The sequence below is a fragment of the Spirilliplanes yamanashiensis genome, from assembly GCF_016863475.1.
Taxonomy (GTDB): domain Bacteria; phylum Actinomycetota; class Actinomycetes; order Mycobacteriales; family Micromonosporaceae; genus Spirilliplanes; species Spirilliplanes yamanashiensis.
Genome location: NZ_BOOY01000008.1, coordinates 57,014 through 170,104 on the forward strand (window position 1 = coordinate 57,014; position 113,091 = coordinate 170,104).

At 74.3% G+C, this 113,091-nt stretch carries 107 protein-coding genes, 1 tRNA gene, 1 pseudogene and 1 riboswitch (2 of these 110 only partly in view); of the genes and pseudogenes, 42 read left to right on the plus strand and 67 right to left on the minus strand.

Features of this window, described 5'->3' with window-relative positions; all coding sequences use genetic code 11:
* Positions 1-248, plus strand: the 3' end of a protein-coding gene (locus Sya03_RS07185; RefSeq protein ID WP_203937399.1) for a LacI family DNA-binding transcriptional regulator. Its footprint begins 769 nt before the window's first position; the window shows 248 of its 1,017 coding nt (coding positions 770-1,017); its start codon lies beyond the left edge, outside the window; its stop codon occupies positions 246-248.
* Positions 249-252: 4 nt separating this feature from the next.
* Here the strand turns inward: Sya03_RS07185 and Sya03_RS07190 are convergent, their stop codons facing one another.
* Positions 253-1,170, minus strand: coding sequence for an aldo/keto reductase (locus Sya03_RS07190; protein WP_203937400.1), 918 nt, complete (start codon positions 1,168-1,170; stop codon positions 253-255).
* 53 nt (positions 1,171-1,223) lie between these two features.
* On the opposite strand from Sya03_RS07190, the gene Sya03_RS07195 reads away from it, so the two are divergent.
* Positions 1,224-1,598, plus strand: a complete 375-nt coding sequence (locus tag Sya03_RS07195; RefSeq protein WP_203937401.1) for a MerR family transcriptional regulator — start codon at positions 1,224-1,226, stop codon at positions 1,596-1,598.
* Here the strand turns inward: Sya03_RS07195 and Sya03_RS07200 are convergent.
* The 7 genes from Sya03_RS07200 to Sya03_RS07230 all read right to left on the minus strand — a co-directional run bounded on the left by Sya03_RS07200 (position 1,562) and on the right by Sya03_RS07230 (position 6,378).
* A complete protein-coding gene (locus Sya03_RS07200) occupies positions 1,562-2,068 on the minus strand; it encodes an O-acetyl-ADP-ribose deacetylase (protein WP_203937402.1) in 507 nt (168 codons plus the stop codon). The genes Sya03_RS07195 and Sya03_RS07200 overlap by 37 nt on opposite strands.
* A complete protein-coding gene (locus Sya03_RS07205) occupies positions 2,065-2,844 on the minus strand; it encodes an EI24 domain-containing protein (RefSeq protein ID WP_203937403.1) in 780 nt (259 codons plus the stop codon). The genes Sya03_RS07200 and Sya03_RS07205 overlap by 4 nt, the downstream gene beginning before the upstream one ends.
* A gap of 473 nt (positions 2,845-3,317) precedes the next feature.
* Positions 3,318-4,052: an alanyl-tRNA editing protein gene (locus Sya03_RS07210; protein WP_203937404.1), complete on the minus strand. Its 735-nt coding sequence runs from the start codon at positions 4,050-4,052 to the stop codon at positions 3,318-3,320.
* Positions 4,053-4,067: 15 nt separating this feature from the next.
* A complete protein-coding gene (locus Sya03_RS07215) occupies positions 4,068-4,862 on the minus strand; it encodes an alpha/beta fold hydrolase (RefSeq protein WP_239107183.1) in 795 nt (264 codons plus the stop codon).
* On the minus strand, positions 4,859-5,182 hold the full coding sequence (locus Sya03_RS07220) for a DUF2516 family protein (protein ID WP_203937405.1): 324 nt from the start codon (positions 5,180-5,182) through the stop codon (positions 4,859-4,861). The genes Sya03_RS07215 and Sya03_RS07220 overlap by 4 nt, the downstream gene beginning before the upstream one ends.
* A 63-nt stretch (positions 5,183-5,245) precedes the next feature.
* Positions 5,246-5,824 (minus strand): hypothetical protein, encoded by a 579-nt coding sequence (locus Sya03_RS07225; protein WP_203937406.1) that lies wholly within the window; start codon positions 5,822-5,824, stop codon positions 5,246-5,248.
* Positions 5,821-6,378, minus strand: coding sequence for a helix-turn-helix domain-containing protein (locus Sya03_RS07230; RefSeq protein WP_203937407.1), 558 nt, complete (start codon positions 6,376-6,378; stop codon positions 5,821-5,823). Before Sya03_RS07230 ends, Sya03_RS07225 begins: the two co-directional genes overlap by 4 nt.
* 86 nt (positions 6,379-6,464) lie before the next feature.
* Between Sya03_RS07230 and Sya03_RS07235 the strand changes: the two genes are divergently transcribed.
* Positions 6,465-7,226 (plus strand): alpha/beta fold hydrolase, encoded by a 762-nt coding sequence (locus Sya03_RS07235; protein WP_203937408.1) that lies wholly within the window; start codon positions 6,465-6,467, stop codon positions 7,224-7,226.
* 19 nt (positions 7,227-7,245) lie between these two features.
* On the opposite strand, the gene Sya03_RS07240 is transcribed toward Sya03_RS07235, so the two are convergent.
* The 4 genes from Sya03_RS07240 to Sya03_RS07255 are packed head-to-tail and all read right to left on the minus strand — an operon-like array spanning position 7,246 to position 10,494.
* Positions 7,246-8,166, minus strand: a complete 921-nt coding sequence (locus Sya03_RS07240; protein ID WP_203937409.1) for an asparaginase — start codon at positions 8,164-8,166, stop codon at positions 7,246-7,248.
* Positions 8,163-8,996 (minus strand): beta-keto acid cleavage family enzyme, encoded by an 834-nt coding sequence (locus Sya03_RS07245; protein ID WP_203937410.1) that lies wholly within the window; start codon positions 8,994-8,996, stop codon positions 8,163-8,165. The genes Sya03_RS07240 and Sya03_RS07245 overlap by 4 nt, the downstream gene beginning before the upstream one ends.
* 26 nt (positions 8,997-9,022) lie before the next feature.
* On the minus strand, positions 9,023-10,075 hold the full coding sequence (ygfZ, locus tag Sya03_RS07250; RefSeq protein WP_203937411.1) for a CAF17-like 4Fe-4S cluster assembly/insertion protein YgfZ: 1,053 nt from the start codon (positions 10,073-10,075) through the stop codon (positions 9,023-9,025).
* Positions 10,072-10,494 (minus strand): Fur family transcriptional regulator, encoded by a 423-nt coding sequence (locus Sya03_RS07255; protein ID WP_203937412.1) that lies wholly within the window; start codon positions 10,492-10,494, stop codon positions 10,072-10,074. The genes ygfZ and Sya03_RS07255 overlap by 4 nt, the downstream gene beginning before the upstream one ends.
* 24 nt (positions 10,495-10,518) lie before the next feature.
* On the opposite strand from Sya03_RS07255, the gene Sya03_RS07260 reads away from it, so the two are divergent.
* Positions 10,519-11,313, plus strand: a complete 795-nt coding sequence (locus Sya03_RS07260) for an aminotransferase class IV (RefSeq protein ID WP_203937413.1) — start codon at positions 10,519-10,521, stop codon at positions 11,311-11,313.
* A gap of 3 nt (positions 11,314-11,316) precedes the next feature.
* On the opposite strand, the gene Sya03_RS07265 is transcribed toward Sya03_RS07260, so the two are convergent.
* Complete coding sequence (locus Sya03_RS07265; RefSeq protein WP_275411434.1) at positions 11,317-11,913, minus strand: heme-binding beta-barrel domain-containing protein; 597 nt, start codon at positions 11,911-11,913, stop codon at positions 11,317-11,319.
* 17 nt (positions 11,914-11,930) lie between these two features.
* Positions 11,931-12,035 carry a small membrane protein MtfM gene (mtfM, locus tag Sya03_RS31490; RefSeq protein ID WP_275411435.1) on the minus strand — a complete coding sequence of 35 codons (105 nt, stop codon included), beginning with the start codon at positions 12,033-12,035 and terminating at the stop codon, positions 11,931-11,933.
* A gap of 14 nt (positions 12,036-12,049) precedes the next feature.
* On the opposite strand from mtfM, the gene Sya03_RS07270 reads away from it, so the two are divergent.
* Both Sya03_RS07270 and Sya03_RS07275 read left to right on the plus strand, forming a co-directional pair.
* Complete coding sequence (locus Sya03_RS07270) at positions 12,050-12,424, plus strand: DsrE family protein (RefSeq protein ID WP_203937414.1); 375 nt, start codon at positions 12,050-12,052, stop codon at positions 12,422-12,424.
* A gap of 47 nt (positions 12,425-12,471) precedes the next feature.
* Positions 12,472-14,091 (plus strand): DUF4832 domain-containing protein, encoded by a 1,620-nt coding sequence (locus Sya03_RS07275; RefSeq protein WP_203937415.1) that lies wholly within the window; start codon positions 12,472-12,474, stop codon positions 14,089-14,091.
* A gap of 10 nt (positions 14,092-14,101) precedes the next feature.
* Here Sya03_RS07275 and Sya03_RS07280 read toward each other — a convergent pair whose 3' ends face one another.
* The 6 genes from Sya03_RS07280 to Sya03_RS07300 form a co-directional block, all read right to left on the minus strand.
* The gene (locus Sya03_RS07280; protein WP_203937416.1) at positions 14,102-14,920 is read right to left on the minus strand and encodes a hypothetical protein; all 819 of its coding nucleotides are present in this window, start codon (positions 14,918-14,920) and stop codon (positions 14,102-14,104) included.
* 81 nt (positions 14,921-15,001) lie between these two features.
* Entirely contained in the window at positions 15,002-15,325 is a 324-nt protein-coding gene (locus Sya03_RS07285) for a DUF1416 domain-containing protein (RefSeq protein ID WP_203937417.1), read from the minus strand.
* Between the two features lie 5 nt (positions 15,326-15,330).
* The gene (locus Sya03_RS07290) at positions 15,331-16,179 is read right to left on the minus strand and encodes a sulfurtransferase (RefSeq protein ID WP_203937418.1); all 849 of its coding nucleotides are present in this window, start codon (positions 16,177-16,179) and stop codon (positions 15,331-15,333) included.
* A gap of 166 nt (positions 16,180-16,345) precedes the next feature.
* Entirely contained in the window at positions 16,346-16,423 is a 78-nt protein-coding gene (locus tag Sya03_RS31830) for an Ms5788A family Cys-rich leader peptide (protein WP_343950968.1), read from the minus strand.
* A gap of 64 nt (positions 16,424-16,487) precedes the next feature.
* A complete protein-coding gene (locus tag Sya03_RS07295; protein WP_239107184.1) occupies positions 16,488-17,273 on the minus strand; it encodes an LmeA family phospholipid-binding protein in 786 nt (261 codons plus the stop codon).
* Positions 17,274-17,331: 58 nt separating this feature from the next.
* Positions 17,332-18,423: a hypothetical protein gene (locus Sya03_RS07300; protein WP_203937419.1), complete on the minus strand. Its 1,092-nt coding sequence runs from the start codon at positions 18,421-18,423 to the stop codon at positions 17,332-17,334.
* 191 nt (positions 18,424-18,614) lie between these two features.
* Between Sya03_RS07300 and Sya03_RS07305 the strand changes: the two genes are divergently transcribed.
* The 6 genes from Sya03_RS07305 to pstB all read left to right on the plus strand — a co-directional run bounded on the left by Sya03_RS07305 (position 18,615) and on the right by pstB (position 24,481).
* Positions 18,615-19,340 (plus strand): winged helix-turn-helix transcriptional regulator, encoded by a 726-nt coding sequence (locus tag Sya03_RS07305; RefSeq protein WP_203937420.1) that lies wholly within the window; start codon positions 18,615-18,617, stop codon positions 19,338-19,340.
* 20 nt (positions 19,341-19,360) lie between these two features.
* Entirely contained in the window at positions 19,361-20,233 is an 873-nt protein-coding gene (mshD, locus tag Sya03_RS07310; RefSeq protein WP_203937421.1) for a mycothiol synthase, read from the plus strand.
* Between the two features lie 169 nt (positions 20,234-20,402).
* Positions 20,403-21,500, plus strand: coding sequence for a phosphate ABC transporter substrate-binding protein PstS (pstS, locus tag Sya03_RS07315; protein ID WP_203937648.1), 1,098 nt, complete (start codon positions 20,403-20,405; stop codon positions 21,498-21,500).
* Between the two features lie 42 nt (positions 21,501-21,542).
* On the plus strand, positions 21,543-22,616 hold the full coding sequence (gene pstC, locus Sya03_RS07320; protein ID WP_203937422.1) for a phosphate ABC transporter permease subunit PstC: 1,074 nt from the start codon (positions 21,543-21,545) through the stop codon (positions 22,614-22,616).
* 26 nt (positions 22,617-22,642) lie between these two features.
* Positions 22,643-23,692 carry a phosphate ABC transporter permease PstA gene (gene pstA, locus Sya03_RS07325; RefSeq protein ID WP_239107218.1) on the plus strand — a complete coding sequence of 350 codons (1,050 nt, stop codon included), beginning with the start codon at positions 22,643-22,645 and terminating at the stop codon, positions 23,690-23,692.
* 12 nt (positions 23,693-23,704) lie between these two features.
* Positions 23,705-24,481, plus strand: a complete 777-nt coding sequence (gene pstB / locus Sya03_RS07330) for a phosphate ABC transporter ATP-binding protein PstB (protein ID WP_203937424.1) — start codon at positions 23,705-23,707, stop codon at positions 24,479-24,481.
* Positions 24,482-24,487: 6 nt separating this feature from the next.
* On the opposite strand, the gene Sya03_RS07335 is transcribed toward pstB, so the two are convergent.
* On the minus strand, positions 24,488-25,201 hold the full coding sequence (locus Sya03_RS07335; RefSeq protein ID WP_203937649.1) for an NUDIX hydrolase: 714 nt from the start codon (positions 25,199-25,201) through the stop codon (positions 24,488-24,490).
* Positions 25,202-25,250: 49 nt separating this feature from the next.
* Between Sya03_RS07335 and Sya03_RS07340 the strand changes: the two genes are divergently transcribed.
* A complete protein-coding gene (locus tag Sya03_RS07340; RefSeq protein WP_203937425.1) occupies positions 25,251-26,234 on the plus strand; it encodes a Gfo/Idh/MocA family protein in 984 nt (327 codons plus the stop codon).
* Positions 26,235-26,238: 4 nt separating this feature from the next.
* On the opposite strand, the gene Sya03_RS07345 is transcribed toward Sya03_RS07340, so the two are convergent.
* The 6 genes from Sya03_RS07345 to Sya03_RS07370 all read right to left on the minus strand — a co-directional run bounded on the left by Sya03_RS07345 (position 26,239) and on the right by Sya03_RS07370 (position 31,634).
* Positions 26,239-27,237, minus strand: a complete 999-nt coding sequence (locus Sya03_RS07345; RefSeq protein ID WP_203937426.1) for a Gfo/Idh/MocA family protein — start codon at positions 27,235-27,237, stop codon at positions 26,239-26,241.
* The gene (locus tag Sya03_RS07350) at positions 27,234-28,319 is read right to left on the minus strand and encodes a DegT/DnrJ/EryC1/StrS family aminotransferase (RefSeq protein ID WP_203937427.1); all 1,086 of its coding nucleotides are present in this window, start codon (positions 28,317-28,319) and stop codon (positions 27,234-27,236) included. The genes Sya03_RS07345 and Sya03_RS07350 overlap by 4 nt, the downstream gene beginning before the upstream one ends.
* Positions 28,316-28,939, minus strand: coding sequence for an acyltransferase (locus tag Sya03_RS07355; RefSeq protein WP_239107185.1), 624 nt, complete (start codon positions 28,937-28,939; stop codon positions 28,316-28,318). The genes Sya03_RS07350 and Sya03_RS07355 overlap by 4 nt, the downstream gene beginning before the upstream one ends.
* A gap of 72 nt (positions 28,940-29,011) precedes the next feature.
* Positions 29,012-30,016, minus strand: coding sequence for an inorganic phosphate transporter (locus tag Sya03_RS07360; RefSeq protein WP_203937428.1), 1,005 nt, complete (start codon positions 30,014-30,016; stop codon positions 29,012-29,014).
* Between the two features lie 5 nt (positions 30,017-30,021).
* Positions 30,022-30,648, minus strand: coding sequence for a DUF47 domain-containing protein (locus Sya03_RS07365; protein WP_203937429.1), 627 nt, complete (start codon positions 30,646-30,648; stop codon positions 30,022-30,024).
* A gap of 116 nt (positions 30,649-30,764) precedes the next feature.
* A complete protein-coding gene (locus Sya03_RS07370) occupies positions 30,765-31,634 on the minus strand; it encodes a PI-PLC domain-containing protein (RefSeq protein ID WP_203937430.1) in 870 nt (289 codons plus the stop codon).
* A gap of 107 nt (positions 31,635-31,741) precedes the next feature.
* Here Sya03_RS07370 and sigJ point away from each other — a divergent pair, with 107 nt between their 5' ends.
* On the plus strand, positions 31,742-32,644 hold the full coding sequence (gene sigJ, locus Sya03_RS07375; RefSeq protein ID WP_203937431.1) for an RNA polymerase sigma factor SigJ: 903 nt from the start codon (positions 31,742-31,744) through the stop codon (positions 32,642-32,644).
* On the opposite strand, the gene Sya03_RS07380 is transcribed toward sigJ, so the two are convergent.
* Positions 32,630-33,136, minus strand: a complete 507-nt coding sequence (locus tag Sya03_RS07380; protein ID WP_203937432.1) for a DUF402 domain-containing protein — start codon at positions 33,134-33,136, stop codon at positions 32,630-32,632. The two genes, sigJ and Sya03_RS07380, sit on opposite strands and share 15 nt — an antisense overlap.
* A 110-nt stretch (positions 33,137-33,246) precedes the next feature.
* Here Sya03_RS07380 and Sya03_RS07385 point away from each other — a divergent pair, with 110 nt between their 5' ends.
* Complete coding sequence (locus tag Sya03_RS07385) at positions 33,247-35,250, plus strand: ATP-dependent DNA helicase (protein WP_239107220.1); 2,004 nt, start codon at positions 33,247-33,249, stop codon at positions 35,248-35,250.
* Here the strand turns inward: Sya03_RS07385 and Sya03_RS07390 are convergent.
* Positions 35,234-35,944, minus strand: a complete 711-nt coding sequence (locus Sya03_RS07390; protein WP_203937434.1) for a carbonic anhydrase — start codon at positions 35,942-35,944, stop codon at positions 35,234-35,236. The genes Sya03_RS07385 and Sya03_RS07390 overlap by 17 nt on opposite strands.
* A gap of 52 nt (positions 35,945-35,996) precedes the next feature.
* Entirely contained in the window at positions 35,997-36,335 is a 339-nt protein-coding gene (locus Sya03_RS07395) for a GroES family chaperonin (protein ID WP_203937435.1), read from the minus strand.
* Between the two features lie 164 nt (positions 36,336-36,499).
* Here Sya03_RS07395 and Sya03_RS07400 point away from each other — a divergent pair, with 164 nt between their 5' ends.
* A complete protein-coding gene (locus Sya03_RS07400) occupies positions 36,500-37,774 on the plus strand; it encodes an AI-2E family transporter (protein WP_203937436.1) in 1,275 nt (424 codons plus the stop codon).
* Between the two features lie 419 nt (positions 37,775-38,193).
* On the opposite strand, the gene Sya03_RS07405 is transcribed toward Sya03_RS07400, so the two are convergent.
* Complete coding sequence (locus Sya03_RS07405) at positions 38,194-40,191, minus strand: PrsW family intramembrane metalloprotease (RefSeq protein ID WP_203937437.1); 1,998 nt, start codon at positions 40,189-40,191, stop codon at positions 38,194-38,196.
* 57 nt (positions 40,192-40,248) lie between these two features.
* Complete coding sequence (locus Sya03_RS07410; RefSeq protein ID WP_239107186.1) at positions 40,249-41,379, minus strand: FUSC family protein; 1,131 nt, start codon at positions 41,377-41,379, stop codon at positions 40,249-40,251.
* A gap of 62 nt (positions 41,380-41,441) precedes the next feature.
* On the opposite strand from Sya03_RS07410, the gene Sya03_RS07415 reads away from it, so the two are divergent.
* Positions 41,442-42,062: an HD domain-containing protein gene (locus Sya03_RS07415; RefSeq protein ID WP_203937438.1), complete on the plus strand. Its 621-nt coding sequence runs from the start codon at positions 41,442-41,444 to the stop codon at positions 42,060-42,062.
* Here the strand turns inward: Sya03_RS07415 and Sya03_RS07420 are convergent.
* Positions 42,034-42,315 carry a DUF4031 domain-containing protein gene (locus tag Sya03_RS07420; RefSeq protein WP_203937439.1) on the minus strand — a complete coding sequence of 94 codons (282 nt, stop codon included), beginning with the start codon at positions 42,313-42,315 and terminating at the stop codon, positions 42,034-42,036. The two genes, Sya03_RS07415 and Sya03_RS07420, sit on opposite strands and share 29 nt — an antisense overlap.
* Positions 42,312-44,114, minus strand: coding sequence for a glycerol-3-phosphate dehydrogenase/oxidase (locus Sya03_RS07425; RefSeq protein WP_203937440.1), 1,803 nt, complete (start codon positions 44,112-44,114; stop codon positions 42,312-42,314). The genes Sya03_RS07420 and Sya03_RS07425 overlap by 4 nt, the downstream gene beginning before the upstream one ends.
* 53 nt (positions 44,115-44,167) lie before the next feature.
* Here Sya03_RS07425 and Sya03_RS07430 point away from each other — a divergent pair, with 53 nt between their 5' ends.
* The 3 genes from Sya03_RS07430 to Sya03_RS07440 all read left to right on the plus strand — a co-directional run bounded on the left by Sya03_RS07430 (position 44,168) and on the right by Sya03_RS07440 (position 53,253).
* Positions 44,168-46,444 (plus strand): S8 family serine peptidase, encoded by a 2,277-nt coding sequence (locus Sya03_RS07430; protein WP_203937441.1) that lies wholly within the window; start codon positions 44,168-44,170, stop codon positions 46,442-46,444.
* Between the two features lie 10 nt (positions 46,445-46,454).
* Positions 46,455-47,402 carry a GNAT family N-acetyltransferase gene (locus tag Sya03_RS07435; protein ID WP_203937442.1) on the plus strand — a complete coding sequence of 316 codons (948 nt, stop codon included), beginning with the start codon at positions 46,455-46,457 and terminating at the stop codon, positions 47,400-47,402.
* Between the two features lie 109 nt (positions 47,403-47,511).
* On the plus strand, positions 47,512-53,253 hold the full coding sequence (locus Sya03_RS07440; RefSeq protein WP_203937443.1) for an Ig-like domain-containing protein: 5,742 nt from the start codon (positions 47,512-47,514) through the stop codon (positions 53,251-53,253).
* 70 nt (positions 53,254-53,323) lie between these two features.
* On the opposite strand, the gene groL is transcribed toward Sya03_RS07440, so the two are convergent.
* The gene (gene groL, locus Sya03_RS07445) at positions 53,324-54,946 is read right to left on the minus strand and encodes a chaperonin GroEL (RefSeq protein ID WP_203937444.1); all 1,623 of its coding nucleotides are present in this window, start codon (positions 54,944-54,946) and stop codon (positions 53,324-53,326) included.
* Positions 54,947-55,264: 318 nt separating this feature from the next.
* Between groL and Sya03_RS07450 the strand changes: the two genes are divergently transcribed.
* A complete protein-coding gene (locus Sya03_RS07450) occupies positions 55,265-55,807 on the plus strand; it encodes a GNAT family N-acetyltransferase (protein WP_203937445.1) in 543 nt (180 codons plus the stop codon).
* Here the strand turns inward: Sya03_RS07450 and paaN are convergent.
* Positions 55,804-57,462, minus strand: a complete 1,659-nt coding sequence (gene paaN, locus Sya03_RS07455; RefSeq protein WP_203937446.1) for a phenylacetic acid degradation protein PaaN — start codon at positions 57,460-57,462, stop codon at positions 55,804-55,806. The genes Sya03_RS07450 and paaN overlap by 4 nt on opposite strands.
* Before the next feature lie 45 nt (positions 57,463-57,507).
* On the opposite strand from paaN, the gene Sya03_RS07460 reads away from it, so the two are divergent.
* On the plus strand, positions 57,508-57,966 hold the full coding sequence (locus tag Sya03_RS07460; protein WP_203937447.1) for a hypothetical protein: 459 nt from the start codon (positions 57,508-57,510) through the stop codon (positions 57,964-57,966).
* Here Sya03_RS07460 and Sya03_RS07465 read toward each other — a convergent pair.
* The 3 genes from Sya03_RS07465 to Sya03_RS07475 form a co-directional block, all read right to left on the minus strand.
* On the minus strand, positions 57,902-59,110 hold the full coding sequence (locus Sya03_RS07465; RefSeq protein ID WP_370871913.1) for a GNAT family N-acetyltransferase: 1,209 nt from the start codon (positions 59,108-59,110) through the stop codon (positions 57,902-57,904). The genes Sya03_RS07460 and Sya03_RS07465 overlap by 65 nt on opposite strands.
* Positions 59,111-59,245: 135 nt before the next feature.
* Positions 59,246-60,523 carry a threonine synthase gene (gene thrC, locus Sya03_RS07470; RefSeq protein WP_203937449.1) on the minus strand — a complete coding sequence of 426 codons (1,278 nt, stop codon included), beginning with the start codon at positions 60,521-60,523 and terminating at the stop codon, positions 59,246-59,248.
* Positions 60,524-60,535: 12 nt separating this feature from the next.
* Positions 60,536-60,671: riboswitch (SAM riboswitch) on the minus strand.
* 42 nt (positions 60,672-60,713) lie between these two features.
* Positions 60,714-61,727, minus strand: a complete 1,014-nt coding sequence (locus Sya03_RS07475; RefSeq protein ID WP_203937450.1) for a DMT family transporter — start codon at positions 61,725-61,727, stop codon at positions 60,714-60,716.
* A 107-nt stretch (positions 61,728-61,834) separates the two neighbouring features.
* Between Sya03_RS07475 and Sya03_RS07480 the strand changes: the two genes are divergently transcribed.
* Positions 61,835-62,146 (plus strand): ArsR/SmtB family transcription factor, encoded by a 312-nt coding sequence (locus Sya03_RS07480; RefSeq protein ID WP_203937451.1) that lies wholly within the window; start codon positions 61,835-61,837, stop codon positions 62,144-62,146.
* Here Sya03_RS07480 and Sya03_RS07485 read toward each other — a convergent pair.
* Together Sya03_RS07485 and Sya03_RS07490 are read right to left on the minus strand one after the other, a co-directional pair.
* Positions 62,136-62,990, minus strand: a complete 855-nt coding sequence (locus Sya03_RS07485; RefSeq protein ID WP_203937452.1) for an ABC transporter permease — start codon at positions 62,988-62,990, stop codon at positions 62,136-62,138. The genes Sya03_RS07480 and Sya03_RS07485 overlap by 11 nt on opposite strands.
* Positions 62,987-65,887: an alpha/beta fold hydrolase gene (locus Sya03_RS07490; RefSeq protein WP_203937453.1), complete on the minus strand. Its 2,901-nt coding sequence runs from the start codon at positions 65,885-65,887 to the stop codon at positions 62,987-62,989. The genes Sya03_RS07485 and Sya03_RS07490 overlap by 4 nt, the downstream gene beginning before the upstream one ends.
* Before the next feature lie 118 nt (positions 65,888-66,005).
* On the opposite strand from Sya03_RS07490, the gene Sya03_RS07495 reads away from it, so the two are divergent.
* Together Sya03_RS07495 and Sya03_RS07500 are read left to right on the plus strand one after the other, a co-directional pair.
* Positions 66,006-68,309 (plus strand): AAA family ATPase, encoded by a 2,304-nt coding sequence (locus Sya03_RS07495; RefSeq protein WP_203937454.1) that lies wholly within the window; start codon positions 66,006-66,008, stop codon positions 68,307-68,309.
* A gap of 2 nt (positions 68,310-68,311) precedes the next feature.
* On the plus strand, positions 68,312-68,974 hold the full coding sequence (locus Sya03_RS07500; RefSeq protein ID WP_239107187.1) for a VOC family protein: 663 nt from the start codon (positions 68,312-68,314) through the stop codon (positions 68,972-68,974).
* A 17-nt stretch (positions 68,975-68,991) separates the two neighbouring features.
* Here the strand turns inward: Sya03_RS07500 and Sya03_RS07505 are convergent, their stop codons facing one another.
* Genes Sya03_RS07505 through Sya03_RS07520 form a run of 4 tightly spaced genes read right to left on the minus strand, consistent with a single transcriptional unit; the run spans position 68,992 to position 72,155 of the window.
* Positions 68,992-69,339, minus strand: a complete 348-nt coding sequence (locus tag Sya03_RS07505) for a DUF3263 domain-containing protein (RefSeq protein ID WP_203937455.1) — start codon at positions 69,337-69,339, stop codon at positions 68,992-68,994.
* Between the two features lie 14 nt (positions 69,340-69,353).
* Positions 69,354-70,364: an ABC transporter permease subunit gene (locus Sya03_RS07510; protein ID WP_203937456.1), complete on the minus strand. Its 1,011-nt coding sequence runs from the start codon at positions 70,362-70,364 to the stop codon at positions 69,354-69,356.
* Complete coding sequence (locus Sya03_RS07515; protein WP_203937457.1) at positions 70,361-71,356, minus strand: ABC transporter ATP-binding protein; 996 nt, start codon at positions 71,354-71,356, stop codon at positions 70,361-70,363. The genes Sya03_RS07510 and Sya03_RS07515 overlap by 4 nt, the downstream gene beginning before the upstream one ends.
* Positions 71,357-71,369: 13 nt before the next feature.
* The gene (locus Sya03_RS07520; RefSeq protein WP_203937458.1) at positions 71,370-72,155 is read right to left on the minus strand and encodes a DeoR/GlpR family DNA-binding transcription regulator; all 786 of its coding nucleotides are present in this window, start codon (positions 72,153-72,155) and stop codon (positions 71,370-71,372) included.
* A gap of 193 nt (positions 72,156-72,348) precedes the next feature.
* On the opposite strand from Sya03_RS07520, the gene Sya03_RS07525 reads away from it, so the two are divergent.
* The 3 genes from Sya03_RS07525 to nagA are packed head-to-tail and all read left to right on the plus strand — an operon-like array spanning position 72,349 to position 75,276.
* Positions 72,349-73,269: an SIS domain-containing protein gene (locus Sya03_RS07525; RefSeq protein WP_203937459.1), complete on the plus strand. Its 921-nt coding sequence runs from the start codon at positions 72,349-72,351 to the stop codon at positions 73,267-73,269.
* Positions 73,266-74,183, plus strand: a complete 918-nt coding sequence (locus tag Sya03_RS07530; protein WP_203937460.1) for an ROK family protein — start codon at positions 73,266-73,268, stop codon at positions 74,181-74,183. The genes Sya03_RS07525 and Sya03_RS07530 overlap by 4 nt, the downstream gene beginning before the upstream one ends.
* A 4-nt stretch (positions 74,184-74,187) precedes the next feature.
* Positions 74,188-75,276 (plus strand): N-acetylglucosamine-6-phosphate deacetylase, encoded by a 1,089-nt coding sequence (gene nagA, locus Sya03_RS07535; protein WP_203937461.1) that lies wholly within the window; start codon positions 74,188-74,190, stop codon positions 75,274-75,276.
* On the opposite strand, the gene Sya03_RS07540 is transcribed toward nagA, so the two are convergent.
* The gene (locus Sya03_RS07540; protein WP_239107188.1) at positions 75,269-76,012 is read right to left on the minus strand and encodes a phosphatase PAP2 family protein; all 744 of its coding nucleotides are present in this window, start codon (positions 76,010-76,012) and stop codon (positions 75,269-75,271) included. The two genes, nagA and Sya03_RS07540, sit on opposite strands and share 8 nt — an antisense overlap.
* 35 nt (positions 76,013-76,047) lie before the next feature.
* Positions 76,048-77,427 (minus strand): trypsin-like serine peptidase, encoded by a 1,380-nt coding sequence (locus Sya03_RS07545; RefSeq protein WP_203937462.1) that lies wholly within the window; start codon positions 77,425-77,427, stop codon positions 76,048-76,050.
* Positions 77,428-77,546: 119 nt separating this feature from the next.
* On the opposite strand from Sya03_RS07545, the gene Sya03_RS07550 reads away from it, so the two are divergent.
* The gene (locus Sya03_RS07550; protein ID WP_203937463.1) at positions 77,547-78,764 is read left to right on the plus strand and encodes a DUF4032 domain-containing protein; all 1,218 of its coding nucleotides are present in this window, start codon (positions 77,547-77,549) and stop codon (positions 78,762-78,764) included.
* Here the strand turns inward: Sya03_RS07550 and Sya03_RS31495 are convergent.
* On the minus strand, positions 78,761-80,302 hold the full coding sequence (locus tag Sya03_RS31495; protein ID WP_203937464.1) for a GAF domain-containing protein: 1,542 nt from the start codon (positions 80,300-80,302) through the stop codon (positions 78,761-78,763). The two genes, Sya03_RS07550 and Sya03_RS31495, sit on opposite strands and share 4 nt — an antisense overlap.
* 84 nt (positions 80,303-80,386) lie before the next feature.
* Positions 80,387-82,150 carry an NAD-binding protein gene (locus Sya03_RS07560; RefSeq protein ID WP_203937465.1) on the minus strand — a complete coding sequence of 588 codons (1,764 nt, stop codon included), beginning with the start codon at positions 82,148-82,150 and terminating at the stop codon, positions 80,387-80,389.
* A 122-nt stretch (positions 82,151-82,272) separates the two neighbouring features.
* Between Sya03_RS07560 and Sya03_RS07565 the strand changes: the two genes are divergently transcribed.
* Together Sya03_RS07565 and Sya03_RS07570 are read left to right on the plus strand one after the other, a co-directional pair.
* Positions 82,273-83,034 (plus strand): hypothetical protein, encoded by a 762-nt coding sequence (locus tag Sya03_RS07565; protein WP_203937466.1) that lies wholly within the window; start codon positions 82,273-82,275, stop codon positions 83,032-83,034.
* 22 nt (positions 83,035-83,056) lie between these two features.
* Positions 83,057-83,551, plus strand: coding sequence for an MSMEG_6728 family protein (locus Sya03_RS07570; RefSeq protein ID WP_203937467.1), 495 nt, complete (start codon positions 83,057-83,059; stop codon positions 83,549-83,551).
* On the opposite strand, the gene Sya03_RS07575 is transcribed toward Sya03_RS07570, so the two are convergent.
* The 3 genes from Sya03_RS07575 to Sya03_RS07585 form a co-directional block, all read right to left on the minus strand.
* The gene (locus tag Sya03_RS07575; RefSeq protein WP_239107189.1) at positions 83,548-84,657 is read right to left on the minus strand and encodes a family 16 glycosylhydrolase; all 1,110 of its coding nucleotides are present in this window, start codon (positions 84,655-84,657) and stop codon (positions 83,548-83,550) included. The two genes, Sya03_RS07570 and Sya03_RS07575, sit on opposite strands and share 4 nt — an antisense overlap.
* Positions 84,658-84,784: 127 nt before the next feature.
* On the minus strand, positions 84,785-85,066 hold the full coding sequence (locus Sya03_RS07580) for a hypothetical protein (protein ID WP_203937468.1): 282 nt from the start codon (positions 85,064-85,066) through the stop codon (positions 84,785-84,787).
* Between the two features lie 51 nt (positions 85,067-85,117).
* Positions 85,118-85,966, minus strand: coding sequence for an SDR family oxidoreductase (locus tag Sya03_RS07585; RefSeq protein WP_203937469.1), 849 nt, complete (start codon positions 85,964-85,966; stop codon positions 85,118-85,120).
* 131 nt (positions 85,967-86,097) lie between these two features.
* On the opposite strand from Sya03_RS07585, the gene Sya03_RS07590 reads away from it, so the two are divergent.
* Positions 86,098-86,439, plus strand: coding sequence for a winged helix-turn-helix transcriptional regulator (locus tag Sya03_RS07590; protein WP_203937654.1), 342 nt, complete (start codon positions 86,098-86,100; stop codon positions 86,437-86,439).
* On the opposite strand, the gene Sya03_RS07595 is transcribed toward Sya03_RS07590, so the two are convergent.
* From Sya03_RS07595 to Sya03_RS07605, 3 genes are all read right to left on the minus strand, one after another.
* Positions 86,424-86,882, minus strand: coding sequence for an SRPBCC family protein (locus tag Sya03_RS07595; RefSeq protein WP_203937470.1), 459 nt, complete (start codon positions 86,880-86,882; stop codon positions 86,424-86,426). The two genes, Sya03_RS07590 and Sya03_RS07595, sit on opposite strands and share 16 nt — an antisense overlap.
* 27 nt (positions 86,883-86,909) lie before the next feature.
* Positions 86,910-88,046: an outer membrane protein assembly factor BamB family protein gene (locus Sya03_RS07600; protein WP_203937471.1), complete on the minus strand. Its 1,137-nt coding sequence runs from the start codon at positions 88,044-88,046 to the stop codon at positions 86,910-86,912.
* A gap of 136 nt (positions 88,047-88,182) precedes the next feature.
* The gene (locus Sya03_RS07605; protein WP_203937472.1) at positions 88,183-88,602 is read right to left on the minus strand and encodes an RDD family protein; all 420 of its coding nucleotides are present in this window, start codon (positions 88,600-88,602) and stop codon (positions 88,183-88,185) included.
* A gap of 346 nt (positions 88,603-88,948) precedes the next feature.
* Between Sya03_RS07605 and Sya03_RS07610 the strand changes: the two genes are divergently transcribed.
* A complete protein-coding gene (locus tag Sya03_RS07610; RefSeq protein WP_203937473.1) occupies positions 88,949-90,337 on the plus strand; it encodes an RNA/DNA-binding domain-containing protein in 1,389 nt (462 codons plus the stop codon).
* Between the two features lie 856 nt (positions 90,338-91,193).
* On the opposite strand, the gene Sya03_RS07615 is transcribed toward Sya03_RS07610, so the two are convergent.
* Positions 91,194-91,267: transfer RNA gene (locus tag Sya03_RS07615), tRNA-Thr, on the minus strand.
* Between the two features lie 233 nt (positions 91,268-91,500).
* Between Sya03_RS07615 and Sya03_RS07620 the strand changes: the two genes are divergently transcribed.
* Positions 91,501-92,586: an ABC transporter ATP-binding protein gene (locus Sya03_RS07620; protein WP_203937474.1), complete on the plus strand. Its 1,086-nt coding sequence runs from the start codon at positions 91,501-91,503 to the stop codon at positions 92,584-92,586.
* Between the two features lie 129 nt (positions 92,587-92,715).
* On the opposite strand, the gene Sya03_RS07625 is transcribed toward Sya03_RS07620, so the two are convergent.
* The 3 genes from Sya03_RS07625 to cysS are packed head-to-tail and all read right to left on the minus strand — an operon-like array spanning position 92,716 to position 98,416.
* A complete protein-coding gene (locus Sya03_RS07625) occupies positions 92,716-95,874 on the minus strand; it encodes an Hsp70 family protein (protein WP_203937475.1) in 3,159 nt (1,052 codons plus the stop codon).
* A gap of 14 nt (positions 95,875-95,888) precedes the next feature.
* On the minus strand, positions 95,889-97,004 hold the full coding sequence (gene rlmB / locus Sya03_RS07630) for a 23S rRNA (guanosine(2251)-2'-O)-methyltransferase RlmB (protein WP_203937476.1): 1,116 nt from the start codon (positions 97,002-97,004) through the stop codon (positions 95,889-95,891).
* Positions 97,004-98,416, minus strand: coding sequence for a cysteine--tRNA ligase (cysS, locus tag Sya03_RS07635; protein ID WP_203937477.1), 1,413 nt, complete (start codon positions 98,414-98,416; stop codon positions 97,004-97,006). The genes rlmB and cysS overlap by 1 nt, the downstream gene beginning before the upstream one ends.
* A 154-nt stretch (positions 98,417-98,570) precedes the next feature.
* On the opposite strand from cysS, the gene Sya03_RS07640 reads away from it, so the two are divergent.
* Positions 98,571-99,452: a hypothetical protein gene (locus Sya03_RS07640; RefSeq protein ID WP_203937478.1), complete on the plus strand. Its 882-nt coding sequence runs from the start codon at positions 98,571-98,573 to the stop codon at positions 99,450-99,452.
* Between the two features lie 332 nt (positions 99,453-99,784).
* Here Sya03_RS07640 and Sya03_RS07645 read toward each other — a convergent pair whose 3' ends face one another.
* Complete coding sequence (locus Sya03_RS07645) at positions 99,785-100,462, minus strand: HAD family hydrolase (RefSeq protein WP_203937479.1); 678 nt, start codon at positions 100,460-100,462, stop codon at positions 99,785-99,787.
* Between the two features lie 45 nt (positions 100,463-100,507).
* Positions 100,508-101,914: a class II fumarate hydratase gene (locus Sya03_RS07650; protein WP_203937480.1), complete on the minus strand. Its 1,407-nt coding sequence runs from the start codon at positions 101,912-101,914 to the stop codon at positions 100,508-100,510.
* A gap of 267 nt (positions 101,915-102,181) precedes the next feature.
* Between Sya03_RS07650 and Sya03_RS07655 the strand changes: the two genes are divergently transcribed.
* A complete protein-coding gene (locus tag Sya03_RS07655; RefSeq protein WP_203937481.1) occupies positions 102,182-102,697 on the plus strand; it encodes a hypothetical protein in 516 nt (171 codons plus the stop codon).
* Positions 102,698-102,918: 221 nt separating this feature from the next.
* Here the strand turns inward: Sya03_RS07655 and Sya03_RS07660 are convergent, their stop codons facing one another.
* From Sya03_RS07660 to Sya03_RS07670, 3 genes are read right to left on the minus strand one after another with little or no spacing between them, the layout of a single operon-like run.
* A complete protein-coding gene (locus Sya03_RS07660; RefSeq protein WP_203937482.1) occupies positions 102,919-104,583 on the minus strand; it encodes a fumarate hydratase in 1,665 nt (554 codons plus the stop codon).
* A 52-nt stretch (positions 104,584-104,635) separates the two neighbouring features.
* Entirely contained in the window at positions 104,636-105,946 is a 1,311-nt protein-coding gene (locus Sya03_RS07665) for an outer membrane protein assembly factor BamB family protein (RefSeq protein WP_203937483.1), read from the minus strand.
* A gap of 35 nt (positions 105,947-105,981) precedes the next feature.
* On the minus strand, positions 105,982-106,497 hold the full coding sequence (locus tag Sya03_RS07670) for an Lrp/AsnC family transcriptional regulator (protein ID WP_203937484.1): 516 nt from the start codon (positions 106,495-106,497) through the stop codon (positions 105,982-105,984).
* Positions 106,498-106,608: 111 nt separating this feature from the next.
* On the opposite strand from Sya03_RS07670, the gene hppD reads away from it, so the two are divergent.
* From hppD to Sya03_RS07700, 6 genes and pseudogenes are all read left to right on the plus strand, one after another.
* A complete protein-coding gene (hppD, locus tag Sya03_RS07675; protein ID WP_203937485.1) occupies positions 106,609-107,766 on the plus strand; it encodes a 4-hydroxyphenylpyruvate dioxygenase in 1,158 nt (385 codons plus the stop codon).
* A gap of 10 nt (positions 107,767-107,776) precedes the next feature.
* On the plus strand, positions 107,777-108,346 hold the full coding sequence (locus tag Sya03_RS07680) for an RDD family protein (RefSeq protein WP_203937486.1): 570 nt from the start codon (positions 107,777-107,779) through the stop codon (positions 108,344-108,346).
* 25 nt (positions 108,347-108,371) lie between these two features.
* Complete coding sequence (locus tag Sya03_RS07685) at positions 108,372-109,328, plus strand: RDD family protein (protein ID WP_203937487.1); 957 nt, start codon at positions 108,372-108,374, stop codon at positions 109,326-109,328.
* Positions 109,325-110,401, plus strand: a complete 1,077-nt coding sequence (hisC, locus tag Sya03_RS07690) for a histidinol-phosphate transaminase (RefSeq protein WP_203937488.1) — start codon at positions 109,325-109,327, stop codon at positions 110,399-110,401. Before Sya03_RS07685 ends, hisC begins: the two co-directional genes overlap by 4 nt.
* A gap of 1 nt (position 110,402) precedes the next feature.
* Positions 110,403-110,798: pseudogene (locus Sya03_RS07695) on the plus strand (YybH family protein); the annotation flags it as partial.
* Positions 110,799-110,815: 17 nt separating this feature from the next.
* Positions 110,816-111,388, plus strand: a complete 573-nt coding sequence (locus Sya03_RS07700; RefSeq protein WP_203937490.1) for a hypothetical protein — start codon at positions 110,816-110,818, stop codon at positions 111,386-111,388.
* A 2-nt stretch (positions 111,389-111,390) separates the two neighbouring features.
* On the opposite strand, the gene Sya03_RS07705 is transcribed toward Sya03_RS07700, so the two are convergent.
* The 3 genes in view from Sya03_RS07705 to fahA are tightly spaced (at most 42 nt apart) and all read right to left on the minus strand, a layout consistent with a single transcriptional unit that may run on beyond the window.
* Positions 111,391-112,530 carry an outer membrane protein assembly factor BamB family protein gene (locus Sya03_RS07705; RefSeq protein WP_203937491.1) on the minus strand — a complete coding sequence of 380 codons (1,140 nt, stop codon included), beginning with the start codon at positions 112,528-112,530 and terminating at the stop codon, positions 111,391-111,393.
* A 24-nt stretch (positions 112,531-112,554) separates the two neighbouring features.
* Positions 112,555-113,034, minus strand: coding sequence for an SRPBCC family protein (locus Sya03_RS07710; protein WP_203937492.1), 480 nt, complete (start codon positions 113,032-113,034; stop codon positions 112,555-112,557).
* Positions 113,035-113,076: 42 nt separating this feature from the next.
* A protein-coding gene (gene fahA / locus Sya03_RS07715) for a fumarylacetoacetase (protein ID WP_203937493.1) crosses the window boundary here: on the minus strand, positions 113,077-113,091 show its end. The gene runs 1,137 nt beyond the window's last position; 15 of the gene's 1,152 nt are visible here — the last part of the coding sequence; its start codon lies off the right edge, out of view; its stop codon occupies positions 113,077-113,079.

Genomic DNA, 113,091 nt, shown 5'->3' on the forward strand with positions numbered 1-113,091 from the left:
TGATGGCGCACGGCGCGATCGCGGTGCTCAAGCAGCACGGGCGCCGGGTGCCGGACGACGTCTCGATCGTCGGGTTCGACGACATCGAGATCTCGAAGTACAGCGACCCGGCCCTGACGACGGTGCGTCAGCCCAGCGCCGACATCGGCAAGGCCATGGCCCGCCAGATGCTGCACCTGATCAAGGGCGAGGTCGTGTCCTCGTCCCTCGTGCTGCCGACCGAGCTGATCGTCCGGGCCTCGGCCTGACGGATCAGAGCTGGACGTCGAGGCGCCGCCACGCCTCGGCGTCCAGCTTCAGTTCCGCGGCGTCCATCGCCTCGTCGATCCACTCCAGCCGGCTCGCCCCGACGATCGGCCACGCCGCCGGGTCGCCGCCGAGCAGCCACGCCAGCACCACCTGGTTGGCGTTGACGCCCAGGTCGCGGGCCACCTCGGACAGCGCGGCCCGCTTGCGGGCGGTGCCGGGGTGGTCGAAGGCGTCGGCCAGCCGGTCGTCGCGCACGTAGGCGCCGTTCATCAGCGGCGTGTACGCCCACAGGTCCAGGCCGGGTTCCGTGCGCACGTAGTCGAGCGTCTCGGGCCAGGCGAACCGGTGCGCCGTCTCGGGGATCGCCGCCCCGACGCGCGGCTGCAGGTAAGAGTGCCGCAGCTGCAGCGCCGTGTACGGCTCGACGCCCAGCCGCCGGGCGGTGTCCCGGGCCTGCGCCACCCGCCAGGCCGGGTGGTTGGACACGCCGAGCCGGCCGACGACGCCGGCCGCGTGCAGCTCGCCGAGCGCGCCGACGGTCTCCTCCAGCGGCACCGACCGGTCCTCGACGTGCGTCCAGTACAGGTCGATGTGCTCGACGCCCAGCCGCCGCAGGCTCTGCTCGGCGGCCGACCGGACGGCCGCCGCCGACAGCCCCTCCGGCTGCCCGTTCACCTGGCCGTGGCCCGCCTTGGTGGCGATCCGCACCCGGTCGCGCAGGCCCGGCCGGGCCTTCAGCCAGCGGCCCAGCACCTCTTCGCTCTGCCCGTCCTGGCCCGCCGGGTCCAGCCAGTAGGAGTAGCAGTTCGCGGTGTCGATCCATGTGCCGCCGCGCTCGACGAACCGGTCGAGGACGGCGAACGATTCCTGCTCCGTCAGTCGGGTGCCGAACAGCATCGCACCCAGAACGATCTCACTCATGTGCACAGCCAACAGCCTGGAGTGCGCTCCAGGTCAAGGTCTACGATCGGCCGATGTCGCGCTTCTCCCCCGCCCAGGTCGTCGAACGCACCGGCTTCAGCCTCGACACGCTGCGCTACTACGAGCGCATCGGCCTGCTCGACGGCATCGCCCGCACCCCCGGCGGCCAGCGCGTCTTCAGCGACGACGACATCGCCTGGCTCGGCATCCTGCGCTGCCTGCGCGACACCGGCATGCCCATCGCCCAGATGCAGCGCTACGCCGACCTGTGCCGCGACGACACCACGATGGCCGAACGCCTGGCGCTGCTGGAGGAGCACGACCGCGAGGTGCAGCGCCGCATCGACGAGCTCCAGGCGCAGCGGGTGCACCTGGCCGGGAAGATGGACTACTACCGCTCGCTCGACACGCGCTCGGCGACGGCGTAGGTGTCCGCGCCGAACAGCACGAGCCGCACGTCCGGGACCGTCGCCGCGCGCAGCACCGTGAGGGCCTGGCGCACCGCGTCGTCCACCGGCCAGCGGTAGACGCCCGCCGAGATCAGCGGGAACGCGACCGACGTGGCGCCCAGCTCCGCCGCGACGGCCAGCGACGTGGTGTAGCAGGAGCGCAGCAGCGCCGAGCGGTCCTCGGTGGCCGACCAGACCGGCCCGACCGTGTGGATCACCCAGCGGGCGTCCAGCAGGCCGGCCGTGGTGGCGACGGCCTCGCCGGTGGGCAGGCCGCGGCCGTAGTGCCCGGCCCGCAGGCGGCGGCACTCGGCCAGGATCTCCGGCCCGCCGCGGCGGTGGATCGCGCCGTCCACACCGCCCCCGCCGAGCAGCGACGAGTTCGCCGCGTTGACGATCGCGTCCACGCTCTGCGCGGTGATGTCGCCCTGGACGAGGCGCACGCTCATACCGCGACCACCTCCTCCTCGCTCGTCGGCAGACCCAGCACGCGCCGGGACAGCAGGGTCGCCCCCGCGACCGCGGCCGGCGTCAGCAGCACCGCCCCGAGCGGCACCAGGAAGCACAGGAAGACGGCCACCCCGAAGCCCAGCGCCACCGGCCGCTGCGTCCGCAGCGCGCGGCGCCGGTCGGCCAGCCGCTTGCCGCGGCGCTGGAACGGCACGCCCGACAGCTCGACCGCCAGGAACCAGCCCGCGACGCACGCCGCCAGCACCGGCACGACGGTCTGGCCGACCAGCGGCACGAAGCCCGCCGCGAACAGCGGCAGGCCGACCAGCGCCGACAGCGCCACCAGGCGCAGCGCGTCCAGGACGCTGCGGCCCAGGGAGCGGTGCCACGACACCTCGACCTCGTCGGGCACGCCGCCGAAGCGGGCCTCGACCCGCTCGGAGATCTTCTCGTAGAACGGGTCGCCGATGATCAGCGTGAGCGCCGTGAACGTGACGACGCCCAGGACGCCGCCCAGGCCCAGCAGCGCCGCGCCCGCCACGAACCGGGTCGCCGAGCGCAGCCAGCCGGTCCAGTCGTCGGCGAACCACGTCACCGCGGACGCCAGGTCGGGCAGGAAGTAGACCAGGGTGACGATGCCGGCCGCGTACAGCACGCCCGAGATGAGCGCCGGCACGATGCCCAGCGCGATCAGCGACGGGTTGCGCAGGTAGAGGGCGAGGCCGCGGCCGAGCAGCCCGACGCCGGCGAAGAATTGACGGACCGTGTCTCCCACGACCGGGGAGCCTACCGAGCGCGCCGCTTCTCCGTGGAGGGCGTCGGGGTGGGCGAAGGGGTGCCGGTCGGTGTCGGCGAGGGCGTCGCGGTGCCGCCCGTCGGGGTCGGCACGGGCGGTGGCTCGAACGTCCCGGTCGGCTGGGGCGGGCGCGGCGACGGCGTCCGCGTGCCCGCCGGCGCCCCGCCGGGGCGCGACGACGGGCTGCTCACGGGCACGGCCACGCCGGTCCGCGCGGGCGCGCCGCGGGTGCCGGGCGAGGGCGGGGGTACGACGGCCGAGGGCGCGGACGCGACCGGGGCCACCCCGAGGCCCCCGGCGCCGGCCGGGGTCACGGGCGGGGCCAGCTGTGCCGGCACGCCCAGCGCCCAGCCGGTGGTGAGCGCGATGGGCAGGCCGAACGCGATGATTCCCAGGAAGACGGATTTGGGCGACAGCCTCACACGGGGTTCAATGCCTCAGGCCGCCAAAAGTTACGCCAACCGGACGCGCACCCGCCGGTTCGCCCGGCCCTTGCTCTCCACCTTAACCACCTGGACCCGGCCGATCTGGGCGGTCGACGCCACGTGCGTCCCGCCGTCGGCCTGCACGTCCAGGCCGACGATGTCGACGATGCGGATCTCCTGCTCGTCCGGCGGGATCAGGTTCGACTGGGTGCGGATGATGTCCGGCAGCGCGAGCGCGTCCGCGCGCGGCAGCACCCGCACGTCGACCGCGCGGTCGGCGGTCACCTCGTCGTTGACGAGCGCCTCCAGCCGCGCCTTGAAGTCGGCCGGCACCTCGGGCAGGTTGAAGTCCATCCGCGCCTCGCCGGGCTCCATGTTGCCGCCGGTGACCAGCGCGCCGAAGTCGCGGAACACCACCCCGCACAGCACGTGCAGCCCGGAGTGGGTGCGCATGAGCAGGGTGCGGCGCTCGTCCTCGACGGCGCCCGTGACGGCCGTGCCGACCGGCGGCAGCGGGTCGCCCTCCACCGGGATCAGGTACAGCTCGTCGCCCTTGCGGGTGCCGGCGATGCGGGTCTGCACGCCCTGCCACAGCAGCACCCCGTGGTCCGGCGGCTGGCCCCCGCCGCCCGGGTAGAACGCCGAGCGGTCCAGCACGATGCCGGTCTCCGGGTCGGCGGCGAGGACGGTGCACTCCCACTCGCGCAGGGTGGGGTCGGCGAGGTCGAGGCGGCTGGTGCGGCCGTGCGTGGTGACGCCCATGGGCAGCGACGTTACTCAGGCTGCGAGGAAAGTCGAGATGCGCGCCCGCAGGTCCGCCCGGTCGTGCCAGAGCGGGTACGGCGTCGGGTAGAGGTGCAGCTCGGCGTTCGGCAGCACCGCCGCCAGCCGCTCGGCGACCGCTGCCGGGTGGATCGGGTCGCCGTGGCAGCCCAGCACCAGCACGGGCGCGGTGACGGCGGCCAGCGCGGCCGGCTGCACGGCCGGTTCGGCGGGCATGGTGGCGAGCTGCGGGGCGAGGCGCAGGGTCCGGGCGCGGCGCCGCACGTACGCCTCGGCGGCCGGGGTGTGCCGCAGCTCGGCCGGCACCGCCCGGCCCAGCGCGGCGGCCAGGCCCTCGGCGTCGCCCGCGGCGAGCAGGGCGAGCAGCCGCTCGACGACCGTGGTCGCCGCGCGCGGGCGGGGCCCCTCCAGGTGCGCGGGCAGGAACAGCACCAGCCGGTCGAAGCGGTCCGGGCGGGCCGCGGCCAACCGGCACAGCGCCGCCGCGCCCAGGCTCACGCCGACCGCCCGGGTGGCGCCGGACGCGTCGGCGGCGGCGAGCAGGTCGTCGGCGATGTCGCCGATGGTCCACGGGCCGGGCGGCGCGTCGGAGCCGCCGTGGCCGCGCAGGTGCACGAACACCCGGCGGCCGGGCACGCCGCTGCCCAGCGGGCGGGTGCTGTCGATGTCGCCGGCCGCGCCGTGCGCGAACAGTGTGACCGGCTCACCGGAGCCGGTCACGAGTCGTTCGAGATGGACGCCGGACCCGGTGGTGACGACGTCGGTCCGCGGGGCGGGCCCGACGGTCACCAGAAGCCCTTGCCGTCCCCCAGCTCCTTCAACCCGACGCGGACGTCGAGCAGGTAGATGGCGGCGGCCGCGATGCCGATCATGCTGAAGATGTTGATCAGGTCGCGGGGCCGGTTGAACAGCAGGGTGAGCAGCAGCGCCACGCCGATGATGCCCAGCCAGGCGCCTTTCGGCAGGGAGCCGATCGCGGGAAAGCCCTCCGACCGCTGCGTCAGGCAGTGCACGAATGCCACGCCCTGCAGGGTGAGGGCGAAGACGAAGACGACGACGTTGAGTACGAGACGAACGTCGTCGACGAAGATCGGCGCGGTCGTGGTCATGGCGGCCAGTCTATGCCGCGGGCCCCGGTGACGTCCGGGACCCGCGACACGAGATCGACACCGTCACTCGGCGGCCGGGGTGGCCTTCTTGGCGCGGGCGGTCTTGGCGGCCTTGGTGGCGGGGGCGGTCTTCGCGCCCGGCGCCTTCGCGGCCTGCTGCGCCGGGGTGGCGGCGACCGCCTTGGCGGGCTCGCCGGCGTCCACACCGTCGGGCTCGGTGGCCTCGATGTCGGCGTTGACGACCTCGGCGGCCTCGATGACCCCGGAGCCGACGACCCGCTCGCCGTGCGCCACGAGCGCGGTGTACAGCTCGGCGGCCTTCACGACGGCGGTCTGCGCGAGCGTGGTGGTGGTGCGCAGGGCCTGCTCGCGCAGGGCCTCCAGGTCGGCGGCGCGCAGCTGGGTGGCGGTCGCGGTGGCGCGGTCGCGCAGCAGGGTGGCGGTGCCGTCGGCCTTGCTGCCGGCCGTCCGCGAGAACGCCACGGCCTTCTCGCGCAGCTCGAAGCCGCCGGCCAGGGCCTTGCCGCTGAGCTCGCCGACCACGGTCGGCAGCTTGCGCAGCTCCTGGTACGCGAGGTCGCCGGCGCCGGCGGCCGCGTACAGGGGGGCGGGGATCTTGGTGTTCTTCGTCTGCTCGGTCATGACGTCTCCTCGTCGGCGGCCTTGTCGGCCTTGCTGCTGGCGGTGTTCGGGGTGGCGGTGTGCGGGGTGGGCGTCGCGCCGTTCTCCAGGGCGGCGACGGCCTCCATGACGGCCTTGGTCTGGCGGTCGTTCTCGTTGTCCGCCTCGGGCTCGTCGGGTGTGGTGTCCGGTGCGTCCTGCACGGTGTCCTCCGCGGCGGTCTCGGCGTGGCGGGCGTTCTCGCCCCGGAACGTCTCGTAGATCTGGGTCAGCGACTGCTTCTGCGCCATGGTCAGCTCGGGGTCGACGGCGATGGCCGCCAGCACCCCCTGCTGCCCCTCGGCGTCGAGCAGGCCGGCCCGCAGGTACATCGCCGGGGTCGAGACGCGCAGCGCGCTCGCGATCTGCTGGAGCACCTCGGCGCTCGGCTTGCGCAGACCCCGCTCGATCTGGCTCAGGTACGGGTTGCTGACCCCCGCCTGCTCCGCGAGCTGGCGCAGCGAGATGCGGGCGTTGTGCCGCAGGTCGCGGATGAAACCGCCGATGTCGCGGGGCAGATCCTTGGGGGCTTCCATGCCTCCGACGGTAGTGCCGGGTGCTAGCTCCTGCAAGCACTTCGCTAACTGTTGTTAGCGTGTTCCGCGCCACGTAGGGTGTCCGCATGCTCCTGGCGGCGGACGACGTGGGCTCCGGCCCGGCCGTCGTCCTGCTCCACGCCGGCATCGCCGACCGCCGCATGTGGCGCGCCCAGGTCCCGGCCCTGGCCGCCGCCGGCCACCGCGTCATCGCCCTCGACCTGCCCGGCTGCGGCGACACCCCGGCACCCGGCCACGGCTACGTCCGGCACGACCCGGTCGCCGACGCCCTGGCCGCCCGCGACATCGGCGCCGCCACCCTGGTCGGCTGCTCCTTCGGCGGCCTCGTCGCCGTCGACCTCGCGCTGGCCCACCCGCACCTGGTGCGCTCGCTGATCCTGTTCGGCCCCGCCATCGGCGGCGCCCCCGCCGACGTGCCCGACGCGGGCGCCGGCCTGCCCGAAGACGACCTCGAGGCCCTGGCGGCCGCCGAAGCGGAGATGTGGCTGGTGGGCGAGGGCCGGCCGGTGTCCGCGGTCGACCCGGAGCTGCTGCGGCTCGTCACGGAGATGAACCTGCGCGACCTGCGCGGCGAGGCCGAGCTCGACAAGCTGGACATCACGGCGCTCGACCCGCCGGCCGCCACCCGCCTGGCCGACCTGACCGCCCCGGTCACCGTCACCACCGGCGCCCACGACTGGCCCGCCTTCCGCCACAACTGCGACCTGATCGCCGCCGCCGCCCCGGCCGCGACCCGGCTCCCCGACATCCCGGGCACGGCCCACCTGCCGCCGCTGGAGGTCCCCGCGGCGGCAACGGAGATCATCCTGGCGGCCCTGGCCCGCTGACCTCGCAGGCTGCGGACCGCTACCAGGCCGGGACGACCTCGCCGACCGGGTGGCCGCCGCCCAGCACCACCGTCGTGCCGTCCACCTCGATGCCGAGGCGGCGCAGGGCCGCGGCGGCGATCACCCGGCGGGGCCGCATGGCGCCGTCCTCGATCTTGAACGCGACCGCGCCCGTGCCCGGCACCGCGAAGGCCCAGACCCCCTCGGCGCCGCCCTTCGACAACAGGCCGGGGACCGCCGCCATGAGCCAGGCGTCGTCGGTGCCCGTGCCGGAGGTGAGGGTGGGGTGGGCGCGCATGGCGTCGGCGACGCGGCGGGACGGGCCGTCGGGGGCGTCGACGAGGTGCTGGAAGGCGCGGGCCAGCGACGTCAGCGAGGTGGCGAGGACGGGGGCGCCGCAGCCGTCCACGCCGATCGCCGGTGGGGGCGCGCCGGTCAGGTCGGCGAACGTGGCCGTGATGGCCCGCTGGAGCGGGTGGCCGGGATGGCGGTAGTCGTCGGCGGGCCAGCCGTGCAGGGCGCAGGTGGCGAGCATCGCGGCGTGCTTGCCGGAGCAGTTCATGTGGATCGGGGTCGCCGTGCCGCCCGCGCGGAGCAGGTCGGCGCGGGCGGTGTCGTGCAGGGGCAGGTCGGGCGGGCAGCGCAGGGCGGACTCTCCGACGCCCGCGCGGGCCAGGATCGACCGGACGCGGTCGAGGTGCATGGGTTCGCCCCAGTGGCTGGCGCAGGCGATCGCCAGGTCGTCCGGGGGCAGGTCGAGGCCGGCGCGGAGCATGCCGACGGCCTGCAGCGGCTTGTTCGAGGAGCGGGGGAAGACGGGGGCGTCGGCGTCGCCGGCGGCGGCCACGACGCGGCCGGTGGCGTCCAGCACCACGACCGCGCCGCGGTGGGCGCTCTCGACGAAGCCCGAGCGCACCACGTGCGCCAGGACGGGGGTCACCGCTGCGGGACGCCGAGCAGGGCGCGGGTCTCGCCGGTGGTCAGCGGCGGCCGCTGGGCGAGCTGGGCGAAGCCGACCGCGCGCGCCACGAGCTGCATGTTGGACTCGACGGGGCGGCCCTTCGCGTACGTGAGGGTGTCCTCCATGCCGACGCGCAGGTGCCCGCCGGTGGCCAGGGACGCCAGCATCACGGGGATCGTGGAGCGGCCGATGCCGGTGGCGGAGAACGTGGTGCCCTCGGGCAGGTCGCGGATGGCGTCGACGCACGCGACGAGCGCCTGGGCGGTGCCGGGCATGCCGCCGGGGACGCCCATCACCAGGTCGACGTGGACGTGGCCGCCGGCGGGCAGGCCGTGCTTGCCGAGCAGGCGCTGCAGGGTGGTGAGCTGGCCGAGGTCGAAGATCTCGTACTCGGGGACGATGTTCCGTTCCTGCATGCGGGTGTGCAGGTCGACGACGAACGCCCAGCGGTTGAGGAACACGTCGTCGCCGAAGTTGACGGTGCCCATCGTGCAGGACGCCATGTCGGGGCCGGCGTCGAGCACGGCGAGCCGGGCGTCCTCCGGGTCGGTGACGGCGCCGCCGGACGACAGCTGCACGATCAGCGAGGTGCCGGAGCGGACGGCGGCGACGGCCTCGCGCAGGCGGCCCGGGTCGAGGGTGGGGCGGGCGTCGTCGTCACGGATGTGCAGGTGGATGATCGAGGCGCCGAGGGCCTCGCACTCCTTGGCGGTCACGGTCAGCTCGTCCAGGGTCACCGGAAGGGCGGGCACGTCACTCTTGCGGGATTCCGCGCCGGTGGGCGCGACGGTGATCACGGTGCCGGTCATGCCCCGATCCTCGCACGGGGCGCGGGTCACTCCGGATCGATCGCCGCCGCGGACTCGGCCACCAGCAGGCGGGCGTCGTCGGGCACGTTGCGCTTCAGCACGGCCAGCGCCACGAGGCCCAGTTCGTGGTGGCGGACGGCGGTGCCGACGAAGCCGACCGCCCGGCCGTCGAGGGTGACCGGGGTGCCGGGGGCGGGCGGGACGTCGGTGGCGACCCCGTCCAGGTGCAGCAGGGCGAGGCGGCGCGGCGGGCGGCCCAGGTTGTGCACCCGGGCGACCGTCTCCTGGCCGCGGTAGCAGCCCTTGTCGAGGTGCACGGCGGGGCCGATGAGGTCGACCTCGGCGGGGATGGTGCGGTGGTCGGTCTCCAGGCCGAGGCGCGGGACGCGGGCGGCGACGCGGATCGCCTCGTACGCCCACAGGCCGGCCAGCGGCACGCCGAGGCGTTCGATCACCTCGGGCACGGACGCGCGCGGCACGAGCAGGTCGACGCCGAGCCGGGTGCGCCGGGCCAGCCCGACGCCGTCGATCGCGCGGACGTCGTACCCGCTGGACGGGCGCGCGGCGACGGACCCGGAGGGGAACTTCGGGCCGGGCACCGGGTCGATCCGGGGTTCGGCGAGGCCGGCGCCGAGGGCGTCGGCGGCGCCGGGCCCGACGAGCGACAGCACGGCCGTCTCGGCGGTGGCGTCGCGCGGCTCGACCCGGGCGAAGAAGCGCATCTTCTCGAGGAAGACCAGCAGGTCGGCGGCGGCGCCGGGCTCGGTGTCGAGCCAGGTGGTGACGCCGTCGTCGGCGACGAGGGCGTGGTGTTCGACGTGGCCGTTGGGCGACAGGACGAGCAGCTCGGTGCCGCCGGTCAGGTCGCTGAGGTGCTGCGAGGTGATGCTGTGCAGCCAGGACAGCCGTTCGTCGCCCGGGACGGCGACGACGCCGCGGTTCGAGCGGTCGACCAGGCCGACGGCGGTCTCGAGCGTGCGCTGCTCGCGCATCGGGTCGCCGTAGTGGGCGGCCACCCCGGCGTCGCGCGAGTCGGGGTCGAGCGCCTCGACGGCGACGACCCCCGCAATGTTGATCATGACTGCTCCCGGCATTCCGCGCAGAGGCCGAAGAAGGACACGTGGCCGATGTCGACCTGGAAGCCGCGGGTGTCCAGCAGCCGGTCGGCCACCGGCTGGACGACCGCGGGGTCGACGCCCGTGCTGGTGCCGCACGACCGGCACACGAGGTGGACGTGCTCGTGCTCGCCGACCCGGTGGTACGTGGGTGAGCCGTGCGACAGGTGCGTGTGGGTGACCAGCCCCAGCTCCTCGAGCAGTTCGAGGGTCCGGTAGACCGTCGTGATGTTGACGCCGGCGGCCCGCTCGCGCACCTGGTGGTGCACCTGCTCGGGCGTGGAGTGGCCCAGGTCGTGCACCGCCTCCAGGATCAGCTGGCGCTGCGGGGTGAGCCGCAGCCCGCGCTCGCGCAGCAGCTCGGCCAACGACGTGTCACTCACCCTGCGAAGTCTATGCTCCGCGCCATGACCGACCGCATCGTCGTCGTGCCCGGCCGCGGCGCGCTGCCGCCCGGCACGCCGCTGGTGGCGGGCGACGACCCGGCGGTGCTGCACGGCGACGGCGTGTTCGAGACCGTGCACGTCCGGTCGGGCGTGCCGTGGCTGCTCGGCGAGCACCTGACGCGGCTGGCGCGCTCCGCGGACCTGCTGGCCCTGGACCCGCCCGACCTGCGGGACCTGGCCGCCCAGGCGTGCGCGCTGGCCCCGGCCCCGGAGAGCGCGCTGCGGCTCGTCGTCACCCGGTCCGCGCACTGGGCGACGATCTCCGCCGTGCCGCCCGCCACCCTGGCCGAGCGCCGCGCCGGGGTGCGGGTGGTCACCGCGTCGCTCGGCGTCGCCGCGCACGGCCGCCCGCCGTGGTCACTGTCCGCCGCCAAGTCGCTGTCCTACGCGGCGAACCTGGCCGCGCGGCGCTGGGCCGCCACGCAGGGCGCCGACGACGTGCTGTGGACCTCGATCGAGGGGTACGCGCTGGAGGCGCCGACGGCGAACGTCGTGTGGCTGGCCGAGGGCGAGCTGCGCACGACGCCCGCCGACACGGGCATCCTGCCGGGCGTGACCGCAGCGCACCTGCTCGCCGTCGCCGGCCTGCCCGCCGGGGAACGCCTGGCGACCGTGCCGGAACTCGCCGCCGCCGACGGGATCTGGCTGACGTCGTCGCTGCGCGGGCTCGCCGAGGTGCGCGCCCTCGACGGGACGGCCCGCCCGGCGTCGCCGTGGACCGCCCGGCTGCTGGGCGCGCTCGGCTTCCCGGCGTAGCGGTCAGCCCCCGACGCGGATCAGCCGGGCCGACAGGTGCGGGAACAGCCCGTGCCCCTCGGCGGCCATCTCCTGGGCGTACAGCAGGGCGCCCTCGACGATGCCGAACAGCCGGTGCCCCGCCGTGACCTCCGTGGCCGTCGGCGAGCGCAGCACCGCGTCCGTCGCCATCTCCAGCTGGGTGCCCTTGGCCTGGCCCAGGTACAGCTCCATGACGCCGGTCGGGCTGGCCATCAGCGCCTCCAGCTCGTCCGTCGCGTTGCCGTTGCGGGTGATCGGCCGCCACCAGCCGATCTCCCGCGACAGCAGGCCGGACGGCTCGGAGTCGTCGCCGAGCTTCCACGAGCGCGACTCGTAGTGCAGGAACGGACGGCCGTCGTGGCTGATCCGGATCTCCTGCGCGAAGTTGAAGTCGTCCACGCCCGGGTAGCCGCCCTGCCCGCGGCCGCGCCACAGCCCGATGAACGGCAGCAGCCCGAGCAGCGCCGGGTGCAGGTCCGGGCCCTGCCGCAGGTCGTGGGTGTCCTCGTACGGGTACGGGTCGACCGGCGGCGCGTTCAGCCACGGCGGCGGCCCGAGGGGATTGTCGGTCGTACTCACGTCAATGCCTGTCCGTTTCACCAGCGCCCGCGGGCGATCTTCACCGCGAGGTACGCGACGCCGCCCGCCAGGGCGCCGAACCCGGCGACCAGGAGGCTGACGAACCCGATCTCGGTAACCATGTCCGGCTCATCCTATGCTGACGCGCATGGCTCGCTCGCTCGTCGTCAAGGCCACCGCCGGCGCGGACGCCCCGGAGCGCTGCTCGCAGGCGTTCACGGTGGCCACGACCGCGCTCGCCGCCGGCGCGGAGGTGTCGTTCTGGCTGACCGGCGAGTCGACCTGGTTCGCGCTGCCCGGGCGCGCCGCCGAGTTCGTCCTGCCACACGCCGCCCCGCTGCCGGACCTGCTCGGCATGCTGGTCGAGGGCGCGCAGGTGACGGCGTGCACCCAGTGCGCGGCGCGGCGCAGCATCACCCCGGACGACGTGCTGCCGGGCATCCGGATCGCGGGCGCGGCCGTGTTCGTCGAGGAGATCCTCGCCGACGGGGCACAGGCGCTCGTCTATTGAGGCGGACTTAATACTATTGGCAGGCGCCGTCTCATAGGCTCCTGTCCATGTCTTCGCGCTCCCTCCGCCGCTGGACCGCCGTCGCCGCCGCCCTCCTCCTCGGAGCCGGCGCCGTCGTCCTGGCCCGGCCCGGCGAAGCCGCCGTCACCCTCGCCACGGTCGCCTACCCGGCCGCGTCCGCCGACGTGACGAACCCCGAGCGGGGTCCCGCGCGCTACTACCTGTGCGGGCAGAAGGATCAGCGCCTGTCCGTGGACCTGCTCACGACGCGCCGCACCGACGAGGGCACCACGCTCGCCTGGTGCATGGTGTACCTGAACGAGTACAGGGCGAGCCCGCTGACCGGCACCTGGCTGGCGGGGCTGGAGGCGGACTTCGCGGCCCTCCGCAATTCCGGCGTGAAGACGGTGATCCGGTTCGCGTACACGGACAAGGAGGCCGGCGACGACGCGACGAAAGATCGGGTACTGGGTCACATCGGCCAGCTCGGTCCGGTGCTGCGGGCCAACGCCGACGTGATCGCGGCCGTCCAGGCGGGCTTCATCGGCGCGTGGGGCGAGTGGTACTACACCCAGAACTTCGGCAACGAGGGCCAGGTCAGCGACACCGACCTGGCCGCCCGTAAGGCCGTGCTGGAAGCGCTGCTCGCCGCACTGCCGGCCGACCGGATGGTGCAGCTGCGCGTCCCCAAGGACAAGCGCACGTTCTACGGCACCGCGCCGCTGCCGGCCAGCCGCGCGTACGACGGCAGCAACCAGGCCCGGGTCGGCATCCACAACGACTGCTTCCTCGCCAGTGACACGGACATGGGCACCTACTTCAGCGACGCCGAGCGGACGTGGCACGAGGCGGAGAGCGTCTTCACGGTGATGGGCGGCGAGACGTGCGCGGAGTCGCCGCGCAGCACGTGCCCGACCGCGCGGGCCGAGCTGGCGCAGTTCCACTGGAGTTACCTCAATCTCGACTACCGCAAGGAGGTCCTCGACACCTGGGGCGCCTGCCTGCCGGAGATCAGGCAGCGGCTCGGGTACCGGTTCGCGCTGACCGAGGGCACGTTCCCCGAATCCGCCGCGCCGGGCGGCACGCTGCCGGTCCGGCTCGGCGTGCGCAATGAGGGCTACGCGGCCCCGTACAACCCGCGGGCCGCGCAGCTGGTGCTGCGCCGCACCTCCGACGGGCAGGTCGTCCGGCTGCCGCTGGCCGCGGACCCGCGGCGCTGGGCGCCCGGCGCGACCACCACCGTCGCGGAGACGCTGCGGCTGCCGGCGAACCTGCCGGCCGGGCAGTACCAGCTCGGCCTGGCTCTGCCCGACCCGGCGCCGTCGCTGTCGGGCCGACCGGAGTACGCCGTCCGGGTGGCGAACGCCGGACTGTGGCGCGAGGACGACGGCGGCTGGAACGACCTGCTCCACACGGTGACGATCGCCGGTACCGCCGCGCCCACCACTGCGGCTCCGACCACCGCCGCACCGACCACGGCAGCTCCCACCACGGCCGCGCCCACGACGGCCGCGCCGGGGGTCGCCGCATGGACGCCGTTCACCGCCTATCGGGTCGGTGACCGCGTCTCCCACGGCGGCGTGACCTACCGCGCGCTGCAGGCGCACACCTCGCTGCCGGGCTGGGAGCCGTCGATCGTCCCCGCGCTGTGGACCCCGGCCGGCTGACCCGGCGCGGTCAGCAGGTGGTGGCGGTGGTGACGCGGGCGATGCCGTCGGCCGCCGTCACCACCACGGAGGTGCCGCCCGCGCGGTAGGCCACCGCGCCCGGCTCCAGCTGGACCGGGTCCGTGGCGAGGTCGCGCAGGGCGGCGGCCAGGTCGGCGGGCGCGGGGCGGACCTCCACGACGGTGGCGCGGGCGCCGCAGTCGAGGGCGTACGCGGCCGGGCCTGCGGGGGTGCCGCCCAGGGCGGCGAGCACGTCGCCCGGGGCCGGGTCCGCGGCGGTCCAGCCCGGCCAGTCCAGCGGGTCGCCCTCGGGGCGGCAGCCGGTGGCCACCCGCAGCCGCACGACCGAGCCGCCGTCCTCGACGCGGCCGTCGACGGCGAGGAAGTCGCCCGCGTCGGCGTCGAGGCGGTGCTCGTCGCGGTCGGGGCGGTGCCGCACGGCGGTGTCCCAGGACGGGGGCAGCCGGTCGGCGATGCCGTCGAGGATGCCGGGGCCGCTGCCCGGGCGCACCCGCAGCACCACCTCCTGCGTCGCGGACGCGCCCGCGCGCACCGGCGTCAGCGAGCAGTCGCGCTCGACCTGGGCCGGGCCGAACGCCACCACGCCGGCCGGGGCGGCCGCGCGCAGCAGCTCGCCCGCCGCCCGGTGCACCGGGTCGTACGCCTGCCGCAGGGTGCGCTGCTCGGGCACCGTCGGGTCGTCGCGGCGGATCGCCCACACCGACAGCGCCACCAGCAGGACCGCCCAGGCGGCGGACAGCAGCACCAGCCACCAGCGGATCCGCCGGGGCGGCGCCGGGGCCGGGGGGTACGGCGCGGGGGCGGTCACCGGACCATCCTCACACGGCCAAGATCGGTGGACGACGAAGGCCGGGCCCCCAGCGGGGACCCGGCCGTCGGCGGAGGTGGATCAGGCGGCGACCGTCAGGCCGACCTCGTTGATGCCGCGGTCGGCGCTGATCTTCAGCTCGCCGTTGCCGTGGCGGGACAGGGCGCGCAGCGTCCAGGTGCCGGGCGCGGCGAAGAACCGGAACACACCCTGCGGCGAGGTGACGACCTCGGCGGTGAACTCGCCGGTGGCGTCGAGCAGGCGCACGTACGCGCCGGCCACGGCCTCGTTGTCGGCGTTGACCACCGCGCCGGTGATCACCGTCTCCTTCTCGAGGTCGACGGACGCCGGGATCGGGGCGGACTGGTCGGGGGCGGCGCAACCGGCCGCGGTCGGGGCAGTCATCAGGGTCACGCCTTCCCGGGCTCGTCGCCGAGGGCCACCGGCACGCCGATCAGCGAGCCGTACTCGGTCCAGGAGCCGTCGTAGTTCTTGACGTTCTGGTGGCCGAGGATCTCCTTCAGCACGAACCAGCTGTGCGAGGAGCGCTCGCCGATGCGGCAGTAGGCGATGGTGTCCTTGGAGTCGTCGATGCCGGCCTCGGCGTACAGCTTGGCCAGCTCCTCGTCCGACTTGAAGGTGCCGTCCTCGTTGGCCGCCTTGCTCCACGGCACGCTGATCGCGGTCGGGATGTGCCCGGCGCGCTGCGCCTGCTCCTGCGGGAGGTGGGCGGGGGCCAGCAGCCGGCCGGCGTACTCGTCGGGGCTGCGCACGTCGACCAGGTTCTTGACGCCGATGGCCTCGACGACCTCGTCGCGGAAGGCGCGGATCGACAGGTCGGGGGCCTGCGCGGTGTAGCTGGTCTTCTCGCGGACCGGCACGTCCTTGGTGTACGGGCGGGCGTCCAGCTCCCACTTCTTGCGGCCGCCGTCGAGCAGCTTGACGTCGCCGTGGCCGTAGAGCTTGAAGTACCAGTACGCGTACGCGGCGAACCAGTTGTTGTTGCCGCCGTAGAGGATCACGGTGTCGTCGTTCGAGACGCCCCGGTCCGACAGCAGGGCCTCGAACTGCTCCTGGTTGACGAAGTCCCGGCGCACCGGGTCCTGCAGGTCGGTCTTCCAGTCGAGCTTGATGGCGCCGGGGATGTGGCCGCCGTCGTAGGCGGTGGTGTCCTCGTCGACCTCGACGAAGACGAGGCCCGGGGTGTTGAGGTTCTGCTCGGCCCAGTCGGCCGAGACGAGTGCGGTGTCGCGACTCATCAATGACTCCCAAATGGTCGGGTGAGAGAGGTGGTGAGCCAACGCGTGGGAAAGGATGCGCACGCGCAGGACCCATGGAGGAACGGATCACGGGTTCATTGCGACGGCGCCGCTGCCGGGCGTGAAGAGGAAGATCAGATGGAACGCAGCACGAGCAGCCCCGCCGTCAGATGACGGGGCGACACAGGCAGGTGGCCACGCGGCACAGGTCGACCGCGCGCCGTTTCGTGAGCATCCAACCCATGGTTGGCGACAGTACCAGCGGTCCCACAGAGGTGGACAGAGCCGACCACCCTTCGGGATCACCGTCACGCCGTGGTGTTGAGCGGCACCTCCGACGCCTGCGCCGTCACCACGAGCCCCTCGGGCCGCGGCGTCACCTTCTGCAGCTTCAGGTCGAGCGGCAGCGGGGGCAGCTGCAGGTCGATGGAGATCTGCCGGGCGTACGCGTTGACCAGGTTCTGCGCGAACGGCACGGACTCCAGCCCCTCGGCGGTCAGCTCCTGGAACCGGATGCGCACCAGCTCGCCCTCGATGGTGACGTCGGCGGTGCCGGTGACGTTGAGCGTCTGCCCGGCCGCGGACAGCGGGGCGCGCACCGCGAGCTTGCCGTCCTTCTCGGCGAGCACGACGCCGTCCCGGCCGATGAGCGCGGCGACGCTCGCGTACTCGAGGGTGGCCTCGCCGGCGACGGAGCCGGCCACGATGTCGCCCTGGCCGTTCATCAGGGTCGACAGCGGGGCGCGCACGTCGCGGGCGGTGATGTCGACCAGCGGCATCCGCACCGCCTTGCCGTCCTGCTGGCCGCTGAGGTCGCGCACCACGATGCCGATGTCCTCGTAGTTGCCGGCGGCGACCTGGGTGAGGAACGGGACGCCGGCGACGTCGACCTCGGGGCGCGACGCGGTGGCGCCCTGGTTCTCGATCTGCGCGGCGACCCGGTTCGCGATCTCCCGTTCGGCGTAGTTCGCCCCGACCCGGTCGGCCACCACGGCCACGATGAGCAGCAGCACCACGAGCACCAGCAGGCCGGTGAGCAGCTTGCGGCCGGTGCGCCGGCGCGGCCGGGAGTCCACCGTGGAGTCGTACGTCACGTCGCCATCCTGTCGTCGGGGGTGCCTGTAGTTTCCCGGGCGGGCGCGACCCCAACCGTCACGCCACGAACACGACCGCCAGCACGTACGCGACGGGCGCGGCCAGCGCGAACGCCCCGAGCGGGCCCTGCATGTGCCGGGCCACCCACAGGTTGGGGGCGCGGCCGACCATGTTGCGCCCGGCCTCGGCGTAGTTGACCCCGAGGTCGACCAGCCCGGCCAGGCCGGCGGCGACGAACCCGATGACGGCGCCGACGCCGGGGGTGAACGGCACGGTGAGCAGGCTGCCGAGGATCGACGCCACCAGGGTGCCGAGCATGGCGCCCGCCACGATGCCGGTGGCGCCGCGCGGCACCTGCCGGGCGATGCGCGGCCGGGCGAACACCGCGTCGAGCAGCCGGGCGGCCACGAGCGCCACGGCCGTCGCCGTGAGGCACACCAGCACCGTCTGCGTGCCGCCCGGGCGGCGGGTCAGCACGATGAGCGAGGCGAGCGCCACGACGCCGCCGACGGTGAGGGCGGTGCCGCCGAGCGCGTCCTTGGCCCGCTGCCAGCTGATCCGGTGGGCCAGCTGTGCCACGGTGATGAGCGCGACGCCGCCGGCGAACACGTAGAGCAGCCGGTGCCAGCCGGCCTCCGCGGGCAGCATCGCGACGGCGTCGGCCGCCACCGCCACCCCGACCGCGACGACCGCCACGGTGCGCAGGGCGGGCGGGCGCTGGGCCATCGTCCAGGCGAGTACGAACAGCAGCTGCACCCCGAACACCACGACGGCGTACGGCAGCCGGGAACCGGGCCCGGCGGTCTGCGCGCCGAGGATCAGGCCGAGCCCGAGCAGCCCCGCAAAACCGGCGATGGCGACGGACAGCCGCGGCCGGACCGGGACGAACGGGACCTCGATCTCCTCCTCGGGCTCGTCCGCGGCCTCCTCGACGAGGGCGGCGGTGAGCTCGTCGGCGCGCCGCTCGGTGCCGCTGCGGTCCACTCCCGAGCGGCGCTCGGCGGTGCGGCCGGGGCGGATGACGCCGCTGACGTCGTCGTCCCACGGGTCGCCCTGCACGGCGCCGCGCACGGTGGCCCGCCCGGGTCGCGGGGGCTCGCCGGGACCCCAGGGGTCGCGGTCGCCGTCGTCGCCGGTGGTGGGAAGCACCCTGCGATGGTGCCAGACGCCCGCGTTGGTTACATCACGTGGCGACGCGACCAGGGGCTTCGGGGCTCAGGATCGGTTAAGGTGAACCCTTGCACCCCGTCAGCGACGCCGGGACCGGCTGGGGGTGGCGCCGGCACGATCCAGCGCACCGCCGGCCACGGAACGCGGCGCGTGCGCCGCGACAGACGGAGGTGAGCGTGGAGATTCTGCTGCTGGTGACGGCGCGCGCCGGGGAGCCCTCGGCCGTTCTGCCCGCACTCGATCTGCTGCCCCACTCGGTGCGCACCGCGCCCCGGGACGTGCGCACCCTCGTGGCCGGGCCGAGCCCGGACGCCGTGCTGGTGGACGCCCGCTCCGAGCTTTCGGAGGCCCGCGCGACCTGCCGCATGCTGCACGCCACCGGCCAGGGCGTCCCGCTGATCGCGGTCGTGCACGAGGCCGGCCTCATCGCCCTGAACGCGGACTGGGGCGTCGACGACGTCATCCTCGCCTCCGCCGGCCCGGCCGAGGTCGAGGCCCGGCTGCGCCTGGCGGTCGGCCGGCTGTCCAACGCCACCGCGGGCGCCGGCGGCGCGATCCGCGCCGGCGAGCTCAGCATCGACCCCGACACCTACGCGGCCAAGCTCAAGGGCCGCCCGCTCGACCTCACCTACAAGGAGTTCGAGCTGCTGAAGTTCCTCGCCCAGCACCCGGGCCGGGTCTTCACCCGCGACCAGCTGCTGCGCGAGGTCTGGGGCTACGACTACTTCGGCGGCACCCGCACGGTCGACGTGCACGTGCGGCGCCTGCGCGCCAAGCTCGGCTCGGAGTACGAGTCGATGATCGGCACGGTCCGCCAGGTGGGCTACAAGTTCGTGGTGCCGCCGTCGTCGCGGCAGCTGCCCGACTCCCAGCCCGCCCCGCTGCCGGTCGGCTGACCGGCCGCCGCGAGCCCACGATGACGACGGCACCGGTGGTGCACCGCGCCACCGTGCTGTCGCCGGGCGACGCGGCCGAGGTGCTGGCCCTGGCCGCCGCGGCGGCCGAGACCGACGGCGTCTTCCCGCTCGACGAGCACACGGTGTTCGGCGTGCGCTCGAACGTCCCGGCGGCGGCCGTGCACCTGACGGTCGTCACGGACTTCCTGGCCGGCTACGGGCAGGCCGACCTGTCGGCGGGCACCGGCGAGCTGGTGGTGCACCCGGCGGCGCGCGGCCGCGGGCTGGGCCGGGCCCTGCTCGACGCCGCGCTCGACGCGGGCGCCCGCCGGTTCTGGGCGCACGGCGACCACCCGGCGGCCGCGGCGCTGGCCGCCGCCGCGGGGCTGACCCGCGACCGGGTGCTGTGGCAGTTCCGCCGCCCGCTGACCGACCCGCTGCCGGACCGGCCGCTGCCGGCGGGGCTGACGCTGCGCGCGTTCCGGCCGGGCCAGGACGACGCGGCGTGGCTCGACCTGAACGCCCGGGCGTTCGCCGGCCACCCGGAGCAGGGCCGCTGGACGGCCGCCGACCTGGCCGCCCGGATGGCGGAGCCGTGGTTCGACCCGGCGGGCTTCCTGCTGGCGGTCGACGCGGGCGGCAAGCTGGCGGGTTTCCACTGGACGAAGGTGCACCCGGACGGCCTGGGCGAGGTCTACGTGCTGGGCGTCGACCCGGCCGGGCACCGCGCGGGCCTGGGCTCGGCGCTGACCGTGGCGGGCCTGCGGCACCTGGCCGGGCTGGGCCTGCACACCGCGCTGCTGTACGTCGACGAGTCGAACCCCGCCGCGGTCACGCTGTACCGCCGCCTGGGCTTCACCACCCACGCCACGGACGTGATGTACACCCGCTGACCCGTCGGACGTGACGTGGTTCACCAAACGGACAACTCACCCTCAGTCCTCGGACACCGCGGGGGCTGGACCTGTTCACCTCTCGTTCATTTCGGCCGGGGACGGCGGCTACCTGGGGCTCCTAGCTTTCGGACGTAAGCGAGTCACGTCCATGAAGGGAACACCTCAGGTGAAGCTCCAGCGGCCCGGCTACGCGGCCGGCATTGCTCTGACCGCCGCGCTCGCGCTGGCTGCGTGCGGCTCGGACAACAACGAGTCGCCCGCCGCCGGCGGCAGTGCCGCTCCGGCGAACTGCGCCAGTGGCACGATCAACGCCCAGGGCTCGTCCGCGCAGAAGAACGCGATGGACGAGTGGATCAAGGCGTACCAGCAGCAGTGCCCCGACGTGAAGATCAACTACGAGCCGAGCGGCTCGGGCGCCGGCATCCAGGCGTTCATCGCCGGCACGGCGGACTTCGCGGGCTCCGACTCGGCGCTGAAGGAGGAGGAGCAGCCGCAGGCGGACGCCAAGTGCCCCGGCGGCGCCGCCATCCACCTGCCGATGGTCACCGGCCCGATCGCGGTCGTCTACAACGTGAGCGGCGTCGACAGCCTCCAGCTCAAGCCCGCCACCATCGCCGGCATCTTCGCGGGCACGATCACCAAGTGGGACGCGGCCGAGATCAAGGCCGACAACCCGGGCGCGACCCTGCCGTCGAGCACCATCCAGACGGTGCACCGCTCGGACTCGTCCGGCACCACCGACAACTTCACCAACTTCCTGAGCAAGACCGCCGAGGCCCAGTGGACCTTCGGCAAGGCCAAGGAGTGGGCGGCCCCCGGCGGCACCGGCGCCAAGGGCTCGGACGGCGTGGCCAGCGCGGTCAAGGGCGCCGACGGCGCCATCGGCTACGTCGAGCTGTCGTTCGCCGAGAACGCGCAGCTGAAGATGGCCAAGGTCGGCAACGGCGCGGGCGAGTTCGCCGAGCTCACCGCCGAGAACGCCGCCAAGACCGTCGCGAGCGCGGAGATCACCGGCAAGGACGCCGACCTCAAGCTGGCGATCGACTACAACACCAAGGAGGCCGGCGCCTACCCGCTGGTGCTGGTGACCTACGAGATCGCCTGCAGCAAGGGCACCCCGGCCGACAAGCTCGCCGCCGTCAAGGGCTTCCTGAGCTACGCGGCCAGCACCGCCGGCCAGGCCGAGCTGGCCGAGCTGGGCTACGCCCCGCTGGCCGAGGAGGTCCGGGCGAAGGTCGAGGCCTCCGTCCAGACGATGTCCTGACCTTCCGCACACCCCCCTTCGAGAAGGACAGCGAGCGAGCAGATGGGTGACACCTCTCCCCGCTCGGCGGAGACCGGCACCGGCGGGACCCTGACGACCGATGGTCGTCGCGGTTCCGCCGGTGGCGGCGTTCCGCCGGCACACACCCCCGACAGCCCCGGGCTCGGTGGCGGCGGCGGCCTCCCCCGCCGGACGCGGTTCGGCATGGAGTCCGGCTTCCGCGTGCTGACACTGGCCGCCGGCGCGATGGTGCTCGTCATCATCGTCGCCATCGCGGTCTTCCTGATCAGCAAGGCCGTGCCCGCGCTGCGCGCCAACACGGAGAACTTCTTCACCTTCAACGGCTGGTCGCCCAACGGCACCGAGCCGCGCTTCGGCATCGCCGCCCTGGCGTTCGGCACCGTGCTGTCCGCCGTGCTCGCCCTGCTCGTCGCGGTGCCGGTCGCGCTCGGCATCGCGCTGTTCCTGTCGCACTACGCCCCGCGGCGCATCGCGACGCCGCTCGGCTTCGTCATCGACCTGCTCGCCGCGGTGCCCTCGGTGGTGTTCGGCCTGTGGGGACGCGACGTGTTCATCAACCCGGTCCGGGACTTCTCGGTCTGGCTCAACGAGTACTTCGGCTGGCTGCCGATCTTCGGCGGCGACGGCCCGTTCGGCCGCTCGATCATGCTCGGCGCCCTGGTGCTGGCCATCATGGTGCTGCCGATCATCACCTCGCTCTCGCGCGAGGTGTTCCTGCAGACCCCCGCCATGAACGAGGAGGCCGCCCTCGCGCTCGGCGCCACCAAGTGGGAGATGATCCGCACCGCGGTGCTGCCGTACGGCAAGCCCGGCATCATCGCCGCGGTCATGCTCGGCCTGGGCCGCGCGCTCGGCGAGACCATCGCGCTGGCGATGACCCTGGGCATCACGTTCGACATCTCGGCCAACCTGATCGAGAACGGCGGCAACACGATCGCCGCCAACATCGCCAACGCCTTCGGCGAGGCGAACGACACCGGCCGCGGCGCCCTCATCGCCTCCGGCCTCGTGCTCTTCGCCATCACGCTGGTGGTCAACATGACGGCGCGCGCGATCATCTACCGCCGCCGCGAGTTCCGGGACAGTGCCGCATGAGTCTGTTGGAGCGCACCGGCGTCGCCATGACGCCCGGCAACATCCGTACCCGCAAGCTGTCGACCGCCGTCGTGCTCGGCATCGCCGTCGCCGCCGTGGCGCTGGCCGCCGTCGTCGTGTTCGGCCTGGGCATCGGCAACTGGGTGCTCGTCGTCGCCCTCGGCGGCGTGTTCTACCTGGCCGGCGTCTACGTCGCCGCGAGCCGGGTCGAGGGCCGGCGGGCCGCGCGCAACCGCACCTGGAGCGCGCTCATCCACTCCGCCTGCGTGCTGGCGATCCTGCCGCTCGCCTCGGTGGTGTGGACGCTGGTCTCCAAGGGCATGGAACGCCTCGACGGCGACTTCTTCGGCAGCTCGATGAACAACATCGGCGCGCGCGACCCCGAGGGCGGCGCGTACCACGCGATCGTCGGCACGCTGGAGCAGGTCGGCATCGCCACCGTCATCACGGTGCCGCTGGGCGTGCTCGGCGCGATCTACCTGGTCGAGTACGGCCGGGGCCGGTTCGCCGCGGCGATCCGGTTCTTCGTCGACGTCATGACCGGCATCCCGTCGATCGTCGCCGGCCTGTTCGTCCTGTCCTTCTACGTGCTGATCGTGACGCCGTGGTTCAACGACGGCCGGCCGGGCTTCTCCGGCTTCGCGGCGGCGCTGGCGCTGAGCGTGCTGATGCTGCCGACGATCGTGCGCTCCACGGAGGAGATGCTGCGGCTCGTGCCCGGGCCGCTGCGCGAGGGCGCGTACGCGCTGGGCGTGCCCAAGTGGAAGACGATCCTGCGGATCGTGCTGCCGACCGCGCTGTCCGGCATCGTCACCGGCATCATGCTCGCCATCGCCCGCGCGGCCGGCGAGACGGCGCCGGTGCTGCTGGTGGCCGGCGGCGGCGCCGCGATCAACTTCAACGCCTTCGAGAACAACCAGTCCTCGCTGGCCCTGTTCGTCTACCAGCAGGCGGGTGACGCGTCCCGGTACGCGCCCGCCCGCGCCTGGACGGCCGCACTGACGCTGGTCGCCCTCGTCCTGATCCTGACGATCGCGGCGAAGCTGCTCGCCCGACGCAACCAGCTGACCCGATAAGAGGTGTCCCCCATGGCCAAGCGCATCGAGGCGTACAACGTCTCTTCGTACTACGGGTCGTTCAAGGCGATCGACAACATCTCCATGACCGTCGAGCCGAAGACGATCACCGCCCTCATCGGCCCGTCGGGCTGCGGCAAGTCGACGTTCCTGCGGTCCATCAACCGCATGCACGAGGTGCTGCCGGGCGCCCGCATCGAGGGCCGGCTCACCATCGACGACCAGAACATCTACGACTCCGACGTGGACGTGACGGCGGTGCGCCGGATGATCGGCATGGTGTTCCAGCGGCCGAACCCGTTCCCGACGATGTCGATCTACGAGAACGTGGTCGCGGGTCTGCGCCTCAACGGCGTGCGCAAGAAGTCGCTGCTCGACGAGGCGTGCGAGAAGTCGCTGGTGGCGGCGAACCTGTGGAACGAGGTCAAGGACCGCCTCGACCGGCCGGGCGCCGGCCTGTCCGGCGGCCAGCAGCAGCGCCTGTGCATCGCCCGCACCATCGCGGTCGAGCCGCAGGTCGTGCTGATGGACGAGCCCTGCTCGGCGCTCGACCCGATCTCGACGCTGGCGATCGAGGACCTGATGTTCAAGCTGAAGGACCGCTTCACGATCATCATCGTCACGCACAACATGCAGCAGGCCGCCCGCGTCAGCGACCGGACCGGCTTCTTCTCGATCGACAAGACCGGCGACCCGGGCCGGCTCATCGAGTACGACGACACGCAGAAGATCTTCAGCAACCCGAGCGAGAAGAAGACCGAGGACTACATCACGGGCCGCTTCGGCTAGGCCCGCCTACAGCCGGATCCGCGCGACGCCGTCCGGCCCGAGCTCGATCTGGGGGAGGACGGGCCGGGCGGCGTCGCGGTCCGCGGCCAGGGCGGCCTCGACGGTGCCGTACCCGGCCAGCTCGGCCAGGGTGATCGCGGTGGGCGGGAGCATCGTCAGGTGCCCCGCGTCCGCCGGGTCGACCCAGGCCACCCGGTCGGCCTCGCCCGACACGTCGCGCGGCTCCTGCCCGGGCGGCAGCGCGGCCACGAAGAACCAGGTGTCGAAGCGCCGCGGCTCGAACTCCGGCGTGATCCACCGCGACCACGGCGTCAGCAGGTCGTCCCGCACGGTCGCGCCGCGCCGCGCCAGCACCTCCGCCAGCGTCGTCTCCCGGGCCACCAGGGCGGCGCGGTCGGCCTCGCTCGCCTGCTCGCCGCCGGCGGCCAGCAGGACGCCCGTCTCCTCGAACAGCTCGCGCACCGCCGCCGCGACGACGGCGCCCGCCTCGCGGTCCGGCAGGCCCAGCCGGGCGCCCCAGCCGGGGCGCAGCCCGTCCGGGGTGTCCGCCGGGTCGACCCGGCCGCCCGGGAACGCGTAGACCCCGCCGAACACCATCGCGGCGTGCCGGCGCAGGGCGTACACCTGGAAGGCCGGCGGCGCCGGGCGCAGCAGCACCACGGTGGCGGCCGGCCGCGCGGGCGCGGGCGGGCCGGTGAAGGCGGCCGCGCGCTCGGCCATGCCGGGCGGGAGCGGCAGGGTGACCACTCGAGCACGATAGCGTGCAGGGATGAGTGATCAGCGCGTCCGCTGGGGCATCCTGGGCACCGGCAAGATCGCCGGGAAGTTCGTCTCCGACCTGCCGCTCGTGCCGGGCGCCGAGCTGGCCGCCGTCGGCTCGCGCACGCAGGCGTCGGCCGAGAAGTTCGCCGCGGAGCACGGAGCCGCCCGCGCCCACGGCTCGTGGGACGCGCTGGCCGCGGACCCCGACGTGGACGTCGTCTACATCGCCACCCCGCACATCGCGCACGTCGCCGCCACCACGCTGTGCCTGGAGGCGGGCAAGGCGGTGCTGGTGGAGAAGCCGATGGCGCTGGACCGCCCGGCCGCGCAGCGCCTGACGGACCTGGCGGCCGCGCGCGGCGTGTTCCTCATGGAGGCCATGTGGATGCGCTGCCACCCGGGCATCCGGGCGGTGCGGCAGCTCGTGGCCGACGGCGCGATCGGCGACGTCACCGCGGTGCACGCCGACTTCGGCCTGGCCGGGCCGTTCGAGCCGACGCACCGGCTGCGCGACCGGGCGCTCGGCGGCGGCGCCCTGCTCGACCTGGGCATCTACCCGGTCAACATCGCCCACCTGGTGCTCGGCGCGCCGTCGTCGGTGCAGGCGTGGGCGCGGCTCACCCCCGAGGGCGTCGACGCGACCACGGGCATCCTGCTCGGCCACGACTCCGGTGCGGTCGCGGCGCTGACCTGCGGCATCGAGGGTGAGAGCCGCAACCAGGCGACGATCACCGGAACGGCCGGCCGGATCGAGCTGCCCACCCGCTTCCACTACCCGGAGGTCGTCACCGTGCACCGCACCGGGCGCGACCCGGAGGTGCTGGAGTTCCCGGTCGAGGGCTGGGGCTACCACTTCGAGGCCGCCGAGGTGCAGCGCTGCGTGCTCGCGGGCGAGCGGGAGAGCCCGCTGGTGCCGCACGCGGCGACGCTGGAGGTGCTGGACGTGATGGACCGCGTCCGCGCGCAGGTGGGCGTCGTCTACGAGCCGTGACGGCTCAGGGCTTGACCTCGACCGTGGCGCCGGTGCGGGCCGAGCGCAGCATGGCGTCGGCGACCCGCACCGTCTCCAGGCCCTCCCGCAGCGTCACCACGTGCGGGTCCTCGCCGCGCACGGCGGCGGCGAACGCCTCCAGCTCGGTCATCAGCGGCTCCGGCTTGCGGATGGCGTACCGGATGACGCTGCCCTCGCTCACGCCGCGGAACGTGGCGACCGCCGACCACGGCGCGGTCGTGACGCCGTTCTCGTAATAGGTGAGGTCGGCCATCAGGGTGTCGGCGACGAAGCAGCCGCGCTCGCCGGTGACGGTGGTGATCCGCTCCTTGAGCGGCGACAGCCAGTTGACGAGGTGGCTGGTCACCACGTCGATGCCGAGCACGCCGACGGCGCTGACCAGGTCCTCGTGGGAGCGGCCGCTGCGGGTGGCCGTGCTGGCCGACACCGACCGGTAGAACGACCCGGTGACCCAGGCGGTGAGGTCGATGTCGTGGGTGGCGAGGTCGCCGACGACACCGATGTCGGCGATGCGGCTCGGGAACGGGCCCTGCCGGCGCGTCGCCACCTGGTAGACCTCCCCCAGTTCGCCGTGGGCGAGCCGGGTGCGCAGGCTCTGCAGGGCCGGGTTGTAGCGCTCGATGTGCCCGACGCAGCCCAGCACCTGCCGCTGCTCGAACGCGGCGGCGATGCGCTCGGCCGCCGCCGGGTCGCCGGCGAGCGGCTTCTCGATGAGCGTGGGCACGCCGGCCTCGGCCAGCCGCGTCGCGATCGCCTCGTGCGTCACGGTCGGGGTCGCCACCACGCACATGTCGACGCCGCGGCGCAGCAGCGACTCCAGGTCGGGCAGCAGCAGGTCGGCGTCGAGCGGGCTGCTCTCCGGGCCGGCGTCCGGGTCGACCACGCCGACCAGCTGGACGCCGGGCAGCGTGCGCAGCACCCGGGCGTGGTTGCGGCCCATCATGCCGAGGCCGACGAGCCCGGCGCGCAGCGGCGCGGTCATCGGGCGACCGCCCCGGTCACGGCGCCGGCGACGGCGTCGGCGACGGCCCGCAGGTCGGTGTCGGTCAGGTCCGGGTGGACCGGCAGCGACAGCACCGAGTCGCAGGCGGCGGTGGTCTGCGGCAGGTCGAACGACAGCCCGAACGACGCCAGCCGGTGCACGGGCGTCGGGTAGTACACGCCGGAGCCCACGCCCGCCTCGGCGAGGTGCCGCTGCACCGCGTCGCGGCCGGCCACCCGCACCGTGTACTGGTGCCACACCGGCTCGGCCTGCGGCGCCACGGCGGGCACGGTCACGCCCGGCAGCCCGCCCAGCGCCGCCGACAGCACCGCGGCGTTGTGCCGGCGGCGCTCGGTCCAGCCGGGCAGCCGGGTGAGCTGCACCCGGCCGATCGCCGCGTGCAGGTCGGTCATGCGCATGTTCCAGCCGACGACCTCGTTGGCGTAGCGCTGCTCCATGCCCTGGTTGCGCAGCAGGCGCACGCGCCGGGCGACGTCGCCGTCGGCGCACACCACCATGCCGCCCTCGCCGCTGGTCATGTTCTTCGTCGGGTAGAAGCTGAACGCGGCCGCGTGGCCGAACGTGCCGACCGTGCGCCCGCCGTACCCGGCTAGGTGGGCCTGGGCGGCGTCCTCGACCAGGATCAGGCCGTGCCGCTGGGCGATCGCGACCAGCGGGTCCATCGCGGCCGGGTGCCCGTACAGGTGCACCGGCATGATCGCCGCGGTGCGCGGGGTGACGGCCGCCGCGACGGCGTCGGGGTCGAGGCAGAAGTGGGCCGGCTCGATGTCGGCGAAGACCGGCTGGGCGCCGGTGAGCGCGACGGCGTTGGCGGTGGCGGCGAACGTGAACGACGGCACGATCACCTCGTCGCCGGGCCCGATGCCGCACGCCACGAGGGCGAGCAGCAGCGCGCTGGTGCCGGAGTTGACGGCGACGCAGTGCCGGGCGCCCACGGCCTCGGCGAACTCGGCCTCGAACGCGGCGACCTCGGGCCCCTGGGCCAGGTTGCCGCCGGCCAGCACCCGGTCGACGGCCGCCCGCTCCTCCGCGCCGATCAGCGGCCGCGCGGCCGGGATCACGCGGCATCCCGGCGCAGTTCGCCGTCCCGCTCGCTGAAGGAGGCGCCGCTGCGCGGGCACTTCCAGAGTCCCGGGCCGACCTCGGTCAGCGGGACGCCCTCCTCGCCTACCCAGCCGACCCGGCGGGCGGGCACGCCGGCGACCAGCGCGTACGGCGGCACGTCGCGGGTGACGACGGCCCCGGCGGCGACCATGGCCCACCGGCCGACGGTCACCGGCGCCACGCACACCGAGCGGGCCCCGAGCGAGGCGCCCTGCTCGACGGTGACGCCGACGGGCGTCCAGTCGGCGGCCGACTTGCGCCGGCCGTCCGGGGTGACGGCGCGCGGGTGCAGGTCGTTGGTGAACACGGCGGCCGGGCCGACGAAGACGCCGTCGCCCAGGACCGCGGGCTCGTAGACCAGCGCGTGGTTCTGGATCTTCACGTGGTCGCCGGCCACGACGCCGGCGCCGACGTAGGCGCCCCGGCCGACGATGCAGCCGGCCCCCAGGCGGGCGCCGGAGCGCACCTGCGCCAGGTGCCACACGCTGCTCCCGGCGCCGATCTCCACGCCGTCGTCGATGTCGGCCGAGGGCGAGATGAAGGCCGGGCCCGGGTGCTCTGCCACTGCGTCGTCCACCGCTTCACGGTATGACGGTGATCGGCCGATTCGAGTGGTTTTCGGATATACGGCGCCCCGGGCCCGGGCGGCTCAGAACAGCGGGCGGACGATCAGGTACATCAGGCAGGCGAACAGGCCCGCCGCCGGGAACGTGATGATCCAGCCGATCACGATGTTGCCCGCCACGTTCCAGCGCACGGCCGACAGCCGCTTGGTCGCGCCGACGCCCATGATGGCCGAGGTGATCGTGTGCGTCGTCGAGATCGGGGCGCCGAGCACCAGGGCGTTGAAGTACAGCACGCAGCTGGCGACCGTCTCGGCGGCGAAGCCCTCCGGCGGGCGCAGGTCGATGATCTTGCGGCCGAGGGTCCGGATGATGCGCCAGCCGCCGGCGTACGTGCCCGCCGCCAGCACGGCCGCGGACGCCCAGATGGTCCACTCCGGCACGAACTTGGCGTCGTCCTGGTAGCCGCCGATGTAGAGGGCCAGCACGACCACGCCGATCGTCTTGGCCGCGTCCTGCATGCCGTGGCCGACCGACATGGCGGCCGCCGACACGGTCTGCGCCCAGCGGAAGCCCCGGTTCAGCTTGCCCGGGTTGCCGTTGCGGAAGGCCCACAGCACGCCGATCATCACGACGAAGCCGAGGAGGAAGCCCACCATCGGCGACAGGATCATCGGGATGATGACCTTCTCGATGATGTTGGTCCACTGCACCGCGCCGCCCGCCGCGAACAGCGTCGCGCCGACCAGCCCGCCGAACAGCGCGTGCGACGACGACGAGGGCAGGCCGAAGTACCAGGTGATCAGGTTCCAGGCGATCGCGCCGACCACGCCGGCGAACACCACGCCGAGGCTGGGCCGGCCGATGGGCAGGGTCACCAGCCCACTGCCGACCGTGGCGGCGACCTTCGTGCCGATGTGCGCGCCGATGAAGTTGCCGACGGCCGCCATGCCGAGCGCCACGCGCGGCGTCAGCGCCCGCGTCGAGACGCTGGTGGCGATCGCGTTCGCCGCGTCGTGGAAGCCGTTGGTGTAGTCGAAGGCGAGCGCGATCACGATCACCGCGAGCACGGCGATGAGCATGGGGTCCACGTGGATCAGGACTCCTTGACGGTGATCGTCTCGATGGTGTTCGCCACGTGCTCGAAGGCGTCGCAGGCGGCCTCCAGCTCGTCGGCGACCTCCTTCATCTTCAGCACGGTCAGCGCGTCGTACTCACCGGAGAACAGCCGGACCAGCAGCATCCGGTACGCCCGGTCGCCGTCGTTCTCCAGCCGGTTGATCTCGATCCAGTACTCCTCGAGGTTCTTCATCGAGGACAGCCGGGGCATGGCGTCGGCGGTGATCTTCGCCTGCTGGTCGAGCACGGTCACCAGCTCGTGCATCTCGCGCGGCAGCGACGGCAGCTCGGTGAGCCCGTACAGGTAGAGCAGGTTGCCGACGGCCTCGAGGTGGTCCATCACGTCGTCGAGCTGGGAGCCGAGGGAGTAGATGTCCTCCCGGTCGAACGGCGTGATGAACGTCGAGTTGATCTTCTTGTACAGCTCGTGGGTGATCTGGTCGCTGTCGTGCTCGACGTCGGTCAGCCGGTCACTGACGGACTGCACGTCGACGCCGGGCAGGGCCAGCTCGTTGAGCAGCGCGGTTCCCTTGACGAGGTTCGCGGCCGCCCGGGTGAACAGCTCGTAGAACGCGCCCTCGACGGGGCGGAAGGAGAACTTCACGGCATGGTCCTCGCTGCACTCGGGCGGACGGGGGTGAATATCACGGGGAATGCTAGGCACCCGCCTGTCGCGTCCTGTGCCCGCTCCCCCCTGCTCAACATCAGTTCAGGTGTCGTTCACGCGTTGTTCACCTTGAGCGGGCGGACATGCCGGGCAAGCGGGCCCAGGTCGGCATCGGCCACCGCATCCACCCCGGCGGCCCCCAGCTCGGCCAGGAAGGCCGCCCGGAACCGGCGCGGCCGCGGCAGCCCGCCGATCCGCACCGTCCGGCCCTCGGCGTGCGCCTCCGCGACCAGTCCGTGCAGGTAGTGCCGCTCGACGGCGGACAGCTCCTCCGTGCCGTCCCAGCCGAACCGGCGCGCCCACGGCTCGCCCAGCGCCGGCACCAGGTGCGGTGGGCCGGCCGCCGACCCGACGTCGTCCAGGGTGCCGTCCGCGAAGGCGTACCGGCGGTCCTGGCCGGCGAGCAGGCCGCGGACGTCGACCGTCCCGGCGATCAGCACGGTGACGGCGCGCGCCGACACCGTGCCGCGCACGCAGCGGCTGAACACCGCCGGGTGGTCGCGCAGCTGGCGGTCCAGGTCGAGGTACGCGCGCAGCAGCGTCCCCGCGTCGCGCTCCGGGCCGGTGAACTCCAGGACCAGCTCGAACGGGCGCCGCTGGCGCGGGTGCAGCCGGCCGCCGCGCCGCCGGGCCAGCTCCGCGAGCGGCTGCAGCACCAGCCGCCGCACCGTGCGGCCGGGCGCCGGCTCCCCCGCGCCCGCGAACAGCTCGTCGCGCGGGCCGGGCCGGACCGGGACGGTGGCGCCGCCGAAGCCCAGCCGCAGCGCGGTGCGCAGCGGGTCCGGGTCCGCGCCGGGCAGCGCGTGGGCGCCGGGGCGCCAGGCGCGCCCGCGCCGCGCGAGGGCCGCCGTGAGGCCGGCCGCCCCGCCCGCGGCCGCCACTCCGAACGCCCCGCTGAGCAGGGCCGACATGTCGTCCGCCATCGCCGTTCCGCCCTAATAGCAGATTCGGGTGTTTCACGACAAAACAGGTGGGCTCACTGTGACACACGGGGTTGGCCGCGGGGGTCAAGGTCGCGCACAATTCGCCCATGCCGCCGACGCCGCCCGACGCCCGGGCCTTCGAGGCCGAACGCGCCCACCTCACCGCCGTCGCGTACCGGATGCTCGGCAGCCACGCCGAGGCCGAGGACGCCGTGCAGGAGGCGTGGCTGCGCTACGCCGGCACGGACACCCGCGACGACATCCGCGACCTGCGCGGCTGGCTCACCACCACCGTCGGCCGGATCTGCCTCGACGTGCTGCGCTCCGCCCGGGTGCGGCGCGAGGCGTACCCCGGCCCCTGGCTGCCCGAACCCGTCGTGACCGCCGCCGACGGCCCGGAGGGCGTCGCCGCCCGGCGCGACGAGGTCGCCCTCGCCCTGCTCGTCGTGCTCGACCGGCTCACCCCCGAGCAGCGCGTCGCGTTCGTGCTGCACGACGTGTTCGCCGTGCCCTTCGACGACATCGCCGCCTCGCTCGGCACCACCCCGGCCGCCGCCCGCCAGCTCGCCTCCCGCGCCCGCCGCGCCGTCGGCGAGGAGGGCCACAAGCACACCGCCGACCTCGCCGAGCAGCGCCGCGTCCTCGACGCGTTCGTCCGCGCCGCCGGCACCGGCGACCTCGACGGGCTGCTCGCCGTGCTCGCCCCCGACGTCGTGTTCATCGGCGACGGCGGCGGCTTCGCGCCCGCCGCCCGCAAGCCCGTCGCCGGGGCCGTGCAGGTCGCCCGGTTCGCCGCCGGGCTGTTCCGGCGCGCCGAACGCGACCAGGCCGGGCTGCGGGTCGAGCCGGTGCTGGTCAACGGCGGGGCCGGGCTGCTCACCGAGGCGCGCTACCCCGACGGGACGGTGCTGCGGATGGTGCTCGGCGTCGCCGTCGCCGACGGCCGGATCACCGCCGTCTACAACCAGCTCAACCCGCACAAGGTCGGGCGCGCCCTAGACGACCGCTGACAGCCACTTCCGGTACGCCGTCGCGAACGGCTCCGTGCCGTCGCCCAGCGCCACCAGCAGGTGCGCCGCCGCGGCGCGCGCCTCGGCGATCACGTCGTCCGGGTAGCCGAAGCGGATGCGGTGCTCGTCGAACTCGTCCTCGTCGCGCAGCTCCACCGCCCCCGTCGCGCGCCGACGCACCACGTCCAGGTCCAGGTCGATGATGTGGACGGTGTCCTCGTCCTCCCAGCGCGCCGGGGTGGCGATGTCGCAGTAGACCTCGCTGGTGCGCGGCGGCGGGTTGAACATGCCCGTCCACCAGGCGTGATGCGGCACCAGCAGGACGAACGGGATCTGCTCCACCGAGGGCCGTCCGTGGTAGACCGACCGGGTGCCCTGCACGACGCCGAGCCACACGCCCAGGTCGTCCTCGTGCAGCCGCCGGGCCGGGTAGTCACGGTGTGCCGCGCCGTTGTACTTGCGGTACACGACCCGGACCATTTCGCTCGGCATGAACCAGAACCCTAACCGATCGTGGTGACGCGCCCGGCACGCGCGGGAGTCCGCTGTCGGTCGGTGCGGGTACGGTCTTCGGCGTGACCGCTCAGACTTCGGCCCCCGCCATCCGGCCCCAGCCCAAGGGCCGCCGGGGCGGCAAGCGGGTCGCCGCGGCCGAGCTGCTCGAGGCGGCCGTCGGCGCCGTGCCCGGCGGCTCCGCCCGCCCCGGCCAGCAGGAGATGGTCGCCGCCATCGAGCAGGCCATCGAGGAACGCCGGCACCTGCTCGTGCAGGCCGGCACCGGCACCGGCAAGTCGCTGGGCTACCTCACCCCCGCGCTGCTCGTCGACGGGCCCGTCGTCGTGTCCACCGCCACCCTCGCCCTGCAGAACCAGCTCGTCGAGCACGACCTGCCCCGGCTCGCCAAGGCGGTCAAGCCCGTGCTCGGCCGCGAGCCCACCTTCGCCGTCCTCAAGGGCCGGCACCACTACCTCTGCATGGCCCGGCTCGAACACTCCGACGAGCAGGACCCCGGCGACACCCTGTTCGACGAGCCCGGCCCCAAGCCCGGCAAGTGGCTCGGCGAGGCCGGCCGGCTCGGCAAGCAGATCCAGCGGCTGCGCGACTGGTCGGAGAAGACGCAGACCGGCGACCGCGACGAGCTCGACCCCGGCGTCGAGGACACCGCCTGGCGGCAGGTGTCCATGCCGGCCCGCGAGTGCGTCGGCGCCGCCAAGTGCGCGTACGGCCAGGAGTGCTTCGCCGAGCTGAGCCGGGTCCGCGCCCGCGAGGCCGACGTCGTCGTCACCAACCACAGCCTGCTCGCCGTCGACATGCTCGCGGACCGGCACATCGTGCCGCCGCACAAGCTGCTCATCGTCGACGAGGCCCACGAGCTGGCCGACCGGGTGTCGTCCGCCGCCCAGGCCGAACTCACCCCCGACGCCGTCGACCGGGCCGCCCGGCGCGCCCGGCCCGTCATCCAGCCCACCGCCGCCGAGATGCTCACCGAGGCCGGCGACGCGCTCGCCGTCGGGCTCGGCGAGACCCCCGCCGGCCGCATCACCGGCGAGCTGCCCGCCATGCTGCGCGAGGCCTGCACCCTGCTCGACGCCGCCGCCCGGGCCGGGCTCGACGCCATCGGCGACGTCAAGGCCGACGACCCCGACCCGGTGCGCAAGCAGCAGGCCAAGGCCGTCCTCGACGAACTGTCCACGACCGCCCAGCGGCTGCTGGAGGAGAACGATCACGACGTCTCCTGGGTGGAGAAGAGCGACATCACCAACCGGCGGGCGCTGGTCGTCGCGCCGCTGTCCGTCGCCGGCACCCTCGCCAGCGGGCTCTACGAGGACCGCACCGTCGTCGCCACCTCCGCCACCCTCGCCCTCGGCGGCCGGTTCGACACCGTCGCCAAGGCGCTCGGGCTGCCCGCCGAGGCCCCCGACGGCGCGCACAACTGGGCGTCGCTCGACGTCGGCTCGCCGTTCGACTACCCCAAGCAGGGCATCCTCTACGTGGCCGCGCACCTGCCCCGTCCCGCCGCCTCCGGCCTGCCCGCCCCCGCCGCCGAGGAACTGCTCAAGCTCGTCACCACCCTCGGCGGGCGCACCCTCGGCCTGTTCTCCAGCCGCAAGGCCGCCCAGCAGGCCGCCGAGCTGATCCGCGACCGGACCGACCTGCCCGTGCTGCTCCAGGGCGAGGAACAGCTGCCCGTCCTCGTGCGCCAGTTCAAGGAGGACAGGGCCAGCTGCCTGTTCGGCGTCATGTCGCTGTGGCAGGGCGTCGACGTGCCCGGCGACGCCTGCCAGCTCGTCGTCATCGACCGGCTGCCGTTCCCCCGCCCCGACGAGCCGCTCGCCGCGGCCCGGGCCGCCGCCGTCGACGCCGCCGGCGGGTCCGGCTTCTCCGCCGTCAGCGTGCCCATCGCCGCGGTCCGCCTCGCCCAGGGCGTCGGCCGGCTCATCCGCGCCACCGGCGACCGGGGCGTCGTCGCAGTCCTCGACTCGCGCCTCGAGACCGCCCGCGGGTACGGGGCGTACCTGCGCAAGTCCCTGCCGCCGTTCTGGTACACGACCCGGTCCGACGTCGCCGTCGGGGCGCTGCAACGGCTCGCTACCGCACCAGGGTGACCACGCCCGTGTCCAGGTCGTAGCGGGCGCCCACCACCGCGCACCGGCCCGCCTCCACCTGGGCGCGCACGATCGCGCTGCGCCGCAGGATCGCGTCGCGCTGCGCCCGCACGTTCGCGGTCACGCCCCGCTCCACCGCGTCCGGCTCGTGCACGAACGGCGCCACGATCGGCCGCAGCGCCTCCACGATCACGCCGATGTGGCCGGGCGCCGTGCCGCCGTGCTCCACCACCTCCAGCGTCGCCGCCACCGCGCCGCACCGCTCGTGGCCCAGCACCATCACCAGCGGCGGCGCGAACTCCGCCACCGCGTACTCCATGCTGCCCAGCAGCAGGTCGTCCACGATGTTGCCGGCCACCCGGTCGTCGAAGATGTCGCCCAGGCCCTGGTCGAACAGCAGCTCCGGCGGCACCCGCGAGTCGGCGCAGCCCAGCAGCACCGCGAACGGGTGCTGCCCCAGCGCCACCTCGCGCAGGTCGTCCAGGCTCTGGTGCGGGTGCCGCGCGTGTCCCGCCACGAACCGGCGGTTGCCCGCCATCAGCGCCGCCAGCGCCTGCGCCGGCGTGCCGACCGGTGCGCGCGGCCGGTCCCGCGCCGCCGCCGGGGCGGCCGTGCCGGCGGTGACCAGCCCGGCCCCCGCGCCGAGCAGCGCGAGCCGGTGGAACGTGCGGCGTGAATGCGAGATCTCGGTCATGGTCGCCGATCCTCGTCCCGCCCGGCGCCGACTACTGTCGGCTGCCTGACAACTACAGATAGAGACCGGTGCCGTCGGGCTCCACCCGGCTCGCCGCCACCGCGTGCACGTCGCGCTCCCGCAGCAGGGTGTACGACCGCCCGTGCAACTCCACCTCGGACTTCTCGTCCGGGTCGAACAGCACCCGGTCGCCCACCACAATGGAGCGCACGTTCGGCCCCACCCCGACCGCCGACGCCCACGACAACCGCCGCCCCACCGACGCGGTGGCCGGGATGACGATGCCGGCGCTGGACCGGCGCTCCCCCTCCGCCCCCTCCAGCCGGACGAGGACGCGATCGTGCAGCAACCGGATCGGCAGCCCGGTCTCAGTCGTGGTGTCGGCGCTCACGCCGCAGACGGTACCCGCACGTCAGAGGCCGTCCACGACCCGGCGCGCGTTTCCCGAACGGGAGACGCGGGCACCGAACCGCCGTGCCGGTGGAGCACACCCGTTACGGTCGTCGCGGGAGCGGACCCGATCAACCCGGTCCGCGATCTGCGAGGAGGTGGCCGTTGAGCCGCTTGGGGCGAGTCCGGGACAATCTGCGCCGCGCCTACGAGTCCGGCCGCGACTCCGTACGCGCCGCCCGCGAGGCCCGGCCCGACGACACCACCGACGACCTCGCCGTCCCGCCGCCCACCCCCGTCGTCGCCGTGCACCCGTCCACCACCAGCGGCGACGACGCCGAGGTGCCGCACGCCCTGCGCATCGGCGCCGCCTGGTCGTGGCGGCTCATCGTCGTCGGCGTCGTCGGCTGGGCGCTGCTCCAGCTCGTCAGCACCATCCGCATCGTCGTCATCCCCCTGGCCATCGCCCTGCTGCTGTCCGCGCTGCTCGCCCCCGCCGTCGGCTGGCTGCTGCGCGCCCGGCTCCCCCGCTCGCTGGCCACCTTCCTCGTCCTCGTCGGCGGCCTCGCCGCCGTCGGCGGCACCCTCACCCTCGTCGTCACCCAGTTCATCGAGGGCGTCCCCGACCTCAGCCGCAACGCCACCGACGGCGTCCGCCAGATCCAGGAATGGGCCCGCACCGGCCCCCTGCACCTGTCCGACGCCCAGGTCGACAACGCCATCAACGCCCTGCAGGACTGGGTCAACGACAACACCGACCGGCTCACCCAGACCACCGTCACCGGCGTCACCGTCGTCGCCGAGATCGTCACCGGCGCCGTGCTGGTCCTCTTCGCCACCTTCTTCTTCCTCCGCGACGGCCGGAAGATCTGGCGCTTCCTCGTGCGGCTCTTCCCCGTCAACGCCCGCTGGCACCTCGCCGACGCCGGCGACGCCTCCTGGGAGACCCTCGGCAACTACGTCCGCGCCACCGTCCTGGTCGCCTTCATCGACGCCGTCGGCATCGGCCTGGCCCTGGTCATCCTCGACGTGCCGTTCGCGTTCCCGCTGGCCGCCCTCGTCTTCCTCGGCGCCTTCATCCCGATCGTCGGCGCCACCCTGTCCGGCACCGTTGCGGTCCTGGTCGCCCTCGTCGACAAGGGCTGGCTGGTCGCCCTCATCGTGCTGGGCGCCGTCATCCTGGTCCAGCAACTCGAAGGCCACATCCTCCAGCCCCTGATCATGGGCCGCGCCGTCGCCATCCACCCCCTGGTGGTCATCATCGGCATCGCGGCGGGCGCCATCCTGGCGGGCATCGTGGGCGCCCTGGTGGCGGTCCCCCTGGTGGCGGTCCTGAACACCGGCATCCGCCGCCTGTCCCGCCGCCGCCCGGAGATCCCGCCGGACGCGGTGGTCATCGCCGGCACCCCACCCACCCCGGCGGACCCCAACCTCCGCTGACCCCGCGAGGGCCGGTGGTGGGGCGGCCTGAGGGCCGCTGAATGCGCCCGGCCGCACGGCCCGCGACCCCGCCGGGGGCGCGGGTTGGGCGCGGGCCGAGGTGGGCGCGCGGCGCTGGCCGGGCGCGGCGCTGGCCGGGCGCGGCCTGTTGGGGCGACGCGGCCTCGTGGGGCGGCGCGGCCTGTGGGGCGGCGCGGCCTGTGGGGCGGCGCGGCCTGTGGGGCGGCGCGGCCGCGCGCGGCCTGGTGGGGCGGCGCGGCCTCGGTGGGGCGGCGCGGCCTGTAGGGCGGCGCGGCCTGGTGGGCGGCGCGGCCTGGTGGGCGGCACGGCCGGTGCGCGCGGCCCTGATCGGGCGCGGTCCTGGTGGGGCAGCGCAGCCTGGAAGCAGCGCGAGACCGTGGTTAGCAGAGCCGGGTGGCTCAGTCCTGGTCCGCGGCCGGGCGCACGTAGGGGGTCGGCGGCTGCTCCGGGGCGGGCTCCGCCGCGGTGCCGGCGGCGGGCGTGGTGCCCGGCGGCGGGGGTGCCGCCTGCGGGCGGTCCGGGCCGTCCGGCCCGGGCGGGCGGGCCCACGGGTTGGGCTGGCCGGGATGGGCGGTGGGCGGCAGAGCCGGCGGCCGGCCGTGCACCTCGACCGGCGGCGGGCCGTAAGGACCCGCGCCCGGCGGCGGACCGTAGGACGGCATACCGGGCGGCGGACCGTAGGAACCGGAACCCGGCGGCGGACCGTAGGGACCGGGCCCGGGCGGCGGGCCGTAAGCACCAGGACCGGCCGGCGGACCGTAAGCACCAGGACCGGGCGGGGGGCCGTAAGGACCGGGACCGTGCGGCGGGCCGTAGGGCCCGACCGGCGGCGAACCATAGGGCGCCATGCCAGGCGGCGGCGGGCCGTAGGGACCGGCAGCCGCCGGCGGACCGTAAGGACCCACCGCTGCGCCGGGCGGCGGACCCGCCACCGGCGGCACCCCGTACGGACCGGCGCCCGGCGGCGGGCCGTAGCCGGGCGGCACGGGCCCCGGCCCGAAGGGGCTGGGCCCGTGGAGCGCCGGCGGCTGCCACGCAGGCGCGGGCGGGGCGAGGATGACCGGCACCGGGACGACCGGCTCGGGTGGCGCGGGGGTCTCGTGGGCGGTGCCGTCGGGGAGGGTCAGGCGGTAGGCGGTGCCGTCCCAGAAGGCCTGCGGGGTCTGCGGGTCCCGGCCGGTGTAGACGGCGCGGTAGGCGGCCAGTTCGGTGAGGAGGCGGTGTTCCTCGGCCTCGGCGCGGGCGGCGTCCTTGGGGCGGTCGTGCAGGCCGCGGGTCATGCCGTCGCGCAGGAGGGTGAGCTGGGTGGCGCTGAACTGGAAGTTTCGCATCGCGCGCAGGCCGGCGTCGCCGGCGACGCGGCGGGCCCAGCGGCGGGCGGCGTGGCGGCGGCCCAGGCTGCCGAGGGCGGCGACCTCGGGTGGGCTGAGCCAGCCGGCGGCGGCGTAGCGGGGCAGGACGCGTTCGGTGAGGCGACCCTCCCAGCCGCGCAGGCCGATCGCGAAGCCGACCATGCCGAGGAAGATGGGCACCATGACGCCGATGTAGCCGTACAGGAGGATGAAGTTGTTCTCCACGGCCAGCGCCAGCGTGGGCATCAGGTTCCAGGTGCCGTGCAGCATCATCGCCACCAGCAGGCCGGCGATGGGGGCGAACACGCGCACGGCCCGGTTGTTCGAGCGGGCGGAGATGCCGAGGCCGATGCCCGCCATGGACGTGAACAGCGGGTGGGCGAAGCCGGTGAACAGGATGCGCACGATGAAGATGGCGAAGACCGCCTGGGCGCCGGTGGCCGGGCCGTACTGTTCGGCGCCCGCCGCGTAGCCGTGGCCGCCCAGGTAGAGGACGTTCTCGACCATGGCGAAGCCGACGGCGGACAGTCCGCAGTAGACGATGCCGTCGGTGATGCCGGACCACTCGCGGCGGCGGAAGATCAGCAGCAGGATGGGGCCGAGGGCCTTGGTGAGCTCCTCGATGAACGGGGCGACGAGCACCGCCACCAGGCTGTCGGGCAGGTCCCAGCTCTGGAAGACGGCCGACATGGCGGTGTTCACGCCGAGTGACGCGGCCGTCGACACGAACGCGCCCCAGCAGAACGCCAGCGCGAGCAGCAGCACCGGTTCGGGTTCGTACCGGTCGAGCCACAGGAAACAGGACACCAGCACCGGGACGGGCAGGATCGCCGCGGCCAGGCCGATGAGCAGCGCCTGGACGCCGATGTTGTAGCCGAGGTAGACGAGCATGCCGATGGCGCACACGGCGATGAAGCCGATGACGCCGACGAGGGTGAGGATGCGTTTCCACGGCACGCGGCGGGCCGGGCCGGGTGGCGGCGGCGCCGGGGCGGTGGGCGGCGGGTCGTCGAGTGCGACGGCGCCGGTGGAAACGTCGGCCATGCCCGCCAGCCTAGCCACCACCGGCCCCGTCGGCCGCCCCGAGCGGGCGGCGGGTGATCACGAACCGGGCAGGCCGGTGCCGCCGTAGCGGGCTGCGGCGCCGCGTACGAGCTGCACGGCGTCGGCGTGGGTGATGCCGGTGGCGCGCAGCAGGTCGGTGGCGGTGCTGCGGATCTGGGCGACGACGACGCCGCCGGAGAAGGCGACGCCGTCGGTGTACGCGCGGCCGGACTCGCCGGCGGCCCGCAGGGCGCGCTCGCGGGTGGCGACGGGCTCTGCGCCGCCGGCCAGCTCGCCGCGCAGCAGGGCGACGGCGTCGCCGAGCAGGCCCACGGCGTCGGGCAGCTCGGGCGGCACGGGTTCGTCGTCGCGCAGCGCGGTGAGGACCCGGCGGACGAGGACGCGGACGTTGCGCAGGGCGTACAGGAGCTGGTCGGCGCTCTCGACGTACCGGGTGATGGCGGCGCGGCTGCGCCAGCGGGCGGGGGCGAGGGCGGAGTTCTCGCGGGCGGCGTCGACGGCGGAGCGGAACGCGGCGAACGGGGCCTCGCCGGCGCGCAGGGCCGTCAGGGCCCGTTCGGCGCGGTCGACGTCGCGCTCGGCGAGGGCGGCGGCGACCTCGTGCAGGCCGTCGGCGAGCAGGTCGAGGGCGGGTTCGGCGGCGCGCCGGACGACGGTGAGCGGGTTGAGCGGCAGCAGCACGGCCATGACGGCGAGCCCGACGGCGCCGCCGACGAGGGCGTCGACGAACCGGCTGTACGGCGCGGCGCCGGTGGGGCTGAACGCGGCGACGAGCACGGCGGACCCGGCGGCCTGGACGACGAGCGGCCCGCCGCCGCCGAGCGCGGCGGCGGCCACGACGGCGAACGCGACCATGATGCCGAGCTGCCACGGCCCGCTGCCGATGACGAGCAGGATCAGGTCGCCGACGCCGATGCCGAGCGCGACGCCGATGACCAGCTCGGCGGCGCGCTGGAGGCGCTGGCCGACGGAGACGGCGAGGGTGACGACGGCGGCGATGGGCGCGAAGAACGGGGTGGGTTCGCCGATCAGGTCGTGCGCGATGTACCAGGCGAGGCCGCCGGCGACGCCGGTCTGGGCGGCGAGGGCGACGCTGGCGCGGACGCGTTCGAGGCCGGCGCCGAGGTGCCCGCGCGACCGGGTGCCGAACGCGGACAGTCTCCCCACGCCGCCAGCCTAGGGCCTGAAGCGGCGCGCGGCGGCACCGAAGATCCCCGACAATGAGGCGCATGACCGTGCTGCTGGACCGCTGGCGGACCGCCTGCCGTGGGGCGGGCGCGACCGCGCCGGACGCCGACCTGGACGCCGCGGAGGCGTCGCTGCGGCGCCGCTGGTCGGAGCCGCACCGGCACTACCACACCGTGGCGCACCTGGAGGCGGTGCTGGACGTGGTGGACGCGCACGCGCACGCCGCCCGCACGCTGGACCGGGTGCGCCTGGCGGCGTGGTGGCACGACGCCGTGTACGACCCGCGGGCGGCGGGCGACGCGAACGAGCGGGCCAGCGCCGACCTGGCCGGGCGGGTGCTGGGCGCGCTGGGCGTACCGGCGAAGGAGGTCGTGCGGCTCGTGCTGGTGACCGCCGGTCACGACCCGGACCCCGGCGACGCCGACGGCGCCCTGCTGTGCGACGCGGACCTGGCGGTGCTGGCGCGCCCCGCGGCGGACTACGACGCCTACGTGGGCCAGGTGCGCCGCGAGTACGCGCACGTCGGCGACGAGGCGTGGCGCGCGGGCCGGGCGGCGGTGCTGCGGCGGCTGCTCGGCCTGGAGCGGATCTACCGGGTGGTGCCGGGGTGGGAGGAGCGGGCGCGGGCGAACCTCAGCCGCGAGCTGGCCGCCCTGGGCTGAGGTGCTTGGGCCGGCGCAGGCCGGACGCGCGCAGCAGCCGGGCGATCTCCCGCCCGGGCACGACCCGGGCGCCGAGCAGCACGGCGAGGGTGAACCGGCCGGCCGGGATGTCGTAGTGGTCGCGGTCGAAGCCGCGCCGGGGCGCGCCGATCATCTCGGCGAAGACGTGCAGCTCCGCGTACGACGTGTCGCTGATGAGGTGCGACCACAGGCGGCCGTGCGCGGGCCAGCGGGGCTCGTCGACGTAGATCACCCCGAGAGCGGCACCCCGCCCCGGTCGGCGGCGAAGCCGCGCACGTCGGGCACGCCGAGGCGGGCGGCGTCGGCGGCGGCGTCGTCGGGTTCGCGCTGGGAGCGGCGTTCGGCCTCGACGCGGGCCAGGTAGTGCTCGACCTCGCGGTCGCGGACGGCGGCGTCCCAGCCGAGCACCCGGCCCATCACCTCGGCGGCGTGGGCGGCGGACTCGGCGCCGCGGTGCGGGGTCTCGAACGAGATGCGGGTGCGCCGGGTCAGCACGTCGTCGAGGTGCAGTGCGCCCTCGGCCTGGGCGGCGTACGCGACCTCGGCGGCGAGGTACTCCGGGGCCCCGGCCAGCGGCGCGCCGAGCAGCGGGTCGGCGGCGATCATGGCGAGCAGGTGGGTGGTGAGGGTGCCGTAGCGCTCCAGCAGGTGCTCGACCACCCCGGCGGGCACCCCGTGCCGGCGGGCGAGGTCGTGCCGGTCGCGCCAGGCGGCGGCGTACCCGTCGGCGCCGAGCAGCGGCAGCTGGGCGGTGAGGGAGGCGGCGGGCACGCCGATGCGGCGCACCACCCGGTCGACGACGTCGGAGGCCATCACCCGGTACGTCGTGTACTTGCCGCCGGCCACGATGAACAGCCCGAGCATGGGCTCGACGACGGCGTGCTCGCGCGACAGGGCCGAGGTGGACTCGGAGTCGCCGGACAGCAGCGGCCGCAGCCCGGCGTACACGCCCTCGATGTCGTCGGTGGTCAGCGGGCGTTCGAGCACGGCGTTGACCTGGTCGAGCAGGTAGCGGATGTCGCGGGCGGACGCGGCCGGGTGCGAGCGGTCGAGCTGCCAGTCGGTGTCGGTGGTGCCGATGATCCAGTGCCCGCCCCAGGGGATGACGAACAGCACGCTGGTGGCGGTGCGCAGGATGAGCCCGGCGTCGCCGGTGATGGCGGAGCGGGGCACGACGAGGTGGACGCCCTTGGAGGCGCGCACCCGCAGGCCCGGCCGGACGCCGACGTCGTCGAGCATGCGGGTCATGTCGTCGGACCAGACGCCGGTGGCGGCGATGACGGTCTTGGCGCGCACCTCGAAGTCGGGCGAGCCGGGGGCCTCCAGGTCGCGCACGCGCACGCCGACGACCTCGCGGGCGTGCCGGACGAAGCCGGTGACGCGGGCGCTGGTGACGACGGCCGCGCCGAGGCTGGCGGCGGTGCGGGCGACGGTGACGACGAGGCGGGCGTCGTCGACCTGGCCGTCGTAGTAGCGGATGGCGCCGTTGAGGGCGTCGGCGCGCAGGCTGGGGAACAGGTGCCGGGCGCCGGCCCGGGACAGGTGCTTGTGCAGGGGCATGCCGCGGCCCTGGCCGAAGATGCCGGCGAACACGTCGTAGGCGGCGACGCCGAGCCCGTAGTAGGCGCGCTGGGCGGCCCGCTTGGGCAGCGCCCGGTTGCGGGTGGAGCCGGTGAGCGGGACGAGGATCGGCACGGGCTTGACCAGGTGCGGGGCGAGCCGGCTGGCGAGCAGGCCGCGTTCGGTGAGCGCCTCGTGGACGAGGTGCAGTTCGAGCTGCTCCAGGTAGCGCAGGCCGCCGTGGATGAGCTTGCTGGACCGGCTGGACGTGCCGGCGGCCAGGTCGCGGGCCTCGACGAGGGCGACCTTCAGCCCGCGGGAGGCGGCGTCGAGCGCGGCGCCCGCGCCGGTGGCGCCGCCGCCGATGACGAGCACGTCGAAGTGTTCGTCGCGCAGCCGCCGCAGGTCGGCGACGCGCCGGGCCGGGGACAGCCGCCCGGCGGTGTACCGGGACACCGAAGGATCACGCACCCGTCCCACGGTAGCCCCCGGGGGCCTCGCGGCACCCACGTACTGTGCGGCGCATGCAACGTCACACCGGGCCGGGCGCGGGTGCGGTCGTCGCCACGGTCTTCGTGGGCCTGGGCGCCACGGCCGCCGCCGTGCTGGGGTCGGGCGCCGGCTGGGTCGTGGAGCAGCTGGGGGCCGCGCTGGGCACGGCCTCCCCGGGCTGGCTGTGGCCGCTGGTCGCGGTGCTGGCGACGGCGCTGGTGGCGGCGGGCGCGTGGCCGCTGGCCGTGGCGCCGCGCGCCGCGGTGATCCGGGCGGCGGGCCGGGCGTGGCTGACCGCGGGGCTCGCGGCGGGCGCCCTGACCGCGCTGCGCGCGATCCCGGCCGCCCACCACGAGGCCTATCTGGCGGCGTCCGCCCTGGTCGCGGGCGCGGCCGCCCTGCTGGTACGCGGTGCTCGCGGCGCCGTCCCGCCCCGGGCCCGGGTGCTGGCGGCCGCAGCGGGCCTGGTGGTGGCGCTGCCGTGGCTGTGGACGGGCGCGCTGGGCGGCGTCACCGAGACCCTGCTGGCCGTGCTCGCGGCCGCCGCGGTGGGCCTGCTGGCCGCGCGGGTGCTCGGCCCGTCGCTGTGGCAGTGGTACGCCTCCTCGCCGGCCCTGCTGGTGCTGGGCGGCGGAACGGTGGCGGCGGTGGCGCTGACGCTGCTGGCGGCGGGCACCGGCCACGCGGGCACGAACCTGGCGGAGCTGCTGGTGCTGCCGCCGCTGGGGTACGCGCTGGCCGCCCTGTACGCGCTGAGCCTGCGCCTGCGCGGCGGGGCCGCCCCGGCGGCGTGGCTGGTGGGCGTGGCGGCGGCGGGCCCGCTGGCGTTCACCGACCCGGAGGAGCTGACGATCCTGCTGGCCACGGGCCGTGACGCCCCGGCGTGGGCGGCGATCGCTGCGGGCCTGTCGTGGCTGCTGGCGGTGCTGACGGCCGGGGCGTACGGAGTGTGGCTGGCCCGCCGGTCGGCCCGCGCGCCGCGCCGGGCGACGGCCCTGGTCACGGCGTTCGCGGTGGTGGCGGCGGGCGGCGCCGTGCACGCGGCCGCCGGGCAGCCGGGCCTGCACGGCGAGCGGCTGTTCGTGGTGATGCGGGAGCAGGCGGACCTGGGCGGCGTCGCGGCGCTGGGCACCGGGGCGGTCAACCGGGACGCCCGCGTCGCGGAGACGTACCGCCGGCTCGTGGCGACGGCCACGGCGAGCCAGGCCGGCATCCGCGCGGCGCTGGACGACGCGCGCCTGCCGTACACGCCGTACTACCTGGTCAACGGCCTGGAGGTGGCGGGCGGTCCGGAGGTGCGGGCGTGGCTGGCGGCCCGCGACGACGTGGCCCGGGTGCTGTTGTCGCAGCGCGCCCGCCCGCTGCCCGCGCCGCCGGCCGCCTCCCGGGGGGAGCTGACGACGCCCCCGGCGGCGCCGTGGAACCTGGCGGCGATCGGCGTCCCGCGGGTGGCCGGCGCGACCGGCGCGGGCATCACGGTCGGCGGCTCGGACTCGGGCGTGGACGGCCGGCACCCGGCGCTGGCGGGCCGGTTCCGCGGCTTCGACGACTCCTGGCACGACCCGTGGAACGGCACGACCGCGCCCACCGACCGCAACGGCCACGGCACGCACACGCTCGCCACGGCGGTCGGCGCCCGGGGCGTCGGGGTGGCGCCGGGCGCGCAGTGGGTGGGCTGCGTCAACCTGGCCCGCAACCTCGGCAACCCGGCGAAGTACCTGGACTGCCTGCAGTTCATGCTGGCCCCGTTCCCGCCGGGCGGCGACCCGTTCACCGACGGCCGGCCCCGCCGCGCCCCGCACGTGCTGACGAACTCGTGGGGCTGCCCGGAGGTCGAGGGGTGCGACACCGGCGCGCTGCGCCCGGCGGTCGACGCGTTCGCGGCGGCCGGGGTGTTCTTCGTGGCGGCGGCGGGCAACACCGGGCCGCGCTGCGGCAGCGTGGACGCGGCGCCCGCGCCGTACCCGTCGGCGTTCACGGTGGGCGCCGTCGGCGACGACGGCCGGGTGACCGACTTCTCCAGCCGCGGCGGCGGTAAGCCCGACCTGGTGGCGCCGGGCGCGGGCATCGTGTCGGCGCTGCCCGGCGGCACGTACGGCGCGCTGGACGGCACCTCGATGGCCACCCCGCACGTGGCGGGCGTGGTGGCGCTGGTGTGGTCGGCGCAGCCCGCCCTGGTCGGCGACGTGGAGCGCACCCGGCGGCTGCTGGTGGACACGGCGGTGCCGGTGACCGGGCCGTGCGGCGGCGCCGGCGCGGGCCGGGTCGACGCGTACGCCGCCGTCACCGCGGCCCGCGCGCTCCGCTAGCGTCGTGATCGTGGACGACGAGTTCTCGATCGCGGAGCTGACGGACGGCGACCTGCCGGCGGTGGTCACGCTGTGCCGCAGCGCCCTGGACCTCGCCGACGACGCCGCGGAGGCCGCCGAGATCGTGGGCCGCCTGCGCGAGCGCACCGGCACCGAGGGGTGGGCGCCCGGCCCGCGCCGGCTCACCGGGTTCGTCGCCGTCCAGCGCGGCCGGGTGGTCGGGGTGGTGCTCGGCTCGATCTCGCACCGCTCCGACGAGGTGGGCCACGTCGACCTGCTCGCGGTCGACCCGGACCACCGGCGCCGGGGCATCGGCCGGGCCCTGGTGGGCCGCGTCGAGGGCGCCCTGTCGGGGCTGGGCGCGGGCGAGATCCTGTTCGCCGGCAACGCCCCGTACTACGCCTGGCCGGGCATCGACGTGCGGTACACCCCGGCGGTGTGCGCGGCGACGGCGATGGGCTACGAGAACGACCAGACGGCCTGGAACATGACGGCCGACCTGACGTACGACGCCTCGCCCGCCCTGCGCCCCACGGCCGAGGCCGAGATGCGGCTGGCCGACGGCGGCATCTCGGTGCGCGCCGCCGTGGCGGCCGACGCCCCCGCGCTGGCCGCGTTCACGCTCGCCCACTTCGGCGAGGGCTGGACGGGCGAGGTCACCCACTCGCTGGGCCGCGACCGGGCCGGCTGCCACCTGGCCGCCGACGCGCAGGGCGCGATCCTGGGCTTCGCCGCGTACGGCTCGTCGCGGCCGAGCTGGTTCGGCCCGATGGGCACGTCCCCGGCGGCCCGCGGCTCGGGCATCGGCGGGGTGCTGCTGCGCCGCTGCCTGGCCGACCAGCGGGCGAACGGCGTCACCCGCGCCCAGATCGGCTGGGTGGGCCCGGTCCCGTTCTACTCGCAGGCCGCGGGCGCCCGCATCGAGCGCGTGTTCTTCCTCTACCGCAAGCAGCTCTAGAACCGCTGCGGCGCTGCACCCGGCCTGCACCGGCCGGTTCCTACCGTCAAGTAGCCCGGACCATCAGGTCCGGGTTTTCGCATGGACGCGGGACCCCGGGGGCAGCACGATGCACCGACGCCGTAACAGCACGTCGCCGCGCAGGGCGCTCGCCCTGCTGGCGGCCATGGCCATGGCGGCCGTCCTGGCGCTGGTCGTGAACCCGGCCGCGGAGGCGGCGATCACCACGCCGTTCGCGCAGACGTTCAGCACCAACACCAACGGCGCGATCGTGCTGCGCGGCAACTCGAACCTGAGCTGCCCGGCGGGGGCCGGGGGCTGCGCCGCGGCCCGCACGTACAACGCGTCGCCCGGCACGCCGGACAACAACAACGCCTACGAGATGACGTGGGTGGACGCCGACGGCGACGCCGGCACCTTCAACTCCAGCAGCAGCGACCTCGCGCTGCCCGCCGGCAGCACGGTGCTGTTCGCGGGCCTGTACTGGAGCGCCGACACGAACTCGACGTACAACACCGGCGGCAACAGCTACCCGGCCGCGCCGATCGCCACGCCCTCGCTTGCCGACCGCGACAAGATCCGGTTCCGGGCGCCCGGCGGCGCCTACCAGACCGTCACCGCGACCCAGTTCGACGAGACGACGCAGAACGCCAACCACGACATCTACCAGGGCTACGCCGAGGTCACGAACATGGTGGCGGCCGGCGGCAACGGCACCTACTGGGCGGCGGACATCCAGGCGGCGCGCAACGACGACCGGTACGCGGGCTGGGCGCTCGTGGTGGCGTACCGCAACCCGGCGGAGAAGGTCCGCAACCTGACCGTCTTCGACGGCTTCGGCTTCATCAACCAGGGCGCCAACACCCTGACCATCCCGGTGGTCGGCTTCCAGACCCCGCCGACCGGCGACGTGCGCAGCAAGATCGGCACCGTGGTGTACGAGGGCGACGCCGGCCTGACCGGCGACAGCCTCAAGGTCACCAGCAACGGCGTGACGACCACGCTGTCCGACGCCGTGAACCCGGCGGCCAACCCGTTCAACAGCACGGTCAGCGACAGCGGCGTGCTGGACACCGCCCGCACGCCCGCCCACGGCAACCTGCTGGGCGTCGACATCGACCAGATGTCCACCACCAACGTGATCAAGAACGGCACCAGCACCGCCGACCTGACGCTGACCACGTCGTCGGAGACGTTCTACCCGGGCGTCGTCACCATCGCCACCGAGCTGTACGCGCCCGACATCAAGGCGACGATGACCTCGAACGACCTCAACGGCGGGCAGCTCAAGCCGGGCGACGAGGTCGAGTACACGATCGCCGTGAAGAACGAGGGCAACGACAGCGCCGTGGACGTCGTCGTGTCCGACGCCGTGCCCACCGGCACCGCGTACGTGCCCGGCACGCTGCGGGTCGACGGGGTGGCCCGCACCGACGCCGCGGGCGACGACCCGGCCGAGATGCAGGCCGGCACGGGCACGTTCCGGCTGGGAACCGGCGCGACCGGCGCCGCCGGCGGGTCGCTGGCCATCGGCGCGCAGACCGTCGTGACGTTCCGCGTGCGGGTCGGCGTGGACACCCCCGGCGGCACCGTCATCACCAACGTGGCCAACATCAGCGACACCGGGCAGAACTCCAGCCCGCCGATCTCGCTGACCGGCACCAGCAACGTGCACACCATGACCGTCGTCGCGGCCGCCACCGAGCTGGCCGTCACCGGCTCGGCCGTCCCGGCCGTGGTGCAGCGCGGCGGCCCCGACGACGCCGTGGGCTACGACGTCAGCGTGGTCAACAACGGCCCGGACGCGCAGCTCGACACCGTCCTCGCCCTGACCCTGCCCGCCGGGGTCACCCCGTCGGCCGGCACCTGGCCGTCGGGCGCCTGCACGGTCGACGGCCAGGTCGTGACCTGCAACCTGGGCACCCTCGCGGTGGGCCAGACCGTCACCGCGCACGTCGACGCGCTCGCCGACGCCTCGGCCGCCGACCCGGCCACTGCGGTCGCCGCCGTCAGCGGCAAGTACGCCGACGGCACCCCCGCCAACGACACCGCGGCCATCGCCCTCGGCGTGAACCGCAACCCGGTCGCCGACGCCGACAGCGGCGGCACCGGGCACACGGTCGGTGTCACCGTGGACGTGCTCACCGGCGACACCGACCCGGACGGCGACGCGCTGCACGTGGCGTCCGTCAACACCCCGGCGCACGGCGGCGCGGTGAGCAACGGCGACGGCACGATCACCTACACCCCCGCCTACGGGTTCGAGGGTGTCGAGACCATCACGTACCACGTCGCGGACGGCCGGGGCGGCAGCGCGCCCGGCACGCTGTCCGTGACGGTCGCCAACGCGCCCCCGGTCGCCGTGGACGACGCGGACACCACCGCGGCGCAGACCCCGGTGACCGTGGACGTGGCCGGCAACGACACCGACCCGAACCCGGGCGACACGCTCACCGTCACCGGCGTCACCCAGCCCGCCGGCGGCGGCGCGGTCGGCACGGTCACGGACAACGGCGACGGCACGGTCACGTTCACGCCGAGCGCCTCGTTCGGCGGCGCCGCCACCTTCACCTACACCGTCGGCGACGGCACCGCCACGGACACCGGCACGGTCACGGTCACCGTCGCCAACCAGGGCCCGGCCGCTGCGGACGACACCGCCACCACCCCGTACCTGACCGACCGCACCGTCACCGTCGTCGCCAACGACACCGACCCCAACGGCGACACCCTGACCGTCACCGCGGTGGGCCAGCCCGCCGAGGGCTCCGCCACGTACGCCGGCGGCACCGTCACCTGGCACGCCGCGCCCGGCTTCTCCGGCGCGCTGACCATCCCGTACACCGTCGGCGACGGCAAGGGCGGCACCGCGAGCGCGACGCTGCACCTGACCGTGGCCAACGCCGCCCCGGTGACCGTCGCCGACGGCCCGCTCAGCACCCCGCACCACCAGCAGGTGGACGTCGACGTGCTGGCCAACGACGCCGACCCCAACGGCGAGGCGCTGACCGTCACGTCGGCCGGCCCGGCCGCCCACGGGCAGGTCACCGTCGTCGGCGGGCTCGTCCGGTACATCCCGGACGCGGGCTACGCGGGCACCGACATGTTCAGCTACACCGCGAGCGACGGCCAGGGCGGCCACACCACCGGCACCGTCACCGTCGAGGTGCTCAACGCCCCGCCGGTCGCCGTCGCCGACGTGCGCACCATCGAGGCCGACAACCCGGTCGACGTCCCGGTGCTGCTCAACGACACCGACCCGAACCCGGCCGACGTGCACGGGATCGCCGCCTTCGACGCCGTCACCGTCCAGGGCGGCGCCGTGACCCAGGTCGGCGGCGCGCTGCGGTACACCCCGCCGGCCGGCTTCCTCGGCACGGACTCGTTCACCTACACCGTCACCGACGGCACCGACACGGACACCGCCACGGTGTCCGTGACCGTGCAGAACAGCCCGCCGGTCGCCCACCCGGACGGCGCGAGCACGCCCACGAACCAGGCCGTGGCGCTCGACGTGGCCGCCAACGACACCGACGCGGGCAACGACCCGCTGACGGTCGTCGCCACCACCGACCCGGCGCACGGCTCGATCGCCGTCAACGGCACCGTCGTCACGTACACGCCGGACACCGGGTTCAGCGGCTCCGACACGTTCACCTACACCGTCGGCGACGGGCGCGGCGGGTCCGCCACCGCGCTGGTCACCGTCACCGTGCAGAACGCCGCCCCGGTCGCCGTGGCCGACGCCCACCGCGTCGAGCCCGGCCAGGCCACCGTCGTCGACGTGCTGCACAACGACACCGACCTCAACACCACCCAGCAGCTGGGCGTGCTCAACGCCACCGACGGCGCCCACGGCACCGTCACGGTCGCCGCGGACGGCTCGACGGTCACCTACACGCCGCAACCGAACGCCCCGCACGTCGTGGACACGTTCACGTACACGGTCAGCGACGGCAACGGCGGCACCGACACCGCGACCGTCAGCGTGGACATCAACGCGGCCCCGGTCGCGCACGCCGACGGCCCGGCCGGCACCGGCACGGGCGCCCCCGTCACCGTCGACGTGCTCGGCAACGACACCGACACCGAAGGCGACGCGCTCACCGTCACGGCGGGCCCGGCCGCGCCGCAGCACGGCCAGGTCGTCGTCGAGGCCGACGGCGGCATCACCTACACCCCGGCGCCCGGCTGGGCCGGCGACGACACCTTCGAGTACACGGTCACCGACCCGTCGGGCGGCACCGGCACCGCCACCGTGACGGTGCGGGTCGCCAACGCGGCGCCCGTCGCGGCCGACGACGACGGCGGCAGCACCACGCCGTCCGCCGCCACCGACGTGTACGTGCTCGCCAACGACACCGACGCCAACGTGGTGCCGGGCGGCCAGACGCTCGCCGTGTCCGCGGTGACCCAGCCCGGCCACGGCACCGTCGTCAACCACGGCACCCACGTCACGTACACGCCCGGCGCCTTCAAGGGCACCGACACGTTCACGTACACCGTCAGCGACGGCGCGGGCGGCACCGACACCGCCACGGTGAGCGTGCTGGTCGCCAACGAGGCCCCGCAGGCTGCCGCCGACACGGTCACCGGCGTGGCCGCGGGCGGCCCGGCGCAGCTGGACGTGCTCGGCAACGACACCGACCCGAACGGCGCCGCCGACGCGCTGACGATCACCGGCGTCACCACCCCGCGCGACGCCGACGGCGTCGACCGGGGCACCGCCCAGGTCGTCGGCGGCGCGATCGTCTACACGCCGCCGGCGGGCTTCCGCGGCCCGGTCACGTTCGTCTACACCGTCGAGGACTCCGACCAGCTCGCCGACACCGCCCTGGTGACGGTCGAGGTGGCCAACACCGCCCCGGCCGCGGTGCCCGACGCCCGCACCACGCCGTACGCCCACGCCGTCACCGTGCCGGTCGTCACCAACGACACCGACGCCAACGGCGACGGCCTGACCGTCACGGCCACCACCGCCCCGAAGGACGGCGCCGGGGTGGTGCGCGGCACCGTGTCGGTCGGCGCGGGCGGCACCACGGTCACCTACACCCCGCCGGCCACGTTCTCCGGCACGGTGACGTTCACCTACACCGTCACCGACGGCCACGGCGGCACCGCCACGGCCACCGTCACGGTCGACGTCGCCCCGGCGCCCGCCGTGCCGGACAAGGCCGTCACGTCCGGCCCCGGCGACCCGGTCAAGGTGACCGTGCCGCTGACCGACGAGCACGGCCGCGCGGTCGAGCTGATCCGCACCGGCAAGCCGAAGCACGGCACCGCGCGGATCAACGCCGACGGCACCGTCACGTACACCCCGGCCAAGGGCTTCGCCGGCACGGACTCGTTCACGTACACGGTGCAGGACGCCGACGGCAACCTGGCGTCGGGCGTCATCCGGGTCAAGGTGGCCGCCGCCCCGAAGGCGCCGGACGACGCGGTGCGCACCCCGAAGAACAGGCCGACGACGATCGACGTGCTCGGCGGCGCGACCGACGCCGACGGCGACGTGCTGACGCTGAAGGCGGTCGGCAAGCCGAAGCACGGCACCGCGTCGATCAACGGCGACGGCACGGTGACGTACACGCCCGACGAGGGCTACAGCGGCGCCGACTCGTTCACGTACACCGTGACCGACGCGGACGGCAACACCTCGACCGGCACGTACACGATCTCGGTGGGCACGGCGGGCGGTTCGCTGCCGCGCACCGGCACCGACGTGGCGACGATCACCGGGTTCGGCGCCGCGATCCTGGTGCTCGGCGGGGCGCTGCTGCTGCTCGGCCGCACCCGGCCCCGCCCGGTCGCCGTGGCGGCCGACGGCCGCCCGGTGCGCCGGCACCGCCGCTAGGCACGCACGCGGAAGGGCGGGCCGCCGACCGGCGACCCGCCCTTCTGGTTCGTGCGCAGGTGAGCTGGACTCAGAAGTCCATCTCGCCGCCGCCCGGCGCACCGGCCGGGGCGGGGTTCTTCTCCGGCTTGTCCGCCACGACCGCCTCGGTCGTGAGGAACAGCGCGGCGATCGACGCGGCGTTCTGCAGCGCCGAGCGGGTGACCTTGGCCGGGTCGATAATGCCCGCGGCCAGCAGGTCGACGTACTCGCCGTTGGCGGCGTTCAGGCCGTGACCCGACTCCAGGTTGCGGACCTTCTCCACCACGACGCCGCCCTCGAGGCCGGCGTTCACGGCGATCTGGCGCAGCGGGGCGTCGAGCGCGACCTTCACGATGTTCGCGCCGGTCGCCTCGTCACCCTGCAGGTCCAGCTTGTCGAACGCGGTCTTGCCGGCCTGCACCAGCGCGACGCCACCACCGGGGACGATGCCCTCCTCGACGGCCGCCTTCGCGTTGCGAACGGCGTCCTCGATGCGGTGCTTGCGCTCCTTGAGCTCGACCTCGGTGGCCGCGCCGACCTTGATGACGGCCACGCCGCCGGCCAGCTTGGCGAGGCGCTCCTGGAGCTTCTCGCGGTCGTAGTCCGAGTCCGACTTCTCGATCTCGGCGCGGATCTGGTTGACGCGGCCCTGGATCTGCTCGGCGTCACCGGCACCGTCGACGATGGTGGTCTCGTCCTTGGTGATGACGACCTTGCGGGCCGAGCCCAGCAGCGACAGGTCGGCGGCGTCGAGCTTGAGGCCGACCTCCTCGCTGATGAGCGTGCCACCGGTGAGGATGGCGATGTCGTTCAGCATGGCCTTGCGGCGGTCGCCGAAGCCCGGGGCCTTGACGGCGACGGACTTGAAGGTGCCGCGCACCTTGTTGACGACCAGGGTGGCCAGGGCCTCGCCCTCGAGGTCCTCGGCGATGATGACCAGCGGCTTGCCGGACTGCATGACCTTCTCGAGGATCGGGAGCAGGTCCTTCACCGAGGAGATCTTGCTGTTGGCGATGAGGATGTAGGGCTCGTCGAAGACGGCCTCCATGCGCTCGGCGTCGGTCATGAAGTACGCCGAGATGTAGCCCTTGTCGAAGCGCATGCCCTCGGTGAGCTCCAGCTCGAGCCCGAAGGTGTTGCTCTCCTCGACGGTGATGACGCCTTCCTTGCCGACCTTGTCCATCGCCTCGGCGATGATCTCGCCGACGGTGGTGTCACCGGCGGAGATGGAGGCGGTGGAGGCGATCTGCTCCTTGGTCTCGACGTCCTTCGCCAGCTGGCTCAGGGCCTCGGACACGCTGGCGACGGCGGCCTCGATGCCCCGCTTGAGGGCCATCGGGTTCGCGCCGGCCGCGACGTTGCGCAGGCCCTCGCGGACCAGCGCCTGGGCCAGGACGGTCGCCGTCGTTGTGCCGTCACCGGCGACGTCGTCGGTCTTCTTCGCGACCTCCTTGACCAGCTCGGCGCCGATCTTCTCGTACGGGTCCTCGAGCTCGATCTCCTTGGCGATCGACACACCATCGTTGGTGATGGTGGGAGCGCCCCACTTCTTCTCGAGCACGACGTTGCGGCCCTTGGGGCCGAGCGTCACCTTGACGGCGTCGGCGAGCTGGTTCATGCCCCGCTCGAGGCCGCGACGAGCTTCCTCGTCGAATGCGATGATCTTGGCCATACGGCTGTTGTCCTCCTGGACACTCGCGGCGCCTGGCCTCCTCGGCCCTGCTGACCGCACACGTTGAACTCACGAGGACGTCACCACCTGGCGATGTGACGTCCTCAGGCCGGGCCGGACAGCCCGCGACGACCGGCCCCGTGCCGGAGCGCCGATGGCGGCGCCACGACCGGAACCCCACCGTCCCGACCTCTGGCACTCACGAGCCGCGAGTGCCAACACCTTGTTTAGCACTCCGGTAGGTCGAGTGCAAGCAGATCGCCTCCCGCCGGGGTCGTCCCCGGGGCGCGGATCCGCCGTCGATGGTAGGAAGGCTGCATGACCAGCCTCGCGGCCGCGCGACCGGCCCGTGCCGCCGGGCCGCACCCCGTGCGCCGGGTGCGCCGCGCCGACGCCGCCCGGATGCGCGCCCTGCGCCTGGAGATGCTGGCCGACAGCCCGCTGGCGTTCCTGGAGACCGTCGCGCAGGCCGCCGCCCGGCCGCACGCCGAGTTCCAGGCGCGCATCGCCCGCGCGGCCGTCGGCGACGACTTCGCCCAGTTCGTGGCCGGTCCCGCGCAGGGCCGGCTGGTGGGGCACGCGGGCGGCACCACCTGGCCGGAGGAGCCGCTGACCACGGTCGTGTTCGCCGTCTACGTCACGCCCGCCTGCCGCGGCACCGGCGTGCTGGCCGACCTGGTCGAGGGGGTGGCCGCCTGGTCGCGGTCGGTGGGCCGGCCGGAGCTGCTGCTGGAGGTGGTGACCGGCAACGACCGGGCGGTGCGGGCGTACGAGCGGCTCGGGTTCACCGACACGGGGGTGCGGGTGCCGCACCCGACCGTGCCGGCGATGACCGAGCTGCACATGCGCCGCAGGGCCTAGGCGGGCCGCCTCGACTGCACGATCTTGAACCGCGACGCCACGTACGCGCCGTCGGTCAGCGCGGCGGTGGCCGACGGGTTGACGGTGCCGTGGAAGTCGCTGAACGCGGCCGACTGGTTGACGAACACCCCGCCGGTCAGGTTCGCCGACAGGTGCACGCCGACGTCCACGGCCGCCGCCTCCGCCGCGTCGAGCACGGCGGGGTCGGTGGAGTAGACGGCGGCCGTCAGCGCGCCCTTCTCCCCCACGACGGACCGGAACACCCGCAGCGAGGCGTCGGTGGACGCGGTCTCCACGACGAAGGCGACCGGGCCGAACCACTCCCGGGAGTACGTGTCCGCGTCGCCCTCGCCCAGCCGGACGATGAGCGGGGTGCGCACGACGGCGTGGGCGAACGCCGGGTGGTCGACGGCGCGCGACGGCAGCACCACCTCGCCGAGCCCGGCGGCGTCGGCGAGCCGGTCGAGCACGCCGTCGTTGACGATGGCACCGGTCAGCTCGACGCCGCGCTTGGCGTCCTCGGTCAGGGCGCGCACCGCGTCGGCGATGCCGGCCGCCACCTCGGCGGCGCTCTTGCGACCCTGGTCGGTCTCGATGCCGCCGGCCGGGACGAGGATGTTCTGCGGGGTGGTGCACATCTGGCCGCTGTACAGGGTGAGCGAGAAGCCCAGGTTGCGGCACATGCCGGCGAAGTCGTCGGTGGAGTCCACGACGACGGTGTTGACGCCCGCCTTCTCCGTGAACACGACGGCCTGCCGGGCGCTGGCCTCCAGCCAGTCGCCGTACTCGGTGGAGCCGGTGAAGTCGACGATCCGCACCTCGGGGCGCAGCGCCAGGTCGGAGGCGAGGCCCTCGCCGGGCGCCTCGGGCGCGAGCTGCACCACGTCGGGGCTGAAGCCGGCCTCGGCGAGCACCTCGCGCGCGTACCGGACGGTGACGGCCAGCGGCAGCACGGCCCGCGGGTGCGGCTTCACGACGACCGGGTTGCCGGTGACCAGGCTGGCGAACAGGCCCGGGTACGAGTTCCAGGTCGGGAACGTGTTGCAGCCGATCACCAGGGCGACGCCGCGCGGCACCACGTGGAACCGCTTGCTCATCCGCAGGGGCTGCTTGCCGGGCTTCTCCCACTCGACGGCTTCCGGGTGCCGGGTCATCTCGTCGTAGGCGTACGCGACGGCCTCCAGCGCCCGGTCGAGGGCGTGCGCGCCGCCGGCCTGGAACGCCATCACGAACGCCTGGCCGGTGGTGAACTGCACCGCGTTGGCCAGCTCGAAGATGTGGGTGTGCAGCCGGTGCAGGATCTCCAGCACCACCCCGGCGCGGGCCTGCGGGCCGGCGTCGCGCCAGGCGGGCAGGGCGGCCGCCGCGGTCGCGACGAGGGTGTCGGCGTCGGCGTGCGGGTAGCTGACGCCCAGCTCGACGCCGAACGGGCTGCGCTCGGTGGCGACCGGCTCGCCGTCGCGGCCGAGCGGGAACGGCTTGCCGAGGTACGCCTCGAAGGCGGCCTGGCCGTCGGCGGCGGCGGTCTCGCCGTACACGCGGGGGCTGGGCGACTCGGGGTACGCGGACCAGTAGGCGCGCTCGCGGATGGCGTCGCGGGCACGGGCCAGGGTGTCGGCGTGCTGCGCGAAGAGGGGGTGCGGGGTCTCCGTCATGACAGTCATCATGCCGTGCGCGGCGGCCTCTGGGATCCTGTCCGCATGCGTTTCCGGGCGGCGGTCCGCAGCGTCGTGACCGCGATCAACGGCACCACCCTCATCGGCCTGGCCGTGGCGAAGGCGGGCGGCGCGACGCTGCGCCGCGCGGGCGACGGCCGGCTCATCGCCGAGGGATACCGGCTCCGGGTCCCGAAGCAGAGCTGCTTCACGATGGGCTCGGTGATCCTGACCAGGCGCTCCGCCGACTGGCTCCTGCACGAGCAGCACGTCGACCTGCTCGACCACGAGACGAAGCACGTCTTCCAGTACGCGCTGCTCGGCCCGCTGTTCTGGCCCGCGTACTGGCTGGCGTGCGGCTGGTCGTACGCCCGAACCGGCACGTACGGCCTGCGCAACGTCTTCGAACGGCACGCGGGCCTGGAGTCCGGCGGCTACGTCAGGTCAGCTTCAGCTGCCACTGCACGAAGCCGTCCACCGGGCGGTAGCCCATCGCCACATTGATGGCGATCATGTGCGTGTTGGCCGCGGCGTTCCAGGTGTCGACGGCGGTCAGCGCGGGGTGCGCGGCGACGAACCGCAGCAGGTTCTCGATCTTGACGAGCAGGCCCAGCCGGCGGCCGCGGTGCGGCGGGTCGACGAGCGTGATGCCCTGCCAGCAGTGCCAGTCGCGGCCGCCGTCCTGCACGAGCGTCGTCCACGCGACGAGCCGGCCGGACTCCTCGTGCACCGCCCCGGCGTGCCAGGCGGTGCGCCCGCGGCTGCGCTGGTCGGCCTCGATCTCGCGGATCCGGGCCGCGTCGGGGCGCTCGGGCTCGACCTCCAGGTCGCCCATCGGGGCGTCGGACAGCAGCCGGCCCTCCAGGTAGGCGACGTCGTCGACGTAGGCGTCCGGGGCGCGGTCCTCCCAGAACACCACCCGGTAGCCGGCCGCAGCGGTGCGCGCCCCGGCGAGCATCCGGTCGAGCCGCGGCCGGTCCAGCGCGGTGACGTCGAGCCGGTGGCGGATCTCCGGCAGCGCGGCCTCGGCGCCCATGGCCTCGGCGAAGCCCGGCCCGGCGCCGTCGTGCGGCGCACCGCCGCCGCCCGGCAGCTCGCGGGCGATGCTGACGCCGACCATGACCCGCCGCCCGTCGGCGCGCGCCCGGCCGGACAGGTGCGCGTGCAGGGCCCGGCCGACGCCGCGGCGGCGCAGCTCGGGGTGCACGAACAGGTCCACCGTGCACAGCTCGGGGTTGTCGTCCTGCGGCAGGTGCAGCTGGCCGTAGCCGGCCGGCCGGCCGTCGAGGCGGGCCAGGAACCGCTCGGTGCGCCGGCCCGGCCGGTCGTGGTGCAGGGCGTGGAAGAACCACGCGCGGGTGGTCTCCGGGAAGTCCGGCAGGTCGTGCAGCGACGACAGGCGCCAGATGTCGAAGGCGAGCTCGCCGTCGGAGTCGGCGAGCGGGGCGACGGCGATGGTCATGCCGTCGAGCCTGCCCGCCGCGCGCCACCGGCGCGACCGAGATTCGGCCGGGGATCCGGTGGGAGTTTGGTCGGGAGGACGCCCGCACAGTGCCTCCGGCAGCTGGGTCGTTGGGCGCCTCGGTGAGATTGTCGCCAAGCTCTGATGAGGGCCTCGTACGGCGGCGCGTCCTCCCGCACGGAGCATCCTGCGAGATCGCGAACAGGCCGTCAACCCCTCGCAACGGGATTTCTTGAACCCACGGCGAGAGGCCGACTACTGGCCGCTACGTTCCGGCCGGTCGTCCGCCCAGCTCAGACCGGACGGACGTACCCGTCCGGGTCAGCCCAGCAGACCCGCGTCGCGCGCCCCGCGCAGCGACGGCTTGATCCGATACGTGGGACCGACGAGCCCGGCGACCGCGTCGAGCGTCTTGAGGCCCTCGCCGGTGTTGAAGACGACCGTCTCCTTCTCCGGGTCGAGCTTGCCGCTCTCGACGAGCTTCTTGAGGACGGCGACGGTCACGCCGCCGGCGGTCTCGGCGAACACGCCCGTCGTGCGGGCGAGCAGCCGGATGCCCTCGCGGATCTCGTCGTCGTCGGCGTAGTCCATCCAGCCGCCGGTGCGCCGCACCGCCTCCAGCGCGTACAGGCCCGCGGCCGGGTCGCCGATGTTCAGGCTCTTGGCGATGCCGGTCGGCTTCACCGGGACGATCGTGTCGGTGTCGCCGTGCAGCGCCACCGCGATCGGGTTGCACCCCAGCGACTGCGCCCCGAACACCGTCCAGCCGTTCGCCGGCGCCTCCACCAGGCCGATCTCGACCAGCTCGGTGAACGCCTTGTCGACCTTCGTCAGCAGCTCACCCGACGCCATCGGGATCACGACCTGCTCGGGGATGCGCCACCCGAGCTGCTCGGCCACCTCGTAGCCGAGGGTCTTGGAGCCCTCCGCGTAGTACGGCCGCACGTTCACGTTGACGAACGCGGTGTCCTCGAACTCGTCGGTCTCGACCAGCTCGCTGCACAGCCGGTTCACGTCGTCGTACGAGCCGTCGATGGCCACCAGGTCGCCGCCGTACACCGCGGTCGTGATGACCTTGCCCTGCTCCAGGTCGCCCGGGATGAACACGATCGACGGCACCCCGGCGCGGGCCGCGTGCGCCGCCACCGAGTTCGCCAGGTTGCCCGTCGACGCGCACGCGAAGCGGGTGAAGCCGAGCCCGCGCGCGGCGGTCAGCGCGACCGACACCACCCGGTCCTTGAACGAGTGCGTCGGGTTGGCCGAGTCGTCCTTCACCCACAGCGGGGCGCGCAGCCCCAGCTCGGCGGCCAGCCCGGGCGCGCTGACCAGCGGCGTGAGGCCCGGGTCGAGGCTGACGCGGGTGGACGGGTCCTGGCCGGCGGGCAGCAGGGCGGCGTACCGCCAGATGTTCTGCGGCCCGGCCTCGATCTGCTCCCGGGTGACCCGCGCGAGCGCCGCCTGGTCGTAGGCGACCTCGAGCGGGCCGAAACACTCGAAGCAGGCGTGCTGGGCGGCCAGCGGGAACTCCGCGCCACAGCCGCGGCAGACGAGCGCGCGGGCGGGGCTGGTGGCGGCGGGAGCGTTGACGGTAGACGTCATGGGTGTGAGGTCCTCTCATCTTCCCCGGCATCGCGCAGGCACGCGGCGGGACGGAATTGGCACCTGCCGCGCCGCGCTCGTCGTCGAGCGCGCGTGGTGGTTGCCGGGGCGTCGTCGGGCCGTATCCCTCAGCCCCTCTGGATGAGGTATTCAGTTGTGACGCCGAGTTTACGGCGCGACGCCTTTTCCGTCAGGACCAAATCCCAGGGTGTGAGCGGAGTCGCGGCGCGCGGGGCATCAGCGCCGCCGGTGAGATCGGCAGGTGGTCGACGGCGACCGGCGCCGGGGTGGCCGGCCGCCGCATGGTCAGGTTGGCCGCGACCAGGGCGGCGACCGTCAGCGCCGCCCCCGCCAGCTCGACGGCGAGCGGACGGTGGCCGCGGGCGATCTGGACGGCGAACGTCACCACGGGCACCAGGTTCATGTAGAGCGCCGCGTTGGCCGGGCCGAGCCGGCGGGCGCCGGTGTTCATGGCCAGGACGGCGGCGACGGCGGCGACCAGCACGAGGTAGGTGAGCTGGGGCGCCACCGCGCCCAGGTCGGCGACGGCGGGCAGGCGCTGCCAGCCGGCGAGGTCGGCGACCAGGGCGGCGGCGACGATGGCCAGCGTGCCGGCCACCGAGGTCAGGGCGGTGTAGCGCAGCGGCGACCAGGCCGGGAAGCGGCTGGAGCCGTGCGCGTAGATGGCCCAGCTGACCACCGCGGCGAGCATCACGAGCTCGCCGCCGCCGATCGCGGCGAGGCCGTCGAGGCGGCCGCGGGTGAGCACGAGGCCGACGCCGGCGAACGCCACCGCGGACAGCCCGACCAGCAGCGGGCTGGGCCGCACCCCGTCGCGGGCCCAGCGCACGAACTGGGTGATCACGGGGGTGGTGGCGGCGAACAGCGCGACGTTCTGCGGGCTGGCGACGCCGAGCGCCAGATTGGTGAGCAGGTTGAAGGAGGCGAAGCCGAGCACGCCGAGCACGAGGACCTCCCCGGCCCGGCCGGCGGGCCGCAGCGCCGCCGGGCTCTCCCGCCAGGCCAGGATGCCGACGAGGATGCCGGCGGCGAGCAGGTAGCGCACGGCGGTGAGGTTGAACGCGTCCACGGTGACGAGCGCGGTCGACAGGATCGGGAACATGGCGCCCCAGGAGAGCACCGCGAACAGCGGGAAGGCGGCGTCGGTGGCCGACGGGGACGGGGCTGCGGCGGTCGTGGACACGGCGGCCTCCTCGTTCGAATCGAGGCGTACTGTTCGAAGAAACTCGAACATCTCGGCCCGACTCTAGCAAGGTTCGACGCGATTCGAACAAGGGTTAGGATGGTGACATGGACCTCGACGAGCCCGCCCCGCGCGACGTGCCGGTCACCGCGATCCTCGCCGCGCTCGCCGACGAGAACCGCCTGGCCGTCGTCCGCGAGCTCGCCGACGGCAGCGAGCGGGCGTGCGGCACCTTCGTGCCGGAGTGGTCCAAGGCCACCCGCTCGCACCACCTGCGGGTGCTGCGCGAGGCGGGCATCACCCGCACCCGCGTCGCCGGCACCAACCGGCTCGTCAGCCTGCGCCGGGCCGACCTGGACGCCGCGTACCCCGGCCTGCTCGACGCCGTGCTGACCGGGGCCGCGCGGGTCAGCTCGTGACGTCCTTGCGGGTGAAGCGCCAGAATGCCAGCGACCAGAACAGCGTCGCGTAGGCGATCGCCGAGATCGCGCCCTTGACGATGTCGTCGGTCTGCGGCGGCGTCGACAGCAGGCCGAGCCAGGCGGTGCTGAAGTGGGTCGGCAGGAAGTCGCGGATGACGCCGAGCGCCGTGATCTGGTCGAGGATGCTCGACACGATCCACAGCAGCACCGCGCCGCCCACCGCGCCGAGCGCCGCGTCGGTCAGCACCGACAGCAGGAACGCCAGCCCGCCCACGGCCAGCAGCACCACCGCCAGGTAGCCGAGGATGGCGAGCAGCCGCAGCGTGCCCTCGCCCGCCGGGATCTCCGCCGCGATCGTGCTGCCCAGCGGGGCCCAGCCGTAGCGCAGGGTCCCCAGCAGCATCGCCGTGCCGGCGAGGGTCAGCAGCGCCAGCAGCGAGTAGCCGAGCGCCACCACCAGCTTCACGCCGAGCAGGCGGGCGCGCGGCACCGGCACCGCCAGCAGGTACCGCAGGCTGCCCCACGACGCCTCGCTGGCCACCGTGTCGCCGAAGAACAGCGCCACCACCACGACGAGCAGGAACGACGCCGAGACGAACAGGCAGAACAGGGTGAAGTTCAGCCCGCCCGAGGTGGCCAGCTCGACCAGGCTGGAGAACTCGCCGCCGCCGTTGTCGTCGTCGCCGTCCCCGCCGAACTCGAACGCCACCAGCACGATCACCGGCAGCAGCGCCATGAAGCCCAGCGCCAGCTGGGTGCGCCGGCGCGACGCCTGGCGCCGCACCTCCGCCCAGATCGGCAGCGTGCTGCCCGGCCGGTAGCCGGTCGCGGCCGCGGTCATCGGTCCCCACTCCCTCGCGAGTTGTCGCCCACCAGGGCCAGGAACGCGTCCTCGAGGCGGCGCCGCGGCACCACCCGGTCGACGCCGACGCCGGCGCGGACCAGCTCGGCCACCACCTCCGTGCGCGGCGTGCCGTTCATGTCCACGACCAGCCCGCCGGTGCCCTCCGCCGTCACCGACCGCACGCCGAGGCGCTGGAGCACCTCCGTGGCGACGGCCTGGTCGGACACGTCGAGCTGCACCGACGGCGAGTCGCCGACGATGTCGTCCACCGGGCCCGACGCGACGATCCGGCCCTTGTTCACCACCACGGCGTGCGTGCAGGTCTGCTCGACCTCGGCCAGCAGGTGGCTGGACACCAGCACCGCCCGGCCGTCCGTGGCGTACCGCTTGAGGACGCGGCGCATCTCGGCGATCTGGGGCGGGTCGAGCCCGTCCGTCGGCTCGTCGAGCACCAGCAGCTCCGGCAGGCCCAGCATCGCCTGGGCGATCGCCAGCCGCTGCCGCATGCCGTGGCTGTAGTTGTTCGTCCTGCGGTGGATCGAGTCGCCGAGGCCGGCGATCTCCAGCGCCTCGTCGAAGCGGGCGTCCGCCCACGGCCGGCCGGTCGCCGCCCAGTACGCGCGCAGGTTCTGCTCGCCGGTCAGGTGCGGCAGGAAGCCGGGCCCCTCGACGAGCGCGCCCAGCCGCGACAGCACCGGCGAGCCCGGCACCAGCTGGTAGCCGAACACGCGCACCTCGCCTGCCGTCGGCATGGTCAGGCCCATGAGGACGCGCAGCGTGGTGGTCTTGCCGGCGCCGTTCGGCCCGAGCAGGCCGACGACCTGCCCGCGCTCGACCCGGAAGTCGACCCGCTCCACGGCCACGAACCCGTCGCCGTACGCCTTGCGCAGCCCCGTCACCACCAGCGGCGTCTCCGCCGTGGCGGGGTCGACCGCGTCGACGCGGCGCCGGTTGCGCACCCGCAGCACGATCAGCACCGCGGCCAGGCCGAGCAGGATCGCGGCGATCAGCCCGATGAGGACGTACCGCCAGATCGCGGCCGGGGTGGCGATCGGGTCGCCGGTCAGGGTCGGCAGGCCGACCGGCGCGGCGCCGACCGGGCCGGCGCCCGCCGGGCCGACGGCGACGGTGTAGACGGTCGGCTCGGCCGGCGTGGTGAAGCCCTGGTCGGACGTCGCCACCACGACCGCCAGCCGGTTGCCGGCCTCGATCCGGCGCACGATGCCCGGCAGCGTCACCGTCACCGGCTGCGCCTGCGCGATGTCGGCGGGCAGCCCGGTGAGCCGCACCGGCGCGACCAGCCCGCCGGACAGCGTCACGCCGCCGGCGGTGTCCACGTCGTACAGCTTCACGAACAGGGTGGCCTCGCCGGTCGGCGACGCGGCCCGGATCTGCACGGTCGGCGAGCCGCCCACCTCGACGGCCTCGGCCAGCGGCTCGGACACGAAGCGCGCGTGCTGGCCCGCCAGGTCGCCGGCGACGCCGCTGAGCAGGTCGCTCAGGCCGCCGCCCAGCCCCGGCAGCGACGACAGCGCCGCCGGGTTGCCCGCGGGCGGGTTCGCGATCGGCTGCGCCGGGCCCGCCACCGTGACGTCGGTGCGGCCGCTGCCGTCCATGCCGGGGTAGGCGCCCACCGAGTACGCGTTCGTCACCAGGCCGCGGTCGAGGGCGTTGAAGCCCGCCACCCGCGACCAGGTGAAACTGCCGGCCGGCGCCTCGCCCTCGCCCTTCACGTGGTGCCCGAGCCACTGCGCCAGCAGGAACTTCACCCGGTCCTGGTCGGTCTGCGGGCCGCTGCCGCCGTCGTGGCCGCCGGTGAACCAGGCCACCCGCACCGGGGTGCCGGTCGCCGCGATGCCACGCGCGTTCGCGTCGGCCTCCGCCAGCGGGAACAGCGTGTCCAGCGCGCCCTGCACCAGCAGCGTCGGCGCCTTGATCCGCGGCAGCACCGACTGCGGGCTGGAGCGGCGCAGCAGCGCCACCGACTCGGCGCTCGGCCGGCCCGTGGTCGCCATCGCCAGGTACGCCGCGCAGACGTCGCGGGCGAACCGGCCGCAGGACGGGTCGCCCGTGCTCACCCCCGGCGGCGGGCCGCCGGTCGGCAGGCTGTCCGTGGTGTCGCCGGCGCCGCCGTCGGCCTCCCCTTCTTCGTCCTCGCCGCCGGTCTGGCCGCCGGTCTGGCCGCCGGCGAGCGCGCCCAGGCCGCCGCGGCCGCCCGTGCCGCTGCCGAAGAAGACGCCGGCCCAGCCCTTCTTGAACACGCCGTCGGTCGGCTCCGCGCCCGTGGACTCCGGCACCAGCGAGCGGGCCAGGTCGTTCCACGTGATCATCGGGACGATGGCGTCCACCCGCTGGTCCTGGCCCGCGAGCAGCAGCGCCAGCGCGCCGCCGTACGACCCGCCGACCACGCCGACGCGGGGGTCGCCCGCCGCATCCGTGCGCACCTCGGGGCGGGCCGCCAGCCAGTCGAGCAGGCGCTGCGCGTCGCGCACCTCGTAGTCGGGGCTGTTCAGGTGGATCTCGCCCCCGCTGCGGCCGAAGCCCCGCGCCGTCCACGTCAGCACCGCGTAGCCCAGGCCGGCCAGGTCCTCCGCGTCGGTGCGCACCGACTCCTTGGAGCCGCCGAAGCCGTGCGCCAGCAGCACCGCGGGAACCTTGCCGGACCGCTCCTTCGGCAGGTAGAACCGGGTGTCCAGCTCCACCGGCTCGGTGCCCGACGGGCCGGACGCGACGGTCAGGCGCTCGTCGGTCGCGGTGAACGGCCGGGACTCCGGCAGCACGGCGACCGTCACCAGGCCCGCCACGAGCGCGACCACCACGGCACCGGCGATCACCCGGCGCCTGGTCATCCGGGGCAGGGCACGGCGAAGCCGCGCCGACAGGGCAGAAGGCATGGCGCTCACGCTACGGGCCGCGAACTGAGCGCACGCTGTGAACACCCGACGATGGCCCGCACCGCCGGCCCGGGCGCGCACCCGGCCGGAGTGTGGCCGGACCGATATCGTCGTCCGGGTGACCGACGACGATCTCACGCTGACCGCGAGCCTGCGGCCGGCGGCACTGGACGCGCGGCGCGGCATCGTGCGACTGCACCCCGAGGTGATGGCCGCGCTGGCCATCAACCCGGGCGACCCGGTGCGCCTGACCGGCCGCCGCAGCACCGCCGGCATCGCCGCGCGTGCGGAGCCGGGGGCCAGCCGGGCGCTGCTCTACGCCGACGACCTGGTCCTGGGCAACCTGGGGCTGCGCGACGGCGGCCAGGTGACGGTCGCGCCCATCCCGGTGGTGGCCGCCCGGCGGGTGACGCTCGCCGGCGGACCCGAGATCGTCGCGGTGGTGTCGCCCGAGATGCTGCGCCTGGCCCTGCTCGGCAAGGTGGTCAGCGCGGGTGACGACGTGTCGCTGCTGCCGCAGGACGTGCTGCCCGGCGCCGACAACCGCGACCTGGTCGAGGCCGCGCGCCGCAGCCTGGCCAACCGGGTCGGCTACGCGTGGACGAGCACGCTGCTCAGCGTGGTCGGCGTGGAGCCGGGCGACGGCGCGCTGGTCACCATGGACACCGTGGTCGCCTGGCGGGACGGCCAGGAGACCCACGCGCCGGGCACCCCGATGGGCGGCGTCCGGGCCCGGGGCGCCGGGGAGCCGGGCGGCCCGGGCGGGTTCGCCACCGCCGGCGGGCGGGCCCGGTCCCGGTCCGACGACGACGTGATCGACGGCGAGGTCGTCGAGGAGGTCCAGGAGTCCGGCGAGGCGGTGCCCACCCTGGACGACCTGCCCGGGCTCAAGGCGCAGGCGCAGGAGCTGACGGAGCTGCTCGACCTCGGCTTCCACCACCGCGAGGTGCTCACCCGGCTCGGCACCACCGTGTCGCTCGGGGTGCTGCTCACCGGGCCGGCCGGGTCCGGCAAGTCCGCGCTGGTCCGGGCCGTGGCGGCGGAGGTGGGCGCCCGCGTGACCACGCTGTGGGCGCCGGAGATCGCGGCCCTGACGAACGACGCGGCCGCGGGCCGGTTGCGCACCGCCGCCGCGGCCGTGCGCGAGGCCGCCGCGGTGCTGCTCGTCGCCGACGTGGAGGCGCTCGCGCCGCGGGAGGACCCGGGTCCGCTGGCGACGGTGTTCCGACAGGTGCTCGGCGAGCTGGTCCGGTCCGGCGCGGCGGTGGTGTGCACGACGAGCCGCCCCGAGTCGGTCGACCCGGCGCTGCGCTCCCCCGACCTGCTGGCCACCCAGATCGCGGTGCCGCTGCCGGACGCGGCGATGCGGCGCGAGCAGCTGGGGGTGCTGACCCGCGGCATGCCGCTGGCCGAGGACGTGCGGCTCGACGACGTCGCCGGGCGCACGCCGGGCTTCGTGGCCGCCGACCTGGGCGCGCTGGCCCGCGAGGCCGGGGTGCGGGCGGCGCTGCGGCAGAAGGAGGCGGAGTCGCCGACCGTGGCGGCGGAGGACTTCGAGGCGGCGCTCGACGTGGTGCGGCCGACGTCCATGGCCGACTCTACGCTCGAGGTGGCGGCGGTGACGCTCGACGAGGTCGGCGACATGGCCGAGGTGAAGCAGACGCTCACCGAGTCGGTGCTGTGGCCGCTGACCTATCCGGACACGTTCGCCCGGCTCGGCGTGCAGCCGCCGCGCGGCGTGCTGCTGTACGGGCCGCCCGGCTGCGGCAAGACGTTCCTGGTCAAGGCCATCGCGGGCACCGGCAAGGCGAACGTGCTGTCGGTCAAGGGCGCCGAGCTGCTGAGCAAGTGGGTCGGCGAGAGCGAGCGCGCGGTCCGCGAGCTGTTCCGCCGCGCCCGCGAGGCCGCGCCGACGCTGGTGTTCCTGGACGAGGTGGACGCGCTGGCGCCCACCCGCGGGCAGGCGTCCGACGGCGGCACCACCGACCGGGTGGTCGCCGCGCTGCTCACCGAGCTGGACGGGGTCGAGTCGCTGCGCAATGTCGTCGTCATCGGCGCCACGAACCGCCCCGACCTCATCGACCCGGCGCTGCTGCGCCCGGGCCGCCTCGAACGCCTCGTGTACGTGCCGCCGCCGGACGGCGAGGCCCGCGCGGCGATCCTGCGCGCCTCGTCGAAGGCCGTCCCGCTGGACGACTCGGTCGACCTGGACGCGCTGGGCGCCGAGCTGGACGGCTTCTCGGCGGCGGACTGCGCGGCGCTGATCCGGGAGGCGGCGCTGGCGGCGATGCGGGAGTCGCTGGAGGCGTCGGCGGTCACGGCGGCGCACGTGGCGACCGCCCGCGAGCGGGTGCGGCCGTCGCTGGACCCGGGCCAGGTGGCCTGGCTGGCCGCGTACGCCGACCAGCACGCGGCCCGCTGACCGTGGAGCGGATCGGGTCGGCCGCCGCGTCGGCGCAGGTGACCGGGCTGGGCTGGCGCTGCGTGCTGGGCGCGCTGCGCACCACGGTGCGGGTGGCGTCGCTGGCGGAGGGCGTCGAGGTGGCGGGCCGGGCGGCCGCGGCGACCGGCGGCTATCCGGGGCTGCGGGCGGACGTGCGGCACGACCGGGTGGGCCTGACGCTGCAGGACCCCGGCGTGGCCGACCTGACCGGGCGGGACGTCGCGGCGGCGCGCGCCGTCGCCGGGCTGGGCCTGCGGCTGGACCCGCTCGCGACGGGCACCCGGTCGGTGCAGGGCGTCGAGGTCGCGATCGACGCGCTCGACGCGGCGGCGATCCGGCCGTTCTGGCGGGCGGTGCTGGGCTACGCCGCCGAGCCGGGACGCGACGGGCCGGACGACGCGCTGGTCGACCCGGACGGGCAGGGCCCGGCGGTGTGGTTCCAGCGGATGGCGGAGCCGCGCCCGCAGCGCAACCGCGTCCACCTGGACGTGGCGGTGCCGCACGACGAGGCGGACCGGCGGGTGGCGGCGGCGCTGGCGGCGGGCGGGCGGCTGGTGTCGGACGCGCACGCGCCGCGGTTCTGGGTGCTGGCCGACGCGGAGGGCAACGAGGTGTGCGTGACGACCTGGCAGGGCCGCGACTGAGGCCCGGCGGCGAGGGGTCAGCGGCGGCGGGTGCGGGCGCGGGTGGCTCGCAGGCGGCGCAGCCGGCCGACCACGACCGGGTCCGCGGCCAGCGCGGCCGGGTTGTCGAGCAGGGCGTTCAGCAGCTGGTAGTAGCGGGTGGCCGAGAGGCCGAAGCGGTCGCGGATGGCCTGTTCCTTGGCGCCCGCGTGCTTCCACCATTGCTTCTCGAAGGCGAGGATCTCGGTCTCGCGCTCGGTGAGGGCGGGCGCCGCGCCGGCCTCGGCCGGGGCCTCCGGCGACGCGGGCTCCTCGCGCGGCGCGGGGACGCGCGCACCCGCCGGCGCCTCGGATCCGGGCACGTCAGAGGCGTCGGCGGGGTGCATGTCGCGAACCTACCTCACGTGATGTCCCGCCTCTTCATGGTCCACAGAGCCGGCACCAGAACGAGGACGACCGTGGCCAGCATGAGCCAGCCGGAGGTGTGCCACGTGATCTCCATCTTGGCCGGGACGCACCCGCCCCACCCGGAGGTGTCGCAGGAGTTGTAGTCCTCGATGGTGTACAGCTTGGCCATCCACGCGGTGATGTAGGTGGGGATGAGCCACGCCTCCATGAACTTCACCTCGGCCAGGTCGAGGGCGATGCCGACGGCGAACTGGACCACCACGATGACGCCGACCGCCGCGCCGAGCGCCATCGCCGTGTGCCGGCCCAGGGACGCCAGGGCGAAGCCGAGGACGCCGGCCGCCACGATCAGGGCGAGGGCGCGCAGGCCGGTGAGGCCCACCGACTGCCAGACGCCCGGGGTGACCTTGGCCGTGGTGCCGCGCTGCAGGGCGATGAACCAGAAGGCGGCCGTCCACAGCCCGGCGACGACGACCGAGCCGACGACGACCCAGGTGAGCAGGGCGGCGAGCTTGGTGCCGAGCACCTGCAGGCGGCGCGGCCGCCACAGCAGCAGGTTCATCATGCCGCCGCTGCTCCACTCGGCGCCCACGAAGGACGCCCCGGCGACGAACGCGACCAGGGCCAGGATGGCGGCGAACACCAGCCAGGTGGAGTCGAACTGATCGCGGAAGTCGAAGGTGGCCGGCATGAACCACTCGGTCTGCACCTCCTCCCGCGCCGGGGCGGTGATCTGGGCGCAGTCGGGCGGGAAGTTGCCGGCGTCCGCGGTGCCCTTGGCGGCCTCGCAGCGGGCGCGCTCCTCGTCGGCGTAGCGGACGTTCTCCTGCCAGCTCCTGGTGGCCTCGGCCTCGGCCGCGGCGACGGTGGCCGGGCTGACCTTCTGGTTGGTGAAGAAGGTGCCGACGGCGACCGCGGCGAGGACGAGCAGCCCGGCGACGACGGCCCAGCGGATGAGCCGGCGCTTGGCCAGCCGGCGGCTCTCGGCGGTGAACAGGCTCACTGACCCCACCGCCCCGCGGCCGGCGCGCCGACGGCGACGGACTGGTCGACCTGCCGGTGCGCGCCCTCGACGGGCGCGGTGCCGGTGAGCTGGAGGAAGACGTCCTCCAGGTCGGCGGCCATCGGGGCCAGCTCGCTGACCCAGTAGCCGCGCTCGGCGAGCACCCGGGTCACGAACGCGGGCCGGTCCAGCCCGGACACCAGCAGGTGGTCGTTCTCGACGGACACGTGCGCCCCCACCCCGGTGATGAGCTGGGCGGCGGCCGGAAGGTCGCTGACGGCCTCCAGGCGTACCCGGATGGTGGAGCTGGAGTTCGAGGCAAGCACGTCGGCGACGGACCCGTGGGCGACGCGGCGGCCCCGGGAGATGATCGTGACGGAGTCGCAGATCAGCTGGATCTCGCCGAGGATGTGGCTGGACAGCACGACGGTCATGCCGGACGCGGCGAGGTCGGCCATGAGCGAGCGCATCTCGCGGATGCCGCCCGGGTCCAGGCCGTTCGCGGGCTCGTCGAGGATGAGCAGGCGCGGGTTCTTCAGCAGCGCGGACGCGACGGCGAGGCGCTGCTTCATGCCCAGCGAGTACGTCTTGACGCGGTCCTTCGCCCGGTCGCGCAGGCCGACCAGCTCCAGCACCTCGCCGACCCGGATGCGGTCGACGCCGCCCGCGTCGGCCAGCAGCGACAGGGTGTCGCGGGCGCTGAAGTGCGGGAAGAACTGCGGGCTCTCCACGATCGCGCCGACCTGGCCGGCGACCTCGGGCAGCGAGGCGGGCACCTCGCGGCCGAGGATCGTCATGCGGCCGCCGTGCGGCTTGATGAGGCCGAGCACGGTGCGCAGCGTGGTGGTCTTGCCCGACCCGTTGGGCCCCAGGAAGCCGTGGACCTGACCGGCCTCCACGACCATGTCGAAGCCGTCGAGCGCCTTGCGAACGCCCCGTCTTCGCGAGCGGTAGGTCTTCTCCAGACCTTGGATCTCCAGTACGGCTGACATGCGGCGCATCATGTCAGGCGCACACAACCTCCACCCCCGCCTCGCGGAACGAGCGCACCTGCTCGGGCGCGGCGCCGGAGTCGGTGACCAGGGTCTCGATGCGCTCGACGGGGCAGATCCGGGCGAAGGCGTGGCCGCCGAGCTTCGAGGAGTCGGCGATGATGACGACGCGGCGGGCCCGCTCGACCATGAGGCTGTTCATGGCGGCCTCGCCCTCGTGGTGGGCGGCGGCGCCGAGCGTCGCGTCGAGGGCGTCGACGCCGAGCAGCACCACGTCGAGGGTGACCTCGCGCAGCAGCGCGCCGCCAAGCGGGCCGACCAGCTCGTACGACTGGGGGCGCACCACCCCGCCGGCCACCACGATCTTCATCCGGGACCGGACGAGCAGCTCGTTGGCGATGTTGAGGGCGTTGGTGACGATGGTCAGCTGGGCGCCGTCGCCGCTGGTGTTGAGGTCGGGGCGCACGGCGAGCGCGCGGGCGACCTCGGTCATGGTGGTGCCGCCGTTGAGGCCGACGACGGCGCCGGGCTGCACGAGCGCGGCGGCGGCCTCGCCGATGCGCTGCTTCTCGGCGGAGTGCTTGGCGCTCTTGTAGCGCAGCGGCAGGTCGTAGGAGACGCCGTTGGCGACCGCGCCGCCCCGGGTCCGGGTGATCATCTGCTGCTGCGCGAGCTGGTCGAAGTCCCGGCGGATCGTGGCCTGCGACACGGTGAGCCGGTCGGCGGCGTCCTCGACGGACACCCGGCCGTTCTCCGCAAGCAGCTCAAGTAGGGCATTCCACCGCGCGTACCGGTCCACCGGGAGCCTCCGATGCACGTACCGTGAGTAGTTGCGCGCACATTAGTGCGCGAAAGCCGACTTAGCAAAGCTCACACCTGCGCAAAGCCCAACGACCTGTTGCGTACGCGGCGACGTTCCGCGCAGAATGACGCGCGAAAGACCGATGGATCGAGCGCATATGCGCAGCATTCGTGGGGGGCGAAGGAACCGGATGAGCCACGTGAAAGCCGAGCTCGCCAGCCAGCCCGACTGCTGGCGCCGCGCCGCCGAGCTGTCGGCGGCCGACGGGCTGCCCGCCACGGGTGAGCGGACCGCCGTGGTCGGGTGCGGCACCTCGTGGTTCATGGCCAAGGCGTACGCCGCCCTGCGCGAGCAGGCCGGGCACGGCGAGACCGACGCCTTCCAGGCCAGCGAGTTCCCGGCCGCCCGGCCGTACGACCGCATCCTCGCCATCACCCGCTCGGGCACCACCACCGAGGTGCTCGACGTGCTCGCCGCCGCCAAGGCGCCCACCACGGTCATCACCGGCGAACCCGCCGGCAACCCCGCCGCGGGGCTGGCCCGCAGCACGATCGCGCTGCCGTTCGCCGACGAGCGGTCGGTCGTGCAGACCCGGTTCGCCACCAGCGCGCTGGCCCTGCTGCGCGCGCACCTGGGCGCCGACATCGAGGCGATCGCCGCCGACGCCGAGGTCGCCGTGCGGCTGCCGCTGCCGGTGCACCCCGCGCTGGTCGAGCAGGTCACCTTCCTCGGCCGCGGGTGGACGGTCGGGCTCGCCGACGAGGCCGCGCTGAAGTGCCGCGAGGCCGCCATGTTCTGGGCCGAGTCGTACCCGGCGATGGACTACCGGCACGGGCCGATCGCGGTCGCCGGCCCGCGCCGGGTCGTGTGGGCGTTCGGCGAGATCCCGCCCGGCCTGCGCGAGCAGGTCGAGGCCACCGGCGCCGCGTTCGTCCACAGCCGGTTCAACGGCGGGTACGCCGCGCTGGGCCGGTGGACCGGCGGGCGCGCCCCGCTCGACCCCATGGCCGACCTGATCGTGGCGCAGCGCTTCGCGGTGCTGCTGGCCACCTCGCAGGGCCTCGACCCGGACACCCCGCGGAACCTGACCCGTTCGGTCGTCCTGACATGACCACCATGGACGCGGTGATCGCCCTCGACGTGGGCGGCACCGGCATGAAGTGCGCCGTCGTCAAGCCCGACGGCACCGTCCACCACGCCGAGCGGCACCCCACCGGCGCCTCCCGGGGGCCGGACGCGGTCGTCGAGACCATCCTGGACGTGGCCGCGTCGCTCGCCGACCGGGCCCGCGCCGACGGCCTCACTCCGATCGCCGCCGGCTGCGCCGTGCCCGGCGTCGTCGACGAGGCCGGCGGCACCGCCGTCTGGTCGGCCAACGTCGGCTTCCGCGACGTGCCGCTGCGCAAGCTGCTCTCCGAGCGCCTCGGCGTGCCCGCCGCGCTCGGCCACGACGTGCGGGTCGGCGGCATCGCCGAGGCCCGGCTCGGCGCCGGGCGCGGCCACCGGCACGTGCTGTTCGTCGCGATCGGCACCGGCATCGCCGCCGCGCACGTGGTGGACGGCGCCGCGTTCGCCGGGGCGCACGGCGCCGCCGGGGAGGTCGGCCACATCGTGGTGCGCCCGGGCGGGCCGCCGTGCGGCTGCGGCAACCGCGGCTGCCTGGAGTCCATCGCGTCGGCGTCGGCGATCGGCCGCCGGTACACCGAGCTGTCCGGCATCACCGCCTCCGCCGCCGACGTCGCCGCCCGCTCCGCCGCCGGCGAGGAGCTGGCGAACGAGGTGTGGCTGGAGGCCGTCATCGCGCTGTCCGACGGCCTGCTCACCGCCCAGGCGCTGTACGACGCGGACGTCATCGTCGTCGGCGGCGGCCTGTCCGAGGCGGGCGAGGCGCTGCTCGGCCCGCTGCGCACCGCGCTGGAGGCCCGCGTGACGTTCCACCGGCCGCCGGACCTGGTGCGCGCCGGGCTCGGCGACGAGGCCGGCTGCCTCGGCGCCGCACTGCTCGCCCTCGACACCCTGGAGTAGCCCCGTGCTCAACGGTCGGATCGTCACCCCCGCCGGCGTCGTCGACGGGTCCGTCGCGGTCGCCGACGGCCTGATCGCCGCGGTCGAGCCGGGCGACGCCGGCACCGACGTCATCGTCCCCGGGTTCGTGGACATCCACACCCACGGCGGCGGCGGGCACGCGTTCACGCTGGGCGACGCCGAGGCGGTCCGCGCGGGCGCGGCCTTCCACCTGGGACACGGCACGACGACGCTGGTGGCCAGCCTGGTCAGCTCGCCGTTCGAGCTGATGCGCACCGCCACCGCCGCGTACGCGCCGCTGTTCCACGAGGGCGTCATCGCGGGCATCCACTTCGAGGGGCCGTACCTGTCGGCGGTGCGCTGCGGCGCGCAGAACCCGGCGTACCTGCGCGACCCGTCGGCCGACGAGATCGCCGAGGTCATCAAGCTCGGCGAGGGCGCGGTGCGGATGATGACGATCGCGCCGGAGCGGGCGGGCGCCCTGGACGCCATCCGCCAGCTCGTCGCCGCCGGGGTGGTCGCCGCCATCGGGCACACCGACGCCACCTGGGAGCAGACCCGGGCGGGCGTCGCCGCGGGCGCCACCGTCGGCACGCACGTCTTCAACGGGATGCGCCCGCCGCACCACCGCGAGCCCGGCCCGGTGTTCGGCCTGCTGGACGCCGCCCCGGTGGTGTGCGAGTTCATCGCCGACGGCATCCACCTGCACGACGGCACGCTGGCGTTCGCGGCCGGCGTCACCGGCCCGGCGCGGGCGGCGCTGATCACCGACGCGATGGACGCCGCGGGCATGGCCGACGGCCGCTACGAGCTGGGCGGCCAGGCCGTGCTGGTGGCCGACGGGGTGGCCCGGCTGGAACGCGACGGCGCGATCGCGGGCAGCACCCTGACGATGGACGCCGCGCTGCGCCGGGCCGTCGGCGCCGGCATCACCCTGGCCGACGCGGTCACGATGGCGTCGGCGACCCCGGCCCGCGCCATCGGCCTCACCGACCGGGGCGCGATCGCCCCGGGCCTGCGCGCCGACCTGGTGGTGCTGGCCGAGGACCTGACGGTCAAGCGGGTCATGCGCGGCGGCGCCTGGGTCAGCTGAGCCCGGCGGGCCGGTCCCAGCCGTCGCGCAGCCCCGGCAGCGGCAGCGCGTCGAACGGCACCCGGGTCAGCAGCCGGGCCAGCGGCCAGCCGATGAGCAGCCCGGCCACCGAGTCCGACAGCCAGTGCCAGCTCAGGTAGACGGTGGTGCAGAAGACGACGGCCGGCGGCACCGCCCGCAGCGCCAGGTAGGCGGCGCGCGACAGCGGCGGCCGGTCGAGCGAGCGCAGCAGCGCCGACGCCAGGATCGCGATGGCCGCGTACCAGACCAGGGCGTTGGCGACGTGCCCGGACGGGTAGCTCAGGTCCCACTCGGTGGGGGGCAGGTCGTTGAGCAGCTCGGCCCGGTCCGGGCGGGCCGACGCCGGGGCGGCCCGGTCGAAGACCAGCTTGAGCGGGCCGACGGTGACGTAGGTGAGGGCGAACGCCGCCGCGAACACCAGCGCCGGGCGCACCGAGCGGCGGCGCAGCCCGACGGCCACGGTCAGCAGCAGCGCCACCGGCATGAGCACCTGGCCGCCCTGACCGAGGTAGTTGAGCACCCGGGCGACCCAGTAGAGCGGCGCCGGGCGGTGGGCGTCCATCCAGTCGGCGACCGCCACGTCGGCGCCGAGGAACGCGCCGCGGGCCAGCGCGACGGTCAGCGCGGCGAACGCCGCCAGCAGCAGCGCGTCGAACCACCAGCCGGCCGGGCGCACCGGCAGCAGAGCGGGCCGGCGCCGCACCGAGGTCTCCACCCCGGTCACGCTACCGGCCCGCTGCCAGCCACTCGTCAGAGCACGTTACGGATCTTGGCGAGCACCAGGTCGCCGCGGACACCCGAGTTGGGGCAGCCGCCGAAGTGGTGCAGGGCGACGACCCGGTTGCTGACCCGCGACAGCACGGGCGAGCCGGACGAGCCGCCCTCGGTGTCGCAGTAGTACGAGACGTCGGAGTCCCGGGCGTAGCCGTCGTACGCGTTGTCGACGACCGCGCAGTTGCCGGCCCGCTCGCCCTTCTCGCCGGCGATGCGGGTGGGCTCGCCCGCCGGGTGCTGCGGCACGTACAGCTCCTCGCCCTTGGCGGGGCGGCGCGGGTCGAGGATCAGGTAGCCGAACCGCTGCACGGCGGCGAAGTTCTCGACGGTGAACACGGTGACGTCCAGGACCCGGTCGGTGGTCAGCACCCGGTCGCCCCACACCTTGGTCGGGCGGAACACGTCGTAGCCGCCGCACCGGGCGCACTGGTAGTTGAACCAGACCTCGGTCTCGTAGGCGTCGCCCGAGTTGTCGAAGCAGTGGTTGTTGGTGACCATGCGGTTCTTCTGGCCGGCCCGCCAGCCGGTGCACAGCTCGGTGCCGTTGATGAGCAGCCGCGCGATGGCCTTCGACCGGGCGTACGCGACGGGGTCGCTGGAGCGGTAGCAGACGGCGTCGGCGGACTGGTCGCCGCCGCACACGCTCTCCTCGCGGCCGGGCCCGGCGGGGGCGTCGGCGGCGCGCTCCTGGGCCGTCTTGCCGCGGGCGACCCTGTCGACGCCCACGCCGAGGCGCGACAGGGGGGCGGTGATCTGCGACAGCAGCGAGCGGCGGTGCAGCTCGACGACCGCGGTGTCGCCCGTGATCGACATGGCCCAGCGGCCGGTGGCCGACTCGGCGACGGTGCCGTCGAGCACCTGGTCGAGCAGCGCCGGCGCCTCGTACCGGTAGGACTCCTCGCCGCTGGGGTCGCTGACCGTGACGTAGTCGCCCGGCATCAGCAGCATCTTGGCGAAGTGCACCTTCACGTAGCTGGCGCCGGGGTGCCGGATGGTCTCGGTCTGCGCGCCGCCGCCGTAGCCGAGCAGCCGGGCGACGTTCTCGACGACGCCGACGGTGATCGTCCCGGTGGTCTTCGTGGTGGCGTCCTCGGGCGTGCCGGTGCGCCCGGCGGCCGGCTGGGGCGCCGGCACGGCACCCGGGCCGGGCTGCGCCGCGGCGGCCCCGCGGCCGGGCGCCGCCACCCCGGGAGCGGCCCCGCGCTCCTGCGACACCGCGGCGGTGGACGGGTTGCGCCACTCGCCCACGTCGGGCGACTGGTCACGGCCGGTCAGGGCCCAGGCCGTCGCGCCCGCCGTGCCGGCCAGGGCCAGCGCGGTCGCCGCTCCGACGATGATGCCTACCGTTCGCCGCATTCCGCCGCCTCTCGGGTTTGTATCCGTTTGGTCGCAGTTGTGCCTATACGGCGACCTCGTCCCTGTGTAACGAGCCACCGCAGGCAGCGACGCGCCGGAGCGCTTGTCATGCTGGGTAGGTGCGCATCACGTCCGCCGTCGTCGACCCGGCGCTGCTCGACCTGCCGTGGAGCACTCCGCTCGAGGAGTGGCCCGCCGATCAGCTCGTCGCCCTGCCGCAGGGCATCTCCCGGCACGTCGTGCGGTTCGTCAAGATGAACGACGTCGTCTACGCCGTGAAGGAGACCCGGGAGCGGATCGCGGAGCGGGAGTACGACCTGCTGCGCGCCCTGGAGCGGATCGGCTTCCCCGCGGTCGAGGCGGTCGGGATCGTCGCCGACCGCAGCGACGACGCCGGCGAGCCGCTGGAGACCATCCTCATCACCCGGCACCTGCAGTTCTCGCTGCCGTACCGGGCCCTGTTCTCGCACACCCTGCGCCCCGAGACGATGACCCGGCTGCTCGACGCGCTCGCCGCGCTGCTGGTCCGGATGCACCTCACCGGGTTCTTCTGGGGCGACTGCTCGCTGTCCAACACGCTGTTCCGGCGCGACGCGGGCGCGTTCGCCGCCTACCTCGTCGACGCCGAGACCGGCCAGCTGCACTCGAAGCTGAGCGAGGGCCAGCGCAGCGAGGACCTGGAGATCGCCCGGCTCAACATCTTCGGCGAGAGCCTCGACCTGCAGGCCGCCGGCCTGCTGCACGAGTCGATCGACCCGGAGACCGTGGTGGACGACATCGTCGCCCGCTACGAGCGGCTGTGGCACGAGATCACGTACGAGGAGAAGATCGGCCCCGACGCCCGGCACGACATCGAGAAGCGGATCCGCCGGCTCAACGAGATGGGCTTCGACGTCGCCGAGGTGTCCATGTCGACCGTCGACGGCGGCTACACGGTGCGGCCGAAGGTCGTCGACGCCGGCTACCACTCGCGCCGGCTGCTGCGCCTCACCGGCCTCGACGCCGAGGAGAACCAGGCCCGGCAGCTGCTCAACGACCTGGACGCGTACCGGGCCGAGAGCGAGCTGCGCGACGAGGCGCAGGCCGCCCACCGCTGGCTGACCGAGGTGTTCGAGCCCGTCGTGCGCGCCGTGCCCGCCCACCTGCGCCGCAAGCTGGAGCCGCAGGAGGTGTTCTCGCAGATCATCCAGCACAAGTGGCTGATGAGCGAGAAGGCCGGCCGCGACGTCGGCATGGCGCCGGCGGTGCAGGGCTTCCTCAACGACATCCTCGTGCACAAGCCCGACGAGCAGGCCGTGCTGGGCCGCCCGGTGGACGAGCTGAGCGAGATCCTCTAGCTCTGGAACGCGCGGGCCATCGTGGCCTGCTCCTCCAGCACCTCGTTGAACCGGGCCTGCACGGCGTCCATCTGGCCGATCGTCTCGCTGGTGGTGTGGATGCCGGCGGAGACGGCCTTCGCGCTGTTCTGGATGCCGGCGATCTGGTCGGCGACCCGCTTGGTGGCCTCCGCGGTCTCCCGGGCCAGGTCCTTGACCTCGCCGGCGACCACGGCGAACCCGCGGCCCACCTCGCCCGCCCGGGCCGCCTCGATGGTGGCGTTGAGGGCGAGCAGGTTCGTCTGGTCGGCGATCGATGAGATGATCTTGATGACGTCGCCGATCGCGGCGGACGCCTGACCCAGCGCGTTCACCTCGCTGGTCATCGCGGACGCCCGGCTCACCGCCTCCTGCGCCACCCGGTCGGCGTCCTCGCTGGCCGCGCGCAGCTGCGACACCGTCTCCAGCAGCTCCCGCGCGTTGCGCACCGACGCCTCCGCGCCGCGCACGATGTCCAGCCGCTGCGAGACCAGCTGCGCCACGTTGCGCAGCGCGTCCGCCCGGGTCTCCGACAGCTCGATGTACTCGGTGGTGAAGAAGTCCATCGTGCCGATCACCCGGTCGCCGCTCATGATCGGGAAGCAGATGCCGGAGCGGACCCCGGCGCGCTGCGCGGCGGGCGCCCGCACGCAGTCGGTCAGCTCGGCCAGGTCGCGCACGAACACCAGGTCCCGGGCCCGCCAGGCGCGCCCGGACAGGCCCACCCCCTCGGCGAACGACGCCGCCAGCGTCACCTTGCGGAACTCCTCGCCCGCGGACCCCGACTCCAGCGCGAAGCGCAGGGTGTTGCGGTCGTCGACCTCCCAGTACGACCCGTACGCCCAGCCGAACGCCGTGCGCACCGCGTCCAGGGCCGTGCGGACGGCGGACTTCACGTCGGTGGCGTGGCCGAGCGAGGTCACCACGCCCGTCACCGCCAGCCGGTCGTCGGCCACCTGCTTGAGCTGGGCGGCGGCGGCCACGCCGGAGCGGATCTGCTCGGCCACCCGGCCGATCGCCGTCCACTTGGCCCGGCGGTTGTCGTCGGCGTTCAGCGGCTGGGGCAGGAAGTACTCCAGCACCGCGATCGGCCGGCCGTTGTGCAGCACGGGCGCCGCCAGCGCGGCCCGGGCCCCGGCCCGCAGGGCGGCCTCGCAGCGCCGGCAGTCGCTGCACTCCTCGACCGTCTCCACGTAGACCGGCCGGCTCGTGCGCCAGGCCCGGCCCACCAGGCCGACGTCGGCGGGGACGGTTTCGCCCCCGGTCGCGGCCTGCAGCTGCCGCTCGATCGAGCCCGTCTCGTAGCCGACGCGCAGCTTGCCGGAACCGTCCGGGAACCACACCGCGCCGTAGAGGTTGCCGTAGAACTTCACCGCGCTGTCGACGCGGATCCGCCAGGTGCTCGCCTCGTCGGTGGCCGCCGACAGGTCGAGGACGAGCTGCTCCAGGCCCTCTACGTCGCGCGGGACCTCGAGCGGCGCGGTCGCCTGGCTCTCGGACCGGTTCCCGAACAGTCCCACTGCGTCCCCCTGCTGTCCCACGGGCCTCTCATCGGGTAGTTCGGCACGGTCGCGACGGGGTTGAGCGCGGGTTGCAGGAAAGTTTCAGGCCGCCGGGGACCCGTCGACGGGCGGCGGCGGGGTGGCGGCGCGCTCGGCCAGCGTCCGCAGGCCGACCCGGCGGGCCACCACCGCCAGCCGGTCGCCGGGGCGCAGCACGTGCGCGGGGTTCGGCAGCCAGCTCATCGTCGTGCTGCCGTGCGGGGTGAGGCCGAGCACCCGCACCCGGCCCGGCTCGCCCGCCGCGCGCAGCGGCCGCCCGGCCAGCGGGGCGCCGTCCTGCACGGTGACCTCGGTGACCAGCAGCGCGTGCCGGTCGACCGGGATCGTGGCGATCATGTGCCGGTCCAGCAGCGCGGCCGCGAACGCGGGCGCCGCCAGGTACGACACGCTGCGCGACACCCCCAGGTTGAACGCCCTCTGCACGCGCAGCGCGAAGTCGCCGTCGAACAGCCGCAGCACCACCCGCAGGTCCTCGCGCACCGCCCGGGCGTTCAGGGCGGCCTGCAGGTTCGTCACGTCGTCGGTGGACACGACCACCAGCGCCTGGCAGGTGTCGACCGACGCCGAGCGCAGCGTCTCCTGCAGCGCGGCGTCGCCGACGATCAGCGGCACGCCCAGCTCCTCGGCCGTCTTCGCGCCGAGCGGCTGCGCCTTGCGGTCGATGGCGACGACCTCGATGCCCAGGTCGGTGAGCTGCCGGATGACCCGGGTGCCGACGTTGCCCAGGCCGACCACCACCACGTGGTCCTCGCGCGGGGTGCGCACCCGGCCGCTGGCCAGCGCCAGCCGCGCGTTGACCACGCCCTCGACGACGGCGGCGGTGATCAGCGGCAGCAGCGCCAGCCCGGAGATGGTCAGCGCCAGCTGCGACGCCTGCGCGAGGTGGTTGCGCTCCATCTCGACGTCGGACGAGCCCACCGCGGTCAGCAGCGTGACGTAGATCGACTCCCAGAAGCCGTCGACCGGGTCGGCCTGGGCGAGGATCGTGCCGGACACGAGCGTCACCACGAGCGTGACCAGCACCGCGACGCCCAGCTTGCGGTTCAGCGCGGCCCGCAGCGCCGACCCGAGGGCCAGCAGCGGCTTGCGGCGCCGCCGGTGCCGCACGATCCGCCGGGCCGCCACGTCCATGCCGGGGGTCCGCCCGGCCGCCTCCGCCAGCACCAGGTCGGTGGGGGCGGCGGGGGTGCCGTCGGGCGGCAGGACGCCCCGCTCGCCCGCGTCCAGCACGCAGACGACGTGCTCCGGCCGCGCCTCCGAGCGGCGCACCAGGGTCAGCGTGCGCCCGGCGTGCCGGAAGTACGTCGGCGTCAGCTCGCCCAGCGACGCGGCGACGAACGCGGGCGCCGCCATGGCCGCGTCCGACAGCACGGTGCAGTCGGCGAACAGCTGCTTCACGCCGTTGCCGAGGCTCGGGTTGAACATCCGCATGACCAGCCGCAGGCCCGACTCGACCTCCTGGGCGCACAGCGCCGCGTGGATGTTGCCCACGTCGTCGGGGTTGACCAGGGCCAGCGCGTGGGCGCCCTCCAGCCCGGCCGCCTTGAACGTGCGCTCGTCGAGCCGTTCGGCGCGCAGCACCCGCACCCCGCGCAGCGCCGCCAGGTCGGGCACGTCGGCCCGCATCCGCGGCGGCACCACCGCCGTGACGCGTACCCGGTGCCCCGCCAGCTCCTCCGCGATGGTGTAGATCAGCGGGTCGCTGCCGCAGATCACGTAGTGCGGCCGGCTGTCCGTGGGCAGGTTCTCGCGCAGCCGGGTGGCCAGGGCCCGGCGGGCGCGGTCACGCCAGGGGTCGACCGTCATGCCCGGATCGTAGTCAGCGCGGGCACGGACCGTGGCCCCGGTGATCTTGCCCCGAAACGCCCGATGAGCCTGGCTCGTTGAGCCGGGCGAGCGGTCACGACCGACACCAGGAAGGCTCTCCGATGAACAAGTGGTGGTACCGGACGATGGGCACGGTCGGCGTGGCCGGCGGGTTCCTGCTGCTGAGCGGCGCGGCGGCGCAGGCCGACCCGGGCGCCCCGGCGCAGCCGCAGCCCCTGACCGGCGTCCTCGGCGGGCTGCTCGGCCCCACCGACGGCCTGACCGGCTCCCTCGGCGGCAACCCGGCGAACGGCCTCATGCCCGGCGACGACGTCGTCCCCGGCGTCGTGGACGGCCCGTACCTGGTGCCGCCGCCCACCATGGAGACCCGCGGCAACGTGGCCGGCGACGCCCCCGCGGGCCGCGCCGCCACCGACGCCGTCGATCCCGCCGGGCTCGCGGGCCGGCTGCCCGCCGGCCCGGCCGCGTCGGTCGTCTCGCCGCTGGCACCCGCCACCGGCGGCGGCGTCCCGGTGCTCGGCGACCTGACCGGTCTGCTCGGCGGCGGCCTGCTGCCCACCGGCGACCTGCTCTCCGGCGGCGGCGTCGCGCCGGCCGACCAGGTGCCCGCCCTCATCGGCGACGCGATGGCCGCCCGGCAGCCCGAGCTGTTCGGCGCCCCCGGCCTGCTCGGCAGCCTGCCGCTGCTCGGCGGCGCCGCGCCGGCCGCCCCGGCGGCGCCGGCCGCCCGGCCGGTCACCACCCTGCCCGCCGACACCTCCGGCATGCCCTCGGGCGGCCGGCACGTGGCCCCCGAGGCCCCGTCCGGGCGCGCGTTCTCGGACGGCCGCCCGGTCGCCGGCGAGGACACCGAGTACCGCTGACCGCAGTGGGTACGGCAGGGACGTGCAGACGTTCCTGCCGTATCCCGGCTTCACCGCCAGCGCCGCGGCACTCGACGCCAAGCGCCTCGGCAAGCAGCGGGTCGAGACGATCCAGGTGCTGCGCGGGCTGACCCTGCCCACGTACGGCTGGCGGCACCACCCGGCCGTGAAGATGTGGCACGGGTACGAGGAGGCGCTGGTCCGCTACGGCCTCGACATGTGCACCGTGTGGCGCGCGACCGGCCGGGCCGACACGTGCGCTACCACGCTCACCGCCGACCTGGCCGCGCACTGCGGGCTGCGGGCCGTGCGCACCCAGGACGAGCTGGCGGCCGCGGGCGACCTGCCGCCGTGGCTGGGCGACGAGGCGCTGCACGTCAGCCACCGCTCGGCGCTGCTGCGCAAGGACCCGGCGTACTACCGCCCGCTGTTCGGCGACGAGATCCCCGACGACCTGCCGTACCACTGGCCGGCCTCGGACCGGGCGCCGACCTGCGTGCCGGCTGCTCCCGCCTAGGTCGCGGGCAGCCAGAGCGAGAGCACGTTCGCGGGCTCCCAGCCGGGCAGCGAGGTGTGCGCCTGCCGGCACACGTACCGGCGGCCCTCGTAGGTCACGACCTGGCCGGTGGCGTACGCGGTGAAGGACCGCCAGGCGTCGGCCGCGGCGGGCGGGTCGACGACCACGGGCGGCGTGGTGACCGGCGGCGTGGTGACGGGCCGGGTGGTGGCGGGCGGCTTCGTGGCGGGCGCGGTGGTGGGCGCGGTGGTGGGCGCCGTCGTGGCCGGCGGCGTCGTCCCGTTCGGGTTGTACGCCGACACCTTCACGTAGTCGATCACCATCTCCTCGGGCAGCACGCTGTCGACCGGGGCGCCCGGCCAGTCGCCGCCGACCGCCACGTTGAGCAGCAGGTAGAACGGCTGGTCGTTGAAGACCCAGCGGGTGCCGGCCGGGATGTTCGCCGGGGTGGTGGTCTTGTAGGCGTGGCCGTCGACCGACCAGACGATCCGGTCCGGCGTCCACTCGATGGCGTAGGTGTGGAAGTCCGCCGCCAGCTCGACGCCCAGCGTGTGCTCGCCGCCGCGGCCGGTGGTGTCGCCGCCGCCGGAGTAGCCGGGGCCGTGGATGGTGCCGTAGACCGTGCGGGGGTGCGCCCCGACGTTCTCCATGATGTCGATCTCGCCGTTGTTCGGCCACGAGCCGGTGTCGCCCATCGCCCAGAACGCGGGCAGCAGGCCCGGCCCGCGCGGGATCTTGATGCGCGCCTCGAACCGGCCGTACTTCTGGCTGAACTTGCCCTTGGTCTTCAGGCGGCCCGACGTGTACTTGCCGTCGGCCTCCTTGCGGGCGGTGATGACCAGGTTGCCGTTGCCGTCCTGCCGCACGTTGGCGGTGCTGTCGGTGTAGGTCTGGTACTCGTTGTTGCCCCACAGGTGGTTGCCGTAGCCGAGGTCGTAGACCCACTTCGAGCTGTCGGCGCGCGACCCGGCCGGGCCGGAGAAGTCGTCGATCCAGCTCTGGTCGAACGTCGCGGCGCCGGCCGTGCCGAGCATCGGCACGGCGATGGCGGTGGCGACGCCGACGCCGAGGGCGGCGAGCAGGGCGGCGGTGCGCTTGCGGGGCATGTACGGAACCTTCCGGCGGCGGGGCACTGCCAGCCGGTTCTACCAGCGGGAGCGCTCTGCGGCCCGGTCGGCGCCGATAACAAAAGGATCTGCTAATTGACCATGCACCCTGCGCGACCGCCCATGATCACCCGGTCAGCCGCCGCGCCTCCGCGGTCGCCTCGTAGTACGACGCGCACCACTGCAGCAGCGCGCCCAGCCCGAACAGCAGCATGCTGACCGCGAACGCCAGCCACGCCAGGGTCACCTCGACCGTGAGGTGGTCGGCCCAGTCGACGCCGGAGAGCGTGGCGAACGCGAGGAACGCGGCGCCGCACAGGCCCAGCGCGCCGCACACGTGCAGCAGGGTGGCGACCCGCATCGGCGTGCGCACGCCGAGCCGGTACCGCGGGGGGAGGTCGTAACTCACGGGGCAGCACGCTAGCGGGCCGGGCCCGCCGCGCGCTGCCCCGTCCGCGGCTCAGAGCGCCGCGCGGATCGCCTCGGCCAGCGGGGTGGCCGGCCGGCCGAGCAGGCGCTCCAGGTCGGCGCGGTCGACGTACAGGTCGCCCTGCCGGGCGCCGCGGTCCGCGTCGGCGAGCACCGCCGCGTACGGCTCGGGCAGGCCGGCGCCGACCAGGACCTGGGTGTACGCCTGCTCGGACAGGTCGGTGTAGGCGACCTGCCGGCCGGTGGCGGCCGACACCGCGGCGGCCAGCTCGCTCAGCGTGAACGGCTCGCCGCCCAGCTCGTACACCCGGCTCTCGTGCCCGCCGCCGACGAGCACCGCGGCGGCGGCCTCGGCCAGGTCCGCGCGGGTGGCGGCCGAGATGCGGCCGTCGCCGGCCGCGCCGGCGACACCGTGCTCCAGGTACGTGGGCAGCTGGCCGGTGTAGTTCTCCAGGTACCAGCCGTTGCGCAGGACGGTGTACGGCAGGCCCGACTCGGCGATCATCTGCTCCGTGGCGCGGTGCTCCGCGGCCAGGATGAGGCTGCTCGTGTCGGCCTTCGGGGCGCTGGTGTAGACGACGCGGCCCACGCCGGCGGCCTTCGCGGCGTCCACGACGTTGCGGTGCTGCGGCAGGCGCTGCCCGGCCTCGCTGCCCGACACGAACATCAGCACGTCGGCGCCCTTGAACGCGGCCGTCAGGCCCTCCAGGTCGCCGTAGTCGGCGTGCCGGACGTCGACACCCCGCTCGTCCAGGTCCGCGATCTTGGCGACGTCCCGGCCCAGGGCCACGACGGCCTCCGCGGGCACCCCCCGGCTCAGCAGGGACTCGACGATGAGGCGGCCCAGGTGGCCGGTGGCGCCGGTGACGACGATCGACATGGCGTTTCTCCTTCACGGTGTGGTCGGACGCTTCAGCCCAACCGCCCGGGCCGCCGGTCACTTCCCGGTGGAGAGCAGGCACCTTGAAGTGGGGTACGTACCTGAGGGAGAGTAAGCAGGTGGACGGCAACATGTACGCCAAGAACTGCCCCAGCCGGCAGGTCCTCGACCGCATCGGCGACCGGTGGAGCGTCCTCGTGGTCGCGGTCCTGCGCGGCGGCCCGCGCCGCTACGGCGAGATCGCGGCCACCATCGAGGGCGTCAGCCAGAAGATGCTGACCCAGACGCTGCGCGCCCTCGAACGCGACGGCCTCGTCACCCGCACCGTGCACGCCACCGTGCCGCCGCGCGTCGACTACGAGCTGACCGGACTCGGCCGCAGCCTGCTCGGCCTGGTCGCCGCCCTGGAGAACTGGGCGTACACGCACATGGGTGACGTCCTGGCCGCCCGCGACGCCTACGACGCCCGCTGACCGTCCGCCAGCAGCCCGTCCAGCCGGGTCCAGGCGCTCTCCCAGCCCGCCGTCGCCGGGCCCACCAGCTCGTCGGCGAAGGGCCCCTGCCGCAGCGTCAGCCGGGTGCCGTCGCCCTCGTCCGCCAGCTCCTGGCGCAGCGTCATCACCGCCCCGCCCGGCAGCGTCTCCTCGCCCGCCAGCACCTCACCCGGAACGACCTCGGTGAACGTGGCGTCCACCGGCGAGGTGACCGACGGGTCGTCGTCGCTCACCATCACCAGCCGCTGGTGGCCGCCCACCCGCACGTCCACGTCGACGGTGTCCCGCGGCACCGAGAACCCCACCGGCCCGAACCACGCGGCCAGCAGGTCCGGATCGGTAAGCGCCCGCCACACCGCGGGGCGCGGGGCGGCGAGGAAACGGGAGACGGCGAGCTCGGCCACGGGGCACAGTCCCTTCATCGGAGGACCCTTCCCGACGATCCAACCTCAGGGCGTGTACGTGCGCAGCGTGACACCGTCCGTCGTGTACATCCGCCCGCCCGCCGGCACCGGGAACTCCCGCGCCGTGCGCCACGCCGGGTTCACCACGCCCGCCCTGCCCGTCACCGGGCTCAGCACCGCCAGGTCGCGGCCCTCGACGGTGGCGTACAGGATGCCGCCGGCGCGCACCGGCCGGCCCACGTACCCGCGCAGGTCCTTCAGCCACTGCCGCTTGCCGTCGGTCGCGCCGTACGCCGCCAGCCACCGGTCCCGCGCCACGAACAACCGCCGCCCGTCCGTGGTGACCACCCCCCACGCCGCCGACCGCGTCCACGCCCGGGACCCGTTGCCGACCCGCACCGCCACCAGCGCGCCGTCCGGCGTCGTCGCGTAGAACCGGTCACCGGCCGGGTTCGCCGCCCGCACCCGGAACGTGCTCGCCGACTTCCACGCCGGCGCCCCCGACACCACGTTCACGCCGTAACTGGCGCCCGTCACCACGTTCGTCAGCAGCACCCGCCCGCCCGCGGCCACCGGGGCCGGCAGCTCCGCGTCGACGTGCGACCACAGCCGCTTGCCGTCCGACACCCGGAACCCGGTCACCGTCGGGGCGTCGCTCGCACTCTCCCCCGAGATCACCACGACCCCGCCGGCCACCAGCACGGTGTCCGCCGGCGTGTCCACCCACCCGGCCCACCGCTGCGCCCCGGTGGCGGCGTCGAACGCCACGATCCGCGTGTCCGGGTCACTGTTGGAGTAGCAGTCGTACCCGGCCGCGACCAGCGTGCCCCCGGCGACCGCCAGCTGCGGCGACACGTACCCCTCGAACGCGTCGACGTCGCGCCACACCCGCTTGCCGCTCGCCACGTCGAACGCCCCGACCCCGTTGCCGACCCCCACGAACGCGCGCCCACCGGCCACCACCGGCGGCCGCAGCCACGTGCACCCCTCGTCCCCGCGCCGCGGCGTCACCGACCAGCGCGCCTTGAGCGTGCCGACGGACCCGCCGTTGATCACCGACTCACCCGGGTTGTACGCGGAGTTCGTGGCGTCGAACCCGGGCTGCGCCCAGTCGGTCACGGCGGCGCGGGCGGGCGCGGCGGGCAGCAACAGGGCGGCGACGGCGACAGCTCCGGCCGTCACGCGGCGAACGATACTCAAGGGGACCCCCGTGGTCGGACTGCGAACGTGTGCAGCCCGACGCTAGGAACACCCACCGGCCACCGGGCCGATTCGCCCGGAAACCCCGCCTGCCGGGTACGCCGACCGGCTGGGTCCGTCAGGCGCGCACCACGAGCGTCTTGGCGGCCATGTCGCCCAGCCGCCGGCGCCGGTCCGAGTTCACCACGATGATCAGCGCCACCAGGTAGCCGAGCAGGCCGTCGACGATGCGCAGCGCCGTGCGCGCGATGCCCGACAGCAGCCCGGGCCGCCCGCCGGTCTCGGCGTCCACCACCCGGATGCCGGTCACGAGCTTGCCGACGGTGCGGCCGGTGAAGCCCTCCAGCACCACGTAGTACGCGACGATCCCGCCGAGCATCCACAGGTTCGCCGCGGACAGCGTCGTCATCTCGAAGCCGGACTCGCCGTCGAGACCGAACAGCGACGCCACCAGCCCGAAGACGATGCCGTCGACGAGGGTCGCCACCACCCGCCGGCCCGTGACCTTGACGGGCGCCGTGTCCGCTGTGAATGCCATGACCTGATCATGCAGGACGACCGCAACGGGCCTCCCGGGATGGTCACTGCGATCAAGCCCGCCGTGAATCCAACCAGTGATGTCTCACCTACAAGATCCGTTGAGTGGCGTCGGCCGACGCCTATCGGCGACCTCGGGTGACCTCGAGCATGATCGCAAACGCCGGCGGCCATCACCTGGAAGAAATCAATAAGACGGCAGCTGAGACGACGTCACAATCCCGCCCCCTCAACTCCTCATTGCCGCTAGCCGGCGCCTACCTCGTGCCACTCACTCATCTTGCCACCTATGGCGGAGTGAGCGATCAATCACTTAAGGTGATACTCGATGTCACGAAGGGGGCAAGGTGGACGTAGTTCGCATATCACCTGAGGTCGCTCAAAAATTGCTGCAGAAGCAAGAGGGCCACTTCCTTGACTTCAAGGCACGCGAGATAGCGCCTGGCAAATTGACGCGCTCCCTTTGCGCATTCGTCAATGCGGACGGCGGAGATCTGTATGTTGGGATTGCAGAGGATAAGGCCGCCGGCGCCTTCGCTTGGCGTGGGTTCACCAAGGTCGAAGACGCCAACGGGCACCTCGAAGCTTTCGAGTCCGTTTCCCCCTTCGGGGAAGATCTAGACGGCGAGTTCCTGCAAGTCGAACATCCGCGAAGCGAATCCCAGGCCTATCCCGGGCTCGTCTTGCACATCAATGCGAGGAAGTCGCGATTCGTACGCACGTCGAGCGAGAGTAAGATCTACAAGCGCCTCGGCGCAGCAAATAAGCCCGTCAGTACACCCGAAGGAATTACGGCACTTCGCCGCCACAAGGGCATGGAATCCTTCGAAGATGAGACGCTGTCCATCCCCGTCGACACGGTTACGAATTCTCTTGCCATTATTGAATATCTCCTGGAAGCTGTCCCAACAGCCGAACCGGACATCTATCTCCGAGGGCAGTATTTAGTACACGGCGAACGCCCCACCGTCGCGGCGACCCTCCTTTTCGCAGACCTTCCTCAAGCCATCCTACCCAAGCGCTGCGGCATCAAGATCTACCGTTACAGCTCTGACGAAACATCCCGCGATCGCCTTGTGAACATTCCACTGACAATCGAAGGAAACCTTTACAATCAAATCTACGCTGCAGTGGAGAAGACTGTGGAGTTGATCTCCGAGGCGGCATTTCTCGATGCGGAAGGGCTGAGGACGGTTCGTTACCCTACCGAGACGCTCCACGAGATCATTACCAACGCGGTCCTGCATCGCGACTACAGCATCACGGATGATGTACACATCCGGATCTTCGAGAGTCGGGTCGAGGTTGAGAGTCCCGGCAAGCTGCCCGGGCACATTAGGCCAGACAATATTCTCACGGAACGATTGAGCCGCAATCCCAACCTAGTGCGCCACCTGAACCGCTTCCCCAATCCGCCGAACAAGGATGTAGGCGAAGGGCTCGACACCGCCTTCGAATTCATGAAGAAGCTCAATCTTAGGAATCCCCTGGTTGCCGAGCGCGAGAACTCAGTATTGGTGGCCATTCGCCACGAGAGCCTTGCCTCGCCAGCCCAACAGGTGGTGATGTTCCTCAAGGAAAATGAGCGGATCAGGAACGAAGAAGCTCGTAAGCTCACCGGCATCAACTCTGAAAGCAAGATGCAGAAGACTTTCACGCAGCTCATAACGGCTGGCGAAATCGAGCACGTACCCGGCACCGCCGGCCGGGGATATGCTTACCGCAAACGAAGGTGACGCCTCACGGCTCGGCGGTCACGACAATGAGTCCTTCACCGCGAGGAGGGTCGTAGCTCAAGATCGGCCATTCGGCGGACGAGGTGCAATTTGCGCCTGGCTTTGGCATCAAGGGCTACGGAAAGGTGGAACGCTGAGCCCTAGCGGAATTGGTCGTGCTTGATGAAGGCGTGAGGCGCCCGAACGACGTGAGAAGCTACACCTAGCTATATGAACCCGCGTGCTGCGGTGAGGGTTACCACAAACAACCGTGTCGTCCCACGCGCCGCAAGGAACAGCGAATGCCCCGCGCCGCGCGTTCCTGGATTGCGCGCAGCACGCGATCAAGTGCCACGAGCGGCACGGCGGCGGCCTGATCGAAGTTAACGGACAGTCGGGTGCCGGCAGGCTGGCATGGGCACCCGGGTTCCCTTGTGACGGCCTTACGCAAGCACCGAACGCTGCAGGAAGAGGAACGGACGACGGCCGGGTGGCGTTCAGCCCCAGGGTCAAGCCGATTGACCGAGGCTCCGATCACCGCGTGGAGCCCCTGCTGTCAGCGGCGGGCCTTCGAGCCACCCGCTTGCCCGACACCCCGACGCCCCGACGCCCCGACACACCGCCGCGACCGCGTAACCGGCTCTCCGGGTTGCATCCAGCGCCGTCACGGAGATCATGGTCTGGTCGAGATGTACTTTATGATCCACTACCACCGCTTCGTCGCCGACCTCTTCGCGTGCACCGCCGATCAGGTCGAAGGCGTCCTCGAGACGCCTGACGAGACGTCCGGACAGCCGGACTGAGACGACAACCTCAGACGGAGGGGCATCGGGCTGACGCCCGCGTTCGTGCCGGCAGAGGTCTGGCAGGGGTTAAGAGCCCCCGGTCGGAATCGAACCGACGACATCTCGCTTACAAGGCGAGTGCTCTGGCCAACTGAGCTACAGGGGCGCGCGCATCAGCATAGCCCGAAGCGCCCCCGCCCCCGATTACGCGCCTGGTTCGCTGCTGTCCCATAAACGGCTGCTGCTCTTGGCAGGTCAGGCCGGTGGCCTTACGGTGAGCGAACACGGGTGACGTGCGTCCGCGCGCGCCACCCAACCTGAGGGCCGGTGGCTTGATACGCCGGCCGCTCCTTCACACGGATCGTCCGGCACGTTCCTGCCGGTGAAAGGAAGCACCCCATGGCAACCGTGAGCTACAACAAGGCCACGCGCATCTACGCCGGCCAGGAGCGTCCGGCCGTCAACGAGCTCGACCTGCAGATCGGCGACGGCGAGTTCCTCGTCCTCGTCGGCCCGTCGGGTTGCGGCAAGTCGACCAGCCTGCGCATGCTCGCCGGCCTCGAGGACGTCGACCGCGGTCAGATCCTCATCGACCAGCGCGACGTGACGCACCTGCCGCCGAAGTCGCGCGACATCGCGATGGTCTTCCAGAACTACGCCCTGTACCCGCACATGACCGTGTACGAGAACATGGCGTTCGCCCTGAAGCTGCGCAAGACCTCGAAGGCGGAGATCGACCGCCGCGTCAAGGAGGCCGCGCAGCTGCTGCAGCTCGACGAGTACCTGTCGCGCAAGCCGAAGGCCCTGTCCGGCGGCCAGCGCCAGCGCGTCGCCATGGGTCGCGCCATCGTGCGTGAGCCGCAGGTCTTCCTCATGGACGAGCCGCTGTCGAACCTCGACGCCAAGCTGCGCGTCCAGACCCGTTCGCAGATCGCCACCCTGCAGGCGAAGCTCGGTATCACCACCGTCTACGTCACGCACGACCAGGTCGAGGCCATGACGATGGGCCACCGGGTCGCCGTCATGCTCGACGGTGTGCTGCAGCAGTGCGACACCCCGCGCGCCCTGTACGACACCCCGCAGAACGTGTTCGTCGCCGGCTTCATCGGTTCGCCGGCCATGAACATCAAGACGGTGCCGCTGAGCGAGCAGGGCGCGAGCTTCGCCCAGATGATCCTGCCGATGCAGCGCGAGCAGATCGCCGCGGCGTCCAGCGGCGGCGGCAAGGTCACCATCGGCTTCCGCCCCGAGGCGACCGACCTGGTCGGCCCGCACGAGGGTGGCCTGCCGATCGTCGTCGACCTGGTCGAGGACCTCGGTTCGGACGCCAACGTCTACGGCCACGCGGCCCTCGACGGCGGCTCGGAGCGCTTCGTGGTCCGCACGGACCGTCGCGGCATGCCGAGCATGGGCGAGACCGTGTTCATCAAGCCGCAGCCGAACCACGTGCACGCGTTCCACGCCACCAACGGCAACCGCATCTGATCCACAGCACCGCACGGGCGGGGCGGTTCCCTTCGGGGAGCCGCCCCGTTCCGCGTTCCGCGCGGCCCTCGCGTCGGGCGCGGCCCGCGCCCCATCCGGTGCCCGCCGGCGCCCCGGCCCTGGCGGCGGTCAGTCCGCGAAGCGTTGCAGCACGAAGCCGTCCTTGCCGGCGCACGCGATGACCGCGCTGTCCCACGAGCACCGCCCCGCCCGCATCCCCGCGAGCGGCCCCAGCTGCACCGGCTCGTCCGCGCCCAGCGACACCCCGGCCACCGGCACGTCGCTGACGTAGTCCGACGGCGTGTCCGCGAACAGCAGCAGGTTCGCCCCGTCCACCCGCGCCGGCACCCCGGTCAGCGTGCGCCGCCCGTCGCCGTCGGCGAGCACCGCCGTCGGCGGGTTGTTCGTCTGCACGGCCAGCACGGCGTCCCCGACGGGAACCAGCCGGTCCGCGCCGGCGGCGGGCGCGTCCCACACCCGTCCCGGCTTCTTCAGGTCGACGGCCACCACCGCGGCGGTGTCCTGGTCGTAGCCGTCCTTCTCGATCAGGCACACCCGGTCGGGCCCGCACGGCGTCAGCTTCTCCGCGTCCCAGCCCCGCCCGGTCTGCGTGTACACGCTGACCGGCTCGCCCATCGTCGCCAGGTCGTAGGAGCTGAGCCGGTACCCGTCGTCGTTCGCCCCGATGATCAGCCGCCCGTTGTGGGCGAGCATCAGGTCGTTGGCGTCGGCGACGTCCGCGCGCTCCTTCACGACGTCGCCGCTCTGCACGTCGATCACCCGCGCCGACCGGTCCGCCCCGATCGCCACGATCCGGGCGTCCGCGCCCCGGTACGCCGCGAACGACCGCCCCGCCACGTCCGCCGCCCCCGCATGGTCGTCGGGCACGGTCGCCACGACCACGGTCGCGTGCGCGTTGTTCGTCGGCTGGTCGAGCTTGTTGGGCAGCTCCCACCGGTGCTCACCGCTGCGCGGCTCGAGCCCGATGATCCGCGCCTCCCCCGGCTGCGACACCACGACCGTCGACTCGAACAGATACACCAGGTCGTCCGCCAGCAACTGCCGCCGCCACGACGCGTCCGCGCCCCGGATCACGGTCATCGTGCGCACGTCCGTGCCCGGGTCCTCCTCGGTGAACACGGCCACGCCGTCGCCCACCGCGGCGATCCCCTGCCACCGCTCGGCCGTCCCGGCCGCGGTGCTGCGCCACAACTCCTTGCCGCCGTCCACCTCGACCGCGACCACCTCGAGCGAGGTGTCCTCCTTCGCGAACGCCAGGTACGCCCGGTCGCCCACCACCGCCGTGTCCACCCACCCGGTGGCGGTCATGCCGGGCGCGGCCACCGTCGTCGCCCCGGTGAAGGACCGGAAGTCGATCGCCGCCGGCCCCCGGTTCCACCACCAGGCGACCACCGCGCCGGCCCCGACGACCACGACCACGGCAACGGCCGCCGCGACCCAGATCAACGGATTCCGCCGCCGGGCCGCGGGCGCCTCCGGCGTCGGGGGTACGCGCACAGCCCCGCCCCCGCCGCTCCAGCCACCCCCACCGTCACCTGCCGGCGACCCCGGCGCCCAGGCAGGAGAACCGGCGGGCGGTCCCGACGCCCAGCCAGCAGGCCCCGCGGGCGATCCCGGCGCCCAGGCAGCAGGTCCGGCGGTCGATCCCGGCCCGGACGGCGCACGCTGCGCCGCCGTCCCGGCCGGCGCCTCGCGGACCCCGGGAAAGTGCGCAGCGGGACCCGCCGGAGCCGGGTTCCCCACCGCCGCGAGCGGCGCCGCCTCATGACCGTCCGGCAGCGGCCGCGTCTGCTGCGGCGCCGACCCACCGCCCCCGTACACCGGCCCGCGCGGACCCGCGGCCGCCGCCCCGTCCGGCGACGGCACCACGTCGGGCACGGTCGGGGTGAACTCCGGCACCGGCCCGCCGGGCGGCTCGTCCGCCCCGACCAGGGCGGGGGCACTACCGACCGGCACCCACCCACCGTCCCCGGCCGATCCGGCGCCGGGCGCATGCCCGCTGCCGGCGGAACCTCCGCCGGGCACATGCCCGTTGCTGGCGGCGCCTCCACCAGGCGCATGTCCACTACCGGCGGCGCCTCCGCCAGGCGCATGCCCGCTGCCGGCGGCGCCCCCGCCAGGCGCGTGTCCGCTGCCGACCGGCCCGGCGAGGTCCGCGTCCCGGCCCGCCCGGGCGGGCTCCAGCAGGGCGCCCTCCGCGACCGGCAGTTCCGGCTGTTCCAGCACGGTCGGCGCGATGCCCAGCTCGTGGTGCAGCAACCGCGCCACCAGCGGCACCCGCGACGACCCGCCCACCAGGAACAGCCCGGCGAGCTGGTCGGGCCGCAGCCCGCACCGGTCGATGACGATCGCCGCCTCGCGGACGCCGCGGGCGAGCAGCGGCCGGATCACCGCCTCCAGCTCGTCGCGGGTCAGGTGCGCGGCCTGGTCGATGCCGGGCACCGCGACGGGCGCGAGCGCCGCCCGCGACAGCATCTCCTTGGCCCCGCGCACGTCGTCCCAGAACCGGCGCCGCGCGCGCAGCTGCGCCGTGGTCGCCGGTTCCTCGATGGCCGCCCACGCCGCCGCATCGCTCGCCCGGATCCCCGCGCCGAGGTGCTCGACCAGGGCGGCGTCGAGGTCGAGACCGCCCAGCTCGGCGACGCCGCCGGCCCCGGCGACGACGAACCGCCCGCGGCCGTCCTCGCCGACGCCCTCATTCCGCACCACGGCCAGGTCGAGCGTGCCGCCCCCGAAGTCGAACACGGCGAGCGAACCGCCGACGGGCACGGGCCGGCGCAGCACGTCAGCGAAGTACCGCGCCGCGGCGACCGGCTCGGGCACCAGTGTGGTGCCGCGCCCGACGGGCGGCCAGCCCGCCCGGGCGACGGCCTGCACCAGCACGTCGCGCCGGCTCGCGCCCCAGCTCGCCGGGTACGTCAGCACGGCCGGCGGCAGCCCGCCCGCGGCGGCGACGGCGGCCCGCCCGACCTCGTGCAGGACGGCGGCGAGCAGGTCGGCCGTCCACGTCTCGCGCTCGCCCAGCAGGATCGACGGCTCGTCGATGCGCCGCTTCGGGTTGGGCTCGAGGCGGGCGGGATCGGCCTGGCCGAGCCGCGCCGCGTCCCAGCCGACGTGGTACGCACCGGCCGCGTCGAGGTACACCGCCGACGGCAGCACGGGCTGCCCGTCGAACAGCACCGGCCGCGTGCGCCCGTCAGGCGCGCGCAGCACCGCCACCGTGTTCGACGTGCCCAGGTCGACGGCGAGCGCGTACCCGGCCGCCATGCCCCCGCCCGCGCTCAGCCGGCGCTGCGGCGGCGGGCGACCTCGGCGAGCGTGACGGCGGCCGCCACGCTCGCGTTGAGCGACTCCACCGACGACGCCATCGGGATGCCGACCCGCAGGTCACACGTCTCGCCGACGAGCCGGGACAGGCCACGGCCCTCGGAGCCGACCACGACGACGAGCGGGCCGACGGCGGCCTCCAGGTCGTACAGGTCGGTGTCGCCGTCGGCGTCGAGGCCGACCACCACGAACCCGGCGGCCTGGCAGGCCTTGAGCGCCCGCGTCAGGTTGACCACCTGCGACACGGGCACCCGGGCGGCCGCGCCGGCGCTGGTGCGCCAGGCGGTGGCCGTGATGCCGGCGGCGCGCCGCTCGGGCATGAACACCCCGTGCGCGCCGAACGCCGCCACCGACCGGATGACCGCGCCCAGGTTGCGCGGGTCGGTCACCCCGTCGAGGGCCACGAGCAGCGGCGCGGCCTGCTCGGACGCCGCGGCCACCAGGTCGTCGAAGTTCTCGTACGCGAACGGCGGCACCTGCACGCCGATGCCCTGGTGGAGCACCCCGCCGGTCATCCGGTCGAGTTCCGCCCGGCTGATCTCCAGGATCGGCACGCCCCGGTCGCCGGCGGTGCGCACCGCCTCGTTGACCCGCTCGTCGATGTCGATGCCCTGCGCCACGTACATCGCGGTCACCGGCACCAGGGCGCGCAGCGCCTCGACGACGGGGTTGCGCCCGACCAGCAGCTCGGAGGCCTCCCGGCCCGGGTTCGACCGGCGCCCCGGCGCGACCCGCGGACCCGACCGACCACCACGCGCGGCGGCGGCGGTCCTGGTCTGCTGCGGCTTGCCGTGACCGCCGCGTCCCCAGGTGGTGTCCTTGGTGCCCGGCTTGCCGATCTTCGGGATGCGCCCCTCCGCGGCGGCGGCCTTGCGCTCCTTGTCCTGCTTCCAGGCGGTCTTCGACGGCAGCTTCTCCGTCCCCGAGTAGCCCTTGTGCCACGGCCGCTCGTCGGCGGGCAGCGTCTTGCCCTTGCCCTTGAGCGAGCTGCGGTTCTTGCCACCCGAGCCGACGGTGGCGCCCTTCTTGGCGGTGACCCGCTTGCTTCGGTTCTGCGAATTGCCCGGCATCAGTGCTGCTCCCCTATCGTCCACCGCGGGCCCGCCGGGGTGTCCTCGACCTGGACGCCCGCGTTCTTCAACTGGTCGCGGACCGCGTCGGCGGCCGCCCAGTCCTTGCGCGTGCGGGCTTGCGCGCGTTGTTCGAGGGCGAGCGCGACGAGCGCGTCGACCACCGATTTGAGGTCGCCGCCGCTCTGCCCGGCGGTCCACGGGCCGTCGAGCGGATCGACGCCGAGGATGCCGGCCATGGAGCGGACCGCGGCGAGCGCGGAGCGGACGGCCTCGTCGTCGCCGGCGGCCAGCGCGGTGTTGCCCTCGCGCATGGTCTCGTGCAGGACGGCGAGACCCGCCGAGGTGTTGAGGTCGTCGTCCATCGCGGCGGCGAACGCGTCCGGCACCGCCCCCGGCTCACCGGGACCCACCCGCTCGACCGCGCGCTGCACGAACCCCTCGATACGCCGGTAGGCCACGGCGGCCTCGCGCAGCGCGTCGTCGGAGTAGTCGATGCGCGAGCGGTAGTGCGGGGCGCCGAGGTAGTAGCGCAGCTCGACCGGGCGGATGCCCATGGCGACGACGGCCGCGACGTCGATGACGTTGCCCAGCGACTTGCTCATCTTGGCCTCGCCGAGGTTGAGCAGCGCGTGGTGCACCCAGTAGCGGGCGAACCCGAGCCCGGCCGCCCGGGACTGGGCGATCTCGTTCTCGTGGTGCGGGAACGTCAGGTCGAGCCCGCCGCCGTGGATGTCGAACTCGTCGCCGAGGTAGCGCTTGCACATGGCGGAGCACTCGATGTGCCAGCCCGGCCGGCCCCGGCCCCACGGCGACGGCCAGCTGGCGTCGGCGGGCTCGGTCGACTTGACGCCCTTCCACAGGGCGAAGTCGCGGTAGTCGCGCTTGCCCGGGTCGTCCTTGTCGGGGCGGCGCATGTCCTCCGGGTCCTGGCCGGACAGCGCACCGTACGCCGGGTAGGACATAACGTCGAACCACACGTCGCCGCAGCCGTCGGGCGCCGCGTAGGCGTGGCCCGCGTCGATGAGGATCTGGATCAGCTCGTGCATGTCGGGCACGTGGCCGGTGGCGCGCGGCTCGTAGGTCGGCGGCAGCACGTTGAGGCTGGCGTAGTCGGCGGCGAGGACGCGCTCGTTCGCGTAGGCGATCGCCCAGAACGGGCGGCCCTGCTCGTCGGCCTTCTCCAGGATCTTGTCGTCGACGTCCGTCACGTTGCGCACGAAGGTGACGTCGAAGCCGGAGTGCGTGAGCCAGCGGCGCAGCACGTCGTAGTTGACGCCGGACCGCAGGTGGCCGATGTGCGGGGTGCCCTGGACGGTGAGACCACACAGGTAGATCCCCGCCTGACCGGGCACACGCGGGACGAAGTCCCGCACCGAGCGGGTCGCGGTGTCGTAGAGGCGGAGAGTCACGGGAGCCAGGGTACCGGCCGGGCCCAGGGGGTTTCCGTCCGCGGGCCGCCCGAAAACGGCGGAGGGACCGGTTTCCTGGAAAGGCGCGCGAGCGGCCCGCGAAAGTTATCCACAGGGTCCGCCGGGGCGGCTGGGGGCGGCCAAGGTGTGAGCCATGCCCGTGCAGCCCCACCGCCCCGCCCGGCTCGCGTTCCACGTCTTCCGCGGGTCCGAGGCCGTCCGCCGCGGCGTCCTCACCGAACACCAGCTGCGCAGCCACGCCTGGCTGCGGCTGCGCCACGACGTGTACGGCGACGCCCGGCTCGACCGCGACCACACGCTGGCCTGCCGCGGCGCCCTGGCACGGCTGCCGCCCGGCACCGTCCTGGCCGGTCCCTCGGCGGCCTACCTGCACGGGGTGGGCCACGCGGCCGGGTTCGGCGACGACGTGCACGTCGTCACCCCGGCAGGCGAGCGGGCCGGCGCCCAGCAGCGCCTGCGCGTCCACCACGTCGACCTCGGCCCGGCCGACGTGCACGAGGGCGACGGCCTGCCCCGCACCACGGCGGCCCGCACGGCGTGGGACGTCGGGGCGTGGCTGAAGCCGGTGGTCGCGGTGCCGATCATCGACGCGCTGCTGTCGAGCGGGCAGGTGCCCGAGCCGGCCCTGACCGAGCTGGCCACCCGGCTGGACGGCCGCCCGGGCTCCCGGCGCGCGCAGGCCGCGCTCGCGCTGGCCGACGCCGCCGCCGAGCTGCCGCTGGAGTCGCGGCTGCGCGTGCGCCTGGTCCTCGGCGGGCTGCCACGCCCGGCGGTGCGGCAGCCGCTGGTGCTGGAGTCGGGCCGGGTGCTGCGGCCGCACCTGTGCTGGCCGGAGCACCGCGTCGCCGTCGAGATCGACGGCATCCGGCCGGCCGGCGATCAGCGCCGGGTGAGCAGCCTCGCCGCGGCGGGCTGGGTCGTCCTGCACATGGCGCCCGCGCGCGTGCGCACCGAGTTCCCCGGCGTGCTGGCCGAGGTCCGCGCCGCCCTGCTGGCGGCGGGGTGGCGGCGATGACCGCGCCGACCCTTTCCTGCCGCCGCCCCCGGCAGTGCGAGCGCCGGTGTGGACGCCGCCGGTCGTGGACGGCGCTGCGCGCGGAGGCCCGGCGCGGGCCGGCGGGCCGGCGCCGGGCGGCGGGCCGGCACGGACCGGCGGGACGGCGCAGCGCGGTAGGCCGGCACGGACCGGCGGGACGGCGCAGCGCGGTAGGCCGGCCCGGGCCGCCGGGCCGGCGCAGGGCGGCGGGACGGCGCAGCGCGGCGGGTCGGAGCATGGTGGCGAGCCGTCCGGAGCGGCCACCGGCTCGCCGGCGCCGCGACCACCGCGAGGCCGCGCCGCCGTGGCGCTCAGCGCGCGAGACCCTCGACCACCGCCGGCAGCTCGGCCAGGTCCCGCACCTGGGCGTCGGGCGTCACCTCCGGCGGCGATGCGAGGCCGAGCGGGTTGAACCACACCGCCCGCATCCCGGCAGCCCGCGAAGCGGCCACGTCGTGGTGGATGTGGTCGCCGACGTAGACGATCGACGCCGGGGGCCCGCCCACCGCCGCGGCCACCCCCGCGAAGAACCGCGGGTCCGGCTTCTTCGGCAGGTCCTCCGGGCCGAACGCGTACAGCTCGAACGCGAACTCGCCGCCCAGCCCGCACCGCCCGGCCAGGCTGTTGCCGTTGGTCGCGTAGCCGAGCACGTACCGCTCGCGCAGCGCCGCGAGCACGGGCAACACCCCGTCGAACGGGCGGCTGTGCGCGAAGCGCCGCTCGTAGAACAGCTCCAGCATCTCGTCGGTGAGCGCGCCCAGCCCGTGCCGGTCCAGCGAGGCGGCCAGCGCGGCACGGCGGATCCGCTGCACCGGCTCGGCGGCCATTGCGGCGAAGGCGGTGTACCAGTCGGCGCGCATCTCCTCGGCGGACAGACCGGTCGCACCGCGGGCGTGCGCCTCGGCCAGCACGGCGTCCTGGGCGGCCTCGACGGCCGGGCGCAGGTCGACGAGCGTGTGGTCGGCGTCGAAGACGACGGCACGGATCACCGGCGCGCGCCCCGCGCCGGTCGGCCCGCTGTCGTCACCGCGCGCTCACGGCCGGGTCATCCGCAGCACGTCGAGCGCCTCGTCGAGCTGCGCCTCGGTGAGGGTCCCGTTCGCCACGTGCCCCCGCTCGATCACGACCTCGCGGATGGTCTTGTGCTCCTTGAGCGCCTGCTTGGCCACCGCGGCGGCCTCGTCGTAGCCGATGTGCCGGTTCAGCGGCGTGACGATGGACGGCGAGCCCTCCGCGTAGCCGCGGGCCACCTCCTCGTCCGCCTCCAGCCCGGCGACGCACCGGTCGGCGAGCATCCGGCTGGCGTTGGCCAGCAGCCGGATCGACTCGAGCAGGTTGCGGGCCATCACCGGCAGCATGACGTTCAGCTCGAAGTCGCCCTGCGTGCCGGCGAACGCGACGGCGGCGTCGTTGCCGATGACCTGCGCGCACACCTGACGCACCGACTCCGGCACGACGGGGTTCACCTTGCCCGGCATGATCGACGAGCCGGGCTGCAGGTCGGGCAGGCGCAGCTCGCGCAGGCCGGCGCGCGGCCCGGAACCCATCCAGCGGATGTCGTTCACGATCTTGTAAAGCCCGACGGCCACGGTGCGCAGCTGCCCGGACGCCTCGACGAGCGCGTCCCGTGCCCCCTGCGCCTCGAAGTGGTTGCGCGCCTCCGTCAGCGGCAGCCCGGTCATCTCCCGCAGCCGCTCGATGACGGCCGGCGCGAACCCGGGCGGCGTGTTCACGCCCGTCCCCACCGCCGTGCCGCCCAGCGGCAGCTCCGCCAGCCGCGGCAGCGTCCCGAGCAGCCGGTCGGCGCCGTAGCGCATCTGCGCCGCGTACCCGGAGAACTCCTGCCCGAGGGTGACCGGGGTGGCGTCCATGAGGTGGGTGCGGCCGCTCTTCACGACCTCCGCCCACTCGGCGGCCTTCACCTCGAGCGCCCCGGCGAGGTGGTCGAGCGCCGGCAACAGCGTGTTGACCACGGCCTCCGACGCGGCAAGGTGGATGGACGACGGGAACACGTCGTTGCTGGACTGCGACGCGTTCACGTGGTCGTTCGGGTGCACCGGCCGCCCCAGCTCGCGCGCGGCGAGCGTCGCGACGACCTCGTTGGTGTTCATGTTCGACGAGGTGCCCGACCCGGTCTGGAACACGTCGATCGGGAACTGGTCGTCGTACCCGCCCCCGGCGACGTGCGCGGCCGCCGTCGCGATCACCTTCGCCACGTCGGCGTCGAGCACACCCAGCTCGGCGTTCACCTGCGCGGCGGCGCCCTTGATCTGGGCCAGCGCCCGGATGTGCGCGGGGTCGATCCCCCGCCCGGAGATCGGGAAGTTCTCGACGGCCCGCTGCGTCTGCGCCCGCCACAGGGCATCAGCAGGGACCCGGACCTCACCCATGGTGTCGCGCTCGATGCGGAAGCCGCTCTCCTCAGTCGTCACGCATCCCATCCTGCCCCGCGCGCCCGACGGGCGCAGATGATCCGCGCCGGCCGCCGGTCGACCGCCCGGGGCGCACCCGGCGGCGGACACCGGCGTAGCTGCGCCGCCGCTGCTTCCCGCAAGCCCGGGCGAGGACGTCGAGGCCGTCGGCGGGCGCCCCCTTTTGTCCGGGTACGCCACCCGGTGGGCTGCGTCGCTAGGTGGACGGTCCCCGGAAACGCGCCGTAGGGTGCCCCGGAGTTGCCCGGTACGCCCCACAGGAACGGATCTTCTCCGATGCGCCGTCTTCTCCTCGCCGTCGTCGCCGGCGGTCTGCTCATGACCGCGGCCTGCAGCGCCGACGAGCCCGACGGCGCCGCCGCGCCCGCCGCCAACGCCACCTCGGCCGCGCCGAGCACGGCGCCCGCGTCGGCCGCGCCGGACTTCAGTGCCGACACGGAGAAGGTGTGCGCCGGCGTCATGAAGGTCATCGAGACCGACATGGACGGCTTCGGCGCCGCGATCGGCAAGATGATCGCCAACAAGGAGGCCAAGGCCACCGCCGAGGCGAAGAAGGCGCAGGCGCAGGCGAAGACGGAGCTGGAGACGGTCGCGAAGAAGATCCGGTCGAGTTCCGCCAAGGCGCAGGACCCGGAGCTGGTGGCGGCGGGCAAGGAGGCGGCGGACAACATCGCCGCGACCGCCAAGGACGCGAAGTTCTACAACGACATCAAGAGCGTGGAGAGCATCAACGGCACTCTCCAGGAGGAGATGGTCTCCTGGGTCGAGCCGCTCGCCCCGATCTGCGGCTGACCCGCGATAGTCCGATCGGACCCGGCCGGCGGCCCGGCCGCGGGCCCGAGCCGGTGACCGCCCCGGACCGGCCGTCGCAGTCCGGCTGCGCGCCGAGGCCGAGGTCACCACGCCCCGGACCGGCGGCCGCAGTCAGGCCGCGGGCCCGGCCTGGGTGATCAACCCGACGTCGAGCCGCCGCCCGACGCGCGGCCGCCGCGCAGGACCGAGCCCGGGAAAGCTCAGCGCCTCCCGATCGACAGCGTCGGCTTGGTGACCTCGGCGAAGAAGTCCTCACCCTTGTCGTCCACCACGATGAACGCCGGGAAGTCCTCCACCTCGATCTTCCACACCGCCTCCATGCCCAGCTCCGGGTACTCCAGCACCTCCACGTGCCGGATGCAGTCCTGGGCGAGCCGCGCCGCGGGACCGCCGATGGAGCCGAGGTAGAAGCCGCCGTACGTCTGGCAGGACCGGGTCACCTGCGCGGACCGGTTGCCCTTGGCCAGCATGACGAGCGACCCGCCGGCGGCCTGGAACTTCTCCACGTACGCGTCCATGCGGCCGGCCGTGGTGGGGCCGAAGGAGCCGGAGGCGTACCCCTCGGGGGTCTTGGCCGGGCCGGCGTAGTAGACGGCGTGGTCGCGCAGGTAGGCGGGCATGGGTTCGCCGGCGTCGAGCCGTTCGGCGATCTTGGCGTGGGCGATGTCGCGGGCGACCACCAGCGGCCCGGTCAGCGACAGCCGGGTCTTCACGGGCAGCTGCGAGAGCTGGGCGCGAATCGAGGACATGGGCTGGCGCAGGTCGACCTTGACGACGTCGTCGGACAGGCGGTCGGCACCGACGTCCGGCAGGAAGCGGGCCGGGTCGGTCTCCAGGCGTTCCAGCCAGACGCCCGACGGGGTGATCTTGGCGACGGCCTGGCGGTCGGCGGAGCAGGAGACGGCGATGGCGACCGGGCAGGAGGCGCCGTGGCGCGGGAGGCGGATGACGCGCACGTCGTGGCAGAAGTAGCGGCCGCCGAACTGGGCGCCGATGCCGAAGTCGCGGGTCAGTTCGAGGACGGCGGCCTCCAGCTCCACGTCGCGGAAGCCGTGGGCGAGCATCGAGCCCTGGGTGGGCAGGGTGTCGAGGTACTTGGCGCTGGCCAGTTTGGCGGTCTTCAGCGCGTGCTCGGCGGAGGTGCCGCCGATGACCACGGCCAAGTGGTACGGCGGGCAGGCGGAGGTGCCGATGAGGCGCAGCTTCTCGTCCAGGAACTGCATCATGCGCGCCGGGTTCAGCAGCGCCTTCGTCTCCTGGTAGAGGTAGGACTTGTTGGCGGAGCCGCCGCCCTTGGCCATGAACAGAAACTTGTACGCGTCGGGGTGGCCGCCCGGGTCCTCGGCGTACAGCTCGATCTGGGCCGGCAGGTTGGAGCCGGTGTTGCGCTCGTCCCACATGGTCAGCGGCGCCAGCTGCGAGTAGCGCAGGTTCAGTTTCGTGTACGCCTCGTAGACGCCGTGCGCGATGGCCTGCTCGTCGAGGCCGTCGGTGAGGACGTGCCGGCCGCGCTTGCCCATGACGATGGCGGTGCCGGTGTCCTGGCACATGGGCAGCACGCCGCCGGCCGCGATGTTGGCGTTGCGCAGCAGGTCGAGGGCGACGAAGCGGTCGTTGGGCGACGCCTTCGGGTCGTCGATGATGGCGCGCAGCTGGGCGAGGTGGGCGGGGCGCAGGTAGTGCGCGATGTCGTGCATCGCCTCGGCGGTCAGCTGGGTGAGCGCCGCGGACTCGACGGTGAGGAAGCGGCGGCCGCCGGGCCCGTTCACGACGTCGACGCCCTCGTCGGTGACGAGGCGGTACTCGGTGAGGTCCTCGCCCGTGGGCAGCAGCGGGGCGTACGAGAAGGCGGCGGCTCTGCTCATGAGCGGCAACTCTAGGGCAGCGGTCGGACGCTGCCGAAACTCCCCCGTCCGGTCATGACGACACGGCTGAGATGCCATTGAACGGCAGGTACGCCATCTGCCGTCCCTCGCCGACGACCATCCCGGACGGTCCGACGGCGAGCACCCGGGCGCCGGTGCGGAACTCCGCGAGGACCGCGCCGGTCGAGGTGCGCAGCGCGGCGACGCGGCGGGGGCCCTGGTCGACGACCACGACGGCGTACGGGGTGACGGCCGCCTGCGCCTTGTCGTGGACGGTGCGCTCCCAGGCGGTGCGGCCGCGGGAGAAGTCCCAGGCGGACAGCCGCCGGCCGGTGCGGATGAGGGCGCGCCGGTCGTCGACGGCGAGGACCCGGTGCGCGGGGGTGCCCTTCCAGAGGCGGCGGCCGTCGTGGGCGTCGATGAGCTGCTCGCGGCCGGTCGGGTCGACGCCGAGGACGACGTCCTGGCCGCCGGCCGGGTCGTGCTGCTGTTCGCAGCCGGCGCCGTCGCCGGCGGTGCGCAGGTTGAGGCCGTCGGCCTGCCAGACCTCGCGGCCGCTGCGGGCGTCGGCGGCGGACACGGCGAAGTAGCAGGTGCCGTCGGCGGCGGTGGCGGTCACGGTGAGGACCCGGCCGCCGGCGACGGTGACCCGGCGGTCGCGCCGGTCGAGGTCGAGGACCTGCTCGACGCGGCCGGCGGCGGTGTCGACGACGTGCAGCCGGTTGTCGGCGGGGAAGCCGATGACGCCGGGCAGCCGGCCGGGGCCGCCCGCGGCGCCGTCGACGGCGTCGCCGGTGAGCGGTTTGGTGCCGGGCAGGGCGGGGTTGTCGGCGAACAGCACGAAGCCCATGCCGGGCGTGCTGACCGTCCACAGCGGGGCGGTGCCGCGCGGGTCCCACGCGCTCAGCTCGCAGTCGCGGGCCTCCAGGCAGCGCACGTCGAGGATGGCGTCGGCGTACGTCCAGACGGCCTTGGCCTCGGTGTCGGTGCGCCGGACGGCCCCGGTGAGCGGGTCGAGCACCTCGTAGCCTTTGCTGAGCAGCTCCCCGGTGACCACGACGGCGCTGTCGCCCTGCCCGGCCACCGCGGACCAGTCGGCGTTCTTCTCCCACAGCGGCGCCCCGGCCTGGGTGCCGAACGCCTCGGTGCGGGTGCGGTACTCGACGACCACGGCGGCGCCGGCGACGGTGACGCTCTTGTGCGACCCGTCGAGCTGCTGCTCCCACGCGGCGACGCCCTGGGCGATCGGCTCGCTGCGCACGACCCACGCCCACACGCCGGGCCACGGGTTCCAGACGTTGGTGAGGGCGAGCGTGACCACCGCGATCAGCACGAGGATCACGTAGTACCGTCGCCGGGTCACGCGGCCACGGTATGCGCCCGGTCAGCCCGGGACGATCACCGCGATCCGCCCGTGTCGATCTCATTGGCCCCGTTTGCGGCCGCTTTGACCAGGGGCATCGTCCGGTACGGGATCTGCTCGGCGAGCGCGATGATCGTGGACGCCCGCACGATGCCCTCGTACCCGACGATCTGGTCGATGACCCGCTGCAGGTCGGTGTTGGAGCGGGCCACGATGCGGCAGAGCAGGTCGCCGGAGCCGGTGATGGTGTGCGCCTCCAGCACCTCGGGGATGTCGGCGAGGTGGTCGGTGACGGCGCGGTGGCCGTACCGCTGGCTGATCTCCAGCGTCACGAACGACATCACGCCGTAGCCGATGGCGGCGGGCGACACGTCGGGCCCGAAGCCGCGCACGACGCCGCGGGCGGCGAGCCGGTCGAGCCGGGCCTGGGCGGTGCCGCGGGCCACGCCGAGCCGGCGGCTCAGTTCGAGCACGCCGATGCGCGGCTCGTCGGCGAGCAGCGCGAGGAGCCGGGCGTCGAGGTGGTCCAGCTGGACATCCTGTACAGCCATGGGCGGATTCGACCGTACCAGATGTGCAGAGTGACCAGCGGAAACCGCCACTCTTGCCCACCGGCCACCGGTGGGGCGATGGTCGGGGAAACGAGAGCCCGAGGAGGCGACATGACCCAGACGCTGCCCGCCCGCCCGCAGACCGGCCGCGACCCGTTCCCGGTGTCCGGGGTCGACCACCTGCGCTTCCTCGTGGGCAACGCCCGGCAGACCGCGCACTACTACTCGACCGCCTTCGGCATGACCTGCGTCGCCTACCGCGGGCCGGAGCAGGGCTACCGCGACCACGCCGAGTACGTGCTGACCAGCGGCTCCGCCCGGTTCGTCATCACCGGCGCGGTGCACGCGGGCGCCCCGGCCGCCGCGCACGTCGCCGCGCACAGCGACGGCGTCTCCGACATCGCGCTGAGCGTGCCCGACGTCGACGCCGCCTGGGCCCACGCGATCGCCGCCGGCGCGGCAGGCCTGGAGGAGCCGCACGACGTCACCGACGCCCACGGCACCGTCCGGCTGGCCGCCATCGCCACCTACGGCGACACCCGGCACACCCTGGTCGACCGCTCCCGCTACACCGGGCCGTTCCTGCCCGGCTTCGTGGCGCGCGCGCCGATCGTCGACCGCTCCGCCGCCATCGCCGCGGGCGTGCAGCCGAAGCGCTTCTTCCAGGCCGTCGACCACGTCGTCGGCAACGTCGAGCTCGGCAAGATGGACGAGTGGGTGGAGTTCTACCGCCGCGTCATGGGCTTCACGAACATGGCCGAGTTCATCGGCGACGACATCGCCACCGACTACTCGGCGCTGATGAGCAAGGTCGTCGCGGACGGCACCCGCAAGGTCAAGTTCCCGCTCAACGAGCCGGCCGTGTCGAAGCGCAAGTCGCAGATCGACGAGTACCTGGAGTTCTACGGCGGCCCCGGCCCCCAGCACATCGCCGTCGCCACCAACGACATCATCCGCAGCGTCGACGCCATGCGCGCCGCCGGCGTGGAGTTCCTGGACACGCCCGACTCGTACTACGACGACCCGGAGCTGCGCGCCCGCATCGGCACCGTCCGGGCGCCGATCGAGGAGCTCAAGGCCCGCAGGATCCTCGTCGACCGGGACGAGGACGGCTACCTGCTGCAGATCTTCACCAAGCCCGTCCAGGACCGCCCCACGGTGTTCTTCGAGCTGATCGAGCGGCACGGCTCGCTCGGCTTCGGCAAGGGCAACTTCAAGGCGCTGTTTGAGGCGATCGAGCGGGAGCAGGAGCTGCGCGGCAATCTGTGACACTGTGCGGGTGACCTACCCGCCGCCGGCCCACCCGCCCGCGTACCCGCCGCCGCACTACTGGGCGCCACCGCCGCCGCCCGTCGCGCCCGACGGGCGGCTGCTGGCCGACTTCGGCGACCGGCTCGTGGCCCGCATCATCGACGTCGCAATCCTCACCGGCGTCGCGATGGTGGTGATGCTGCCGGTGGTCGGGCTGGTCATCTGGCAGACGGTGCAGAACCCGCCGGAGCCCGGCGCGAGCCTGCTCGACGTGGTCGGCCCCTGGCTGCTCATGTACGCCGGGCTCACCCTGCTCGCCTTCGCCGTCAGCTACCTGTACGAGGTCGAGTACTGCTTCCGCCAGGGCGGGCGCACCGTCGGCAAGCGGGTCATGAAGCTGCGGATCGTGCCCCTGCGGCCGGGCGCGGTGTACCACCGTGGGTTCGCGGTCAAGCGGTGGCTCATCATGGACGTGGTGAGTGCGTTCCTGCCGGGTTTCACGTACGTCGACGGGCTCTACCAGCTCGGCGACAAGCCGTACCGGCAGTGCCTGCACGACAAGTACGCGACCACGGTCGTCGTCAAGGACCCGGCGTGACGGTCCGCGAAGGGGAGGCGTTGCGGTGAGCGAGATCGCGCCCGGCTGGTACCGGGACCCGGCCGAGCCGGACACCCAGCGCTACTGGGACGGCGAGGGCTGGGTGGGCGCCGCGCTGCCCGCCGACGCCACCCCGCCCGACGGGCCGCCACCGGCCGAGCCGGAGCCCGCCCCGTCCGCACCCGAGCCGCCGCCCGGCACGTTCGCCCCCGGCACGTACCCGCCCGGCGCCCCGCAGGCCTCGACCCCGTTCCCGCCGGTGGCCCCGCCACCGCCGGTCGCCCCGCCGCCGACGGGCCCGCCGGCGCCGCACAGCGGGCACCACGGGCTGCCGCCGCTCTACCACGGGCCGCCGCCGGGCTACCGGATGCCGCCACCGGGGTACGCGCCGCCGCCCCCGCCGCCGCGCCCGCACGGGTACGCCCTCGCGCCCGTCGCCAGCCGCCTCGTCGCCCGCCTCATCGACATCGCCGTCGTCGCCGCCCTCGCCGCCGTCGCGAACGCGTACCTGGCGTACCAGTGGTGGCAGGAGTTCCAGCCCATCCTGCAGGCCGCGCTGCAGCGCGAGACGGCCGTCAGCCCGCAGGCGTCCGCGCGTGGCCAGTGGCTCATCCTCACGATGCTGTTCCTGACCACGGCGCTGTGGCTGGCGTACGAGGTGCCCGCGCTCGGCAACAGCGGCCAGACCCTCGGCAAGCGGATCATGCACATCCGCGTCGTCGCGCAGGAGAGCACCGAGCCGCTCGGCTTCGGGCGCGCGTTCCGGCGCTGGGGCCGGCTCGGCATGTGGACGCCGCTGTGGGGCTGCTACGGCATCGGCCTGGTGTTCCAGCTCGTCGGCTCGGCGTCGCTGCTGTTCGACAAGCCGCTGCACCGCGCGTTCCACGACCGCATCGCCGGCACCGTCGTGGTCGAGGCGCCGCCCGGCTCGCCGGCCCCCCGCAAGCAGGACGACAGCACGACCACCGGAGGAACCCGATGAGGCTGACCCGCGCCGACCTGGACCAGCTGCCCGCGTACGTGCCGGGGCGCAGCCCCGCCGACCTCGCCCGCGAGCTGGGCATGGCCGAGGCGGTCAAGCTGGCCAGCAACGAGGTCCCGTACGGCCCGCTGCCCGGCGTGGTGGAGGCGGTCACGGCGGCGGTCGCCCAGTCGCACCGCTACCCCGACATGGCGACGACGGCGCTGCGCGCCAAGCTGGCCGCCCGCTACGGCGTGGACCCCGAGCGCATCGCCACCGGCTGCGGCTCCGTCGCGCTGGCCGAGCACGTCGTGCGCGCCACCTGCCTGCCGGGCGACGAGATGCTGTACGCGTGGCGCTCCTTCGAGGCGTACCCGATCATCGCGGCCACCGCGGGCGCGACCAGCGTGCGCGTGCCGAACACCCCGGCGCACGCCCACGACCTCGACGCGATGGCCGCCGCCGTCACCGACCGCACCCGCGTCGTCGTCGTCTGCAACCCGAACAACCCCACCGGCACGTCGGTGCGCCGCGCCGAGCTGGACGCCTTCGTCGACCGGGTGCCGGAGAACGTGCTGGTCGTCATCGACGAGGCGTACCGGGAGTTCGTCACCGACCCCGACGTCCCCGACGCGATCGACACCTACGCCGACCGCCCCAACGTGGCCGTCCTGCGCACCCTGTCGAAGGCGTGGGGCCTGGCCGGGCTGCGCGTCGGCTTCCTCGTCGCGTCCCCCGAGGTGGCGGGCGCCGTGCGCAAGGTCGTCACCCCGTTCTCCACGTCCATGACGGCGCAGGCCGCCGCCCTGGCCGCACTCGACCAGGAGGCCGAGGTCCACCGCCGCTGCGCCCTCGTCGTCGCCGAACGCGACCGCGTCACCGAGGCCCTGCGCAAGCTGCTGCCGGACGTCCCCGACAGCCAGTCCAACTTCGTCTGGCTCCCGCTGGGCGACGGCGCGGCCGCCTTCGGCGCCGCCTGCGAGCGCCGCGGCGTCATCGTCCGCCCCTTCCAGGGCGACGGCGTCCGCGTCACGATCGGCACCCCCGCCGAGAACGACCTGTTCCTGGCCGCGGCCGAGACAGCGGTGGCCTGACATGTCCGCCACCGACGCCGCCGAGATCCGCGCCCTCATCGAACGCTGGGCCAGCGCCGTCCACACCGGCGACCTGCCCACGGTCCTCGCCGACCACGCCGACGACATCGTCATGTTCGACGTCCCGCCCCCGGAGGACGGCATCCGCGGCCTGGACGCGTACCGCTCGGCGTGGCCGCCGTTCTTCGAGTGGCAGGCCTCCGGCGCCACCTTCGACATCGTCGACCTCGACGTGACGGCGGGCGACGACGTGGCGTTCGCGTGGGCACTGCTGGTGTGCGCGTCGGAGGAGGAACGGGCGGCGAACCCGGACCGCCGGCTGCGGCTGACGATCGGCCTCCGCAAGGTCGACGGCCGCTGGACCGTCACCCACGAACACCACTCGTTCACCGTCACCTCCGCGTAGGCAAACCTGTGGACCCGGGGCCCGGCACCGGCGACACGGAGATCTGGGTCGACGGCCGGCGCGTGTACCGCACCGGGGCGGGCTGCCCGGGCGGGCTGGTCCTCGACAGCGACCTCGACCTGGGCGACCTGACCGTGGGCGCGCCGCTGACGGTCACCCTGAAGGCGACGAGCGGGCCGGTCGCGCTGACCGTCGGCGAGTTGCTGTCGGTGTCGAGTTACAAGTTCCCGCCGCGTCCCGCGACACTGCGTCCCCTCGACGCGGACCGGCCGGCCGACCCGGACGGCGACGGCGAGAACGCCCTGGCGGTGCGGGCCGATCCGGCCGACCCCAACCGGCCCGTGACGGTCATGGGCATCTGGCGCGGTCAGAAGCGGATCAGCCTGGTGACCCAGACCCCGGGACGGCTGTCGCTGACCGTGGCGAACCGGCTGGCCGCGCAGGAGGACTGGTGGGACTTCGACCAGGGCGTGCGGACCACCGCGTACGACGGGCGGTTCCTGGAGGACGGTGAGCCGTTCCCGGTCACCGTCACCCCGGAGGGCATGTCGGGCGACTGGCTGGTCCGGCTGGAGCGCTGACCCTAGGTCGCGGCGAGCAGGACGGTCTGGGACGTGAAGTAGTAGGCGGCGTCCGGGCCGTCCGGGTCGGGGTCCGGTGCGAGGCGTTCGACGGCCACGTAGCCGTCCGCCGCGTACACCGCGCCGGGCGTCCACGTGGGTCGTTCGCGGCCGAAGGTGTACGGGAACGACGAGCGCACCGCCCCCGTCGCCGCGTCGAGGGTGACGAGGTGGCGGTCCGGGGTGAGCAGGTGGACGCGGCCGGGCTGGGTGGCGAGGACCGTGGCGGTGCCCGTCCAGCGCCAGCCGGCGGAGGCGGTGAAGCCGTCCGGGGCCGGCGTGACGACCACGTCGCCGGCGGCGGTGGCGCCGGGCGGGTCGAGGGCGGGCGTGCGCGCCGGGGTGGCGGCGGTGGTCAGCCAGCCCTCGCCGGTCGCGGAGCGGGCCCCGGCGCAGGCGGAGGCGGCGGCCGCGCAGCCGAGCGGGGTCGCCGGGCCGGGCGGCCAGGCGGCGGGGGCGCCCGTGGCGGCGGTGCGGGCGGTGCCGGCGCAGACGAGCAGGCCGCCCGCCGTGGTGAAGCCGCCGGGGCACGGGGTGGGTGCGGTCCAGCGGGTGGCGCCGGTCGCGGCGTCGAGGGCGACCGTGCGGTCGCCGGTCACCAGCACCGTGGCGCCGGAGGTGTGCAGGCCGGGCGGCTGCCACAGGGTGGCCGCGCCGGTGCGCCGGCCCGGCCAGGCGGGGGCGGGCGGGGCGTCGGCGCGCCATGCGACCGTGCCGGTGCGGGCGTCGAGGGCGACGACGCGGCCGTCGGACCAGTGCGTCACGACCGTGGGGCCGACGGCGGCGACGCCGCCGAGCCGGGCCGGCCAGCGGCGGTACGACCACACCGGGGTGCGCTGGGTGGTGGCGTCGGCGGGGGTGTCGGCGCGGACGCTGCCGCTGTTGGCGTATATCCGCAGCCGGCCGTCGACGACGAGCGACGCCCCGAGGAAGCGGGCGATCACCCCGGGCCCGGGGCTGGCGGGCGCGGCCGGGTACGGCGCCGACAGCGGGTACGAGACCTCGGCCGGGCGCAGCACCCGCCAGGAGATCAGCCCGGCGGCGGCCGTGAGCGCCACCGCGACCAGGGCGCCGAGCACGCGCCGGCCGACGGAGGAGGTCACCCGCGAAACGATAGCGGGGCGGGTTCAGGCGGCCGCGGAGCCCGCCGTCGCCGCCACGGCCAGGTCGTCCAGGTCGCGGCGCAGCGCGCCCTCGACGGTGAGCGCGGCGAGGCCGCCGAAGACCAGCGCGAGGAAACGCCCGCCGCGGGCGGTCGGGGTGCCGTCCTGCACGACCGTCACCATCGTGCCGCCGACGTGCCGGCCGTGGTCGACGGGCGTGAACGTGTACGTCATGCGGTAGTCGGCGCCGATGCCGGGCGACGCCACCACGAAGCGCTCGGGGGCGACGCACTCGCGCACCCGGAACTCCTCGGTGACCTCGTCGCCGTCGACCATCGTGCGGCTCTCCCGCCACACCGTGCCGGTGCCGAACGGGCCCCGGGTCAGCAGCTCGACGCGGTTGACGGTGGACATCCACTCGCACCGGCCGCCGAGGTCGGTGAAGGTCCGCCAGACGGCGTCGACCGGCGCATCCACCAGCCGGCTCACGGCCACCGTCGACATGCCGTACACGGTAATCGCACAGTGGCTGTCTGCACACCCGTTTCAGGCGGTCTTCAC

Coding starts and splice junctions, on each gene's coding strand:
- Sya03_RS07190 (WP_203937400.1), bottom strand. CDS start 1,170: ATGAGTGAGATCGTTCTGGGTGCGATGCTGTTCGGCACCCGACTGACG.
- Sya03_RS07195 (WP_203937401.1), top strand. CDS start 1,224: ATGTCGCGCTTCTCCCCCGCCCAGGTCGTCGAACGCACCGGCTTCAGC.
- Sya03_RS07200 (WP_203937402.1), bottom strand. CDS start 2,068: ATGAGCGTGCGCCTCGTCCAGGGCGACATCACCGCGCAGAGCGTGGAC.
- Sya03_RS07210 (WP_203937404.1), bottom strand. CDS start 4,052: ATGGGCGTCACCACGCACGGCCGCACCAGCCGCCTCGACCTCGCCGAC.
- Sya03_RS07220 (WP_203937405.1), bottom strand. CDS start 5,182: ATGACCACGACCGCGCCGATCTTCGTCGACGACGTTCGTCTCGTACTC.
- Sya03_RS07225 (WP_203937406.1), bottom strand. CDS start 5,824: ATGACCGAGCAGACGAAGAACACCAAGATCCCCGCCCCCCTGTACGCG.
- Sya03_RS07230 (WP_203937407.1), bottom strand. CDS start 6,378: ATGGAAGCCCCCAAGGATCTGCCCCGCGACATCGGCGGTTTCATCCGC.
- Sya03_RS07235 (WP_203937408.1), top strand. CDS start 6,465: ATGCTCCTGGCGGCGGACGACGTGGGCTCCGGCCCGGCCGTCGTCCTG.
- Sya03_RS07245 (WP_203937410.1), bottom strand. CDS start 8,996: ATGACCGGCACCGTGATCACCGTCGCGCCCACCGGCGCGGAATCCCGC.
- ygfZ (WP_203937411.1), bottom strand. CDS start 10,075: ATGATCAACATTGCGGGGGTCGTCGCCGTCGAGGCGCTCGACCCCGAC.
- Sya03_RS07260 (WP_203937413.1), top strand. CDS start 10,519: ATGACCGACCGCATCGTCGTCGTGCCCGGCCGCGGCGCGCTGCCGCCC.
- mtfM (WP_275411435.1), bottom strand. CDS start 12,035: ATGGTTACCGAGATCGGGTTCGTCAGCCTCCTGGTCGCCGGGTTCGGC.
- Sya03_RS07270 (WP_203937414.1), top strand. CDS start 12,050: ATGCTGACGCGCATGGCTCGCTCGCTCGTCGTCAAGGCCACCGCCGGC.
- Sya03_RS07275 (WP_203937415.1), top strand. CDS start 12,472: ATGTCTTCGCGCTCCCTCCGCCGCTGGACCGCCGTCGCCGCCGCCCTC.
- Sya03_RS07285 (WP_203937417.1), bottom strand. CDS start 15,325: ATGACTGCCCCGACCGCGGCCGGTTGCGCCGCCCCCGACCAGTCCGCC.
- Sya03_RS07290 (WP_203937418.1), bottom strand. CDS start 16,179: ATGAGTCGCGACACCGCACTCGTCTCGGCCGACTGGGCCGAGCAGAAC.
- Sya03_RS31830 (WP_343950968.1), bottom strand. CDS start 16,423: ATGGGTTGGATGCTCACGAAACGGCGCGCGGTCGACCTGTGCCGCGTG.
- mshD (WP_203937421.1), top strand. CDS start 19,361: ATGACGACGGCACCGGTGGTGCACCGCGCCACCGTGCTGTCGCCGGGC.
- pstC (WP_203937422.1), top strand. CDS start 21,543: ATGGGTGACACCTCTCCCCGCTCGGCGGAGACCGGCACCGGCGGGACC.
- pstA (WP_239107218.1), top strand. CDS start 22,643: ATGACGCCCGGCAACATCCGTACCCGCAAGCTGTCGACCGCCGTCGTG.
- pstB (WP_203937424.1), top strand. CDS start 23,705: ATGGCCAAGCGCATCGAGGCGTACAACGTCTCTTCGTACTACGGGTCG.
- Sya03_RS07335 (WP_203937649.1), bottom strand. CDS start 25,201: ATGGCCGAGCGCGCGGCCGCCTTCACCGGCCCGCCCGCGCCCGCGCGG.
- Sya03_RS07340 (WP_203937425.1), top strand. CDS start 25,251: ATGAGTGATCAGCGCGTCCGCTGGGGCATCCTGGGCACCGGCAAGATC.
- Sya03_RS07345 (WP_203937426.1), bottom strand. CDS start 27,237: ATGACCGCGCCGCTGCGCGCCGGGCTCGTCGGCCTCGGCATGATGGGC.
- Sya03_RS07370 (WP_203937430.1), bottom strand. CDS start 31,634: ATGGCGGACGACATGTCGGCCCTGCTCAGCGGGGCGTTCGGAGTGGCG.
- sigJ (WP_203937431.1), top strand. CDS start 31,742: ATGCCGCCGACGCCGCCCGACGCCCGGGCCTTCGAGGCCGAACGCGCC.
- Sya03_RS07380 (WP_203937432.1), bottom strand. CDS start 33,136: ATGCCGAGCGAAATGGTCCGGGTCGTGTACCGCAAGTACAACGGCGCG.
- Sya03_RS07390 (WP_203937434.1), bottom strand. CDS start 35,944: ATGACCGAGATCTCGCATTCACGCCGCACGTTCCACCGGCTCGCGCTG.
- Sya03_RS07405 (WP_203937437.1), bottom strand. CDS start 40,191: ATGGCCGACGTTTCCACCGGCGCCGTCGCACTCGACGACCCGCCGCCC.
- Sya03_RS07415 (WP_203937438.1), top strand. CDS start 41,442: ATGACCGTGCTGCTGGACCGCTGGCGGACCGCCTGCCGTGGGGCGGGC.
- Sya03_RS07430 (WP_203937441.1), top strand. CDS start 44,168: ATGCAACGTCACACCGGGCCGGGCGCGGGTGCGGTCGTCGCCACGGTC.
- Sya03_RS07440 (WP_203937443.1), top strand. CDS start 47,512: ATGCACCGACGCCGTAACAGCACGTCGCCGCGCAGGGCGCTCGCCCTG.
- groL (WP_203937444.1), bottom strand. CDS start 54,946: ATGGCCAAGATCATCGCATTCGACGAGGAAGCTCGTCGCGGCCTCGAG.
- Sya03_RS07450 (WP_203937445.1), top strand. CDS start 55,265: ATGACCAGCCTCGCGGCCGCGCGACCGGCCCGTGCCGCCGGGCCGCAC.
- paaN (WP_203937446.1), bottom strand. CDS start 57,462: ATGACGGAGACCCCGCACCCCCTCTTCGCGCAGCACGCCGACACCCTG.
- Sya03_RS07460 (WP_203937447.1), top strand. CDS start 57,508: ATGCGTTTCCGGGCGGCGGTCCGCAGCGTCGTGACCGCGATCAACGGC.
- Sya03_RS07465 (WP_370871913.1), bottom strand. CDS start 59,110: ATGCTCCGTGCGGGAGGACGCGCCGCCGTACGAGGCCCTCATCAGAGC.
- thrC (WP_203937449.1), bottom strand. CDS start 60,523: ATGACGTCTACCGTCAACGCTCCCGCCGCCACCAGCCCCGCCCGCGCG.
- Sya03_RS07480 (WP_203937451.1), top strand. CDS start 61,835: ATGGACCTCGACGAGCCCGCCCCGCGCGACGTGCCGGTCACCGCGATC.
- Sya03_RS07485 (WP_203937452.1), bottom strand. CDS start 62,990: ATGACCGCGGCCGCGACCGGCTACCGGCCGGGCAGCACGCTGCCGATC.
- Sya03_RS07490 (WP_203937453.1), bottom strand. CDS start 65,887: ATGCCTTCTGCCCTGTCGGCGCGGCTTCGCCGTGCCCTGCCCCGGATG.
- Sya03_RS07505 (WP_203937455.1), bottom strand. CDS start 69,339: ATGCACCCCGCCGACGCCTCTGACGTGCCCGGATCCGAGGCGCCGGCG.
- Sya03_RS07515 (WP_203937457.1), bottom strand. CDS start 71,356: ATGTCAGCCGTACTGGAGATCCAAGGTCTGGAGAAGACCTACCGCTCG.
- Sya03_RS07525 (WP_203937459.1), top strand. CDS start 72,349: ATGAGCCACGTGAAAGCCGAGCTCGCCAGCCAGCCCGACTGCTGGCGC.
- Sya03_RS07530 (WP_203937460.1), top strand. CDS start 73,266: ATGACCACCATGGACGCGGTGATCGCCCTCGACGTGGGCGGCACCGGC.
- Sya03_RS07545 (WP_203937462.1), bottom strand. CDS start 77,427: ATGCGGCGAACGGTAGGCATCATCGTCGGAGCGGCGACCGCGCTGGCC.
- Sya03_RS07560 (WP_203937465.1), bottom strand. CDS start 82,150: ATGACGGTCGACCCCTGGCGTGACCGCGCCCGCCGGGCCCTGGCCACC.
- Sya03_RS07565 (WP_203937466.1), top strand. CDS start 82,273: ATGAACAAGTGGTGGTACCGGACGATGGGCACGGTCGGCGTGGCCGGC.
- Sya03_RS07575 (WP_239107189.1), bottom strand. CDS start 84,657: ATGCCCCGCAAGCGCACCGCCGCCCTGCTCGCCGCCCTCGGCGTCGGC.
- Sya03_RS07585 (WP_203937469.1), bottom strand. CDS start 85,966: ATGTCGATCGTCGTCACCGGCGCCACCGGCCACCTGGGCCGCCTCATC.
- Sya03_RS07590 (WP_203937654.1), top strand. CDS start 86,098: ATGTACGCCAAGAACTGCCCCAGCCGGCAGGTCCTCGACCGCATCGGC.
- Sya03_RS07595 (WP_203937470.1), bottom strand. CDS start 86,882: ATGAAGGGACTGTGCCCCGTGGCCGAGCTCGCCGTCTCCCGTTTCCTC.
- Sya03_RS07605 (WP_203937472.1), bottom strand. CDS start 88,602: ATGGCATTCACAGCGGACACGGCGCCCGTCAAGGTCACGGGCCGGCGG.
- Sya03_RS07620 (WP_203937474.1), top strand. CDS start 91,501: ATGGCAACCGTGAGCTACAACAAGGCCACGCGCATCTACGCCGGCCAG.
- Sya03_RS07625 (WP_203937475.1), bottom strand. CDS start 95,874: ATGGCGGCCGGGTACGCGCTCGCCGTCGACCTGGGCACGTCGAACACG.
- rlmB (WP_203937476.1), bottom strand. CDS start 97,004: ATGCCGGGCAATTCGCAGAACCGAAGCAAGCGGGTCACCGCCAAGAAG.
- Sya03_RS07640 (WP_203937478.1), top strand. CDS start 98,571: ATGCCCGTGCAGCCCCACCGCCCCGCCCGGCTCGCGTTCCACGTCTTC.
- Sya03_RS07650 (WP_203937480.1), bottom strand. CDS start 101,914: ATGGGATGCGTGACGACTGAGGAGAGCGGCTTCCGCATCGAGCGCGAC.
- Sya03_RS07655 (WP_203937481.1), top strand. CDS start 102,182: ATGCGCCGTCTTCTCCTCGCCGTCGTCGCCGGCGGTCTGCTCATGACC.
- Sya03_RS07660 (WP_203937482.1), bottom strand. CDS start 104,583: ATGAGCAGAGCCGCCGCCTTCTCGTACGCCCCGCTGCTGCCCACGGGC.
- Sya03_RS07670 (WP_203937484.1), bottom strand. CDS start 106,497: ATGGCTGTACAGGATGTCCAGCTGGACCACCTCGACGCCCGGCTCCTC.
- hppD (WP_203937485.1), top strand. CDS start 106,609: ATGACCCAGACGCTGCCCGCCCGCCCGCAGACCGGCCGCGACCCGTTC.
- hisC (WP_203937488.1), top strand. CDS start 109,325: ATGAGGCTGACCCGCGCCGACCTGGACCAGCTGCCCGCGTACGTGCCG.
- Sya03_RS07710 (WP_203937492.1), bottom strand. CDS start 113,034: ATGTCGACGGTGGCCGTGAGCCGGCTGGTGGATGCGCCGGTCGACGCC.